We start from the raw sequence: 114351 nt of genomic DNA, 5'->3' as shown, positions 1-114351 counted from the left end.
GCGAGCAGGCGACCCTCGTCGAGGAGGGCGGCCGCGACCACCACGATCCGTTCCGTCATGCGCCGGAGCCTACGGGACCGGCGGGGCGGGGCGGCGAGGCAGGAAGACCCACCACGCAGGTGGGCTCCATGGCCCCGGATCAGTTGCGCAGGGCGTCGTGGAGGCCGTCGCCGTTCTGCCCGACGCGTTCGACCCAGTAGAGCTGCTTGTGGCCGCGGCTGTCGAGGCTGTCGGCGATCTGCTGGGCCTCGGCGCGCGTCGCGTACCGGCCGACGCGGTACCGGTTGCCGTTGTCGTCCTGCCGTATGACGTGCCAGGGCAGGGTGACAGTGCTGTCGTTCATAGCGCTCCGCGCCCCCTCGCCGCCCTGTTCCGTCCGGGTCCCGTCCGCGGGCCACCGCGCGCCCCGCTCACCGGGGAAACCGCAATCCGCATATGCCCGAGCGTACGCCTTACCTTTACGCAGCGAACACGGCTTTTCACAAACAGGTACGCAACCAGCCAGGACGGAGGGGGCGCACGGGACCGAACGCGCCGTGCGGGCGGGGTGATGTGTCCGGTCGGCGGGGTGCGGGGCGCGCGGGCGGCGACCTGCGGCGACGAGGGAATCGACCGGATTCCGACGGGTGCGGCCGGGAGACCGCCGACGGGGCGTTCCGAAGGCACCTGCCAGAAGGGTGTGCGCCGCCCCTCATCACCCGTACGAGTACCACCTGTTCGAGCCCGCCCGCCGACTCGTGCGCGCCGGACCGGCCCCCGACGGGACGAGGCTCGTCCGGGACTCGCGCACCCGGATCACGTCGGGCCGGAGGGTGGGCCGCACGTCAGGCCGGAGGCCGGGCTCACTTCACCGGCAGGTGGTAGGAGACCCGGTAGCGGTCGGCCGGGATGACGACCTCGGCGGTCTCGACCGGGCGGCCCGAGGCGTAGTAGGTCCGCTGGACGACGAGGACGACATGGCCCGGGACGCCGCCGAGGGCGTGCAGTTCCTCGGCGAGGCCGGGCCGGGCACCGACCTCCTCGGTGACGTTGTCCACGATGACGTCGATGGCGCGCATCCGCTCCACCACGCCCATGCCGCCGAGCGGCCCCTCCTCGGGGAGCATCACGGGCGTCCGGCCGGTGACCGCGAGGGGTTCCCAGGAGGTGGAGAGCATGATCGCCTCGCCCGCCTCCCGGAAGACGTATCTGGTGCACATCACGCGGTCACCGGGCTGGATGCCGAGCCGCTCGGCGACGGCCCGGCTCGCCTCGGCCTGCTCGCTGCGCGACTCCCAGGTCCCGCGCGCCCCCGCGTCGGCCTGCTCCTGCCGGAACGGGGTGGCCCCGGAGGCGGGCCGGTACCCGGAGCGGGCGATCCGGCGCGGCACGGGCCGCTCGCGGACGTACGTCCCCGATCCGGAGCGGCCCTCGACCAGCCCCTCGGCCATCAGCACCTTGCGCGCCTCCAGGGCGACGGTGTCCGAGACGCCGTACTCCTCGCGGATGCGGGCCTGGGACGGGAGGCGGGTGTGCGGTGGCAGCGACCCGTCGACGATCTTCTTGCGGAGATCGCCCGCGACACGCAGATACGCCGGCTGCTCACCGAATGTCACTGGCCGCTCCCATCAGGTTGTACAGACAGCAACAGACTGGCAACCGTGGGTTGTGCCATGCAAGCAAAGGCCAGAGAATCACTCGATGTGATGACTTCTTTCCAGCAAGGGCTTTACCCAGGCGGTTTCTCCCCGCTATGGAAGTGATCACACATCGAGTCCGCCGTCGTCGGCCCCGGCATCCGCGCCCCCGGCGCTCTCTTCCAGGTCCGGCGGCTCGGTGGCCAGCCCCAGAGCCTCGCGCGCGGTGACGGTGGCGTCCCCGTCGACGTAGCCGTACGCCGTGTCGTAGGGCTCGTAGAAGTCGTCCGCCGACTTCGCCCGAGCCGCGACCCGCCACTGGGCGGCGGCCCTGTCCAGGTCCTTGACCAGGTCGGCGACGGGTTCCCCGGCCTTCGCGGACCAGGTGCGGCCGCGCAGCGCCTTCGCCTGGGCGGCGGTCGCGGCGGCCATGTCGGAGGCCCACGCCTTGTTCCCCACCAGGTCGTCCTCGACGAACGCCTCGGGCTCCTCGTACCGCGTCTCCTCGAAGGTGTTGGCCGCCTTGAGGAACGCGAGCTGGTCGGCGTCGAGGGTCGTGGCGTCGGAGCGCAGCGAGCCGGTGAGCGTGCCGCGGTCCCCTGTGTGGGTGAAGACGCAGGTGATCTCGCGGTCGCCCCACTCCCAGCTGTCGCGGGTCGGCGTGAGGTAGTAGACGTCGACCTGGTCGGTCACCGTCCACGCGTCCATGGCGTACGTCGACTCCAGCGCGTAGCAGCGGTCCTCGGCGGTGTCGGTGAGGGACCGGTCGCCGGGGTAGTCGGCGCCGGGCAGCCGGACGACGCCGAAGACCTCGCCCTCGTGCGGACCGGCGCACTCCACGTGGTCGACGTCGTACACGTCGCCCGTGATGTCCCCGGGCACGTCGAAGCAGTCGCCCACGTCGAGGGAGAGGCTGACACCGGCGGTGACGCCCTCCTCGAACCCCTCGTACACCGCCGCGGCGCCTCCCGTGGCCACCATCAGCACCCCCAGCCCGAGACCGAGCGTGGAGAGCACCGCGCCGCCTATCGCCATCCCGGTGCCGCGCTCCCCGCGCTTCCTGATCTGCACCAGCGCGATGATCCCGAGCACCAGCCCGACGCCGGGCAGGAAACACAGCACCCCGAGCACGAGGGCGGCGATGGCCACGCCGTTCACCGGGGCGGGCCGGTTGAACGGCACGTACCCCTGCCCCCAGACCGCGTAGGGGGCGGTGGGGTGGGCGTAGGCGGGGGGTTGCGCGTACGGGGAGGGCGGGGCGAAGGGGGTGGGCGCGGGGGTGGGGTACGGCTGGGGCGAGGGGTACGGGGCGTGCGGCGCCGGAGACGGCTGGATCGGCTCGGTCGGCTCGGTGGGCTTCGTCAGGTCGGTCGGCCGGTACGGCTCAGCAGGCTCGGTCGGCTCAGCCGGTGGGGACGGGTGGGGCGGGGCGGACGGCTCGGTCGAGTCAGCCGGTGGGGACGGCGGGGACTCCTGAGGCTCCTGGGGCTCCTGGGGCTCCGGTGACTGCGGGGGCCCTGGGGGCGGAGGTGTGGACACGGGTGCCGTGCTCCTGGATCGAGAGGTGCGGTCGGACGGACGGGACGCACACACCGGCCCGAACCACAGAACTGACGTGCGACTGGGCGCATCGTAAGCACGGCGGACCAGGGGCCGGTACGGGGGTCACGCTTCCGGGACGCGGCGGGGACGCGGCTCCTCTCCGGAGTTCCTCAGCGGGTACGGCGGGCGGCCCAGACGGTGCGTTCGGTACGGACCACGAGGTCGTCGCGGCGCAGGAGGCTGCCGGGGCCGTCGGCGTCGAGCAGCCGGTCGAGCGCGGCGAGATCCTCGGAGCCGAGCGCCTCCGCAACGCCGGCGCGCAGCCGACGCAGTCCGCCGAGGGCGTAGGCGCCGACGGCCCCGTCGCCGGAGCCCTCGACCCGTACGGCGAAGGCGCGTTCACCGGCGGGCGTGAACCCGGCGGCGGTGAGCATCGGCCCCCAGTCGGCGCCGCGGTGGGGGACGTGGTCGGCGTGCCAGCGGTCGCTCGCGGTGTGGCAGCGCTCTTCCAGGAGGTCGAGCCCGTCCGGGTCGCCCGGCGGCAGGAAGCGCGGGAATCCGGCCAGTTCGACCACCGCGAAGAGTCCGTCGGGCGGGAGGAGGTCGTACACCGTGCGCAGGGCGCGGTCGGGGGCGGCGAGGTGGTGCATCGACGCGGAGGCCCAGATCAGGTCCGGGGCGCCGAGTTCGGGCCAGACCGGCTCGTCGAGATCGGCCTGCACGGTCCGGACGCGCCCCTCCACACCCCGGGCGCACGCCTTCTCGCGCAGGCGCTGGAGATGGTGGCACGAGGAGTCGACGGCGGTGACGCGCGCCTCGGGGAAGCGGTCGAGGAGGGCGAAGGTGCCCGCACCGGTGCCGCAGCCGAGGTCGACGATGTGGCGCGGCGGGGCCGTGAGCGGGAGCCACGCGGTGACGGCGGCGATGTGGTCGGCCAGGACGTCCGCGTCGAGATCGAGGATGTCGGCCTGGTGGGCGTCGGCGGCGAGGTCGTGCCCGTGGGCGTGGGTGCCGGTACCGGTGGGGGCGTGGGTGCCGGTGTGGGCGTGGGCGTCGGTGGGCGCGTGCCCGTGCGTGCAGGCGTCGGTGCCGGGGCCGGTGCCGGTGGGGGCGTCGGTGTGCGGGGGGCGGTGGTCGTGGGGTGCGTGGGCCATGCCGACACGCTAGGGCGGTCATGCCTGTGCGGCACGGACTTTTGCGGCATCAGCAAGGAGACGACCAGAGAGAGGGCCGGGCACGCAACCGGCCGGGGGTGCGGCGGGAGCCCTTCGGGCGTGTGGGGCGGTGGGCGAGGCGGAGGACGCCCGGCGCCTCCCTTCCCTCAGTCCCGGGGGCGGCCGGTCTCCCGGTCGCCGCCGGCGCGCTGGTGGCCGCGGCGGGCGTCGCGGTCGAAGATGCCGAGGATCTCGCAGGGGCCGCCCTCCGCGCCGATGGCGTGCGGGAGCATCGTCGGGAACTCGGCGGCCTGGTTGGTCTCGACGCGGAAGCGGCGGTGCCCGAGCATGAGGATCGCGGTGCCGGACAGCACGACGAGCCATTCGTGCCCGGGGTGCGCGCGCATCTTGGCGGGATTGTCCGGCGGCGGTTCGGTCATGCGCTGCCGTACGACGGTCATGCCTGGGTCGGCCCGGACCGGCCAGCGCATCAGCCCGTGGGCCGCGTCGATCATCGGACTGACGACGACGTCGTCCGAGCCCGTCTCGACGAGCTGGTCGAGGGTGGTGTCGAGGGCGCGGGCGAGGGTGACGAGGCTGTCCAGCGCGAGCCGCCGACGGCCGTTCTCGATCCGGCTGAGCGTCGACTGACTGAGCCGGGCGCGCCGGGCGAGTTCCTCCAGTGACCACCCCTGGGCGACCCGCAGCGCCCGGATGCGCTTGCGTACCAGGCTGTCCAGGTCCCCATCGTCTTGCGTCATGGGCAACATCGTATGCCGCACACGCAGCACGCGCTTAGCGTCGACACGACGGCACCCGCGTTCTCCACTCCCCCCTCTCCACGCACCCTCCCCTGCCCACGCCCTTCCCCTCGCCCCCTTTCCCTCGCCCCCCTTCCCTTCCTGCCCCTTCCTTCTTCCTGCCTCGACCGATGGGACGACCCGACATGACCAGACACGACATGGCCACGAATCCACCCCCCGAGACGCCTGACGAGGTGCCGGACGCGCGCCGGTTGCGGGCGATCCTGATCGCCGTGTGCGTGGCGCTGATGGCGGTCATCGCGTCGGTGTCCGGCCTGAACGTGGCGCAGCCCGATCTGGCGGTCGAGTTCGGCGCCTCGCAGAGCACGATCCTGTGGATCATCAACATCTACACGCTGACCCTGGCCGCGCTGCTGCTGCCGCTGGGGGCGCTCGGCGACCGGCTGGGCCGCAAGCCGACGCTGATCGCGGGCCTGGTCGTCTTCGGGGTGGCGAGCACGGTCGCGGGACTGGCCCCGTCGGCCGAAGTGATGCTCGGCGCACGCCTGTTGAGCGGTGTGGGCGCGGCGATGATCATGCCGATCACGCTGGCGGTGATCACGTCGACGTTCCCGGCGGAGGAGCGCGGCCGGGCGATCGGCGTGTGGACCGGCGTGGCGGGCGGTGGCGGCATCCTGGGGATGTTCCTGTCGGCGGCGCTGGTGGACGTGGCGGACTGGCGGTGGCTGTTCGTGCTGCCGGTGGCGCTGGTGGCGGTGGCGCTGGTGATGGCGGTGCGTTCGGTGCCCAACTCCCGCGAGACGTCGGCGCATTCCTTCGACAGGGTCGGCGCGCTGACGTCGGTGGTCGCGGTGGTGGGCCTGATCTTCACGCTCCAGGAGGGCCCGGAGCGCGGCTGGACGGCGCCGGAGACGCTGACGGCGCTCGTGGTGGGCCTGGTCGCGACGGTGGCCTTCGTGGTGTGGGAGCTGCGCCGCCGGGACGCGTCGCTGCTGGACGTACGGCTGTTCCGCGAACGCGGCCTGGCGGGCGGCTCGTTGACGCTGCTGGTGGTGTTCGGGGTGCAGGCGGGCATCTTCGTGGTGCTGTTCCCGTTCTTCCAGGCGGTGCTGGGCTGGTCGGGGCTGCTGTCGACGCTGGCGCTGATGCCGATGGCGGTGCTGATGATGGCCGCGTCGGGCCTGGCGCCGCGGCTGGCGGAGCGAGTCGGCGCGCGCTGGACGATGGCGGTGGGCGTCCTCCTGGCGGGCGCGGGCCTGGCGTTGATGGCGGTGACGGTGTCGGTCGACGGGGGCTATCTCTCCGTACTGCCCGGCATGTTGGCGATGGGGCTCGGGATGGGCCTGTCGATGACGCCGTCGACGGAGGCCATCACCAGCTCCCTGCCGCGCGCCCGCCAGGGCGTCGCCTCCGCCCTCAACGACGTCACCCGCGAACTCGGCACCGCGCTCGGCGTCGCCCTGCTGGGCGCGCTGCTCTCGGCGGGCTACCGCAACGCCATGGACGACCGCCTCATCGGCGTCCCCGCTGGCACGGCGGCCACGGCCCGCGAGGGCGTCGCCAACGCCACGGAGGTGGCGGACCCGAGCACCCCCACCGGCCAGGCCCTCCTGGACGCGGCCCGCGAATCCTTCGTGGACGGCTGGCAACAGGCGATGTGGGCCGGCGTGCTGGTGATGGCGGCCCTGCTCGCGTACGTCGTGACCCGCGGCCCCCGCAAGCAGCCCCCCACCGACCCGCCCCTCTCCACCCCGGACGCACCACCACTCCCCGAGACGGCGACACACGAGACCATCTGACTCCGGTTCATCGCCCACTGGTTGACCGGTTGGCCCCCGCGCACGGTGCGCGGGGGCCGACCGCTGGTCGGCGCCGCCGGCGACCGTCGCAGCGCCGGTTCCGTCCGACGAGAACCGGCCTCGCGGGCCGACTGCGGGAAGAGGCAGCGTTCTCCACCGCTCCGATGTCCCATGAGTCAGCCACCACGGGCAGGGACCGGAGTGTCAGAGGCGTGCGCTTGGATGTGCGCGTGGCCGCTCACGATATTGCCCGACAACTGCCCGAGACAGCCGTACTCCATGATCACTGCCGTTCCCTGGCCATGCTGGAGGCGATCCTCAGCCCCGAGTGGGAGAGCCGCTACCACTCCTTCGACGCCCACTGGTCCGCGGTGGAGACCATGGCCTCGATGCGCAATGGGTCGGGCGACGAGTACTCCATCGTGTTCTCGGCAGCCGGCGCCTATGTGCGTGGGTTCGCGCACGAGTCACCCATGAGTCCCTATGCCGAGGACGGGCCGTGGCCCGGCGTGCTCGATGACGTGCCCCACGCCTTCCGGTCGTATGTCGAAGAACCGGCCTTCTCGGACGAGGACGGGATGCCTGTCGTCACTGCCTGCATGTGGCGAGAGGCAGGAGACGATCACTGGAAGACCGGGACGATCGACTTCCCCGAAGCGGCAACCGGGGACCCCGACGGTGCTGCGCACTTGTTCGTCCTGCTGGTGGATCGCACCGCGGAGGCGTTTCAGCGCTGGGCCGAGGACTACTACGAGGTCCCGGTCGACGTGGAGGCAGTCCGGCACGTCCTCTCCTCCCGTCCGCTGACCGAAGGAGTGGTCCACGCGTTGAATCCGGAGATCACGCCGGCCGACCTGGCGGGAGACGTCAGGGAGATCGGCTATCCGGTGAAGTGACACCGTCAGCAGGGGGCCGATCGTGCCGGTCGGCCCGCGCAGCCCCCTCGCGGCCCGCGGCCCGCGGCCCGACCGCCGACCCCTCACCCACCCCCGCGTCCACCCGTTACGGCGACAGCCGAACCCCCGTTGACCGATCACCTGTCCGCATCCGACCCGTGGGGGTTCGTCATGCATCCCGGATGTCTTCGTACGGTCGTTCATCGCACGTTCGAAATCCCTGCCGTCCCCGGCCCGCCCGCGGCTGCGCGCCGGTCGCGCCGCCTCGCCCTCCTGCTGAACCAGGCTGCCGGAGGCTCCCGTTGAAGCGGTTCTTCGGGCCGGTCAGGATGGCCGAGCCGCAGGTGTCCGACGCCGAGCGGGAGTTGTTCGGCGGGCCGCTGCGCTATGACATGGGCTGGTCGCAGCACGAGCACGCGACGCTCGACCTGACGATGATGTCGGCGCTGCGTTCCATGCCGGGACTCGTCGGCGCGACGCTGCGCATGGCGTGGCAGGCGGACCGGCGGGCCCTGCTCGCCCTGGGCGTCAGCGAGATCGGGCAGGGCCTGGCCGCGGCGGCCGGGCTGCTCGCCGTGAACGCCGTCATGCACGCGCTGCTGGCCGGGAGCGGCAGCGCCGCTGAGCGGTTGCACGCGCTCTTACCCGGCCTGCTGGCGGCAGCGGTCGTCGGCGTCGTCAACTCGGTGCTCGCCGCCTGGTCCACGTCCCGCGCGGGCCGCCTGGAGCCGAAGGTCGAGCGGATCGCCACCACCCAGTACCTGGCCGCCGCGGCGAGTGTGGAACTGGAGGCCATCGACGACCCGGACTTCCGCCGCCTCGTCGACGTCGCGCAGAACGGCCCGGCATCCGCCCGCCGCATGATCGGCGCCTGCGTCGCCGCGCTCAACGGCCTGATCTCCCTGGTCACCACGGCGGGCGTCCTCGCCGTCCTGCACCCCGCGCTCCTGCCCATGCTGATCCTGATCGCCGCCCCGCGCGGCTGGGGCGCCATGCGGGTGGCGCAGGAGCGGTACGTGTCCGTGATGAGCTGGGTCGAGCACGTACGGGCCAGCCGTCTCCTCGGCAACCTGCTCACCGAACGCACCGCCGCCCAGGAGGTGCGCCTGCACGCCGTCGGCGCCTTCCTCCTCAGCCGCTACGAGCGGATGGCCGAGAGCGCCGAGGCCGAGCAGGAGCGCCTGGCGTCCAGCAAGGCCGTGACGGAGTGGTTCGCCGCCGCGCTCTCGGGCCTGGCGATGGCCGCGACGTACGGGGCCATGTTCTGGCTGATCATGGACGGGCACATGAGCCTCGCCGTGGCGGGCACCGCCGTCATCGCGGTACGCACCGGCTCGGCGAGCCTGGGCGCGCTGGTCATGAACGTCAACCAGCTGCACGAGGAGAGCCTCTACGTCCGCGACCACGGCCGTTTCCTGGACCAGGCCCGGCTGCGCACGCTGCCCGCGGGCGGCGACCCGGTGCCCGAGCGGGTCGCGGAGATCGTCCTGGACCGGGTCACCTACCACTACCCCGACCGCGACACGGCGGCGCTCGACCAGGTGTCGCTGACCCTGCCGATGGGGTCGGTCACCGCGGTGGTCGGCGAGAACGGCTCCGGCAAGAGCACCCTGATGAAGATCCTCTCGGGGATGCTGCTGCCCGACAGCGGCACCCTGCGCTGGGGCGGGGCGGACCTCACCGCCCTCGACCGCGCCCAGGTCTTCGAACGGGTCTCCCTGCTCAGCCAGGACTTCCAGCGCTGGCCCGTGACCGCGGCGATGAACATCCGCCTGGGCCGCCCCGCGCACCCCGCGACGGACGAGGACCTGGCACCGTCGGTCGAGTACGCCGTCGCGGGCCCCGTCGTCGCCAAACTCCCGTACGGCCTGCGCAGCCTGCTGGCCCGCGTGTTCCGGGGCGCCGTCGAACTCTCCGGCGGCGAGTGGCAGAAGGTCGGCCTGGCCCGTACGCACTGGCGCAGTACGACCGCACAGGGCGACGGCGTCCTCATCGTGGACGAGCCGACGTCCGCGCTGGACCCCGAGGCCGAGATCGAGGCCTTCGACCGCATCCGCCGCCTCGCCGCCCCGAACCGCGCCGTCGTCCTGGTCACCCACCGCATGTCCGGCGTCCGCCACGCCGACCACATCTACGTCCTCCACCACGGCCGCCTCGCCGAACACGGCACCCACGACGCCCTCATCGCCGCCCAGGGCCGCTACGCCGCCATGTTCGCCGCCCAGGCAGCCCAGTACGCCCCGACCCCCACCTCGACCACCCCCACCGTCCCGCACCCGACAGCCCCTCCCCACCCGGACGTCGACGAACTCACTCCGCCTCGGAACGGCTGAGATCCGGCGGGCGGCGCGGTGGTGCCAGGTCGCAGCCCGTCAGCCACAAGACCACCGGAGCCACGAGCGTCCTCTGCGAGGAGGCCCGGGGGAAGGCCATCTGGACCGATGTGAAGCCCTGACTTCATTCGGCTACGCATGCGTTGACCTGAGGGGAGGGCGCACCCTGTGAGATAGCCTTCGACCGCTGCGCACCTTCCCGGAGGGTATGAGGCGGAGTCCACGATCCAGTCCACTGGGCGTGAGTGACGGATGGGGCGGATGCCCGGTAGGGCGGTCCTACCACTCGGAACTCACACCACGGAGTGGACCTCATGGAACCTGTCGAGTACAAGCCTGCGCGTCGTCCCTGGATCCGCGAGATCCTGGTCGGCGTCGCCGCGAGCGTGGTCTCCAACCTCGTGTGGGAGGCGCTGGCGGCAGCAGCGCGCCACCTCATCTGAGGCAGGCGGTGGCGGGCCCGGTGAGCCCGCCACTCTTCAGCCCGTCTGACTCCACCTTTCGGAACAGGCTCCTCAGAAGAGCAGTTCCTGCCCGGAGGGCGCGGAACAGCAAGGACTTCCCCGGGCAGCACGAAACAGCTCGTGCGGGTGGGGGCCTGTCCTTCGAGACTCCACGGGGTGGAGCGGAAGCCCGTCGGGCCGCGTTGACGACGCGTTCGAGGGTACCTGGCGGCATCGTCCGCCGTACCGGTGGCCGACTCCCGGGGCAGCGTGCGTGGCGCTGCGGGCAGGGCCCGCACCACTCGGGAGAGTTGAGGTTCCGTCCACGCCACCCTAGGGTTACTTAGGTAAACCTAACTTCGCCGGGGTGGGGGTCGTGTGGGCAAGGAGCGGGTGCGGCTGGGGACGGTGCAGGAGACGTTGCTGATTCCGCTGTACGGGCGGGCGCTCGACGCGAAGGCGCGGCGGCCGGTGCTGCGGGACGAGCGGGCGCGGGTCATGGTCGAGGGGATCGACTACGACTTCGCGAAGTTCCGCGGACCGTCCCTCGGCGGGGCCGTCCTGCGCAGCGCGATCTTCGACGGGTGGGTCCGGCGGTTCCTCGCCGAGCATCCCGACGGCACCGTGGTCGAACTCGGGGCGGGGCTCAGCACCCGTTCGTACCGCCTCGACAACGGGCGGGCGCGCTGGTTCGACCTCGATCTGCCGGACACCGTCGCGTTGCGGCGGCGGTTCCTCACCGACTCCGAGCGGACCACGACCCTCGCGGCCTCGGTGCTCGACACCGACTGGTGCGACGAGGTCGCGCGGACCGGCGGGCCGTACTTCTTCGTCAGCGAGGCCGTGCTGCTGTACCTGGAGGAGGAGCAGGTCCGCTCCGTCGTACGGGCGCTGGCGGACCGCTTCCCCGGGGCGGGCCTCAGCTTCGACACCGGCGGCGGCGCCATGATGCGCAACCAGGACCGCAACCCGGTGTTCAAGACCGTCGACGCCCGCATGACCTGGACCTGCGACGACCCGAAGGCGCTGGAGGGCTGGGGGCTGACGCTGCGCGAGAGCAGGACGTTCGCCACCCCGCAGCCGGACGTCGCCCGCACCTGGCCCTGGCGCCACCGCTACGGCATGCCGCTGCTGGCGCGCCTGGTCCCGCCCGCCGTCAACTCGTACCGGATGAACCTGTTCACGCTGGAGAAGGGCAGGTGAGCGCCCCCGCGCGCGGAGCGCATGGGCAGGGCGCCCCCGCGTGGGTGCCGCTGCCGGACGGGCGGCGGCTCCACGCGACGGTGCTGCCCGGTGCGCGGCCGGACGTACCGACCGTCGTGTTCGAGGCCGGAGCGGGCGCGAGCAGGTCGTCGTGGGCGCTGGTGCAGCCCGCGCTCGCGCCGTACGCCCGGACCGTCGCCTACGACCGTGCCGGTCTCGGCCGCAGCGCACCCGACCCGGCCGGGCGCACCCTGACCCGTATGGCCGACGACCTCGGCGCCCTCCTCGACCACTTCGGCCCCGGTCCCTTCGTCCTCGTCGGGCACAGCGCGGGAGGCCCGCTGGTCCGGCTCGCCGCCGCCCGCGCGCCCCGGCGGATCGCCGGTCTGGTCCTGGTGGACCCCACCGACGAGACCGCCGACGTGCTGTTCAGCAGCCGGTTCCGGCGTACGGAGCGGACGGCGCTCGGCGTCGGCAGCGCCCTCGCCGCCCTCCGGCTGCTGCGGCCCCTGTTCCGGGGCCAGCTCGCCCTCCTTCCCGAGGACGCCCGCCGGGACATGGCCCGTGAGGGCTTCACACCGGGCGTGCTGCGCACCCAGCGCCGTCAGGCCGCCACCTACCTGGACGAGTTGGCCACCTGGCGCGAGACACCGCCGGACACGGGTGACATCCCGGTCACCGTCATCTCCGGCGGCCTTCCCGGAGACGGCATGGACCGCGCCGTGCGCGCCGCGGCCAACGCCTCCCACGCTCGTCGGGCCGGCCGGGCGCCGAGAGGCAGGCATGTGGTCGCGGGCAGGTCGGGCCACTACGTGCCGCTGACCGAACCCGAGGTCGTCGTCCGGGAGATCGTGTCCCTTCTGGCTGATCCTGGCTGATCTTCCCGACCCGCCGGGCGCTTCCGGCCCGCCAGGTCTTCCCGGCCCGCCCGGCCGTGGTCGGGGTGGGGCGGACAGGTCGGATGTCCTCCCGCGCCGGAGCCGCCGTCCCTCGCCGCTCCGCCCTCGGCCTCCCTCACCCGCTCGCCCCGCTGTGCTGCCCCGCCTGCCACACCGCCCACAGGCGGGCGTACGTGCCGTCGGCCGCGAGGAGGGCGTCATGGGTGCCGGTCTCGATGACGCGGCCCGCGTCCATGACCACGATCCGGTCGCACGGGGCGGCCTGGGAGAGGCGGTGGGCGATCACGATGCCGGTCCGGCCCGCGAGGACCGCCTCCGCGGCGCGGTCGAGCCGCTCGGCGTGGGCCGAACCGGCCTCGGCGGTGGCCTCGTCGAGGATCGCGAGGTCCGGGTCGGCGAGGAGCAGCCGGGCGAGGGCGAGTTGCTGCGCCTGCGCGTCGGTGAGCGGGTGGCCCCCGGTGCCGACCACCGTGTCGAGGGCGTCCGGCGAGAGGTCCAGCAGATCGGCCGCGCCGGTCGCTTCGAGCGCGGCGCGGAGGTCCGGGTCGGGGGTGCCGGGGGCGGCGAGGGTGAGGTTCTCCCGCAGCGTCCCGGCGAACACGTGTACCTCCTGGGTGATGACGGCGGTGCGGCGGGGACGGGTCACCGTCCCGTCGTCGGGCCGGTGCACGCCCGCGATCACGGAGGCGAGCGTGGTCTTCCCCGCCCCGGACGGGCCGACGATCGCGAGGTGCTGACCGGCCGGGAGGTCGAGGCCGATGTCGTCGAGTACGGGCGGACCGTCGTCGGCGTAGTGGAACACGACCCCGCGGAGCCGGACCGCGGTGGCCGTCTCCACCGCCCCTGTCTCCCCCGCCTCCGTCGTGTCCTCCGCCTCCGTGTCCTGCCCCGACACCGGGACCGGGGTCGGAGGCGGGATCGGCATCGGCATCGGCATCGGCATCGTGACGACTCCGACCATGCGGCTCAGCGACGCGAGGGCCGACTGAAGGGTGTCGACGACGAACAGCAGTTGGTTGACCGGTCCCAGCAGGCGCAGCACGAGCAGCATGGCGGTGGTGGCGCCGCCGACGGTGGAGCGTCCGTGGTCGACGAGGACGAATCCGACGACGAGCACGGCGGCCAGGCTCAGGCATTCGCCGAGGTTGAGGCGGGCGTTGAGCATGCTCTGGACGGTGCGGGCCCGGATCGACAGCACGGCGACGCTCCAGGAGTCCGTCAGCACGGCGCGGTGACGGTGCTCGGCGAGCCCGAAGCCGAGCACGGTGGCGTAGCCGCGCTGGGATTCGAGGATCTGCTGGGCCCGTGCGCTCATCGCCGCCCGCTCGGCCCGGTACACCCGGGGCCCGACGCGCAGGTACCAGCGCAGGGCGAGCGCGTAGACGGGCAGTACGACGGCGAAGGCGGCGGCGTAGGGCCATTCCAGTGCCGCGAGCCCGCCCAGCGACACGACGACGGTGAACGCGGTGACGGTGAGCGCGGGGATCACCGCGGGGGCGGCGTCGGCGACAGCGGTGACGTCGTCGCTGGAGCGGGAGATCAGGTCCCCGGTGCCCGCGCGCTCGACGAGGTGCCGCGGAAGCAGCAGCGCGCGGCTCACGAGCCGTTCGCGCAGCGCGGCGAGGACGGTGTGGAAGACGCGGGTGGCGTGCGCGATCGTCAGCGCGGTGCCCGCGGCGCCGAGGACGGCCGACAGCGCCATCACGCCCGTGACCGTCAGGACGGTGCCGAGATCCGCGGTGCCCGCCCGTACCCGGTCGACGAGGTACCCGATCGCCACGGGCGGGACCAGGTCCACGGCCGTGCCGACGATCCCGACGAGGCCGACGGCGGCGAGCCGGAGCCGGTGTCCGCGGCTGAGCCGCCACACCTCCGTGGCGGTCGCCCGGCCGCCCGCGACGGGCAGCGCGGGTCCGTCGGGCGGCGCGGGCCCGTCCGTAGCCGGTGCCCTGCTCATCCCACCGTCCTTCCGCGCAGGGGCGCGTCCCTCTCACGGGGCGGTGTGTCCCCGACCAGGTCGATGACGCGGTCGCAGCGGGCGAGCAGCACCGGGGACGCGGCGATCAGCAGCGTCGAGCGGCCCGCGCGGACGCCGGGCAGACGCTCCGCGATCGCGTGCTCGGTGACCGGGTCCACCGCCGTGGTCGGGTCGTGCAGGACGAGGACCGGGGCGTCGCTCGCCAGCGCGCGGGCGAGCGCGATCCGCTGGCGCTGACCGCCGGAGAGGCGGTTGCCGTCCTCGCCGACCGGGAGGTCGAGATCGGCGGCGAAGTCGTCGCACGCCGCGGCCCGCACCGCGGCGACGACCCGCTCGGCCCCCTCTCCCTCACGCACGCCACCGCCACCGCCCGCACCCGCCGTCAGGTTCTCGCGGATCGTTCCGCTGAACAGGGTCGCCCGGTGCGGGGCGACCGTGACCCGGGAGCGGTACGCCTGCGCGGTCAGCTCTCGTGCCGGACGCCCGTCGAGCCGCGCCTCCACCGCGTCGGAGGTGGCGTACGGGTCGAGGAGGGCCCGCGCGATCCGGGCGGCGGTCCGGTCGTCGGCGCGTACTCCGACCAGCTCGCCGGGCGCCACCCGGATCGTCACGGCCGGTACGGCCACCTCCAGTACGGGCCGGGCCGCGACCTCCACCCGTATCCCCTCGCCCCGCCCCGACGTACGGCCGCCGACACCACCGCCGTCACCGCTGCCACTGCCCCTGCCCCTGCCCCTGCCGTCACCGCTGTCGCGCAGCACGTCGAGGACGCGCGCGGAGGCGGCGCGGGCTCCGGCGAGGTTGGGGACGGAGACGCTCGCGATCGACTGGATCTGCGGGAGGAGGGCCTGGGTGAGGCCCACGGCCGCGATCAGCTCGCCGATGCTGAGGCGCCCGTCCACGGCGAACCAGCCCGCCAGGCCCAGCACGGCGGCGACGAACAGGCCGCTGACCGCGCCCGAGCCCACGAGGAACCTCCCGAGGAGACCCGCGTTGCGCCGGGCCCCGGCGAGAGTCTCCTGGCTCGCCTGCCGGTACCTGCGGGTCGCCTCGGCCTCGGCGCGTATCCCCTTGACGACCCGGTAGCCCGCGACCAGGTCCGTGGCCCGCCCGACGGTGGCGGCCAGAAGCTCCTGGTACGCGCGGGTGTCGCGGGAGAGCCGCCCGCTGAGCACGCCCATCAGCCACACCGCGGCGGGCGCCCCGAGCAGCACCATGAGCCCGAGCAGCCAGTGCGTCGCCAGCAGCGACACGGCGATGAACCCGATGGCCGCGATCCTGGAGACCGGCATGATCAGCAGGATCACCGCGTTGGCCAGGCGGGCGACGTCGTTGGTCAGCACCGAGACGACGCCGCCGTCCGGCACCCGGGCCGCGCCGCCGACGGGATGCAGTACGGCGGTCGACAGGGTGCTCCGCAGCCGGTGCTGGAGCAGCTGCACCGCGTACGAGGTCAGCCGGTTCGCCACCTTCGCCGCCAGCGTCAACGCGATGTAGAGGGCCGTCAGCACGCCGAGCCACAGCACGAGTTGCGACGTGTTCCCGGTGGCGAGCGCCCGGTCGATGGCGACGCCCATGACCACGGGGACCGCGGACTCCCCCACCTGCCACACGACCGCGAGGAGCGTCGCCGGGACGGTGACCCGCCGCACCGAGAGGATCGCGCGGAGCAGGAACCGTCCCGGTGTGATCCCCGCCCCCGCCTCGAACGCGGGAGCCTCGGCCGGTTCCGGGGGCGCCTGCACCAGCACGGGCAGCCACCGGGTGAGCGGCCCTCGCCCCAGCCCCGCGCGGTCGGCACCCGCGCGACGCGCGGAGTCAGTCACGCGGGACTCCCCTCGGCGCCCGCGGTACGCGAATCGCCCGCGCCCCGCGTACCGCCTTCGCCCCGCGTACTACCCGCGCCCCCCGTACCGCTGTCCCCGTCCGTATCCGTACCGCTGTCGCCGCTCTTGCGCGGGAAGCACCACAGCAAGGCGTCCGCGAAGAGTCCCCGCCACCACGCGTAGTCGTGTCCCCCGGCGAACTCGCGGTAGCGGGTGTCGTAGCCCTGCGCGGTGAGTGCGTGGTCGAGCCAGCGGCTGTGGGTGTTCGACGCCTCCAGTTCGCCGACGTCGTGGAAGACGCGCACCGGCGCGGCCGGGGCTGCGAGGACGTCGGCGATCAGTGTCGGTACGGGGGTGCGGCGCAGCAGTTCGCCCGCCCCGGTGCCCCAGGTGAGGTCGGGGTGGTAGCCGCACGACGGGGACTGGAGGATGGCGTTGCCGAAGGCATCGGGGTGGTGCAGCGCGGTCCAGCCCGCGCACAGGCCGCCGAAGCTCTCACCGGCCAGCGCCACATCGGCGGGGTCACGCGAGAGCGGGTACCGGTGGCGGAGCCACGGCAGCAGTTCCTCGACCAGCATCCGGGAGAACGCCGGGTCGCAGAGGAGTTCCTTGTCGCGCCGCTGTCCGAGCTGGTCGACGAGGACCACCGCGCAGGGCCGGATCAGTCCCGCCTCGACGAGGGCGTCCCGCACGCCGGGCGCGCTGTGCTCCGGTGTCCCGTCCAGGTGGATCACGAAGGGCAGCGCGCTGTCGTCCGCGTGCTCGCCGGGTGGCATCGAGACCCGGATGCGGCGTTCGTCGCCCAGCACCTGGCTCGCCAGTACGGCGGAGTCCATCGCGGGGGCGGGCCGCGCCTCGGCCCGTTCGAGCCAGGGCAGCGGCTCGGCGTCGGGCAGTACGGCCACCGAGGCTCCGGAGAACCGTTCCACCGCGCACTCCGAGAACCGCGGCGGCGGGTTGAACGGGTCCGGGACCCGCTCGCCCTCCCCCGTCCGGACCTGCCCGCCGACCGGGCCGGGCCCGCCTTCCCCCGTCGGCCCGCGGCGCGTGAACACGTACGAGAAGCGCAGGTCGGAGCGCATCCGCAGGGTGAGTGTGCGGAACGGCGTGCCCGGCACCGGGGTGAACTCCGGGGCGAGGGGGTTGAAGCCGATCCGGGGGCCGATCACCACCGAGAGGGTGACCGTCGTGTCGGCTCCGGGCTCGTCGACGAACGTCACCTCCACCTCGTCGGGGCGGACCCGTGCGACGAGCGGTGTGCCCGTCTCCCGGAGGTGTCGCCGGAACCTCGCCGGGCTCCACTCACCCGTCGCCAGCTTCTCGACGGACGGATGCGCGCTCACAGGCGTCTCCTCGCTTCGGTGAACAGCAGGTGTCCCAGGTAGCCGCCGCCGAGGACGAGGGTGACGATGCCGACCGGCAGCGGGGTGGGGCCGATGTGCTGGGCCAGGTAATCCGACGCCAGGCACAGCAGCGCCCCCACGAACGCGGCGGGGGTGAGGGTGATCCCGGCGGTGCGGGCGAGGCGGCGTCCGATCTGCGGCGCGACCAGGGAGACGAACAGGATCGGCCCCGACGCGGCGGTGACCGTCGCCGTCAGCGCCACGGCCACCAGGATCAGGCCCAGCCGGGCGGGCGAGACCCGTACGCCGTGCGAGGCGGCCACGTCGTCGCCGAGCTGCATCTGCCGCAGCGGCCGGCTCAACAGCGCGGCCAGCAGCAGGAGTACGGCGATGCAGGCGCCGCCGACGGCGACCTGGTTCCAGGAGACGCCGTTGAGCGAACCGGCGCCCCACGCGGCCGCGCCCATCGCCTGGTCCAGGTCGGCCTTGAGGATCAGCCAGGTGTTGAGCGAGTCGAGCATCGCCGACACGCCGATGCCGACGACGATCAGCCGGAACCCCTTCACCCCGCGCCGGTGGGCGAGCGCGTACACGGCCACGGCGGTGGCCATCCCGCCCAGCAGCGCCCCACCGGCCAGCTGCGCGTACGTGCCGTTGACGACGAGGATCACGATCAGCGCGCCGGTGTAGGAGCCCTGGGTGAAGCCGATGATGCCGGGGTCGGCGAGCGGGTTGCGCAGCAGCGACTGGAAGACCGCCCCGCTCACGCCGAGCGCGGCGCCGAACACCAGCGCCGCGGCCACCCTGGGCAGCCGCCAGTCGACCACGAGTTCCTGGACGAAGCCGGTCTCCTGGCCGGTCAGCGCGGAGAGCACCTGCACGGGACTGAGCGCGTACGAGCCGGTCATCAGCGCGAGCAACGCCGTACCGGCGCCCGCGACCCCGAGCGCCGTGCAGACGACGACCGACCGCCACGGCAGCCGGACCGTGCACCGGCCGCGCCGCAGCACCAGCGCCCGCCGCCCGAAGTCCCCCCGCGGCAGGCGCCCGTTCGGCTTCGCGGGCCGCTCGGCCCCTTCCGCCCGGACCGGCCGGACCGGCCGGGTGTGCGTGTTCACAGGCCGCTCGCCCTCCTCCGCCGGACGAGGACGACGAGGACGGGGGCGCCGACGAAGGCGGTGACGATGCCGACGGGGACCTCGGCGGGGCGTGTCACGACACGGCCGAGGATGTCGGAGACCAGCAGCAGGCTCGGGGCGAGCAGGACGCTGTACGCGAAGATCCAGCGCTGGTCCGGGCCGACGATCCAGCGGGCCACGTGCGGCACCATGAGCCCGACGAACCCGATGGGTCCCGCGATCGCGGTGGCGCCCCCGGCGAGGAAGGTGAGCGCGATCACCGCGAGGAACCGGGTGCGGGCCAGCCGGACCCCCTGGGCGCGGGCCAGGTCGTCGCCCAGGGCCAGCGCGTTGAGCGGGCCCGCCACCGCGAACGCCAGGACGACCGCCACCGCGAGGAACGGCAGGACCGGCCCCACGACGTCCAGCGGGCGTCCCGTGATCGATCCGGCGTTCCAGTACCGCATCGCGTCGAAGGCGTCCGGGTCGGTCAGTTGGAGTGCTTCCCTGGCGCCGCCGAGCACGGCGCCGACGCACACCCCGGCGAGCACCATGACCACGGGCGAGGAGCCCTTCCGGGTCCCCCCGAGGGCGAGCACGAGGAGCGTGACGACGAGCGCCCCGGCGAACGCGAACCACATGTAGTCCCGGGCCTCGCGGACGCCGAGCACGCCCACGGCGACCGTCACCGCGAAGGACGACCCGGCGTGGACGCCGAGGAGCCCCGGATCGGCCAGGGGGTTGCGGAGCAGCGCCTGGATCAACGCGCCCGACAGCCCGAGGGAGACGCCGACGACCAGGCCCACGACCGTGCGCGGCAGCCGGAAGTCGCGGACCGCGAACTGGTCCGGGTCGGCGGACGGGTGGACCAGCGCGTCCCAGACCACCGGGACCGGGATCGCCTTGGAGCCGACCACGAGACTCAGCACCGCCAGCACGGCCAGCACGGCGAGGACCCCGACCAGCCCGACGACCCGCCGACGCGACAGCCGCGTCCGCTGAGCCGTGGAGGAGGAAGAGGTCATCGCCTGGTTCTTGTGTCGTCGGGTCGTCAAGGTCGTCACGATCGCCGTGGTGGTCACTTTCGCCGCGGTCGTCACTTTCGCCGTGGTCGTCACTTTCGTCGTGGGTGCGGGGACCGCGTCGGCGTCGGGGTTCTCACCGCGTGGAGAGCTTCGCCAGGGCGCTGTCGAGCGAGTCCAGGTACCGCAGGACGGGCCCGTAGGAGTTGTTGCCGGGGCAGAAGACGCCGAGCGCGCGACCGGAGGTCACGGTCGGCAGCGTCTTCCAGGTATTGGTCTTGGTGACCGGCACGAACGGCTCGGTCGGACGGCCCTCGGCATCGACCGGGTAGGTGATCACGTCGTACGAGGACAGCTCGGCGATCTGCTCGAACGGCAGGGACTCGTACGCCAGGGGGTCCTTGCCCTCGGCGGCCTGGGGCAGGTCGAGGCCGATGTCGTCGCGGGCGATCTCGGAGCAGCCGATGTCCGCGATGTAGAACGTGCCGGGGTCGCTCCAGTCGCCGCGGGAGACGTCGACGAACTTCGTGCCGTCGACGGTCTTGCCGTAGGCCTGCTTGATCTTGGCGACCTTCTTCTCGAACTCCGCCTTCTGGCGGCCGAGTTCGTCCGTGACGGCACCGGCGGTGGCGATCTCGCCGGCGAAGGCCTTCCACTCCGTGTCGAGTCCCCAGAGCACCGTCGGGGCGATCGACTCCAGCCGCTTGCCGACCTTGTCCCAGTCGTTCGCGTGGAACTGGACCAGGATCAGGTCCGGTCGGAGAGCGGCGAGCTTCTCCAGGTCCACGTCACCGCCGCTGCTGCCGACGACCTCGGCCGCCTCGTACGCGGCCTTCTGTTCCTGCGGCAGGACGGCGAGTTCGGAGTCGGACACCTCGGTGACGCCCACCGGCTTGCCGCCGAGATCGATGAAGGGGAGGTTCGTGTTGCCGATCGTGACGATCCGCCGGGGGGCGGCGGGAATCTTCACGGTGCCGTTCTCGGCCTCGACGGTGCGGGTCTTGGCGGACGTGTCACCGCCGGTCGCGGCGGCCTTGCCACCGGACCCGTCGCCGTCGCCGTCGCTGCCGCAGGCGGTGAGGAGGAGCGACGCGCTCATCAGCGCGGCCGCGACGGCCGTACCGCGTCTCGTTCTCAGGGTGTTGCTCATGGTGGTGTTTCTTTCTCTTCTGCCCCGGGCGGAGGGCCGGCCGGGAGGGAGGTGAGTCGGGGGGGGTGGCGGGGATCAGTCGGTGGCGGCGGGGCGGACGAGTTCGTGGACGATGGCGCCCAGGCCGACGGTCCGCTCCGACCGGCGCGTCAGGCCCGCCCGTACGACGACGGCGTCCAGCTCGGCCGCGGTACGGAGGCCGGAGCCGTGGCAGACCAGGCCGAGCAGGTCGTCCTCGCCGTCGTGCTCGTCCAGGCCCTCGGTGTCGAAGACCTCCTCGACCAGCAGCACCCGTCCGCCGGGGGCCAGGTTCTCGGCCGCCCGGCGCAGCGCGTGAGCGGCGTCCGCGTCCGGCAGCGCCTTCAGGGCGCGGCTGACGAGTACGGCGTCGGCGGCCGGACCGGGCTCGAAGACGGACTGCTCCCGCACGCCGACGCGGGCGCGCTGCCGCTCGTCGGGGATCGTGGCGGGCAGGTCGCGGCACAGCCAGTCGGCCTGCGCGGGCAGGGCGCAGATCGTCACGCGCAGGTCCGGGTGGGCGGCGACGTACTCGCGGGCGTGCGCGCCCGCGCCACCGGAGTGGATCACCAGATGGCGGACGCCCGTGAGCAGGTCGGACGCGGCGATCGGCGCGGCGAGCGCGGGCTGGAACTTCGCCAGGCGCTCCAGGTGGCGGTCCTCGTAGTCCTGCTCGGCCCGCACCTCCGCGAAGTCCTGGCCGGTGACGGAGGCGTAGGCGGCGCGGCCGGTGCGGACCGACTCGGTGAGTCCGTACAGCCCGAGCGTCTCGCGGCCGACGACGCCGGTGGGGTGGAGCCGGTCGGCGATGAAGTCGAGCGTGAGGACGTCACCGACGGGAGTCAGGGCGTAGCGGCCCGGCCCGGTCTCGGTCACCACGTCGAGGGTGTGCAGGTAGCGCAGCAGCTTGCCCAGGGCGCGCTCGTCGGCGCCCGCCTTCGCGGCCAGGTCGGCCGTGCCGGTCACGCCGCGGGAGAGCAGGTCGGGAACGCCCAGCTCGACGGCGGTACGGATCGCGAGCGGCGCGACCAGCCCGGTCAGGTCGTGGAGCCTCTGGAACGGGGTGACCGTCCGCTCCGGATCGGGCACCGCCCCGTCGCTGTCCAGGGCGACGACCGCCGAGCGGCGCCAGTAGCCGGTGAAGTCGATGTCGTCCTTGGGGACGCCGCGGTCCTCGACGAGGTGGCGGCGGATGTCCCGGACCGCCGTGTGCTCCCCGGCCAGCCACACGAACGGCTGCCCCGGCCACCAGCGGGCGGCGCGGACGGCGTCGGTGAGCGGCGACGCCGTGGGGTGGACGGGGTCGGTGGGCTGCGCCCCCGTGGCGCGGACTGAGTCGGTGGGCGGTGCCCCCGTGGCGTCGACGGCCTCGGTGGGCGGTGCCCCCGTCCCGGCCGTCAGGGGGGCGGAGCGGACCAGCCACGTCACCTCCACCCCGGGCAGCGCGCGCAGTTCCTGGCGGTGGGCGTCCTCGGCGACCTCGATAAAGACCTGCGCCCGCGCGTCGGACGGCAGCGCGTCCAGCAGGCGGCCGATCGCCGGGAGCGCGGTGTCGTCGCCCGCGACGAGCCACCAGTCCGCGCCGACCGGGAACGCCTTCGACGTACGCGGGCCGCTGAGGTGCGTCCGGTCCCCCGGCTGGGCGCGATAGGCCCAGGTCGTTCCCACGCCCACCCCGTGCCGGACGAAGTCCACGTCCAGCTCGCCGGTCCCGGGGTCCCAGCGGCGGACCGTGTACGCCCTCGACAGCGGCCGGGGCCCCTTGGGCACGATCAGCTTCGCCTCGCCCTGGACGGGGAGCACCGGGTCGCTCTGCCCCGGGTGGGGGAAGTAGAGCGCGATGTCGTCGTCGAAGCCGTCGGAGGCGAAGCCGGGCCGCGCGAAGCCGTTCGCCGTGGTGAAGGCGCCCACCTGCGCGCCGCCCAGCGTGATCCGCCGCATCCCCGGGGTGACGTCGGTGATCCGGACCACCTCGACCGCACGCAGGGTCGGCGGGTGCACGGTGAGCCGGCGCGAGGTCTTGGGCATACGGGAACCGGGCTTTCTCGTCACGGGAAGAGGGGTCTGGAGGAGAGGGAGGGAGCCGCGCTCCGGCATCGGGAGGCGCGCACTCCGGTAAGGTTAGGGCAACCTTACTTCCTGCGGTGTGCGCAGACTGCCGTGCGGTTAGGACTACGGTGGGTGCATGGCCCTGCCCTCCTCCCCCGCCGCATCCGGCGGCCCCCCGGCGATTCCGGGCGCGCGCTGGAGCCCCACGGACGCGCCCGTCCGCCCCCTGCTGCTGTGGGTACGCACCGGCACGGCCCACGTACGTCTTGACGACGGGCCGACGCTTCACCTCGGGGCGGGCGAAGGCGTCTGGATTCCGGCGGACGGCCCGGTGGGCCCGTCCGCAGGCGACCGGGGCGGGACCTCCGCGGACCGTCAGGCACGGCGGACGATCGTCACCGAGCCGGGCACGGTCGCCTTCCCGCTGTCCCCCCACCCCGGCGTCGGCGCCCGGGGACTGCCGGAACTGACGCGGTTCGACGTCCCCGGCGACTGGCAGGACTGGCTGATCCAGCTCTTCAACCTCCAGGTCACACCGTTCAACGACCACGGATACTCCCCCGAGGCGCTCGCGGAACTGCTCCGGCGCCCCGGCACGCGCCCGCCGAAACCGAAGCCGACGCCGAAGCCGACGGCGCTCGGCGAGAACGCGGGGCCGGGTCGGGGGCCGGGTCTGGACCTGGACGGGGGGCTGGACCTGGACCGGGGGCTGGATCTGGGTCTGCGTGGGGGCCTGGGGCCTGCTTCTCGTCCAGGTCCGGTTCCGGAGGGTTTCGCCTCGCCCGTGATGCCGCGGACCCGCGGCGCCCGAGCCGTCGCCGAGGAGCTGATGCACGACCCCGCGCTCGACCTCACCGTCGAACGCTGGGCGGCGCGCGTGCTCTCCAGCGCGCGTACCCTCCGCCGGGACTTCCTCGCCGACACCGGGCTCACCTTCGAACAGTGGCGGCTGCACTGCCGGCTCGGCGCCGCCGTGGAGTTCCTCGCCGCCGGCTACGACGTGGACCAGGTGGCCGCCCTGGTGGGCTTCGCCAGCCGCAACGGGCTCACCCGCGCGTTCAAGGGCCGGTTCGGCTTGACCCCGCACGAGTTCGGGCGGAGGTTCGCCGCCCGACCCGGCTCCGGCGGGCTGACCCGCCGGGCGACGGCGGCACGGCAGACCGACGACCTGCTCCGGATGATGCGCGAGACGGACCCACCCGCCGCGCCCGAGATGCTGCCCCCGGCCAGCACCCCGTCACACACCAACGACGTCCACGTCCTCAGCTGGATGTACCGGGGCAGCGGATACCTGGACATCGGCGACCGGCGCCACGAGCGGGAGCGAGGCGTGGCGACCTGGATTCCGGCGAAGCTGGAACACGTCACCGGGCTCCGCGAGAACTCCGTCTCCCTGCCCCTGGGCAACGCGAGCACCGCCGACCTCCATCTGACCGCGCCGCTGCAAGTACGGTTCTCACCCGCGTGGGACGACTACCTGATGTTCTGCTCGATCAGCGCCCGCTCCCCGCTGCGCCCCGACGACCACGACCCGCGCCACATCCTCGACCTGTTCGCGGAACAGGTCGCCGCGCGACGGGCCCTGTCGGTACCGATGCCCACCGACCCCCGCGCGCGTGCCGTCGCCCTGGACTGCCTGCGCCGCATCGGCGAACCCGGCGGAACACACGACACCGAGACCGCCGGACCGCAGGACACCGGGACCGGCGTGAGGCAGGACGCCGGGGCCGACGGGCCGCAGGACGCCGGACCCGGCGGGAGGCACGACGCCGCGGCCGACGGGCCGCACGACCCCGACCTCCGCGCCGAGATCCACCGCGCCTTCCGCGAGGAGACAGGCATGACGCTCGCCCGCTGGCGCTACGCCGCCCGTATGCGCGTAGCGCGCGACCTGCTCGCCGGAGGCGCCCCGCCCAGCACCGTCGCCCGCCGCACCGGCTACGCCCACCTCCCCACCTTCAGCACCGCCTTCTCCCGCTTCCACGGCCTCTCCCCCCGCGCCTACCAGGAACGCGAGACGACCGAGGACCGCTGAGAGTCACTCGGCCGACGCGGGCCGCTCGTCCGTCATCCCCAGGCGCGCCTGCTCCTCCTCCACGATCCGACGTGCCAGCTCGGTGTCCGACACGTCGACCGCGTCCGGGGTGGCTTCGGCCACGGCGCTGCGGCGGGCGTAGGCGTCGAACAGGCGCGTCTTGGTCTCCAGCATCTTCACCATGCGTTCGTCCACGCCGCCGGTCGCGAGGAGACGGTGCACCTGAACCGGCCTGACCTGGCCCATCCGGTGGGCGCGGGCCACCGCCTGATGTTCGAGGGTCGGCTTGATCTGGGGTTCGCAGAGCACGACGACGGAGGCGGCTTGCATGTTGAGGCCGACGCCCGCCGCCTGGATCTGCCCGAGGAGCACCGCCGGGCCCTCGGCACCGGCGAAGGCGTCGACGATCTCCTGGCGGCGCTGGGCGGGGACGCCGCCGGTCAGCGGACCGAAGACCGGCGCGGCCCCCGGGGTTCCGGCCGCCAGGGCCTCCTCCACCACCCCCAGTACGTCCTTGAAGTAGGAGAAGACCACCGTCTTCTGCCCGTTCTCGCCGGCCTCCTGGACGATCTCCCGGAGCCGGTGCAGCTTGGCCGACGTCTCGGGGCGCACGTACGCGGCCCTGCGCATGGCCATGAAGTTGCCCGCGCGCACGGCCTCGCGGTACGCCTCCTCGTCCGAGGCGCTCAACTCCTCCCACGCGTCGGTCTGCTGAAGGCTCGGGAGTTCCGTCAGCACGTCCTCCTGGTTGCGCCGCAGGTAGACGGGGGCCACGGCCTTGCGGAAGGCGACCGACCCGGCCAGCGCGTCCCGTTCACCGAGGGAGTCCGCGACGGTGCCGTCGAGCATCCGGACCAGGTTGCGGAACTCCCCGACCCGGTTCTCCATCGGGGTTCCGGTCATGAAGAGGCCGCGCGCACAACGCTCCGCCCACAGGGCGACCGACTGGGACCGCTTGGCCTTCGGGTTCTTCACATGGTGCGCTTCGTCGACGACGAGGAGACCGACCTCCCCGCCGCCCGGCGCCGGGAACCCGCGCAGTGCGTCGAACGTGGTCACCGCCACGCCGCCCCGCCCCTTCCAGTCGGCGAACGCGTCGTGCCGGTCCGGGCCGTGGAGCACCATGACGCGCAGGGTGCTGCGGGCCTCGATCTCCCGGGTCCAGTTCACGAGAACGCTCGCCGGGCAGACGACCACGAAGTGGCTCTGCCCCTCGGCCGCCAGGTGGGCGAGGACGGCGATTGCCTGGATGGTCTTCCCGAGGCCCATCTCGTCGCCGAGTATCACCTTGCGCTGCGCGAGCGCGAAGCGCGCGCCGAACGCCTGGTAGCCGCGCAGGGAGATCCGCCGGTGCGTGTCGTCGAGATGCTGGGTCCGTACCCGCTCCGCGATCTCGTCCGGGAGAAAGCCCTCCGCGGCGGCCGCGTCGGGCTGCCGCCCGGAGATCTCGGCGAGGAGGCTGTAGTACTCGGCGGAGCGCAGTTCGAAGTCCACCCAGGCGGCGACGTCGGACGAGACCCCCCGGAGCAGATCCACCGAAGCCTGCGCGAACAGCTCGGGCAGACCGGCCCGCTCCGCCTCGTCCACCAGCGCCCGGATCCCGGCGACCGCCTCCCCCGCGCGCGCCCTCTTCTCCCGGCCGGCCAGCAGCATCCGGACCCTCCCGGCGGCGGGCCCGGCATCGACGAGCAGCGGCCCGAGCCGTTCCGCCAGCTCGGTGGCCTTGTCGACCGCGCGCCGGGCCTCCGGTCCGGCCTCCACCAGGACGTGCAGGGCCATGACGAGCGCGGTGGTGCGCGGTTCCGGCCGGTCCACGTCGACGTGGACGGCGACGGTCTCGTGTACGGCCTCGGAGAGCCTGCGGGCGGCGGCAAGCATCTGGTCGACGGTGCGCTGCCCGACACCCGGAATCTGCCGCAGCCGGTAGGGGCCCGCGTCGAGGACGCTCCCCACGGTCCGCAGCCCGCTCTTCTCAACGCTCCCCAGCCGCAGCCGCCCTTCGGTGACGTCCTGCAACCGGGCCACAGGAATGGCGCCCAGCTCCCGCGCGACCGCCGCATCATGCAGCGGCTTCAGCGCCGCCCTGGCCGCCTCCACCGCCCGCGCATGATCACCGACCAGCCCCCGCACCACCTCACACAGCCGCGCCCCCCGCGCAACCACCTCCCGCTCCCCACGCCCCACACTCCCCACCCCTCTCCGCCCGATCCCCGCATCCTCCCACCACCGCTGCCGCGTACTGGCTACGTCGCATTCCACCCGATGTAATAGTTCCTGTACTAGACTGGCCCCTATGAAGTCACCCCGTCCCGGCGGCACGGAGAACATCTCCGTGTCGATGCCCTCGGAACTCCTCGGTGCCCTGCGGACCCGCACCGGCAAGCGCGGCGTGTCCGCGTACGTGACGGCGGCGGTCCGGCATCAGCTCGCCATGGACGGCCTCGCCGAGATCGTGGCCGCCTACGAAGCCGAGCACGAGCCACTGAGCGAGGCCGAAATCCAAGCCGCGCAGAGCGAACTGTTCGGTGACGCACCGGCTCCCTACGCGTCGAACGACAGCGCCGCGTGAAGGAGCCCGCGGCCAGGTCCCTGATTCTGGACTCCGAGGCATTGTCGCTGCTGCTGCGCAACGACCGCCAGACGATCACCCGGATCGAGGCCGCTCGGCGCGTTGGCGTGCCCGTCCTCGTATCAGCCCTGACGGTGGTGGAAGCCGTCCACGGGAAGACGGACACGGCTCGTCTGCGCTGGCTCCTCTCCCGTCTTCAGGTCCAGGACGTCACCCGGGCGGACAGCCTCACCGCGGTGCGGTTGCTGGCCGACGCCGGTGGCCTGCACGGCCACAAGTACGCCATCGACGCCCTCGTCGCCGCGATGGCGCTCCGCTCCCCCGCCCCCGTCCTGGTACTGACCTCGGACCGCGACGACTGGTCGAACCTGTGCGGCGACCGCGTACAGACCAAGGACGTGTGAAGCGTCGCGCGCCCACCTGAGGCTCATCATCCGCACCCCGCTCTCCATCCCGCGGCGGCGACGACCTCGATCCCTTCCCCGGCCGCGAAACCCAGCGCGGGCCTCTCAGCCCAAAGGCCCGACTCCGAAGAGTCGGGCCCTCTCTGATCTGCGCGCTTGTCAGATCAGCGACGTGGTGATGCGTCAGCGGCTACACATTGAACCTGAACTCCACCACATCCCCGTCCTGCATCACATACTCCTTGCCCTCCATCCGTGCCTTCCCCTTCGCGCGGGCTTCCGCGACCGAGCCGGTTTCGACCAGGTCGGTGAAGGAGATGACCTCGGCCTTGATGAAGCCCTTCTGGAAGTCGGTGTGGATGACGCCGGCCGCCTCGGGGGCCGTGGCGCCCTTTTTGATGGTCCAGGCGCGGGATTCCTTCGGGCCTGCCGTGAGGTAGGTCTGGAGGCCGAGGGTGTCGAAGCCGACGCGGGCGAGGGTGGCGAGGCCGGGTTCCTCGGCGCCGACCGACTCCAGGAGTTCCATGGCGTCCGCCTCGTCCAGCTCGGCGAGGTCCGCCTCCAGCTTGGCGTTGAGGAAGATCGCCTCCGCGGGGGCGACGAGGGCGCGCTGGGCGTCCTTGAAGTCCTCGTCGACCAGTTCGTCCTCGTCGACGTTGAAGACGTACAGGAACGGCTTGGTGGTGAGGAGGTGCAGGTCGTGGAGGAGTTCGTTGCGCTCGGTGCCCTGGACGATGCCGTGCGAGAAGAGGGTCTCGCCCTTCTCCAGGATCTCCTTGGCCTCCTCGACCGCCTTCACCTTCGTGGCGATGTCCTTCTTGATCCGCGATTCCTTCTGGAGGCGCGGCAGGACCTTTTCGACGGTCTGGAGGTCGGCGAGGATCAGCTCGGTGTTGATCGTCTCGATGTCGTCCTTCGGGGAGACCTTGCCGTCGACGTGGACGACGTTCTCGTCCTTGAAGGCGCGGATGACCTGGCAGATCGCGTCGGACTCGCGGATGTTCGCGAGGAACTTGTTGCCCAGGCCCTCGCCCTCGCTCGCGCCCCGCACGATGCCCGCGATGTCGACGAAGTCGACCGTCGCCGGGAGGATGCGCTGCGAGCTGAAGATGTCGGCCAGCTTCGTCAGGCGGGCGTCGGGGACGCCGACGACGCCGACGTTGGGCTCGATCGTGGCGAACGGGTAGTTGGCCGCCAGCACGTCGTTCTTGGTCAGGGCGTTGAACAGGGTCGACTTGCCGACATTCGGCAGACCGACGATTCCGATCGTGAGCGACACGTTGCGACTTCCCGTAGTGAGAGGGCCAGGGGGCCAGAGGGCTGGCCGATCCCACAGTTTACGGCGTGCGCGCGACCGGCCCGGCGGGCCCGTCGAACGCATGGCCAACGGCGTCCCACCGGCGTGTCTCCTCCCCCGCTGGGCACATAAACCGACCTAAGTTGGTCGGATGGAGCACCACGGGACGCGTCCGCCGCAGGACGGAGGCACTGTCCGGCGATCGGAGCGGACGGAGCAGGCGGAACGGACGGAGCGGGTGGAGCAACGGGAGAGGGTGGGGAGAGGGGGGCGCGCGGTGGGGCGGGGCGGGCCGGTCGCGGTGGGGCGGGTGCCCCGGCCCGCCCGGACGGTTGGCGGGGCCCGCCCGGCCGCGCCGCGGGGCGGCGGGTTGCGGGGCGGCGGGCGGCGGCTGCCCGAGCCCCGTCTGACGGGTCTCGGCGGCGGCCTCTTCTGCGGCGCCCTCATGCTCGCCCTCGGCTGGCTGGACCGGCTGCTGCTGGGCTCCTCGCAGACGGTCTACGGCGTGCTCTTCCTGCCGGTGTGCCTGCTCACGGCGCTGTGGGTGCGCCGGGCGGAGCTGCTGTCGGCGCCCGTCGTCGTCCCGATCGCGTTCGCGGTCGGCATCCTGCCGCTGGCGCAGGACGGCGACGGGTTCGGGGCCCGGCTGATGGCCCTGGTCACCGCGCTCGCCACCCAGGCGGGGTGGCTGTACGGGGGGACGCTCGTCGCCGTCCTGACGGTGCTGGTGCGGGGGATGCGGCGCGCCGTCGCGCGCAGACGGCGCGAGCGGCGGCACCAGCTGGCCCCGCAGGCCCACCAGCAGGAAGGGCGGACGCGGTCGTCAGGGGGGCGGGGGCCGCAGCAGGCGCAGGGGCCCCGGAGCCGGTAGGGGGAAGCGGGGCGGACGGGAGCTACTCGCTCTCCTTCGCCGCCCTCATCGCGGCGCCGACGATGCCCGCGTTGTTCTGGAGCTGCGCGGGGACGATCTCCGCCTTGATGCCCTCGATGTGGTGAAGGAACTTCTCGGACTTGCGGCTGACGCCGCCGCCGATGATGAACAGTTCCGGCGAGAACAGCATCTCCACGTGGGCCAGGTACTTCTGCACGCGGTGCGCCCAGTGCTCCCAGGTGAGGTCGCCGTCCTCCTTGGCCTTGCTGGAGGCGCGCTTCTCCGCATCGTGGCCGTGCAGCTCCAGGTGGCCCAGCTCGGTGTTGGGCAGGAGGACGCCGTCGACGAAGACGGCGCTGCCGATGCCGGTGCCGAACGTGAGCAGGATGACCGTCCCGCTGCGGTCGCGGCCCGCGCCGAAGGCGATCTCGGCGACACCGGCGGCGTCCGCGTCGTTGACCACGGTCACCGGGAGGCCGCCCAGGCGCTCCCGGAACAGGGCGCGGGCGTCCTTGTCGATCCAGCTCTTGTCGACGTTGGCCGCCGTGCGGATGTGGGAGCCGCCGGTGACGACGCCGGGGAAGGTGAGGCCCACCGGGCCCGACCAGCCGTAGTGCTCGACGACCTCCTTCACGCCGTCGGCCACGGCCTCGGGCGTCGCCGGGTGCGGGGTGAGCACCTTGAAGCGCTCCTCCGCGAGGTCACCCCTGTCCAGGTCCACCGGGGCACCCTTGATCCCGGAACCGCCGATGTCCACACCGAAGATCTGCATGGCACCACGTTACGACGGCGGACTGACAGTCACACAGTCGCGTGCCCCGGAGGCCGGGGGCACGCGGCCCGCGCGGACCGGCTCAGGGCCGCCCGCGCGGACCGGCTCAGGCCTCGGCGGCGCCGCTCCCGCCGCGCTCGGCGGCCAGCGCGGCCGCCTCCTCGCGCAGGTCGCGGCGGAGCTCCTTGGGCAGCGAGAACGTGATGTGCTCGTCGGCCGTCTTGACCAGCTCCACGTCGGCGTAGCCGCGCTCGGCGAGCCAGGCGAGGACCTCCTCGACGAGGACCTCGGGGACGGAGGCGCCGGAGGTGACCCCGACGGTGGTGACGCCGTCCAGCCAGGCCTCGTCGGCCTCGCTGGCGAAGTCCACCAGGTACGCCTCGCGCGCGCCCGCGAGCTTGGCGACCTCGACGAGCCGGACCGAGTTGGACGAGTTGCGGGAGCCGACCACGATCACCAGGTCGGCCTCGGCGCCCATCTGCTTCACCGCGAGCTGACGGTTCTGCGTGGCGTAGCAGATGTCGTCGCTGGGCGGCGAGATCAGCTGGGGGAACTTCTCCTTGAGGGCGTCGACCGTCTCCATCGTCTCGTCGACGGAGAGGGTGGTCTGGGAGAGCCAGACGACCTTCGACTCGTCGCGGACCTCGACCTTGGCGACGTCCGCGGGGCCGTCGACGAGCTGGATGTGCTCGGGGGCCTCCCCGGAGGTGCCGATGACCTCCTCGTGGCCCTCGTGCCCGATGAGGAGGATGTCGTAGTCGTCGTTGGCGAAGCGGACGGCTTCCTTGTGGACCTTGGTGACCAGCGGGCAGGTCGCGTCGATGGTGGCGAGCCGGCCGCGCGCGGCCTCCTCGTGGACGACGGGGGCGACGCCGTGCGCCGAGAACATCACGATGTTCCCGGGCGGCACCTCCTCCGTGCGTTCGACGAAGACGGCGCCCTTCTTCTCCAGGGTCTGCACGACGTACTTGTTGTGGACGATCTCGTGGCGGACGTAGACGGGAGCGCCGTACTGCTCCAGGGCTTTCTCGACGGCGATCACGGCGCGGTCCACGCCCGCGCAGTAGCCCCGGGGGGCGGCGAGCAGGACACGGCGGCCAGGCGAAGCGGTCATGCCTCCCATCGTAAGGCCGCGTTCGGCGGGTCAAAGATCGCGCACCGCCCGCGCGCGTGGGGACACTGACGGTGAGCTGCGCGGGCGCGGGCCGGAGGCCGTGCGGCACGGGCGCGCGCGGGACGCGCGTGAGGGATCGGAGGCACGGATGTCCGAGACGGACGCGTCCACGCGCGCGGACGGCGCGGAGCGGGGGCTGCGGCGCAGCCTGGGCTTCCGTGACCTGGTGGTCTACGGGCTGCTGTTCATCGCCCCGATGGCCCCGGTGGGCGTGTTCGGCACGCTGGACGCCAAGTCGCACGGGGCGGTGGCGCTGGTCTACGTCGTCGCGACGGTGGCGATGGCGTTCACCGCGTTCAGCTACGCGCAGATGGTGCGGGTGGCGCCGCAGGCGGGCTCGGTGTTCGCCTACGCGCGCGTGGGGCTCGGCCGGGGCGCCGGGTTCGTCGCGGGGTGGATGGCGATGCTCGACTACGTCCTCATCCCGGCCGTCGCCTATCTGTTCTCCGGGATCGCCATGAACGCCCTGGTCCCCGAGGTGTCCCGCTGGGTGTGGACGGCGCTCGCGGTGGTCGTGACGACGCTGCTGAACCTGTGGGGCGTACGGGCCGCCGCGCGCGTGGGGTTCCTGGTGCTGGCGATGGAGATCGTCGTCCTGGTGGTGTTCGTGGTCGCGGCGGTCGTGGTGCTCGCGCGCGACGGCGCGGAGCGGGGCTGGCTGTCGCCGTTCTCGGGGGACGGCTCGCAGGGCGCGTTCGCGCTGTCGGCGGTCCTGGGCGCGGTGTCGGTGGCGGTCCTGTCGTATCTGGGCTTCGACGCGATCGCCTCGTTCGCGGAGGAGGTCACCGGGGGTTCGGCGAAGGTGGCGCGCGCGTTGCTGTTCTGTCTGGCCGTGGCGGGCGTGCTGTTCGTGGCGCAGACGTATCTGGCGGCGCTCCTGGAGCCGGTCGCGTCGGCGGAGCTGGCGGCCGATCCGGAGAAGCAGGGGTCCGCGTTCTACGACGCCGTGGACGCGTCGGTCGGGACGTGGCTGCACGACCTGGTGGCCGTCAGCAAGGCGATCGGGGCGGCGTTCGCGGCGCTGGCCGGGCAGGCGGCGGCCGGGCGGCTGCTGTTCGCCATGGGGCGCGACCGGCGGCTGCCGGGGGTGCTGGCCCGTACGGACGACGGGGTGCCGCGCGTGGCGCTGCTGTGCTCGGCGGTGGTGACGCTGGTGGCGGCGGTGTGGGCGGCCCGGCGGGACGACGGGCTGGACCGGCTGGTGTCGGTGGTGGACGTGGGCGCGCTGACCGCGTTCACGCTGCTGCACGCGAGCGTGGTGGGCTGGTTCGTGGTGCGGCGGGCGGGCGGTCCGGTGGTGTGGTGGCGGCATCTCGTGGCACCGGTGCTCGGGGCGGCGATCACGGTCGCGGTGATCGTGGAGGCGTCCGGAACGGCGCAGGTGGTGGGCGCGGTGTGGCTGGCGGTGGGGCTGGGGGTGCTGGTGGTCCAGCGGGGGCGGGAGCCGGAGCGGGGGCGGGGGTCCGGCGGCTGAGCGGCGGTCCGGCCGTCCGGCCGCACAGTCCGGCCGCTCGTCGGGCTGGTCCGGCCGCTCGTCCGGCTCCGGCTCCGGTTCCGGTCCCGCCTGTGGACGACTCCGGCTCTCCGGTTCCTCCGGCTTCTCCGGCTTCTCCGGCTTCTCCGGCTTCTCCGGCTGCGGAGTTGTCCACAGGTGGGGCGTCGTGGGAACGGCGTTGTCGGCGGGGGCCACTACGCTCGCGGACATGGCTCTCAACACGTCCGCCGAGACCCCGCTGCCCGTCGGCGAGGTCTCGCGGCTCATCGGGGGGTGGATCGACCGGCTCGGCGCGGTGTGGGTCGAGGGGCAGATCACCCAGCTCTCACGGCGTCCGGGCGCGGGCGTGGTGTTCCTGACGCTGCGCGACCCGTCGCGGGACATCTCGGTGGGCGTGACCTGCTTCCGGCAGGTGTTCGACGCGGTCGCGGACGTCGTCGGGGAGGGCGCGCGGGTCGTCGTGCACGCCAAACCGGAGTGGTACGCGCCGCGCGGGCAGCTGTCCCTGCGGGCCGTGGAGATACGGCCGGTGGGCGTCGGGGAGCTGCTGGCGCGGCTGGAGCAGCTGAAGAAGACGCTGGCGGCGGAGGGGCTGTTCGCGCTCGACCGGAAGCGACCGCTGCCGTTCCTGCCGCAGCTGATCGGGCTGGTGTGCGGGCGGGCCTCGGCGGCCGAGCGGGACGTGCTGGAGAACGCCCGGCACCGCTGGCCCGCCGTCCGCTTCGAGGTGCGCAACGTGCCGGTGCAGGGCGTGCACGCGGTGGCGCAGGTGGTCCAGGCGGTGCGGGAGCTGGACGCGCTGCCGGAGGTGGACGTCATCGTCGTGGCGCGGGGCGGCGGCAGCGTCGAGGACCTGCTGCCGTTCTCCGACGAGCAGTTGGTGCGCGCGGTGGCGGCCTGCCGGACGCCGGTGGTGTCGGCGATCGGGCACGAGCCGGACACGCCGCTGCTGGACCTGGTGGCCGACCTGCGGGCCTCCACGCCGACCGACGCCGCGAAGAAGGTGGTGCCGGACGTCGGGGAGGAGCTGGAGCGGGTGCGGATGCTGCGTGGGCGGGCCCGACGGTGCGTGGAGGGGTTCGTGGAGCGGGAGGAGCGGGGTCTGGCGCACGCGCTCGCCCGGCCGGTGATACAGGACCCGCACCGGATGATCGACGAGCGGGCGGACCATGTCGCCTCGCTGGTCGGGCGTTCCCGCCGCACCCTGGGCCATCTCCTGGACCGCGCGGACTCGGAGCTGACGCACACGCACGCCCGCGTGGTCGCGCTGTCCCCGGCGGCGACGCTGAAACGGGGGTACGCCGTGCTCCAGCGGGCCGACGGGCATGTGGTGCGGGACCCGGCGGAGGTGTCGGGGGACGAGGTGTTGCGCGCGCGGGTCGCCGCGGGCGAGTTCACGGTACGAGTCGACGAGCAGGGGTCGGACGCATGACGAGCAGGACGGACGAGGCGGCACCGGGGTACGAGCAGGCGCGGGACGAGCTGATCGACGTCGTCCGCCGCCTGGAGGCCGGGGGTACGTCGCTGGAGGAGTCCCTCGCGCTGTGGGAGCGCGGGGAGGAGCTGGCCAAGGTGTGCCGGCGCTGGCTGGAGGGCGCCCGCGCCCGCCTGGACGCGGCCCTCGCCGAGGAGGAGTCCGGGGACGCGGACGGTGACGCGGCGAGAGCGGAGGGGGCTGGAGGAACGGGAGCCTCGGGAGCCGCGGAGTAGGTCCGGTCGGCCCCGCTCCCCCGGTCGGCCCCGGGCTCGGCCCCGCTTCCCTGTCCGCGCCGTCGCGCCCTGGCGCCGTCGCGCGGTCCGTCAGGCCGGGTCCGCCGCGGGGGCCGCCGATCCGGCGGCCGGGGTCGGTGACGGGTCGGTGGGGGCCTCCGACTGCTGGAGGGCGCCCGCCATCTCGGCGAGCCGCTCGAAAGAGGCGGTGCCCGCGACGACCGTGGTGGCGCCGCCGGGCTCCTCGCGGACCAGCGCGTCGTAGCGGCCGCCGGTCCAGCGGGTCCAGGTCCGGTCGCCGATCCGCTCGGTCCGCTCCGTCGCGCGGGCGCCCTGGCTGGCGTCGTCGACGAACTGCGAGCGCTTCTGCGTGGACTGCTCGACGGCGACGTACTCCCCGTCAGGGGCGTGGAAGCCGAGGTGCCAGGAGTCGAACTGGGCGCCGTCGAAGCGCACCGAGGTCGCCTTCCACGTCGAGGGCAGGCCCTCGGGGGCGGCGACCGCGTACGAGGCCGCGCGGCGGGCCGTCAGCAGCTCCACGCGGTAGTCGACCGTCCTGACCTCCGGCTCGGTGTCGTCGTGCGGGATGAAGAGGTACATCACCACTCCGGCGACCATGATCAGGCCCAGGGACAGCACCATGTCCCGGACCGACTGGGCCGTGCCCTTCTTGCCATTCGCTCCTGCCACGCCCCCTATCGTCGCAGGTGCCTCCGGCGCTCATCCGTGGGGTCCCCTGCTCATTTTGTCGGACGGACGATAGAGTCGGTTCGAACTCCCATCCGGCCGTCGTCGTATCTCAGTCAGAAAGGTGCGCTCCGATGACCGAGCACCATCACCTGCCGTCCGAACTCGATGTGCCTTCCGAGGCCCCCGACCGCAACCTCGCCCTGGAACTCGTGCGGGTGACCGAGGCGGCGGCGATGGCCGCGGGCCGCTGGGTCGGCCGGGGCGACAAGAACGGCGCCGACGGTGCCGCGGTGCGGGCCATGCGCACCCTGGTCTCCACCGTGTCGATGAACGGCGTGGTGGTCATCGGCGAGGGCGAGAAGGACGAGGCGCCGATGCTGTTCAACGGCGAGCGCGTCGGGGACGGGTCGGGTCCCGAGGTCGACATCGCCGTGGACCCCATCGACGGCACCACGCTCACCGCGAAGGGCATGCCGAACGCGATCGCCGTCCTGGCGGCCACCGAGCGGGGCGCGATGTTCGACCCGTCCGCCGTGTTCTACATGGACAAGCTGGTCACCGGCCCCGAGGCCGCCGACTTCGTCGACATCGACGCCCCGGTCGCGGTCAACATCCGCCGGGTCGCCAAGGCGAAGCGGCGCACCCCCGAGGACGTCACCGTCGTCATCCTGGACCGGCCGCGGCACGAGGGGATCATCGAGGAGATCCGGGCGACCGGCGCGCGCATCAAGCTGATCTCGGACGGCGACGTCGCCGGTTCGATCCTGGCGCTGCGCGAGGGCACCGGCATCGACCTGCTGCTCGGCATCGGCGGCACCCCCGAGGGGATCATCTCGGCCTGTGCCGTGCGGTGCCTGGGCGGCGTGATCCAGGGCAAGCTCTGGCCGAAGGACGACGAGGAGCGGCAGCGGGCGGTGGACGCCGGTCACGACCTGGACCGGGTGCTGACCACGGAGGACCTGGTGACCGGGGAGAACGTCTTCTTCGTCGCCACCGGCATCACCGACGGCGAGCTGCTGCGCGGGGTGCGCTACCGCTCGGAGACCGCGGTCACCGACTCGATCGTGATGCGGTCGAAGTCGGGCACGGTCCGCCGGATCGACTCCGAGCACCGGCTGAGCAAGCTGCGGGCCTACAGCGCGATCGACTTCGACCGCGCGAAGTAGGCACCCCTGGGTGCGGGGACGACCGCGGGCCGGATGCGGCCGGCCCGCGGTGTCCCGCACCCCCTGGGGGCGTGCTCCCGGTGCGGTCCGGCGTCCCGCCGACCGGCACCGGGGCTCCCCCGGCGGCAGGAAGGGCGCCCCCGGTGCGGTGGGGGCGCCCTTCGTCGTGTCCGTCAGCCCGCGGCGGCTATGCGGTCCGCCGCCCTGGCCGCCTTCTTCAGTTCGACGTCGCGACGGCGGCGGCGGGCGAGCACCACGCGGCGCTCGGCGGCGGTGAGGCCGCCCCAGACGCCGTAGGGCTCGGGCTGGAGCAGGGCGTGCTCGCGGCACTCGACCATGACCGGACAGCCCCCGCAGACGCGCTTGGCCGCCTCCTCACGGGAGAGCCGGGCCGCGGTGGGCTCCTTGGAGGGGGCGAAGAACAGGCCCGCCTCGTCGCGGCGGCAGACGGCCTCGGTGTGCCAGGGCGCGTCCTGGTCCCGCTCCCGGGTCCCCTCCCGGTCGCTCTGTCGCGCCGGTGACCGCTGGGCCGGGACGGCAGCGACCTGCACGGACGAATGCGGGGGTTGCAGCACGGTCCACTCCTGACGACGGCTTCGCGAGCGAGAGACGATGCAGCAAGCCCTACCCGCTGTGCGCGCGCCTATGCACTGAGTTCCCAAGCGCGGGATTACGGGGATTCCTGCGCGGTCGCGTGCGGTGCCCCGCCGGACACGGCCCGGCCCGGCCGGTTCAGCCGTGCCGGTCGAGCTTGCGCTGGAGGCGGTCCTCCACCTTGCGCTGGACGCGGTCGAGGATGTCGGCCACGAGTCTGCCGCGCTTGGGGCGGGCCTCGATGTTGCCGAGGACGGCCCAGCCGTCGACGTAGACCACGGGGGCGTCCGGTTCGGGCGAGTCCAGGGTGACCACCTCGAAGTTGCCGAGGACGCCCGCTCCGGTGCCGCGCAGCGACACGTTCTCCGGGACGCGGATCTCGACGTTGCCGAAGACGGAGACCGCGCGGACGACGACCTGCTGGTACTCGAAGAGCGCCTGGCTGAGGTCGATCTCCACGCTGCCGAAGATCGCGTACGCGTGGATGCGGCGGCCCGCGCGCCAGCGGCCCTTGCGGACGGAGCTGCTGAAGACCGCGATCAGGTTGTCGTCGGGGTCGGCGGGGACGGCGCCCGGGGTCGGGCGGTTGGGCGCCGAGGCGGGCCGGGCGGGCGTCGCGCGCAGCGGTCCGTGCGGGTCGTGGGCGGCGGGCAGGTCCCGGATGAACACGTCCAGCTCGCCGACCGTCTTCGCGGCGAGCACGCCCTCGACCCGCTCGGCGTGCTCGTCGGCGGTGAGGCGGCCCTCGCCCAGGGCCTCGCGCAGGATGTCGGCGACGCGGTCACGGTCGGCGTCCGAGGCGCGCAGCTCGCTCGCGGCGGCGCGCGGCCCGGTCGGTGGCTGGGGGTCCACGGCTCGGCTGTCGGCCTGCTTCTCAAGGTCCACGGCAGCAGCGTACCGAAACGCGATAGAACGCGATACCCCCTGCGCCGGACCTGTGGACAACGGCCTGTGGACAGCTTCTCCGAGCGGGGCTCCGGGAGGCGGCGTCCGGCGGCCGTGGCACCGGCAGCGCCCCCGGCGAGGGTCCGGGCGGCGGTCTGGGCGGCGGTCCCGGCAGCGGCCTCGACGGAGACCCAGGACGACGCCCCGGAGAGGAGGCCCCCACGGCAACTCCCGTGCCCCCGGCCCCCGGTGCCTCCCCGGTGCCTCCTCCGGCGCCGACGGAGGACCAAGTGAGCCTTACCTCACCAGCCGGGGCGGTCGGGCACGTCCTACGCTGGTGGGCGCTGCCAATGGATGCCAGCCGCGCCGCCTGTCGAGTGAGGCGCCGTCTGCCGAGTGAGGAATGGGCGAGATGCCTGAGTTCGCGTACACCGATCTGCTCCCGATGGGAGAGGACACCACCCCGTACCGGCTGGTGACCTCCGAGGGTGTCTCCACCTTCGAGGCCGACGGGCGGACCTTCCTCAAGGTGGAGCCGGAGGCGCTGCGGCGGCTCGCCGCCGAGGCGATCCACGACATCCAGCACTACCTGCGCCCCGCCCACCTCGCGCAGCTGCGGCGCATCATCGACGACCCCGAGGCGTCGGCCAACGACAAGTTCGTCGCGCTCGACCTGCTGAAGAACGCCAACATCGCCGCCGCGGGCGTGCTGCCGATGTGCCAGGACACCGGTACGGCGATCGTCATGGGCAAGCGCGGCCAGAACGTGCTGACGGCCGGCGGCGACGAGGCCGCGCTCAGCCGGGGTGTGTACGACGCCTACAAGAACCTCAACCTGCGCTACTCGCAGATGGCTCCGCTCACCATGTGGGAGGAGAAGAACACCGGCTCCAACCTCCCCGCGCAGATCGAGCTGTACGCGACCGACGGCGGCGCCTACAAGTTCCTCTTCATGGCCAAGGGCGGCGGCTCGGCCAACAAGTCGTTCCTCTACCAGGAGACGAAGGCCGTCCTCAACGAGGCCTCCATGATGAAGTTCCTGGAGGAGAAGATCCGCTCCCTGGGGACGGCCGCCTGCCCGCCGTACCACCTCGCGATCGTCGTCGGCGGCACGTCCGCCGAGTACGCGCTGAAGACCGCCAAGTACGCCTCCGCGCACTACCTCGACGAGATCCCCGCCGAGGGGTCGCCGCTCGGGCACGGGTTCCGCGACAAGGAGCTGGAGGAGAAGGTCTTCGAGCTGACCCAGCGGATCGGGATCGGCGCGCAGTTCGGCGGCAAGTACTTCTGCCACGACGTGCGCGTGGTGCGGCTGCCCCGGCACGGCGCGTCCTGCCCCGTCGCCATCGCCGTGTCCTGCTCCGCCGACCGGCAGGCCGTCGCGAAGATCACCGCCGAGGGCGTCTTCCTGGAGCAGTTGGAGACCGACCCGGCGCGGTTCCTGCCCGACACCACCGACGAGCACCTCGACGAGTCCGGGGACGTCGTGCGGATCGACCTCAACCAGCCGATGGACGACATCCTCGCCGAGCTGACCAAGTACCCCGTGAAGACGCGGCTGTCGCTGTCCGGGCCGCTGGTCGTGGCGCGGGACATCGCGCACGCCAAGATCAAGGAGCGGCTGGACGCGGGCGAGGAGATGCCGCAGTACCTCAAGGACCACCCGGTGTACTACGCCGGGCCCGCGAAGACGCCCGAGGGGTACGCGTCCGGGTCGTTCGGGCCGACCACGGCGGGGCGGATGGACTCGTACGTGGCGCAGTTCCAGGCGGCGGGCGGGTCGAAGGTGATGCTCGCGAAGGGGAACCGGTCGCAGCAGGTCACCGATGCGTGCGGGGCGCACGGGGGGTTCTATCTCGGGTCGATCGGGGGGCCCGCGGCGCGGCTCGCGCAGGACTGCATCAAGAAGGTCGAGGTCGTGGAGTACGAGGAGTTGGGGATGGAGGCGGTGTGGCGGATCGAGGTGGAGGACTTTCCGGCGTTCGTCGTGGTCGACGACAAGGGGAATGATTTCTTCCGGGACCCGGCGCCCGCGCCTACGTTCACCTCGATTCCGGTGCGGGGGGCTGGGCTCGCGTAGGGGCGCGCCCAGCGGCGGGGAGCGGTCTCGCCCCCGCCGCCCCTTCCCGTCCCGAACCTGGGGGCTGCCGCCCCCAGACCCCCGCTTTCGGCCCTGGACGGGCCTCGTCCTCAAACTCCCCCAGAGGGGGGACCCCCAGACGGGCTGCTGGAGGACGGGCTGAAACGACCTGCGCCGGAGGAACAACCGCGGCCCCCCGTTCGCTGTACCCGGCATGAGCGAATTCCGTATCGAGCATGACTCCATGGGTGAGGTCCGCGTACCGGCGGACGCCAAGTGGCGGGCGCAGACGCAGCGGGCCGTGGAGAACTTCCCGGTGTCGGGGCAGCGGATCGAGCGGGCGCACATCGAGGCGCTGGCGCGGATCAAGGGGGCCGCGGCCAAAGTGAACGCCGAGTTGGGCGTGCTCGACAAGGAGGTGGCCGAGGCGATCCAGGAGGCCGCCGCCGAGGTCGCGGAGGGGCGGTGGGACGAGCACTTCCCGGTGGACGTGTTCCAGACCGGGTCGGGGACCTCGTCCAACATGAACACCAACGAGGTCATCGCCACCCTCGCCACCGAGCGGCTCGGGCGGGACGTGCACCCCAACGACCACGTCAACGCCTCGCAGTCCTCCAACGACGTCTTCCCCTCCTCGATCCACATCGCGGCCACCGCCGCCGTCACCCGCGACCTCGTGCCCGCCCTGGAGCACCTGGCCGAGGCGCTGGAGCGGAAGGCCGCGGAGTTCGCCGACGTGGTGAAGTCGGGGCGGACGCACCTCATGGACGCCACGCCCGTCACGCTGGGGCAGGAGTTCGGCGGGTACGCGGCGCAGGTGCGGTACGGGGTGGAGCGGCTGCACGCCTCGCTCCCCCGGCTCGCCGAGCTGCCGCTGGGCGGCACCGCCGTCGGCACCGGCATCAACACCCCGCCCGGGTTCTCCGCGGCCGTCATCCAGGAGGTGGCCCGCGCGACGGGGCTGCCGCTGACCGAGGCCCGCGACCACTTCGAGGCGCAGGGCGCGCGCGACGGCGTCGTGGAGACCAGCGGGCAGCTGCGGACGATCGCCGTGGGGCTGACCAAGATCGCCAACGACCTGCGGTGGATGGCGTCGGGGCCGCGGACCGGGCTCGCCGAGATCAGCCTGCCCGACCTCCAGCCGGGCTCGTCGATCATGCCGGGCAAGGTCAACCCGGTGATCCCGGAGGCCGTCCTGATGGTCGCCGCCCAGGTCGTCGGCAACGACGCCACCGTGGCGACGGCGGGCGCGGCCGGGAACTTCGAGCTGAACGTGATGCTCCCGGTGATCGCCAAGAACGTTCTGGAGTCGGTCCGGCTGCTGGCCAACGTCTCCCGGCTGCTCGCCGACCGCACCGTCGACGGCGTCGTGGCGCACCGCGAGCGCGCCCGCGAGTACGCCGAGTCCTCCCCGTCCGTGGTCACCCCGCTCAACAAGTACATCGGCTACGAGGAGGCCGCCAAGGTCGCCAAGAAGGCCCTCGCCGAGCGGACGACGATCCGGCAGACGGTGCTCGACGGCGGCTACGTGGAGCGCGGCGACCTGACGGTCGAACAGCTCGACGAGGCGCTGGATGTCCTGCGGATGACACGCCCGTGACCTTTCCGCCCCGGGCGTGAGAACCGTGACGCGCGCCGCAGCGTCGTATGCGTGTGGCACCTAATATCTGTCCATGGCAGACGGCGGAGCGGTGAGGCGCGTGGGAACGGGCGGCGCGACGGGCTTCTGGCGGCCCGGGGACCACATCCTGTGGCGGTACCGGGAGAACGGCGGCGAGGTCTTCCACATCGTCCGGCCGGTCACCGTCGTCCGCGACGACGCCGACCTGCTCGCGGTGTGGATGGCCCCCGGCACCCGGTGCGTCAAGCCGGTGCTCGCCGACGGCACCCCGCTGCACCAGGAGCCCCTCGTCACCCGCTACACCAAGCCGCGCACGGTGGTCGTGGACCGCTGGTTCGGCACCGGTGTGCTGAAGCTGGCCCGGCCCGGCGAGCCGTGGTCGGTGTGGCTGTTCTGGGAACCGGGCTGGCAGTTCAAGAACTGGTACGTCAACCTCGAGGAACCGCTCGCCCGCCGGGACGGCGCGGTGGACTCCGAGGACCACTTCCTCGACCTGTGCGTCTTCCCCGACCGTTCCTGGGGCTGGCGCGACGAGGACGAGTTCGCGCAGGCCCAGCAGGACGGCCTGATGGACGCCGACGTGGCCGAACAGGTCCGGGAGGCTGGCCGGGCCGCCGTGGAGGTGGTGCGCGCCTGGGGGTCCCCGTTCGCGGACGGCTGGGAGAACTGGCGCCCGGACCCGTCCTGGGCCGTACCGTTGCTGCCGGAGGACTGGGACCGGACAGCCGCGCGGCTGTCCACATGAGACTCTTGATGCGCCCCCGGGCGACAACCGTAGGATCGTCCTCCGCGCGGGCGCATCAACCGCAACTCCCGGAGTGCACACCGGGTCTGACCGAACGTCACCGAGGGGCGGCAGGACGTGAGCGAGGGGTACGAGAGCACCACGGGCAGGGCCGGAGCAGGCCCCGGCCGCCGCGCCCCGTGCACCGGCGGCACAGGAACAGCCTCTGACCACGCGGGAATTCCGTTCCGGGGACACGCATTCCGGGTATCGGGTTCTCTGCGGGACCAACTGCGCGCGCGGCGCGCAGCCCCGGACGGACGGATTCGACACGCGTGACGGAGCAGCCCACCTCCTTCGACCGCCCCCAGGGCGTGGACCCCACGGACCCCCGCGGGGCGTCTCCGCGTACCCCGGCACCGGGGGCCACCGCCTTACCTCCCGCCTCTCCCGCCGCCGCACAGGCCCGTACCGAGGGCACGCCCGGCGCCGCGGCGCCGGGCCCGGCCGCGGCGGAGGGCTCCGGAGCGGGCGGCAAGCGAAAGGATTCGGCCGTGTCGTCCGACGCCGAGCACTCCCAGCCGGTGTCGGCGGCCGCCGAGGCCGACACGCACCGGCCCCGTCCCGTACCCGAGGGCATCCCGCTCCAGCCGGGCGCCGAGTCACGGGCCGCCGAGCGCGGCCCGGACGCGCGCGAACGGCGGACCGGGCAGTCGCCCGCGTCCGGCCGCCCCACGCCCATGCGGCGCGACGGGGACCGGCTGCGCTTCGTGGGCGCCGCCACCCGGCGGATCGCCCGCGGCCTGGACCTCGACGAGATCGTGATGGGGCTGTGCCGGGCCACCGTGCCGACCTTCTCCGACGCGATCCTCGTCTACCTGCGCGACCCGCTGCCCGTCGGTGACGAGCGGCCCGCCGCCGACCGTGTCGTGCTGCGGCTGCGGCGCACCGACCGCATCCCCGAGGAGCGCGAGCCCGAGCCGGGCTTCGCGCAACTGGGCCTGCCGCCGCCCGAGACGCCGGAGCTGTCCGAGCTGTCGGCGGCGATCGGCGAGCTGTGCGAGGTGCGGCCCGGCGGGGCGCTCGCGGAGGTGCTGCGCGGGGTGCGCCCGGTGTTCGCGGACACCCCGGCGGCGACGGCCGCGCTGCCCGAACTCCTCGGCGCGGAGAGCCGGCTGGAGATCCCGGGCGGACTGCGGGCGATCCTGGCCCCGCTGCGCGGACGGCGCCGGGTGATCGGCGCCGCCGTCTTCATCCGGCTCCCCGAGCGCATCCCGTTCGAGAACGACGACCTGCTGGTGGCCGCGCAGCTCGCCACCCACAGCGCCCTCGGCATCGACAAGGCGGTGCTGTACGACCGCGAGGCGTACATCGCGGACGAGTTGCAGCGCACCATGCTCCCCGAGCACCTGCCGCGCCCCACCGGTGTCCGGCTGGCGTCCCGCTACCTGCCCGCCGCGGAGACCGCGCGGGTCGGCGGCGACTGGTACGACGCGATCCCGCTGCCGGGCAGCCGGGTGGCGCTGGTGGTCGGGGACGTCATGGGGCACTCCATGACCAGCGCCGCCATCATGGGCCAGCTCCGCACGACCGCGCAGACCCTCGCGGGCCTCGACCTGCCGCCGCAGGAGGTGCTGCACCACCTCGACGAGCAGGCGCAGCGCCTGGGCAGCGACCGCATGGCGACCTGCCTGTACGCGGTGTACGACCCGGTCTCGCACCGCATCACCATCGCCAACGCGGGCCATCCCCCGCCCGTGCTGCTGCACTTGGGCGGCCGGGCCGAGGTGCTGCGGGTGCCGCCGGGCGCGCCGATCGGGGTCGGCGGGGTCGACTTCGAGGCCGTCGAGCTGGACGCGCCCGCCGGGGCCACCCTGCTGCTCTACACCGACGGCCTGGTGGAGTCCCGGCTGCGGGACGTGGCGACCGGGATAGAGCAGTTGCGGGAGAAGCTCGCCGCGACCGCGCAGCTCACCGGGCCCGACCATCCGCCGCCGCTGGAGGCGCTCTGCGACGAGGTGCTCGACATGCTCGGTCCGGGCGACCGGGACGACGACATCGCGCTCCTCGCCGCCCGCTTCGACGGGATCGCGCCGAACGACGTCGCGTACTGGTTCCTGGAGCCGGAGGACGCGGCGCCGGGCCGGGCCCGGCGGCTCGCGCGGCGGGCGCTGGTCCGCTGGGGCCTGGAGGACATGACGGACGCGGTGGAGCTGCTGGTGAGCGAGGTGGTCACCAACGCCGTGCGGTACGCGACGCGGCCGGTGACGCTGCGGCTGCTGCGCACGGACGTGCTGCGGTGCGAGGTCGGCGACGACGTGCCGCAACTGCCGCGGCTGCGGCAGGCGCGGGCCACCGACGAGGGCGGCCGGGGACTGATCCTGGTCAACCGGCTCGCCCGGCGGTGGGGAGCCACCCGGCTCAGCACCGGCAAGGTCGTGTGGTTCGAGCTGAACCCCGGCCAGGGCTGACACCCACCGGGCCCGTCCGGTCCATGACGGCACCCGATGACAACGTTGGAGAGCGGGACCCGAGAACGGAGAGGGGGCGCCCGGCGGATTCGCCGGGCGCCCCCTCTCCGTCGTACGACGTCGGTGTGCGCGGGTCAGTTCCTGGGGGCCGCCTGCTGGTCGCGCTGCGGCTCCAGCGGGTTCTCCGGTTCCTCCTCCGTGGGCGGCGCCGTCGTGGTCGGCGGCTCCGTCGTCGGTTCCTCCGTCGTCGGCTCGTCCGTCGGCTTCTCGGTGGTCGGCGACTCGGACGGCTTCTCCGACTTCGTGGGCTCCTTCGTGGGCTCCTTGGTGGTCGGCTCCTCCGACGGGGTCTCCGACGGCGACTTCGACGGGCTCGGCGGGGCGGGCTTGCGGACGGCCGCGCCCTGGTCGGTGTCCAGGTCGAACTTGGAGACCTTCTTGGAGACGCCGAACGTGTAGTCCGCCCAGATCCGCGCCGGGAAGCCACCGCCGTTGATCCGGCCCTTGCCGGGGATCTCGCCCGTCGCGCCGGTCAGCGTGACCTGCGGGTGCGGGGGCTTGGCGGACTCGCCGAACAGGCCGACCGAGGTGACCAGGTCCGGGGTGTACGCGGTGAACCAGGCCGACTTGTTGTCGTCGGAGGTGCCCGTCTTGCCCGCGACCTTCTGGCCGTTGCGCCGCGGGTTGTCGCGCACCGAACCCTGCGCCGTACCGTCGTCCACCACTCCGGTGAGCACCGAGGTGACCGAGTCGGCGGCCTCGCGGCTGATGACCTGGCCGCCGATCGGATCGGCGGGCTTCACCGCGTGGGCGCTGTTCTCGACGGCCTTGATGAGGGTCGGGGTGACCTTGCGGCCGTGGTTGTCGAGGGTGGCGTAGACGCCCGCCATCTGGAGCGGGCTGGCGCCCATGGTGCCCAGGGTCTGCGCGGGCACCGCCTTGAGGTCCTGGGTGTCCATGCCGAGGGCGGCGGCGGTCTTCAGGACCTTGTCCATGCCGACGTCCACTCCGAGCTGCGCGAAGACGGAGTTCACGGACTTGTTCATCGCGGTCTGGAGGGGGACCGGGCCGTAGTCGACGTCGTCCTCGTTCTCCGGGGCGAAGCCGATGTCGCTGCCGACGACCGGGCGCTTGCTCGTGCCGTCGTAGACGGTGTCGGCGGTGATCTTCTCGTCGTCCTGGGTGACGGCGCCCTGGTCGAGGGCGGCGGCCAGGATCACCGGCTTGAAGGTGGAGGCGGGCTGGTAGTCGGTGCGGGTGGCGTTGTTGATGTAGTGCTTGGTGTAGTCGACCCCGCCGTACATCGCGACGACCGCGCCCGTCTTCGGGTCCACCGAGGCGGCACCGGCCTGGACGTCGGCGTCGACCTTGCGCTCCTTCGGGTCGAGCTTGCCGGTGAGCTGCTCCTTGACGGAGGCCTGGAGCGCCTTCTGCTTCTTCTTGTCGATGGTGAGCGTGATGTTCCAGCCGCCCGCGTTGACCATCGCCTCGGCCTCCTCGCGGCTCTCGGCGACGCCCTGCGCGACGAGCTGCTTCTCCAGCTCGCTGTTGGCGGCCTTCACGAGGTAGCCGACCTGGCCCTCCTGGCCGGGGGCGGCCTTGGGCTCCTTGATCTCGGGGAACTTCATGCCCGCGCGGTCGGAGGCGTCCAGCCAGTCCTCCTCGACCATGTTGTCGAGGACGTAGTTCCAGCGCTGGGTCACCAGCTTCTTGCCGGTCTCGCTGGCGGTCGACACGTCGTACTGGCTCGGTGCCTGGAGCAGGGCGGCGAGGTAGGCGCCCTGCGGGACGGTGAGCTTGTCGGCGTCGACGCCGTAGTAGGCCTGGGAGGCGGCCTGGATGCCGTAGGCGCCGCGGCCGTAGTAACTGGTGTTGATGTACCCGGCGAGGATGTAGTCCTTGGACTTCTCGCGGTCCAGCTTCAGCGAGATGACCAGTTCCTTGAGCTTGCGGGTGACCGTCTGTTCCTGCGTCAGGTAGTAGTTCTTGACGTACTGCTGGGTGATGGTCGAGCCGCCCTGCGCGCCGCGGCCCAGCACGGTGTTGAGCAGACCGCGGGTGGTGCCCTTGAAGTCGACGCCGGAGTCGTCGTAGAAGGTCTTGTTCTCGGCGGCGACGAAGGTGTGCTGGACGTCCTTGGGGACCTGGGAGAGGTCGACGTTCTCCCGGTTGACGTCGCCGTCGCGGGCCAGGAGCGTGCCGTCGCTGTACTTGTAGACGTTGCTCTGGAGCTGGGCGGCGGCGTTGCCCGCGGGGATCGGGGTCGTCATGTACAGCACGACGAAGGCGCCGATGACGAGCAGGCAGAGGCCGAGGAAGGTGCCGAGCATCTTCTTCCAGGTGAACAGGCGGCGTATTCGGCCGCGTTCGGCCTTCGCGCCCTTGGCGGCTCCCTTGCGGGCGTCGCGGCGCGCGGCGGCGCGGCCGCCCGTGGGCGCCGTGGCGGTCCCTGCGGGGCCCGGCGCGGTGTCCTGTGCGGTGGCCGCCGACCCACTGTGCGTCGCGGGAGCCGTGGGCCGCGGCGGGCGGCTCTTCGGCGCCGAGCGGCGCCCGCCGCGCTGTCGCGCTCGTCTCTCTTCCGCTCGTCCCATGAGTCCGCTCGCTCCGCTTCCTACTCGGCCGTCACACCCGTGTCCAGGGGCAGGTCAGCTCAGAAAACTAACACCGCTCGCTGTGACACAGGGGGGTCCATCGGGGCCCGCGGGGGCGTGAGAATCAGCACCCCGCGCGGCGGAACCGGCGCACCGGTCCACCGGATTCGACGTACGGCGGGGGTTCAGGGTTGCCACGACGGGGTAAAGTGATATCACTTAGATAGAAGCACGCTAGTGCGCGGCCGGTCCGCGCGGAAACGGGGGAGCCCTGTGAGCACGCACGACGACAACCGCCCCGCGGACACCAGAACGGCCGCGGCGGAGACCGACGACCTGCCCGAGATGCCCGCGCCGCGCGTCCACGAGTTCCCGGCGCGCAGCGTCGGCGGCGGACTCGCCCTGCTGGGCGGGCTCGCGGGCCTCGCGGCGGGCGCCGGACTGATCGTGGCCTCCAGCGCGGTCGACGCGACCGGCGGCAAGGCCGCGCTGATCGTGGGCGGCATCCTCGTCGCGCTCGCCGCGTTCCTCGCGATGTGCGGGCTGAACATGGTGGCGCCCGGCGAGGCACGGGTGGTGCAGCTCTTCGGCCGCTACCGCGGCACCATCCGCGAGGACGGGCTGCGCTGGGTGAACCCGTTCACCTCCCGGCAGAAGATCTCCACCCGCGTCCGCAACCACGAGACGGCCGTCCTCAAGGTCAACGACGCCTACGGCAACCCGATCGAGCTGGCCGCGGTCGTGGTCTGGCGGGTGGAGGACACCGCGCAGGCCACCTTCGAGGTGGACGACTTCCTGGAGTTCGTCTCCACCCAGACCGAGGCGGCCGTCCGGCACATCGCCATCGAGTACCCCTACGACGCCCACGACGCGGACGGCCTCTCGCTGCGCGGCAACGCCGAGGAGATCACCGAGAAGCTCGCCGTCGAACTGCACGCGCGGGTCGAGGCGGCCGGGGTGCAGATCATCGAGTCCCGCTTCACGCACCTCGCCTACGCCCCCGAGATCGCCTCCGCGATGCTCCAGCGGCAGCAGGCGGGCGCGGTGGTCGCCGCCCGGCGCGAGATCGTGGACGGCGCGGTCGGCATGGTCGAGGCGGCGCTCGCCCGGATCGCGGAGCAGGGGATCGTGGAGCTGGACGAGGAGCGGAAGGCGGCGATGGTGTCCAACCTGATGGTCGTGCTGTGCGGGGACCGGGCGCCGCAGCCGGTGCTCAACACCGGGTCGCTGTACCAGTGACGTCCTCGTCATCCTCGCCGGAGGAGGCGCCGGGGGGCGCGGCGGCGGAGCCGTCGCCCCCGGCGGAGGGCGCGGGGCCCCGGCGGGGGGCGGCGCGGCGGAAGCAGGTGCTGCTGCGGCTCGATCCGGCGGTGCACGACGCGGTGGCGCGGTGGGCCGCCGACGAGTTGCGGTCCGCGAACGCGCAGATCGAGTTCCTGCTGCGGAGGGCGCTGAAGGAGGCGGGGCGGCTGCCCGGGGAGACGGGGCCGCTACCCCGTCGGGGGCGGCCTCCCGGGGGCCCCGCCCCCAGGCCCCCGTCGGTCTGAGCGGCCTCGCCCTCAAGGTCCCCGGAGAGGGGACCCCCGGCCGGGCCGGGACGGCCCTGGGCCGACCCCCTCGGGACCGCCCCCGCCCCTGTTGCAGAACCGTGACAACCCGCCCTCACCTGGGCGGGGCCACCCCCTGCCATCAGCTCTGCACAGGGCGTATACACAGAGGGTATACACCGTGTGTAGAGTCCTCGGCATGTCCATCGGTCACACCCTCCTGGGACTCCTGGAGTCCGGGCCCCGTCATGGTTACGACCTGAAGCGGGCCTTCGACGAGAAGTTCGGTCACGACCGGCCGCTGCACTACGGCCAGGTCTACTCGACGATGTCGCGGCTGCTGAAGAACGGCCTCGTCGAGGTCGACGGCATCGAGGCCGGCGGCGGCCCGGAGCGCAAGCGGTACGCCATCACCGGCGCCGGCGTCACCGACGTCGCGCGCTGGCTGGCCACGCCGGAGAAGCCCGAGCCGTACCTCCAGTCGACCCTCTACACGAAGGTCGTCCTCGCGCTGCTCACCCACCGCGACGCGGCCGACATCCTCGACACGCAGCGCTCCGAGCACCTGCGCAGCATGCGCATCCTCACCGACCGCAAGCGCAAGGGCGACCTCGCCGACCAGCTGATCTGCGACCACGCCCTGTTCCACCTGGAGGCGGACCTGCGCTGGCTGGAGCTGACCGCGGCGCGCCTCGACAAGCTGCGAGAGGCGGTGGCCTCGTGAACGCCCCCGCGGGCTCCCTGCTGGCCGCCCACGACCTGCGCAAGGCGTACGGCGCGACCATGGCGCTGGACGGCGCCGCGTTCTCCATCCACCCCGGCGAGGTCGTCGCCGTGATGGGCCCCTCCGGCTCCGGCAAGTCCACGCTGCTGCACTGCCTCGCCGGGATCGTGCCGCCCGACTCGGGCTCGATCACCTACGACGGGCAGGAACTCGCCACCATGAACGACGCCGCGCGCAGCGCCCTGCGCCGGTCGGAGTTCGGGTTCGTCTTCCAGTTCGGGCAGCTGGTGCCGGAGCTGACCTGCGTGGAGAACGTGGCGCTGCCGCTGCGGCTGAACGGCGCCCCGCGCAAGCTCGCCGAGCGGACCGCGCTGGAGTGGATGCAGAAATTGGAGGTCGACGACCTCGGGCGCAAGCGGCCGGGCGAGATCTCCGGCGGCCAGGGCCAACGCGTCGCCGTGGCCCGTTCGCTGGTCACCGGGCCGCGCGTGGTGTTCGCCGACGAACCCACCGGCGCCCTCGACTCCCTCAACGGCGAACGCGTGATGGAACTGCTCACCGAGGCCGCCCGCACCGCCAACGCCGCCGTCGTCCTCGTCACCCACGAGGCACGCGTCGCCGCCTACTCCGACCGCGAGATCGTCGTACGCGACGGCAAGTCACGGGACATGGAGCGGGTCGTATGAACCCGCGTCAGTGGGCCAGGGACCTGGGCCTCGGGCTCCGGTTCGCCTTCGCCGGGGGCCGCGAGGGCTGGGTCCGGGCGGGGCTGACCGCGCTCGGCGTCGGCCTCGGCGTGGCCCTGCTGCTGCTGTCGACGGCGCTGCCCGGCGCGCTCTCCGCCCGGCACGACCGCGAACAGGCCCGGCTCGACTACACGTACAGCCAGAAGGTGCCGCCGAAGGCCGCCGACACCCTGGTGATCGCCGACATCGACACCACCTTCCGGGACCGGGACATCCGCGGCCGGCTGGTGGAGCCGGAGGGGCCGCGCGCCCCGCTGCCGCCCGGGGTGAGCCGCTTCCCCGCGCCGGACGAGATGGTGGTCTCCCCCGCGCTCGGCGAGCTGCTCGACTCCGACGGGTCGAAGCTGCTGCGCGAACGCCTGCCGTACCGGGTCGTCGGCACCATCGGCGAGGCCGGACTGGTCGGCTCCAAGGAGCTGGCCTACTACGCGGGCGCCACCGGCCTCCCCGCGCACATCGACGGCTCGACGACGGCCCGGATCACCGAGTTCGGCAACCCGGACCCGACCACCGAGACGGCCGATCCGGTGCTGGTGCTGCTCAACATCGTCGTGATCGTGGTGCTGCTGATGCCGGTGGCCGTGTTCATCGCGGCGGCCGTGCGGTTCGGCGGCGAGCGGCGCGACCGGCGGCTGGCGGCGCTGCGGCTGGTGGGCTCCGACAGCGGGATGACCCGGCGGGTCGCGGCGGGCGAGGCGATGGCCGGCTCGCTGCTGGGGCTGGTGTTCGGCACCGGGTTCTTCCTCGTCGGACGGGAGTTGGCCGGGTCGGTCGAGGTGCTGGGCGTGAGCGTGTGGCCCAGCTATCTCAACCCCTCGCCGTGGCTGGCCGCGCTGGTGGTGATCGCGGTTCCGTCCGCCGCCGTCCTCGTCACCCTGCTGGCGCTGCGCGGGGTGGTCATCGAGCCGCTGGGCGTGGTGCGGGCCGCGAAGCCCGCCCGGCGCCGTCTGTGGTGGCGGGTGCTGCTGCCGGTGGCGGGGCTCGGGATGCTGTACCCGATGATCGGGCAGGGCAGCGAGAACGGCGCGTTCAACCAGTACCTGGTCATCGGCGGGGTGCTGCTGCTCCTGGTCGGGGTGACGGCGCTGCTGCCGTGGCTGGTGGAGACGGTCGTGGGCCGTCTCGGGGCGGGCGGGGTGTCCTGGCAACTCGCGGTGCGCAGGCTCCAGTTGAGCAGCGGCACCGCGGCCCGGATGGTCAACGGCGTGGCGGTGGCGGTGGCCGGGGCGATCGCGCTCCAGATGCTGTTCACCGGGGTCGACGACTCGTACACGAAGGTCAACTCCCACCAGGACCTGCGGCGGGCCCAGATGCAGGTGCACGTGCCGCAGGGCACCCCGATGGCGGACACCGCCCGCGAGTTCGAGCGGACGCCGGGCGTGCGGAAGGTGACCGCGCTCTGGGAGAGCTACCTCGGCAACGCCTCCTGGCGCAGCGAGAACGGGCCCACCGTGACGACCGAGCTGGTCGTCGGCGCGTGCAAGGACCTGCGCGAGGTGGCCTCGCTGCCGTCCTGCGCGGACGGCGACGGGTTCGTCCTCCAGGGCGGCGAGTACGGGGCCGAGGCGCGGAAGATGTACCGGCCGGGGGCCAAGGTCTACGCGGAGACGCCCGTCATCGGGGACCGCGGCGAGACCGCCTGGAAGCTGCCCGCGGGCATGAAGCCCGCCCGGTCCGTCGAGGACCCGACCGGCACCCGGCGGGACGCGTTCCTGCTGACGCCGGGCGCGCTGCCGCCGTCGATGCGGGAGGTGGTCAAGGGCGAGCTGTACCTGTCCGTGGACCGGACCGTGCCGGACGCCTACGACCACGTCCGCAACACGGCGGCCCTGGTGGACCCGATGAGCCAGCCCATGGTCTGGACCGCCACCTCGCGGTCCGCGCAGTACGAGTCGATCCGGCTCGGGCTGCGGGTCGGCGCGGCCGGGGTGCTGGCGCTGATCGGGGCGAGCCTGCTGGTCTCCCAGCTGGAGCAGTTGCGGGAGCGGCGCAAGCTGCTGTCGTCGCTGGTCGCCTTCGGCACCCGGCGCCGCACACTGAGCCTGTCGGTGCTGTGGCAGACGGCCGTCCCCATCGGGCTCGGGCTGGTGCTCGCGGTGGGCGTCGGCATCGGACTCGGCGCCGTGCTGCTGCGGATGGTGAACGTCCCCGTCGGCGTCGACTGGCCGGGCGTGGCGATGATGACCGGGATCGCCGCGGCGGTCGTGGTGGCGGTGACCCTGCTGAGCCTGCCGCCGCTGCTGCGGCTGATGCGGGCGGAGGGGCTGCGCACCGAGTGACCCCGCACCGCGCGACGGGGCCCGCGCGGGCCCGTACCGTCCGGCCGGGACCCGCGTGAGCCGACGGCCGAGGGCCCCTCCTCTGGTGGGAGGGGCCCTCGGCCGTCGGCGTCCCGGTACGGCGCCGGCGTCCCGGTACGCCGGCCGGTTTCAGGCGTCCGCGCCCAGGACCCGGACGGGCAGCGGGCGCAGGGCCTCGCGGAGGGCGTCGGCGAGCGCGGCGTACTCCGTGCCGCGGGCGGTGCCGGTGCGCGTGACGAGGGCGATACGGCGGGTCGGGGCGGGGTCGGCGAACCAGCCGGTGCGCAGATGGGTGGAGCGGCCGGTCTCGACGGCGACCGCGGTGTGCGGCAGCAGGGTGCAGCCGAGGCCGCCCGCGACGAGCTGGACGAGGGTGGAGAGTCCGGCGGCGGTCGTGGTGACGGGCGCGTCGTCGCGGCCCGCCTCACGGCAGATGTCGAGCGCCTGGTCACGCAGGCAGTGCCCCTCGTCCAGGAGCAGCAGGTTCAGCTCCCGCAGCTCCTCGCGCGGGATGCCCTCGCGCCCGCCGAGCGGGTGGCCGAGCGGGGTGACCAGGACGAAGTCCTCGTCGAAGAGGGGGAGTTCGACGACGCCGGGGGCGCCGAGCGGCACGGCGAGCAGCAGCAGGTCGAGGCGGCCGGAGTGCAGCCCGTCGAGGAGGCTGGCCGTCTGCTCCTCGTGGACCTGGAGGTCGAGGTCGGGGTAGCGGTCGTGGACCAGGCGCAGCACGGTGGGCAGCAGGTACGGGGCGACGGTGGGGATGACGCCGAGGCGCAGCACGCCGGTGAAGGGGGCCCGGACCGCGTCCGCCTCCTCCATCAGGGCGCCGACCTCGGCGAGCACGGCGCGGGCGCGGACGGCGAGCCGTTCGCCGGACGGGGAGAGCAGCACCTTGCGGGTGGTGCGCTCCAGCAGGGTCACCCCGAGCGCCTCCTCCAGCGCGGACACGGCACCGGACAGGGCGGGTTGGCTCATGCCGAGCGCGGCGGCCGCGTCCCGGAAGTGCAGGTGCTCGGCGACGGCCGCGAAGGCCCGCAGCTGGGCCAGACTGGGCAGCCGCCTCTTGGCCCCCACATTACCTACGGTCACTGATAGCTACCTCCGATCAACACGTCCGAGTGTATCGATTTCTCGAATCAATGCACCCTGTGCCAGCATCGTGATCGTCCAACCCATGGGAAGCGCCTGCCAGTGCGGGCGCTTCTTCGCTGCAAGGAGAGCGTGTGCTCACTGTCGGTGACAAGTTCCCCGAGTTCGAACTGACCGCCTGCGTATCGCTGGAGAAGGGCGCGGAGTTCGAGCAGATCCACCACAAGTCCTACGAGGGCAAGTGGCTCGTGGTCTTCGCGTGGCCGAAGGACTTCACCTTCGTGTGCCCGACCGAGATCGCCGCGTTCGGCAAGCTGAACGAGGAGTTCGCCGACCGCGACGCGCAGATCCTGGGCTTCTCCGGCGACTCGGAGTTCGTGCACCACGCCTGGCGCAAGGACCACCCGGACCTGACCGACCTGCCGTTCCCGATGCTGGCCGACTCCCGGCACGAGCTGATGCGCGACCTCGGCATCGAGGGCGAGGACGGCTTCGCCCAGCGCGCCGTCTTCGTCGTGGACCCGAACCGCGAGATCCAGTTCACCATGGTCACCGCGGGCTCCGTCGGCCGGAACCCGAAGGAGGTCCTGCGGGTCCTGGACGCCCTCCAGACCGACGAGCTGTGCCCCTGCAACTGGACCAAGGGCGAGTCCACCCTGGACCCGGTCGCGCTGCTGGCCGGGGAGTGACCTGAGATGCCCCTCGACACCCTCAAGTCGGCCATACCCGACTACGCCAAGGACCTGAAGCTCAACCTGGGTTCGGTCATCGGCAACTCCGACCTGCCCGCCCAGCAGCTCTGGGGCACCGTGCTGGCGACCGCGATCGCCTCGCGCTCCCCGATCGTGCTGCGCGAGCTGGAGCCGGAGGCGAAGGCCCACCTCACGCCCGAGGCGTACACGGCCGCCAAGTCGGCCGCGGCGATCATGGCGATGAACAACGTCTTCTACCGCACCCGCCACCTGCTGTCGGACCACGAGTACGGCACCCTGCGGGCCGGTCTGCGGATGAACGTCATCGGCAACCCGGGTGTCGACAAGGTCGACTTCGAGCTGTGGTCGTTCGCCGTGTCCGCCATCAACGGCTGCGGCATGTGCCTCGACTCGCACGAGCAGGTGCTGCGCAAGGCGGGCCTCGAACGGGACGTGATCCAGGAGGCGTTCAAGATCGCCTCGGTCGTCCAGGCCGTCGCCGTCACCCTCGACGCGGAGGCCGTCCTCTCGGCCTGACCGTCACGAACCGCACGCGGCCGTGCCGCGCGGACGACGGCGAAGGGCCCCGCTCACCTCAGTGAGCGGGGCCCTTCCCGTATGCCCGGCGGGGGTGGCTACTTGGGGGGTTCGGTGTCCTGGCCGGGTTCCGGCGCGGCTCCGGGCGCCGGGTCCGCTCCCCCGGTCCCGGCGGGTGCCGCACCGGCGGACGGCTCAGGAGCGGGCACCGGCGGCCGTACGGGGGCGACGTCCACGGCGGTCGCGCCGCGCGGCTGCGGCGCGGTCAGCAGGGCGGGCTCGCGCGAGTAGGCGTACAGATAGCCGACCACGGTGTTGGTGACGGCGACCAGCGGTACGGCGACCACCGCGCCGCCGATCCCGGCCACCAGGCCGCCGCAGGCCACCGCGAGGACCACCGCGAGCGGGTGGACGCGCACGGCCCGGCCGAGGATGAACGGCTGGAGGATGTGCCCCTCGATCTGCTGCACCGCCAGCACCACCGCGAGGGTCATCACCGCGGTGAACACGCCCTGGGTGACCAGCGCGACGACCACGGCGAGCGCGCCGGAGGCGACCGCGCCGACCAGCGGGATGAAGGAGAACAGGAAGATGAACACGGCCAGCGGGACGGCCATCGGCACGTCCAGGAAGTAGATGCCGAGGCCGATGAAGATGGCGTCGATCAGGGCCACCAGCACCGTGCCGCGGACGTACGCCGTGAGCGTCGCCCAGGCCCGGGGACCGGCGCCCGCGACGCCCGGCCGGGCGGTGGCGGGGACCAGGCGCAGCGTCCACTGCCAGATGCGCTTGCCGTCGTAGAGCAGGAAGAGCGTCGAGAAGAACGACAGCAGGATGCCGGTGAGCGCCTCGACGACGACGGTGACGCCCTCCAGGCCCGCCGAGGTGATCTCGTCGGTGTTGGCGCCGACCGCGTCCCGCAGGTTCTTGGCGATGCCGTTGATCTGCTTGTCGGTGACGTGGAAGGGGCTGTTGAGCAGCCAGCGGCGGAGGTCCTCGATGCCGTCCTGGACCTGGTCGGAGAGGTTGTCGATGTTCTCCATGACCTGCCAGGTCACGAACCAGCCCATCAGGCCGATCACGACGAACCCGAGAATCGCCGTCATCGCGGTGGCCAGCCCGCGCGGCACGCCGAGCCGCTTGAGGCGGGCGACCGTCGGTTCCAGCAGCGCCGTCAGCAGCAACGCGACCACGAAGGCCAGCACGACCAGTTGGACGGCGCTGATGACCCGCATCAGCACCCAGACCGTCCCGGCGAGGACCAGCAGCCGCCAGCCCGCCTCGGCGGCGACCCGGACGCCCCAGGGGACGACCTGGGCGGGGTCGGGGCGGGGCGCCGGGGGCGGCGCCTCCACAGGGAGCGGGGCGGGCTCGGGGACGGCGGGAGTCGCCCGGCGTTCCCCGCGGCTCTCCCGCTCGACCTCGGCGCGGCGCTCGTCGAGCCGCTCCCCCATCTCGGTCAGCTTGGCTCCGACCCGGCCGAGCCACCGTGGCACTCGCGACATGATCCGTCCTCTTCCCCCGTCTTCCGCCACCACTCCCCCCGGGGCGCGCCCCCTGGAGTCCCGCCTGGTGCCCGTGGGCTCAGAGCCTGGTGCCCGTCGGCTTAGACCGTACAGGGCGCGGGCCCCGCACCCTAGGACGGGCGGGGGCTGCTGGAGGGCGGGGGCGGGGTGGAGGCGGCGGGGGCGGGGCGGAGCGTCGCGGGCGGCGGGCCGTCGGGCGGGCTCAGTAGGAGCCGTTGGCCTGCCAGTAGGACCAGGCGTCGCAGGGGCTGCCGTAGCGGTCGTTCATGTAGTTCAGGCCCCACTTGATCTGGGTGGCCGGGTTGGTGCGCCAGTCGGCGCCCTCGGAGGACATCTTCGACGCGGGGTAGGCCTGGACGAGGCCGTAGGCGCCCGAAGTCGGGTTCACGGCACGGTAGTTCCACGTCGACTCGTGGTCGACGATGTTGCTGAAGCACTGGAACTGCCCGGCGGGCACGATCTGGCGGGCGATGGCCTGCACCTCGGCGACGGTGTACGACGCCTGCTGCGGGAAGCTGCCCCCGCCGCCGCCCCCGGCCGGGGCGGAGGCCTTGGTCGTGGACTCGGCGGAGTCGTCCGTCCCGGCTTCCGCGGCGGCGCGCTCGGCGGCCTCCCGCTCGGCCTTCTCCTTGGCCTCGGCGGCCTTCTTCTCGGCGGCCTTCTTCTGCGCGGACTTCTTCTTCGCGACCGCGGCCTCGGCGGCCTGCACGCGGGCGGTCTCCTCGGCCGACTTGCGGGCGACGGCGTCGGCGGCGATCGCCTGGGCCCCCGCCTGCTGGGTCAGGGACGCGCTCTGCACCTGCGCCTGCTGCCCGGCGGGCAGGTCCGCGAGGAGGGTGGAGGCTCCGGTGCCGTCGGCGGCGGCGGAGTGCTCGACGGTACCGGCCTGGCTGACGCCGACGACCGCTCCGACGGTGGTGACGGCCGTCGCGGACATCACCGCGAGGCCCCGTACCGCTGTCCCGCTCACACCGGTTTCCTTACTGCCGAAGCGTCAGATTCAGATGGAGAGGGCGGCGGCCGGGGCCTGCGCCGGGTCCGGCCTAGTACCAGTTGTTGGCCTGCCAGAACGACCAGGCGTCACAGGGGCTGCCGTAGCGGTCGTTCATGTAGTTCAGGCCCCACTTGATCTGGGTGGCGGGGTTGGTGCGCCAGTCGGCGCCGGCCGAGGCGTACTTGCCCGCGGGCAGGGCCTGGAAGAGGCCGTAGGCGCCGGACGACGGGTTGACCGCGTTCATGTTCCAGCTGGACTCGTGGTTCACGATGTTGCTGAAGCACTGGTACTGGCCGCCGGGGACCATCTGCTGGGCCATCGCCTGGATCTGCGCGATGGTGTACGAGGACTGGACCGGGAAGTCGGACGCGCTGCGGCTGGCCTTGGTCTTCGCCTCGGCGCGCTCCTTGGCCTCCTTGGCGGCCTTGGCCTCCTTCTCGGCGGCTTCCTTCTTCGCGATCGCGGTCTTGGCGGCGGCCTTGCGGGCCGCCTCCTCGGCGCCCTTCTTGGCGCTCTCGTCCGCGGCGATGGCCTGGACGCTGGCCTGCTGCGTGAGGGACGCGGTCTGCACCTGGGCCTGCTGGCCGACAGGGATGTCCGCGAGGAGCGTCGTGGCGTCGAACGCCGTCGCCTCTGCGTCGTTGGGCTGCGCGGTGCTGCCCGAGGCAACGCCGACAACGCTTCCGACGGCGGTGACCGCGGTGGCCGAGGCCACTGCGAATCCCCGGACCGAGATCCGGCTCACACGGTTTCCTTCCAGCGTCGCCCGCTTCGGTGACCCTGGCGGACGCGATCGTGCCCCTGGCACTGGCCTCCCCACTGCGCGGTCACGGGAGGCACGGACCCGGTGGGCAACTCCCGGCTGGGGAGCGCCGCATGGTGCTCGGGCGGCATACGACGAGGTCTATGGAGTTGGCTGTACTGCTCTGTGGTGCCGTACCGCTGGGGGTACACGTGTGTCGCATGCGGGGGCCTGACAGGAGTGAGACTCTGCCGTACCCCGACGCCGGGTGGCAATTCCGAGTTGCGTGTGAAAGCTCACATCCGGTTTGGCCCTGGGGATTTCACCGTTCACCCCCCATGAAGGCGCCGCCCGGCTAGGCTCACTGCCTTTGCCGGACGGCGCCAACTGCCTTCGGGGGACCGCCCAATGGGGCGGTCCGGTCAGATGTGCCCGTCCTCCAGCAATTCGGTCACAAGGGCCGCGATCTGGGACCTCTCGGACCGGTTGAGGGTGACGTGCGCGAAGAGCGGGTGTCCCTTCAGCTTCTCGACGACGGCGACCACTCCGTCGTACCGGCCGACGCGGAGGTTGTCCCGCTGGGCCACGTCGTGGGTCAGGACGACCCGCGAGTTGGCGCCGATCCGGGACAGCACCGTCAGCAGGACGTTGCGCTCCAGCGACTGGGCCTCGTCCACGATGACGAACGCGTCGTGCAGCGAACGGCCGCGGATGTGGGTGAGCGGCAGGACCTCCAGCATGCCGCGGGCGGTGACCTCCTCGATGACCTCGCGGCTGGTGACGGCGGAGAGCGTGTCGAAGACGGCCTGCGCCCAGGGGCCCATCTTCTCGGCCTCGGAGCCGGGCAGATAGCCCAGTTCCTGCCCGCCGACCGCGTACAGCGGGCGGAAGACCATCACCTTCTTGTGCTGGCGGCGCTCCAGGACCGCCTCCAGGCCCGCGCAGAGCGCGAGCGCGGACTTGCCGGTGCCGGCCCGGCCGCCCATCGACACGATGCCCACGTCGGGGTCGAGCAGCAGGTCGAGCGCGATGCGCTGCTCGGCGCTGCGGCCCTTGATCCCGAACACCTCCCGGTCGCCGCGCACCAGCCGGACGCCGCCGTCGGGGGTGACCCGGCCGAGGGCCTTGCCGCGCTCGGACTGGATCGTCAGCCCGGTGTGCACGGGAAGGTCGGCGGCCTCCGGGACGTACACGTGGCCTTCCTCGAAGAGGATGTCCACCTGTTCGCCGGGGAGGGTCAGTTCGGACATGCCGGTCCAGCCGGAGGAGTCCGTGATGGCGAGTTCGGCCCGGTACTCCTCGGCCTGGAGTCCCACGGAGGACGCCTTGATCCGCAGCGGCAGGTCCTTCGACACGACGGTGACGTCGTACGCCTCGGCCTGGAGGTTGCGCGCGACCGCGAGGATGCGGGAGTCGTTGTCCCCCAGGCGGTAGCCCGAGGGCAGCAGGCTGGGGTCCGAGTGGTTGAGCTCGACACGGATCGTCCCGCCCAGTTCCCCGATCGGGATGGGGGCGTCGAGACGGCCGTACTTCACCCGGTAGTCGTCGAGCAGGCGCAGGGCCTGCCGGGCGAAGTAGCCGAGTTCGGGATGGTGCCGCTTGGCCTCCAGCTCGGTGACCACCACGATGGGCAGCACGACCTCGTGCTCCTCGAAGCGGTTCATCGCGTGCGGGTCGGCCAGCAGGACGCTGGTGTCGAGAACGTAGGTGCGCCGGTCGGGCTGGTGGCGCTTTGTGCTGGTCACCACGGAAGGACGTACCCCCTCGGAAGAGGTCGGGGAGCGACGGAGTGGAGCTGGGCCGGAAATCGGCACCCTGCACGGGCCGAGATCCGGCCCTCCGCTGCGTCCGTGCTGACCGCACGTTCGGGCTGGTGCAAAGGGCCTCCCGGGCGGACGGCCCCGTGCCGTCCGCTGAGATCCGACACCCGTGGTTCGGGCGTCGACCTGGTTGCTTTATGCCCTCGAACATGCGCCGCCATGCCACGGCATATGACGGCGCCCCGGTGAACTCCTTGTTACGTCCGCCCCGGCACGGGGTACGCGGACAGGTCGGCCCGGTGCGGCGGGGATCGCCGGAAAAGGGCCGGGCGGGGTACGTCCGCGCAGCCCCGGGGGGCCTTTCTCAGCCGCCGAAGCGGCGGTGGCGGGCCGCGTAGTCGCGCATCGCGCGCAGGAAGTCGACCTTGCGGAAGGCCGGCCAGAAGACGTCACAGAAGTAGTACTCGGAGTGGGCCGTCTGCCAGAGCATGAATCCGGACAGCCGCTGTTCGCCGCTGGTGCGGATCACCAGGTCGGGGTCGGGCTGGGCGCCGGTGTAGAGGTGGCGGCCGATCATGTCGATGTCGACGGACTCGGCGAGGTCCTCCATGGAGACCGCGCGGTCGCGGGCGTCGAGGATCATCGAGCGGACCGCGTCGGCGATCTCCTGGCGTCCGCCGTAGCCGATGGCGACGTTGACCAGTATCCCGTCGACGTGGGCGGTGGCCTCCTCGGCCTCCTTCAGCGCGGTCTGCATCGCGGACGGCAGGATGTCGGGGGTGCCGACGTGGTGGACGCGCCAGCGGCCGTCGGCGGCGAGGGTGCGTACGACGTCCTCGATGATGCCGAGCAGGGGGACGAGTTCCTCCGCGGCCCGGTCGAAGTTCTCCGTCGACAGCAGCCAGAGGGTGACGACCTCGACGTCCGTCTCGGAGCACCAGCCGAGGAACTCCTCGATCTTCTCGGCTCCGGCGCGGTGGCCGTGGACGGTGGTCGATCCGGCGGCCTTCGCCCAGCGGCGGTTGCCGTCCATGATGACGCCGATGTGCTTGGGCACCTGAGCGTGGTCCAGGTGGCCTTCCACCCGGCGCGCGTACAGCCTCACCAGCAGGCCGCGCAGCTTGTCGCGCAGGTTCACGTGAATCTCAGCCCCTCCGTGCGGATGCGGTCCCCGCGAGGCGGAAGCCTACCCCTCTGGGGGGTGGGGGGTGAGGGGGGTTGGGGTGGAGGGGGTTCCGGGTGCGGGTGGGTCGTGTGGGGGTGCGCGGTTCCCCGCGCCCCTTGGGAGTGGCGGTGGAGGGGGACACGGGGTGCTGCCGCCGGGGGTGGGCACAAAAAACGGGCCGGTCCGTGGGGGGGGGATACGGACCGGCCCGAGGGGGGGCTTCCACCATAACCCTTCGTGAGGGATGGCGGGTGCATCGGCGCGGGAAAATTACTCTCCGGAATCATCCGGCGACGGGGTGGTGGTCACGGCGGGTGGGATTCTCAGGTGGTTCATGGCCGAAAGCCAGCTAAATCCCAGGCGGAGACTGCGGATCGGGGCGGAAGTGGAGGTTTCGGTGCCGGTTCGGCCGTTCCGGGCCCTCGGGCCGGACATCCCTCCGACGGGCTAACGCCGCGGGTGCGTCCGCTTGACGCGGGCGGCACCGCGCAGCCCCCTCCACCGCGCGGTGACGCCCGCGCAGCTTTGCTGGCGCGAATTGCCTGGCGATGAACTTACCCCGGAGCGACGGGGTTACGGACGGGTCGGCATAACGATGTGGACAACCCGTGGAGGACAAGGAGGCACGCGGGGCCGTTATGGGTGCTTTGACGAATATTGGGTTGTTGCTTTCGCTGGGTCCGGGCTCAGTCGACCAGGGGCCGCACGGCCTCGGCGGTGAAGCGGACGAAGCCCTCGGGGTCGGGTTCGTCGGCCGTCGGGAGCAGGACGACCGTGTCGGCGCCCGCCTCCGCGTACTCCCGGACGGTCGCCGCGACCCGGTCCGCGTCCCCGGCGACACCGAGGTCCGGCACGTCGGCCAGGCCCGCGCGGGCCAGTTCGCGGGCGAGGCGGGGGGCGGCGTCGGCTCCGGTGGCGGTGAAGACGTACACGACGACGCGGTGCGGTCCGGGGTCGCGGCCCGCCGCCGCGCGGCCCTCCCCGACCAGGCGGCGCGCCTCGCGGACCCCGTCGGGTGTGAAGACCTCGTTGAGGAGGGTGCCGTCGGCGACCTCGCCCGACAGGCGCAGGGTGCGCGGGCCGATCCCGCCGACGAGCACCTCGGTCGCGTGCTCCGGCGGCCAGTCGAGGGCGACGTCGTGGAGGGTGACGTAGCGGCCCTCGGTGGTGAGGCGCTGCCCGGCGAGCAGGCCGCGCAGGGCGAGCGTGTACTCGCGCAGCAGGGTGAGCGGGGAGGCGGGGCGGGCGCCGACCTGGGCCATCCAGTCCTGCACGCCGTGGCCGACGCCGAGGGTGACCCGGCCGGGGAACATGCGGTGCAGGGTCGCGGCCTCCATCGCGGTGAGGGCGACGTTGCGCAGCGGCACGGGGAGCAGGCCGACGCCGACGCGGAGGCGTTCGGTCCAGGCGAGGGCGGCGGCGGCCGTGGAGATCCCGGCCTCCAGGAAGCAGTCCTCCCAGAGCCACAGCTCGTCCAGTCCGGAGGCGTCGGCGAGCCGGGCGACCGACTTCAGCCGCTCGGGGGGCAGTTGCGGGCGGAACACGGCGCCGAGTGCGGTCATGGTCTTTTCCTATGCGAGACGGCGGGACCGCGACAACCGCTTTACGCCCTCCGCTTCGTCGGGGTGTCGCGTACGTGGTCGAGCTGGACGACGCCGTTGCCGAAGACCCGGCTGCCGGTGAGGCGGAGGTCGGCCGGGGCGGCGCCCGGTGCGAACAGCGGGGTGCCGTCGCCGAGCAGGACGGGATGGACGTAGGTCCGGAACGCGTCCACGAGGCCGAGGCGGAGGAAGGACGCGGCGAGGCCGGCCCCGCTGAGGGCGAGTGTGCCGCCGGTGCCCTCCTTCAGCGCGCGGACCTCCTCGGGGACGACGTCCCGGACGACGGTGGTGTTCCAGTCGGCGCGGTCCAGGGTCCGCGAGTACACGTACTTCTTCTTCTCCCGCCAGATGCCCGCGAACTCGGCCATCGGCCCGCTCGCGTCGGGGTCCTGGTCGGCCGTCGGCCAGAAGCCGGCCATCAGCTCGTGGGTGACCCGGCCGCTGAGGAAGGCGTCGACCTCGCGGAGGCTGTCGTTGAAGTGCTGGTGCACCTCGTCGTCCACGCGGTGCCAGGAGATGTCCCGGCCGGGACCCTCGATGTAGCCGTCGAGGGAGACGGACATGGTGAGGACGATGGGACGCATACGGGCTCCTGTGTTCCCTCGGCGGTGAGGTGGGTCCACCGTCCCACGGAACGGGGCGGTCGGCCGGGTGGCGCGGGGATACCGTCGGGTGAGGCGACCACGGGATCGGACGGAAGCGAGGGGGACGGGATGGGGCGGCGGTTCCGGGACGGGCGGGCGGTGCTGGTGGTGCCGGGGGCGGGGCCGGGTGCGGGATCGGGGTCTGCGTCAGGGTCGGGGTCGGGGTCGGGGTCGGGGTCGGGTGAGCGGGCCGTCCCGCTGGAGATCGCGGCGTCCTACCGGGCCCGGACGCGGGGGCTGCTGGGGCGGGACGCGGTCGAGGGGGCGCTGCTGCTCTCCCCCGCGGGCAGCGTCCACACCTTCGGCATGCGGATACCGATCGACGTCGCCTACCTGGACCGGCACCTCACCGTCCTCGCGGTGCGCACCATGCCGCCCGGCCGCCTGGGCCTCCCCCGCCCGCGCTCCCGCCACGTCCTGGAGGCGGCGGCCGGGGCGATGGCGGGGTGGGGGCTGCGGACAGGGGTGCGGGTGGTCGTGCGGGGTGCGGGGGACGACGTACGGGCGTAGGGGCGGGGTGGCTGGGGTCCGGGGGTGGGGGAGGTGGGCGTCAGGTGCGGGGGAAGGTGACCTCCACGCGGCGGTTCTTCTTGCGGCCCGCCTCGGTGGAGTTGTCGGCGATGGGGTACTGCTCGCCGTAGCCGCGCACCTCGAAGGTGACGGCGGGGTTGTTCAGGTCCCCGGCGAGGGCCGCCTGGACGGCGTTGGCGCGCTGCTTGGACAGGACGTCGCCGTGGGCGGCGGAGCCGAGGTTGTCGGTGAAGCCGAAGACGCGGACGCGGGCGGCGTTCTGCTTCTTGATCTCGGCGGCGATCCCGGCGATACGGGCCTGGGCGTCGGGGCCCAGCTTGGCGCTGTCCTTGCCGAAGAGGACCTCGGCCTGGAGGGCGAAGGTGACATCGGCGTTGGTGTCCTCCCGCCGCTCGTCCCCGCTCTCGTCCTCGACGACCTCCTTGATGTCCAGCACCTTCGGCTCCGCGAGCGTCCCGCCCTCGGGCAGCTTCAGATCGGGGTCGTTGGGATCGACGTCCACGGGGGCGGCGGGGCTGGGCTGCGTGCCGGGCGGATCGTCGGCGTGGGCGACGGGCGCGCCGAGCAGCACGGTGGCGGTCATGACCGCGGCGGTGGTGAGGGCCAGGGCGAAGCGGGGGGGCGTCATGGCGGGGGTCATCCGGAGATCTGGATGGACGCGCTGGGGAACAGCGGGAGTTGGAAGGAGACGCCGGTCGAGTCGGTGGGCGGGGACGGGAACTGGAGGAACACGTCGATCGACTCACCGGCCTTGAGGGTGGAGAAGCCGGTCGTGGTCAGGGGGCGGCCCTCGGTGTCGCGGAGGACGTAGTAGCGCTTCTTGCTCTTGGAGTCGACGAGGGTGGCTCCGCCGAGGGAGAGACCGTTGTTGATGATCTCGGTCTCGTTGCCGCTCAGCGCGGAGGGGATCACGCTCTCCGTCCCGCTGTCGTTCTTGAGCGCGCCGTTCACGGTGACGAATCCGCCGGAGTCCCGTGTCGCGGAGATGATCTGGAGGAGGAGGCCGCTCGGTCCCTTCACCTCGGCCAGCGGCTCCGGCGACTCACCGTCCTGGGTGCTGGGCCGGGAATCGCTCCCTCGGGACGTGGACGCGGAACTCTGAGGCTTCTTGCCGTCGTCGCCACCGCCGCCGCACGCCGTCGCGCCGACGGCCAATCCGGCCACAACCACCACTGCGGCCATCCGCCTGCCGGCTCTCGCCGCGAAGCGCATCCTCATCACTCTGCTTCCTTCTCCAGTCGTGGTACGCGGGTCAGTCGGCCAGGTGGACGTCGAACAGATCCTCCGGGCCCGGCAGGTCACCGAGTTGCTCGGGGTCCAACTCCCAGACCCTGCCCTCGTCGCAAGTGAGCGAAGGCAGCACGGCGCCCTCGGCCGGGTCGGCTCCCTCGTCGTCCCCGGGGTCGCCTTCCCCGGGGTCGCCTTCGGGGAGTTCGAAGGTGCACAGAGGCTCGATCTCCGCCACCGCGTCGGCGTGGGACCGCCGCTGGCTCGTACCGGGAACGACCGAACTCCCCAGCGTCCGGTTGGTCTGCACACGCACCGCGAATCGGAGGCCCTGCGGAGAACAGTTGTCCACGTGCGCGTCGTTCTGTGCGGCGAGTTCGGAGGCGCGCCAGCACGGGTCCGGCAGGGTGACTCCCGCACCGTCGAAGATGTTCCGCCATTTCGAGGGATCGAGGACATCGCGCACCCACTGGTCGGCAAGGCCGTCCCGGGTCTCCTGCGCAGCTGCCAGCGCCGCCGCGTCGGCCGCCGTCTGGGCGCCGTTGCGGTTCACCGCGGCCTGGCCGACCGCGAAGTAGGCGAACGCGAGAAAGAGCAGGCCCGCCACCACCATGAGGTAGGTGGGGAAGACCTGCCCAGTGTCGCCCCGGGTCCGCGATCGGATCAGGGCGCCACCTTGGCGATCTGTGCCCGGAGCTTGTCGACGATGGTCTGGCCGAGGTTCGTGTTGGCGATCAGCACCACGATCGCGACGACCACCGCGATGATCCCCAGGTACTCCACCGCCGTCTGACCCCGGTCGCCCCGGCGGCGGAGGGAGCGTACGGCCGTGTCGCGCCAGCCGTTCACCCGGACCGTGGCCGCGGTGGCGGTCTTCAGCAGCAGGTCGCTCATGGTGTTCCCCTCCGTTTGGGATGTTGACGGCAAGAGGAACGTAGAGCGGAGGGGAGGGCGTCCGCGAGGGTCCCAGGGCCCAAGTCCGGGCCCGGCCGCCGGGGGTCGGGGGGAGGGTCACGGAGTCACCGCCGTTCCCAGCCACTTGGCCACGGCTTCCGCGCGGCTGGCGCTGTGCAGCTTGGCGAAGATGCGGTTGATGTGGTTCTTGACCGTCTTCTCGCTGATGAAGCAGGTGGCGGCGATCTGCTGGTTGTTCAGGCCCGAGGCGATGAGGTCCATGATCTCCGCCTCCCTAGCGCTGAGTCGGAACCCCCTACGAGACTGTCCCATACCAGATTGCAACTGCGAAAGCCGTTCGGGGAAAGTACTAGAAAATAAGGCCGGTGAGGGTCCGTCATCATGTGCAGTCGCACTGTGTACGGTCTCGCCCGACCGGAGCCCGGCCAAGACCGCGGTCGCGGCCGTCGGAGTGAGGTGGGACCGTCCGGTGATGCTGTCGCGTACCGCGGTGAGCAGGTCCGTCACGGTGAACTCGCCGTGGACCAGGTAGCCGAGCGCCCCGCGGTGCAGGGCTTCGCGGACGAGGGCCGACTCGTCGCTGTAGGTCAGCATGATCACCGACGCGACGCGCACCAGCCGGGGCAGGGCCGACAGGCCGTCCGTGCCCGGCATGCGGACGTCCAGGAGGACCAGGTCGGGTCGGTGGAGTTCGGCCGCCTCGCAGGCTTCGCGCCCATCGGCGGCCTCGGCGACGACCGTGATGTCCGCGCGGCCGGTGAGCAGCGCCGTCAGTCCCGCGCGGACCACCGGGTTGTCGTCGGCCACGACCACGCGGACGGGCGGCGGCCCGGACGGGAGAGCGGCGGGCCGGTGGGCCGCGCCGGGCCGGGGCGTCGGGTGCGGCCGTCGGTTCGGGAACGGGCGGGGCGGGCAGGGCTGTTCCGGCATCGGGCGGCCTCCTCTCATGGACGGGGGACAGGGGATGGGGCACGGGGGCGGAGAGGGTCGGGGCCGGTCAGGGTTCCGGGGCGGTGAGGGCGGTCAGCGGGATCTCCAGACGGACCCCGGTGCCGTGCGTGCCGAGGCCGGGGCCGAAGCGGATGCGGGCGCCGAGACCGGCCGCCCGTTCCGCCATGCCGACCAGCCCGAAGTGGCCGGTGCGGCGCAGTTCTTCCAGGGTGGTGCCGGGCGGCAGACCGCCGCCGTCGTCCAGGACGCACAGGTCGAGGAGTCCGTCGCGCACGGTCGTACGGACCTCGATCCGGTCGGCGGCCGCGTGCCGGTGGGCGTTGTCCAGTGCCTCCGCCACGATGGTCAGAAGGTGCCGGGCCACGGCGGGGGCCGCGGTCAGCGGGGCGCGGTCTTCGGCGGGGGGACGACGGGTGACGGCGAGGCGGGTACGCCGGGTGAAGTCGGCGGTCAGGGTGTCGAGTTCGCGGGAGAGGTGCACCGGCGCGCCGGGCGACGTCTCGCGGCGCAGGTCGGTGAGGAGTTCACGAGACTCGGCGGCGGCCCGGCGGGCGGCGCGGGCGACGAGGTCGGCCTGTCGGCGGAGCCGGTCCGGGTCGGGGGGTTCCGCGGCGGCGGAGTGGGCGAGGCCGTCGGCGGCGAGGGCCACGCCGTGCAGGGTCTTGGCCACGGAGTCGTGCATCTCGCGGGCGAGCCGGGCCCGTTCGGCGGCGACGGCCTCGGCGGCGGCCAGCCGGGCCCGCACGGTGGTGAGGGTCTGGGTGGCGGTGCCGAGGCGCAGCATGAGGGTGCGCAGCGTGGAGCCGACGGCGCCGGTGAGGACGCACAGGCCCGGCAGCAGCAGGCGTTCGGCGAGGTCGGCGCCCGATCCGTGGTCGAGCGTGGTGTGCACCAGCAGGAGGATCAGCGACTGGAGGGAGGCGAAGCAGGCCGCCCCGCGCCAGCCGTAGAGCAGGCCCGCCAGCAGGGGGGTGCAGACGCTGACGTAGGCGAGGGTGGTGTCGGGGCCGGCGGAGACCAGCAGGAGGGTGCCGAGGAGGGTGTCGGCGGCGAGGAGGGTGGGGTGGCGCAGGAGGAGGGGGCCGAATCGCTCCCAGTCGCGGAAGAGGACGTACGAGCCCATGAAGGTGACGACCACGGCGGTGCCGACCATGCGGACGCCGAGGCCGGGTGAGGCGTTCAGGAGGGCCGCGGGCGCGGCCAGGGCGATCATGGCGAGGCGGAAGCCGAAGACCTGGCGGCCGATCGCCTGGAGGGCGTTGGCCTGGAGCGGGAGGGGCGGCTGGGGTGCCGGGTCCGTGGCGGGCGGCTCGGGGGCCGGCGCGTACGGCGTCAGCGTCCCGGACGTGGCGGCCGTCGCCCCGGACGGCGCGGGGCCGGGGCCCCGGCGCCGCCAGGGGGAGATCCGGCGCCCGCGGCCGGTGCCAGCCGTCATCACTGTCATCCCGCACTCACCTACTCGCCCGTGATCGAGCTGAAGTCGGTGCCCGAGCCGAGCAGCATGCCCGCGCCGAGCAGGAGCATCGTGGCCGGCACCATGAACGTGGTGATCATCAGCGTGGCCTTGGGGACCGCGCGGGCCGCCTTGCGGCGGGCGTTCTGCGCGTCCGTGCGGCGCATGTCCTTGGCGATCGCGACGAGCGTGTCCACGATCGGCGCGCCGAGTTCCTCACCCTGCTGGAGCGCCGTGACGAACATGGCGACCTGCTCGGAGTCGTTGCGGCGGCGGAGTTCCGCGAAGGCCTCGCGGCGGCTCATGCCGAGGTCCATCTGGCGCAGGGTGATCCGGATCTCGTCCGCCCACGGGCCCTTGTACCGGGACGACACCCGGTCCAGGGCCTGGCGGAAGCCGAGGCCCGCGCTCACCACGACGGCGAGGACGTCGAGGAAGTCGGGGAGGGTCCGTTCGATGGCGTCCTTGCGGACCCGGATCGACGCCCAGATCCCGACCTCGGACCAGAAGAGTCCGAAGGCGAGCATCAGCAGGGCGAGGAACCAGCTCCCCTGGAGCAGCGCGACCAGGGCGCCCAGGGCGCCGATGCCGCCGTACACCGCCCGCCGCGCCGCATACCGGTCGATCGTGAGCCCCCCCGGATTGCCCGCCAGGTCGATGCGCCGTCGGTACCTGGCGACCTGTTTGGGGCCCATCATCCGCAGGACCGCCGGGGCGTAGCGCATGCCGAGGCGGTCGACGAGGGAGCCGACGGCGCCGGTGCGGGTGGCGCCGACCTCCAGGGCGAGGGCGAGGTCGGGGGGGAGTTTCGCGTCGGCGCGGTACATGCGCAGGCCGGCGAAGATCCCGTAGACGGCGAGGCCCATGGTGAGGGCGAGCAGCAGTTCCATGGCGGGCCTCCTCTCGGATGTCGGGGGTCTTGGGGGGTGTGAGTGTCCTGAGGCTGCGGAGTCTGGGGTCAGACGTCGATGCGGGACATGCGGCGGATGAGGACGAAGCCGACGGCGTAGAGGCCGAAGGCGATGATGACGGCGGCCTGGCCGAGGGGGGAGCCGGTCATGCGGTCGAGGGTGCCGCCCTCGACGCTGTTCATGAGGAACAGCGCGCCGACGCCGAGCGCGGGGACGGCGTACGAGGTCATGCTGACCTGGGAGAGCTGGGTGCGGACCTCGCGGCGCGTCTCCTTGCGTTCCTCCAGGGTCTCGGTGAGGTTGCGCAGGGCGCCGACGACCTGGCCGCCCGCGCGGTTGGAGAGGACCAGGGTCGTGACGAGGACGACGAGTTCGCGGGAGGGGAGCCGGTCGGCGAGTTCGCCGAGGGCGTCGTCCAGGGAGTGGCCCACCGCCAACTGGTTGGCGACCTTGGCGAGTTCCTCCCCGGCGGGTGCCTCCAGCTCCTCCGCGGCCATGCCGATGGCGGTGCGCAGGGCGAGGCCCGCGTGGGTGGCGTTGGCCAGGATGCGGGCCAGTTCGGGGAGTTGGCCGATGAAGCGTTCGATGCGCTTCTGCCGCTGCCAGGTCAGGAACTGCCAGGCCGCCCACACGCCGAGCAGTCCGGCGAGCGGGCCGAAGAAGGGGGCCAGGGTGGCCTGGCCGATCAGCCACAGCGCCGCCACCGTCGCCAGCATGTACGCGAAGAACTCGCCCGGGGTGACGTCCAGGCCGGTCGCCGTCAGCTTCAGTTCGAGGCGGCGGCCGAACCCGGTGCGGCGCAGGCGGCGGTCGAGTGCGCCGAACCGGCGTCTGCGGCCCGCGAGTTCGGACTGGCCGGTGTGGCTGAGGCGGTCGACGAGGGCGGCGCGCTGGGCGCGGCCGCGGGCGTAGGTGTGCAGGCCCACGACGGCCAGGACACAGGTCAGCAGGCTCACCCCGGTGGTGAGGCTGATCAGGTTCTCCAGGGTCATCGGCGGGTTCCTGTCCGTCCTGTTCCGGTGGCGCGGCGGGTGCGGTCGGGTGGGCTAGCGGGCTTCTCGGGTGGTGAGTTCGTCGAGGGTGCGGGCGACGCCGAAGGCCTGCGGGACGGGCTGTCCGGCGAGGTGGAGCCGGTCGGCGGTGCGGCGCGGGAGCGGGTAGTAGGAGAAGGCGCCGTGCACGCGGCCGTCGGGGGTCATGGGGCGGGCGGTGAAGCGGGCGATGGTGGCGAGGCGGTAGGGCTCGCCGCCGTGGCTGTCGAGGAGGGCGACCTCGGTGATGCGGCGGGCGCCGTCCGCGAAGCGGGTGAGCTGGACGACGACGTCGACCGCGCTGTTGATCTGGTCGTGCAGGGCGACGAAGGGGATCTCCACGTCGGACATGGAGGCGAGGGTCTGCAACCGCATCAGCGCGTCCTCCGCGCTGTTGGCGTGCACGGTGGCGAGGGAGCCGTCGTGGCCGGTGGACATCGCCTGGAGCATGTCGAGGGACTCGCCGCCGCGGACCTCGCCGACGACGATCCGGTCGGGCCGCATGCGCAGCGAGTTGCGGACCAGGTCGCGGATGGTGATCCGGCCGTTGCCCTCGACGTTGGGCGGGCGGGACTCCAGGCGGATCACGTGCGACTGCTGGAGCTGGAGTTCGGCGGAGTCCTCGATGGTGATGATGCGCTCGCCGTCGGGGATCAGCCCGGAGAGGGCGTTGAGCAGGGTGGTCTTGCCGGTGCCGGTCGCGCCGGACACGATCACGTTGAACTTCGCCTGCACCAGGCCCGCGAGGAGGTACAGCATCGGTTCGTCGAGGGAGCCGAAGCCGATCAGCTCGTGCAGGGTGAAGGAGCGGGGGAAGCGGCGGATGGTGAGGATCGGGCCGGTCAGCGACAGGGGCGGCACGATGACGTTGACGCGTTCGCCGGAGGGGAGGCGGGCGTCGACCATCGGATTCGTCTCGTCCACACGGCGGTTGACGGTCGACACGATGCGTTCGATGGTCTGCATCAGCTGGTCGTGGGAGGCGAAGCGGAGCGGGAGCTGCTCGACGCGGCCGCCCCGTTCGACGAAGACGGCGTCGGGGCCGTTCACCATGATCTCGGTGATCGACGCGTCCTCCAGGAGTGGTTCGAGGATGCCGAGGCCGAGCGCCTCGTCGACCACCCGGCGGATCAGCCGCCCGCGTTCGCCGGTGGACAGCACCGGGCCCTCGCGGCTGATGATGTGGCCGAGCACCCGCTCCAGACGGGCCCGGCGTTCGGCCGCCGCGAGCGAACTCATCTCGGCGAGGTCGATCTCCTCCAGCAGCTTGGCGCGGTAGGAGGCGATCAGATGGCCGTCCTCGGCCCGGCCGCCGTTCTCCTCCGGTGAGGTGATGCGGGCCCGCAGGCTCATGGCCGCGCCTCCTTCCTGTCGGTGCTGGTTGTCGTGGGGTCAGTGGTCGAGGGGCATGACGGCGGACTTGCTGGCCGTGCCGAAGTCGGCGATGCCGGGGATGACGGACGGGATGCGCACGGTGGACGTGACCCGGACGGCGTCGCCCGCCCCGGCGCTCGCGCAGCTCGTGCCGCCTGCCAGCCAGCCGCTCACGGCGGCCTGGCAGGCGCCGTCGGCGCCCCGGTCCAGGGAGGCGCTGCGGGCGCCCGCGCGGGCCGCCGTACCGGCCTGCTGCGCGGCGTACGCGATCACGCCGAGCTGTACGGCGGCCAGGGCCACCAGCAGCAGGATCGGGAGGAACCCCAGGTACTCCAGGGCGACTTGGCCGCGATCACGGTCACGGCTACGGTCATGTCGGGACCGGTGGCGGGCCGGGGGGCCGGGGTGTGCGTACGTCATGTCAGTCGTCCTCCTCCTCGACCGCGCCCGCGTGGCCCTTCACCTCGAAGGGGAAGTCGATCGTGCCCGGGAAGAGGACCGGGACCCGCAGGACGACCGTCGCCGTGACGTAGCCGTCCGAGGTCGGGCAGCTGACACTGGCCCCCGAACGCCACGCGTCCGACAGCTTGTCCAGTCCCGCCTGCTCGCACACGGCCTGCCGCTCCCCCCGAGGCACCGCCGTTCCCGCCCGGACCGCCTCGTCGGCAGCATTCCCCGCGAGCGTGAACGTGTACCCCAGCAGTACGAACTGCCACACGACCACCAAGGTCACGAGGATCAGCGGGGTCATCCCGAGGAGTTCGACGGAGACCTGGCCCCGGTCGCGCCCCGCGGGGTGTCCCGTGGGGTGTGCGGGGCGGGTGCCGTGCCGGGCGCGTGCCTTCACGTTCACTCCCTCCTCCGCCGGAGTCCCGCCGCGCCCCGGTCGCCGCCCCGGACCGCGCCGCGCTCGCCGCGGGCCCGGCCGGGCTTGCGGTGCGCGGAGCCCTCCGCGGCCCGGACCAGGCCGAGTTCGCCCGCGAGGGCCCACATGGCCTGCCGTACGGTGCCCTTGGCGTCGAGGGCGTGGACGCGTCCGGCGTCCACGGCGGCCTGGAGTTCCTTGAAGTGGGCGGGGATCGCTGTGGCGGCGACGGCGGTGCCGGTGATCTTCTGGACGAGTCCGGGCTGGATCTCGGTGGCGCGGCTGTGGCGGTTGACGACGACCGTGGTCTCCTCCGCCTTGCGGATCTGGAGGCGGTCCCACATGCGGACGACGCGTTTGGCGCCCCGGACGGCGACCACGTCGGGGGTGGTCACCAGCAGGGCGGTGTCGGCGAGTTCGACGACGGCGGCGCCCGCTCCGCCGAGCTGGGAGCCGCAGTCGACGACGACGACCTCGTAGCGGGAGCGCAGGGCGCCGATGATCTGGCGGGCGGCGCGGTCGGTGACCTCCTCGCCGCGTTCGCCCTCGCCGGGGGCGAGCAGCAGGGCGACCCCGCTGTCGTGGCGGAAGACGGCCTCGGCGAGGACGCGCGGCGAGAGGTCGGTGATGGCGGCGAGGTCGACGACGGAGCGGCGGAACTGGACGTCCAGGAAGGAGGCGATGTCACCGCTCTGGAGGTCGAGGTCGACGAGTGCGGTGGGGCGGCCGGACGCCTGCGCGGCGAGGGCGAGCTGGACGGCGAGGAGGGTGGTGCCGACGCCGCCCTTGGCGCCGCTGACGGTGACGAGGGTGCCGCCCGCTCCGGTGAACACCTCGGCGCCGTGGCCGAGATGGCGTCGTACGCCGGTGGACCACTGGGCGACGGCGTGGACGCGGTGGGCGAGTTCCTCGTAGCTGAGGGGCAGGGCGACCAGGCCGCGGGCGCCCGCGTCCATGGCGGCGGCGAAGAGGCCGGGGCTCGCGTCGGTGGTGACCAGGATGACGCCGACCGCGGGGAAGCGCAGGGCGACCTCGCGGACCAGCTCCAACGCCGGTACGGGGCCGATGCGTTCGTGGACGACGACGACCTCGGGGAGTTCGTCGACGGACTCGGCGGCCAGCCGGGCGAGGGTGTCGACGAGGTGGGTGGAGTCGCCGACCGGGGTGACGGGTTCGGCGTCCGGGAGCTGGCTCAGCAGGGTGGTGAGGGAGCGGACCGCGTCCGCGTCGCCGACGGCCGGGAGAATCCTGGTGGGCATGGGCGGCGGCCTCTCACTTGTCCGTGGCGAGTTCGTACGTACGGTCCTGTTCGGGGACCGTGGTGGGGGTGCCGGGGGCCACCAGGGCGAGCCGGACGCGCTTGGCGAAGGACTCGGCGTACGTGATGCGCTGGGCGTCGAGGGTGGAGAGCGCGAAGGTGATGGGGACCGCGTCGGTGGCCTGCCGGCCGCGGTCGTTCTCGTCCGGGTCGAGGGCGGTGAGTTCGCCGACGTCGAGGACGCGGGCGTTGGTGACGATGATCTTCGACTGGTCGGGGTCGCTCTCCTTGGCGCCCTCGAAGGTGGCGTAGACGTTGACCGCGGAACCCGCGGTGATCTTGCCCGCGACGCCGGTCGCCGCGTCGATCATGATGGCGACCTCCTGCTCGCCGGGGCGCAGGGCGGGCTGGTCGACGATCATGTCGCTCTGGAGCAGCGAGCCGCGTTTGAGGGTGGTCACGGCTATCTTGCCGCGGACGGCGGCGAGGTCGGTGACCGCGTTGTCGGAGAGCCAGCGCTCCGGCATCTCGGTCTTCTCGAACTGGTCGGCGCGCAGCGGGGTGTAGGGCGCCACGTCGGACTTCAGCCGGTAAGCGGTGACCTCGGGGCCGACCTTGGACTCCACGTCGCTGATGACGGAGAGGACGCCGGCGAAGGCGCCGAGGGCGCACAGGACCGACAGGAGCAGGAGGATCACGCCGCGGCGCTGACGGGAGTTCATGAGCCGTGCAACCTCGTTGGGGTTCGGGTCGTGCGGACGGGAACGGGCGGAGCGGTGGGCCTGGTCAGCCGCCCGCGGGGAGCGCGCGGCTGCGCCGGCCGCCCGCGGTGAGCGCGGGCGGTGCGGTCTCGTGGGCGGGTGGCGGGGTGGCGGAGCAGAAGACGCAGAGGTCGCCTATGACGTCGACGCCGCACCAGTGGCAGACGGTGCGCCGTACGGAGGCGACGAGTTGGTAGAGGACCGACAGGTCGGGCAGGTAGGCGCAGAACTCGACGAGCTTGCCGGTGCTCCACCAGCGGGCGGACTCGGCGGGCAGGTCCGTCTCGCGCAGGCCCTGGACCTGCCAGGCGGGGGCGAGGGTGGCGGTGACCCAGTCGGAGGTGAGCTGGCCGCGGGCGACGAGCATCCAGGTGCCGAACTCGGGTCCGTCCAGGACGGTTTCGGGGGTGGCCTTGACCAGCGTGGGCTGGGGGTGGGCGAGGACGCCGAACTGGCTGCCGGGCATCCAGGAGCGGGCGTGCGCGGTGAGGTCGACGGGGACGCGGTCGAGGCGGGCGACCGAGCCGAGGAGGGCGCCCGCGTGGATGTAGTGGGTGAGCAGGCGGGCCGCGGAGGCGAGGATGCCGGGGCTGAGGTCGCAGGAGGCGAGCTGGCGCAACTGGCGGGCCAGGACGGCGAGTCCGAGGGGCGGCAGGTCGGAGCGGTACAGGGCGACGCGGTCGCTCTCCAGGAGGGAGCGGACGGTGCGCAGCCGCTGTTCGACGGCGGCGGGCACGGCGCGCGAGTACAGGACGACGAGGTGGCCGTGCTGGTCGAGGAGGGTCTGGACGTCGCCGACGGCCTGGTCGAGGGGCCGCTCGTGCAGGCCGTCGAGGACGGCGGCGGGCACGGTCCGTTCGTCCTGGGCCGGCAGGGCGAGGTCGGCACCCGTCACGGCAATGGCAGTTGGCACGCGCAGCTCCCCGTTCCCGCGGTCCGGCGCGTCGGCTGTTACTCCGGTGCACCGGGGTGACTTCATTGCGTGACTGACCTCAGCACTGTATCCAGCCCTCTCTGGCCGGAGAACAGCTTTCCGTCGCTGCTCACGAACTGTTCTCGCGCAAGTCAGAGCAAACCGGGGCAGGTTGCCCGCGAGCCGGTCGGACGCCCGGTTTCCGGGGCCCGTGCGCCGTACGCCACGGTCCGCTCCCGGCAGCCGCGGGCGGTGTGCGGCGCAGGGCCGCCCGCACCTCCCGACCCCTTGACAACAGAATTGGTCTGGACCAACTTGTTGTCATGTCCCCCTTTAAACGATCGGTCTTCAAGAGATCGGCACGGCTGTGGTCGGGAGTCCTGACCACCGCCCTCGCCCTCACCCTCGCGGGCGCGGCTCAGGCGTCCGCGGCGGATGTGAACAACGCGCGCAACGCCGGATTCGAGTCCGGCCTCGCCAACTGGACGTGTTCCGCGAACAGCGGCGCGACCGTCTCCTCCCCCGTGCACGGCGGCACCGCCGCGCTGCGGGCCACCCCGGCGGGCCAGGACAACGCCCGCTGCTCCCAGACGGTCGCCGTCAAGCCCAACTCCCGCTACACGCTGAGCGCCTGGGTCCAGGGCGGGTACGCCTACCTCGGCGCGACCGGCACCGGCACCACGGACGTCTCGACGTGGACCCCGGACTCCAGCGGCTGGAAGCAGCTCTCGACGACCTTCTCGACCGGCGCCGCCACCAGCTCCGTCACGGTCTACCTGCACGGCTGGTACGGCCAGGCGGCCTATCTCGCCGACGACGTCACGGTGTTCGGCCCCGACGGCGGCGGGGGCACCGACCCCGGTCCGACGGTCCCGGCCACCCCGGCGGGCCTCGCGGTCTCCGGTACGACGTCCTCCTCGGTGTCGCTGGCCTGGAACGCGGTGTCCGGGGCGACCGGCTACAGCGTCTACCGGGACGGCACGAAGGTGACGGCGGTGACCGGCACCTCGGCCACCGTGACCGGGCTCGCGGCGGCGACCTCGTACTCCTTCCAGGTCACGGCGACCAACGCGGCCGGTGAGTCGGCGCGTTCGGCGGCGGTGACCGGGCGGACGGCGACCTCGGGCGGCGGGGGCGGCGGCTCCGTGCCCAAGCACGCGGTGACCGGGTACTGGCAGAACTTCAACAACGGCGCGACCGTGCAGAAGATCTCGGACGTCCCGAACCAGTACGACATCATCGCGGTGGCTTTCGCCGACGCGACCGGCGCGCCGGGCACCGTCTCCTTCACCCTGGACTCGGCCGGGCTGAACGGCTACACCGTCGACCAGTTCAAGGCGGACGTGCGGGCGAAGCAGGCGGCCGGGAAGAAGGTCATCATCTCGGTCGGCGGCGAGCGCGGCACGGTCGCGGTCAACGACGCCACCTCTGCGGCCAACTTCGCCAACTCGGTGTACTCCGTGATGCAGACGTACGGCTTCGACGGCGTCGACATCGACCTGGAGAACGGCCTGAACGCGACCTACATGACGCAGGCGCTGCGGTCGCTGTCGGCGCGGGTCGGCTCCTCGCTGATCATCACGATGGCCCCGCAGACCATCGACATGCAGTCGACCTCGAACTCCTACTTCCAGACGGCCCTCAACATCAAGGACATCCTCACGGTCGTCAACATGCAGTACTACAACAGCGGTTCGATGCTCGGCTGCGACGGCAAGGTCTACAGCCAGGGCTCGGTGGACTTCCTCACCGCGCTGGCCTGCATCCAGCTGGAGAACGGCCTCGCGCCCTCCCAGGTGGGTCTCGGCCTGCCCGCCTCCACCCGCGGCGCGGGCAGCGGCTACGTCTCCCCGAGCATCGTCAACAACGCGCTCGACTGCCTGACCAAGGGCACCGGGTGCGGCTCCTTCAAGCCGTCGCGCACCTACCCCGACCTGCGGGGCGCGATGACCTGGTCCACCAACTGGGACGCCACGGCGGGCAACGCCTGGTCGAACGCGGTGGGCCCGCACGTGCACGCGCTGCCGTAGCTCTCACGGCGTACGGGCAGGACGGCGGACGGCCGGGGAGGACACCTCCCCGGCCGTCCGGCCGTGTCCGGCCGCGTCCTGGGCGGTCCAGGCGTCCGGGCGTCGCGGGGGCGGCGGAGAGCGGGGCGTCCTCGGCGGCGGCGGGCCGCCTCAGAAGAACTCCGACCACGGCTGGTCCCAGACCTGCTTCACGCACAGCACCAGGAAGAGCAGCGCCGCCGCCACGAGCATGCCGTTGCTCAGCCGGCCGTTGCGCCAGGCGGCCGGTGTCCGGGGGGAGTTGAGGAGCCAGACCAGGGTGAGGGCCAGGAACGGCAGGAACGCGGCGCCCAGCACGCCGTAGAGGATGACCAGGCGGAAGGGCTGGCCCTGGAAGAGCAGGACCATCGGGGGGAAGGTCAGCCACAGGAGGTAGGCGCGGAACGGCCAGGAGCGTTCGCGGGCGCCGGAGGCGACCTCCTCGCCGGTGGCGCGGTCCTGGCCGCGGTGGCGGGCCACGAAGTCGGCGAACATCAGGCTGACGCCGTGCCACACGCCGATCAGGGAGGTGAAGGAGGTGGCGAAGAAGCCGATCAGGAAGAACGTCGCGGTCGCCGAGCCGTACTCGGCCTCCAGGATGTCGCCGAGCTGGACGAGCCCTTTGTCGCCGGAGGCGATGGCCACGTTCGCCGAGTGCAGGAGTTCCGCGCCGACGAAGAGCATGGCGACGACGAAGACGCCGGTGGTGGCGTACGCGACCCGGTTGTCCAGGCGCATCACCTTCATCCAGCCGGGGCCGGTCCAGCCCTTGGCGTTGACCCAGTACCCGTAGGCCGCCAGGGTGATGGTGCCGCCCACCCCGCCGATCAGGCCGAGGGTGTTGAGGACGGAGTCCTTCTCGTCGGGGAGGACCGGGAGCAGTCCGGCGAGGGCGTCGGGGAGGTTCGGGGTGACCCGGACCGCGAGGTAGACGGTGACCGCGAACATGACGCCCACCAGGACGGTCATGACCTTCTCGAAGACCGCGTACCGGTTGAACCAGACGAAGACCAGACCGACCAGGCCGCAGGCGATCGCCCACCACTCCAGGTCCATCACGTCGGGGAAGAGCGCCTGGAGCGGCAGGGCGCTGGAGGACATCGCGGCGGCGCCGTAGACGAAGCCCCAGACGACGACGTACACGAGGAAGAACCAGGTCGTCCAGCGGCCGAGGCTCGCCCAGCCGTCGAACAGGGTGCGGCCGGTGGCGAGATGCCAGCGGCCGGCCGCCTCCGCGAGGGAGATCTTGACCAGGCAGCCGAGGACGGCCGCCCAGAGCAGGGTGTAGCCGAAGTTGCTGCCCGCGATGAGCGTCGCGACCAGGTCGCCCGCGCCGACGCCGGTCGCGGCGACGACGATGCCGGGGCCGATGTGGCGCCAACTCGCTTTCCGAGGAGCGGTGTTGCCGTCGGCATTGATGTCGCTGCCGCTGTTGTCGCCGTTGCCGGATGGTGCCCCGGAGGCCGTGGGGTGTCCCGTGGTGTCCGCCATGGGGGTCAAGAAAGCGCAAAGGGGCCGGGCGGGCAAGGGGGCGGCGGCGATCTCCACCCCATGTGCTCAAGCGCGCGCACGCCGGGCGCCCGCGCCCCTCACACGCGCCCCTGCCGCCGTACGGCTGAATCCGGCCGGACCACGGCCTCGCCATCTTGACCTGACCATGTCACGTACGGACCATGAGCCCGCTCCCCCCGCTCCACCCCACTCCCCACACGTCCGGCGATCCCGGACACCGGAGACCTAGGAGACCCCATGCGACTCCGTACCCGCGGCGCGGGCACGCGCGCGCCCGACGCCCGGCGCGGGCGGCGCACCGCCGCCCTGGCCGCCCTGCTGGCGCTCGCCCTCGCCGCGCCCCTCTCCGCCACCGCGACGACCGCCTCGGCCGACGGCGCGCCCGCGAAGGCGGCGCCCTCCGGCGACGAGGTGCGCCAGTACGAGATCCAGCTCCACCACAGCACGCCCGCCCTGCGCACCGCGATCACCGCGTCCGGGGTGACCGTGGACGAGGCCGACGAGGAGACCGTCGTGGTCTCCGGCCGCGCGGACCAGATCCGCGCCCTGCGGGCCCGGGGCTACGAGGTCGCCGCGCTCGGCTCCGCCCCGGACCGCACCGCCCCCGGCGAGGTACGGCTCTTCGACTTCCCGTCGGCCGACTCGAAGTACCACAACTACGCCGAGATGACCGCCGAGATCGACCAGCGGATCGCCGCCCACCCGGACATCATCAGCAAGCGCGTGATCGGCAAGTCGTACCAGGGCCGGGACATCGTCGCCGTGAAGATCAGCGACAACGTCGGCACCGACGAGGCCGAGCCGGAGGTGCTGTTCACCCACCACCAGCACGCCCGCGAGCACCTCACGGTGGAGATGGCCCTCTACCTGATCCGCGAACTGGGCGCGGGCTACGGCGCGGACCCCCGGATCACCAGCATGGTGAACGGCCGCGAGATCTGGATCGTCCCCGATCTCAACCCGGACGGTGGCGAGTACGACATCGCCACCGGCTCCTACCGTTCCTGGCGCAAGAACCGCCAGCCCAACTCCGGTTCCTCGTACGTCGGTACGGACCTGAACCGCAACTGGGCCTACCGGTGGGGCTGCTGCAACGGCTCGTCCGGCTCCAAGTCGTCGGACACCTACCGGGGCGCGGCGGCCGAGTCGGCGCCCGAGGTGAAGGTGGTCGCCGACTTCGTACGCGGCCGGGTGGTCGGCGGCAAGCAGCAGATCACCGCCGGGATCGACTTCCACACGTACAGCCAGCTGGTGCTGTGGCCGTTCGGGTACACGACCGCCGACACCACCACCGGCATGACCGCCGACGACCGCAACGCGTTCGCCACGATCGGCCGGTCGATGGCGGCGAGCAACGGCTACACCCCGGAGCAGGCGAGCGACCTGTACATCACGGACGGGTCGATCGACGACTATCTCTGGGGCACGCACAAGATCTTCTCGTACACCTTCGAGATGTACCCGGGCTCGGCGGGCGGGGGCGGCTTCTACCCGCCCGACGAGGTGATCGAGCGGGAGACCGCCCGCAACCGGGACGCCGTGCTGCAACTGCTGGAGAACGCGGACTGCATGTACCGGTCGATCGGGAAGGCCGCGCAGTACTGCGCCTAGCCGGTCGCGGTCAGTCGGCCTTCTTCGCGGGGGCGTCCGGCTCGGCGGCGTCCGTGTCGGCGGTGTGTGTGCCGGCGGCGTCGGTGGCCTCGGGCGCGGCGTCGGTCTCGGGCTCGCTCCCGACGTCCGGCTCCGTGCCCTCGGGGTCCTCGGAGTCCTCGGGCGTCTCCGCACCGTCGGATGCCTCCGCACCGTCGTCGAAGTAGGCGTCGAGCACCGCGTCCAGCTGCTCGTCCCACTCCTTGAAGCGGTCCCTGGACGTCGCCTCGATCTCGATCGGGTACCAGCGGCGTTCAGGGGTGTGCACCGTGATGGTGAACCGCTTCCCGAAGCGCGGGGACTCCGTCTCGATCGCGCCGATCTCGTCCCAGCGGAACTCGCACTCCTCCGCGTCGAGACGGAGGCGGACGCCGCGGGCGTCGGCGACGATGCGCGCCCGGCGGTCGGCGGCCTCGAAGGCCGGACCGTCGGGCGTCTCCTCGTCGTCGGCGCCGGAGTCCGCCGCGGAGTCCGCGACGGCGGGCGCCGCGACCGCGCCGTCGTCCGCGGGCCCGTCGGCCGCCGAACCGGCCGCGTCCTCCCCGGACTTGGCGTCGGTGCCCGCTTCGGCGTCCTCGGACGGGGCGTCCTTCGGCTTCGCGTCCGCCGGTTCCGCGGTCACGGGCGACGTGAGCCCGGGGATGAATGCCGGGTCGAATCCGGCGCCTTCCAGGGGCTGGCTGCTCGAACCTATGCGCTGCTCCACAGCGGGCAGTATGGTCGATGATCCTGTGCGGCACACAGCCGACCCTGACTTCGTTATCGGACGCCTACAAAGCCGCTCGTGCGCGAACCCGGCGAAGCGGGCGCTCAGTCCAGTACGGCCAGTGCGTCGATCTCGATGAGGAGGCCGGGCGGGAGGCCGACGTAGACCGTGGTGCGGGCGGCCGGGGGCTGGGTGAGCCCCTGCTCGTCGAAGTAGGCGTTGTACAGCTCGTTCAGCTCGGGGAAGTGGGCGACGTCGGTGAGGTAGACGCGGATCATCATCACGTCGTCCCAGCTCGCCCCGCCCTCCGTCAGGATCGCCTTGACGTTGGCGAGGGTCTGGAGGGTCTGCTCGCGCAGGGTCGGCCCGGCGGGCGTCGGCGGGCGGCCCTCCTCGGCGGGCAGGAAGCCGACCTGGCCCGCCACCTGGAGGATGTTGCCCTTGCGGACGCCGTGCGAGAACCGCGCGGGCGGCGCGGTGTGGGTGGGCGGGGTGAGGGCCGTCTTCGCGGTCCTTCCGGCGGCGCCGGTCCCGGTGGCGTGGCCCGTGTGCTCGGTCATGAGGTGGCTTCCCTGGCTTCCTTGATCGGTGTACGGCCGGAGTACTCGCCGCTGATGTCGTCGGCGGTGCGCCGGACCAGCGGGAGCAGCGTGAGGAGTTCGTCGGCGGTGACGACGACGTTGGGGGCGGAGACCGACATCGCGGCGACCACCCGGCCGTCGGCGCCCCGGACGGGCGCGGCGACGCAGTTGATGGATTCCTCGTGGCCGCCGAGGTCGGTGGCCCAGCCCTGCTCCCGGACCTTCTCCAACTCCCGCAGGAACGCTGCGGCGTTGGGGGTCGAGCGGGAGGTGTAGAGCGGGTAGTCGAGGCGTTCGGCGAGGGCGCGCCGCTCGGGCTGCGGGAGGTCGGCGAGGAGCAGCTTGGCGACCCCGGCGACCGTGATGGCGACGGGCTTGCCGATACGGGAGTACATGCGGACCGGGTAGCGGCTCTCGACCTTGTCGATGTAGAGGACCTCGCCCTCCTCGTGCACCGCGAGGTGCACGGTGTGGCCGCAGCGCTCGTTGAGCCGGGCCAGGTGGGGGTGGGCGATCTCGCGGATGTCCAGGTTCTCCATCGCCTCCTGGGCGAGGGCGAAGAGGCGGGCGCCGAGGCGGTAGCGCTGGTCGGACTGGCGGTAGACCAGGCCGTGTTCGTGCAGGGTCCGCAGCAGGCGCAGCGCCGTGGACTTGTGGACGCCGAGGCGGTCGGCGACCCGGCCGAGATCGGCGGGGCCCTCGGCGAGCAGCGGCAGGATGCTCAGGGCGCGGTCGACGGTCTGGCTCATGGCGTGGGTACCTCCTCGTGCGTACTGGCGGCCCGTGCCGCACCGGCGGCGTCCGGTCCCGTACCGGCGGCGTCGGGGTCCGTACCGGCGGCGGCCGTGGCGTGCTCCGCGGTCCTGGTCCAGCCGGGGCCCAGTCGCAGTCTCCCCCACGCGGGGCCGTCGAGGGCGGCCAGGCGGTCGGCGTGGGCGCGGTCCGGGGGCGCGGCGAGGTCGCCGGGGGCGGTGAGGGCGGCGGCGGCCGCGAGGTGGCCGTGGCGCAGCCGGTCGCGGGCGGGCAGTCCGCGCAGGGTGGCGGAGAGGAACCCGGCGGCGAAGGCGTCGCCCGCGCCGACGGCGGCGACGACGTCGACCCGCGGCGCGGGGACGTACGTCACCCGGTCGGGGCCCGGTCCCGGCGCGACGCGGTCCCGGTCGTCCCCTGATCCGGGCCCCCCGGACTCCCGGTCCGCCCCGCTGCCGTCCCCGTCCGTCCCGCCCCCTCCCGCTTCGAAGGCCGTCGCCCCGCGTGCCCCCTGTTTGACGACGAGGACGGCGGGCTCGGGCAGCGCGGCCCGGACCGCTTCGGCACCCTCCAGCCCCCACAGCGCCTGCGCCTCGTCCTCCCCGACGAACACCAGGTCGGCCGTGCGCGCCAGGCCGAGCAGCACCTCGGCGGCCTCCGCGCCGCCGCTGCCGGGACCGCCCGGCCCCCCGGCCCGCCACAGGCCGGGCCGGTGGTTGACGTCGAAGGAGACGAGGGGGCGGCCGGGGCCGGGCGCGGTGAGCGCGCGCAGCAGGCCGAGGCAGCCCGCGGAGAGCGCGGCGGTGATGCCGGTGAGGTGCAGGACGCGGGTGGCGCGCGCGGCGGCGAGGTCGACGTTGGCCGCGGTCATCGCGGACGCGGCCGAGCCCGCCCGGTAGTACGCCACCTCGTGGGCGTCGGTCGCGCGGTCCCCGGCGGTGCGGAAGTAGATCCCGGTCGGCCGCGCCGGGTCGCGGGTGACGGACGCGACGTCGACGCCGTACGCCCGTACGGCGGCGAGGAGATGGTCGCCGAAGCCGTCGGCGCCGATCCGGCTCACCCAGCGGGTGCGGTGTCCGGCGGCGGCGAGGACACAGGCGACGTTGGACTCGGCGCCGCCGATGGCGCGGGCGAAGGACGGCACGTCGGCCAGGCGCCCCGGCACGGCGGGCAGGAAGGCCACCATGGACTCACCGAGCGCGACCACCTCGACGGCATCGGCCGTCTCATCCGTGGCCGTGGCGTCCGTACCGCCCGTGACATCGCTGGCCTCGGCTCCGATCGCGGTCACGGTGTCGTCGCTTCCAGGTGGGGTGCGGGTCGGGCGGCTCCGTTGACCTCGCGTTGGCCGAGATGTTAGACAGCGGGGAGCGGCATACGCAATGAGCGTTGCGCATGCCGCAACACGCACGCAATACACGCCCAGCAGGCACCACGCAGCACGCAGCACGCAGCACGCAGCACGCAGGCATCGGGACCGGTACGACGACCGCGACGAACCACTCCAGGAGACTCACATGGCCCTCGCCCCCGGCTCCGACACCGGCCCCCGTACCGGCTCCGGCCCCGACGCGGCCGCCGACGCCCTCGCCCGTCTCGCCGAGGAGCGCGTCGACCACCGCTTCAAGGGCCTCCCGCCGGACGCCGGCGGCCGGACCGTCGGGGAGCTGGCGGCCGAGCGGCGCAACCTCTTCACCGGCGGGTTCACCACCCCCGTCCTGGCCCTGTCCGCCGAGCGGCTGGAGCACAACCTGCGGCTGATGGAGACGTACGCGGCCCGGCACGGCCTGGCGTTCGCGCCGCACGGCAAGACGTCGATGGCGCCGCGGCTGTTCCGGCGGCAGACCGACCGGGGCGCCTGGGGCATCACGCTCGCCGTCCCCCACCAGGTGCGGGTGGCGCGGGAGTTCGGGGTGCAGCGGGTCTTCCTCGCCAACGAGCTGGTGGACCCGGCCGCGCTGCGCTGGGTCGCGGACGGACTGGCCGCCGACCCGGCGTTCCGGTTCGTCTGCTACGTCGACTCGGTGCGCGGGGCCGAGCTGATGGACGCGGCTCTGCGCGGCGCCGCCCGGCCGGTGGACGTGGTCGTCGAGCTGGCCGCGGGCGAGGGCGCGCGGACCGGTGTCCGGACGGAGGCGGAGTGCGCGGCGGTCGCGGACGCGGTGGCCGCCGCGCCCACGCTGCGGCTGGTGGGCGTCGCGGGCTACGAGGGCGAGGTGCCGGAGGCCGACCCGGAGCGGGTGCGGGCCTGGCTGCGGCGGCTGGTGGCGCTGGCCGCGGAGTTCGACCGGGCCGGGCGGTTCGCGGGGGCGGAGGAGGTCGTGGTCAGCGCGGGCGGCTCCGCCTGGTTCGACGCGGTCGCCGACGTCTTCGCGGAGATCCCCGAACTCTCGCTGCCCGTACTGAAGTTGCTGCGTTCGGGCGCCTACGTGTCGCACGACGACGGCCACTACCGCAAGCTGACGCCGTTCAACCGGGTCCCCGAGGAGGGCGCGCTGGAACCGGCGTTCCGGCTGTGGGCGCAGGTGGTGTCCCGGCCGTCGGCCGAGCAGGCGTTCCTCAACGCGGGCAAGCGGGACGCGGCGTACGACCTCGATCTGCCGTTCGCCCAGGTGGTCCGCCGGGACGGCACCGAACGGCCCGCGACCGGCGTCTCGGTGACCGGCCTGTCCGACCAGCACACCTGGCTGCGCACCACGCCCGAGGCGGACCTGGAGGTCGGCGACTGGGTGGGCCTCGGCCTGTCCCACCCGTGCACCTCGTTCGACAAGTGGCAGCTGATCCCGCTGGCGGAGGCGGACGGCACCGTCGTGGACTACGTCCGCACGTTCTTCTAGACCCCGGCACCGGAGCGAACAGGGCCACAGCCCCCCTTCCCGCCCCCAGGACGCGGGCGCCGGGACCGGAGCCACATCAGAGGAGAGCCCGTGGAAGACCTCGTCATCCGGGACGCGGACGTCGTGGACGGCAGCGGCGGCCCGTCGTACCGGGCGGACGTCGTGGTGGACGGCGGCCGGATCGTCGCGATCGTCCAGGAGGCCGCCGCCGCGGGCTGCCAACGCCCCACCGCCGTACGGGAGCTGGACGCCGAGGGGCTGGTCCTCTCCCCCGGCTTCATCGACATGCACGCGCACAGCGACCTCGCGCTGCTGCGCGACCCCGACCACAGCGCGAAGGCCGCGCAGGGCGTCACCCTGGAGGTTCTCGGCCAGGACGGCTTGTCGTACGCGCCGGTCGACGACCGCACGCTCGCCGAGGTGCGGCAGGCGATCGCGGGCTGGAACGGGTACGGCGACGACATCGACTTCGACTGGCGCTCGGTGGGTGAGTACCTGGACCGGCTGGACCGGGGCATCGCCGTCAACGCGGCCTACCTGATCCCGCAGGGCACGGTGCGCGCGCTCGCCGTTGGCTGGGCGGACCGGCCCGCCACGCCCCGGGAGCTGGACCGGATGCGGCAGTCGGTGGCCGAGGGCATGGAACAGGGCGCGGTGGGCCTGTCCTCGGGGCTGACGTACACGCCCGGCATGTACGCCGAGGACGCCGAACTCACCGAACTCTGCCGGGTGGTGGCCTCGTACGGCGGCTACTACTGCCCCCACCACCGCTCGTACGGCGCGGGCGCCCTCGCCGCCTACGCCGAGATGGTGGAGCTGACCCGGCGGGCGGGCTGCCCGCTCCATCTCGCCCACGCCACGCTGAACTTCGGCGAGAACGAGGGCCGCGCCCCCGAACTCCTCGCCCTTCTCGACAGGGCCCTGGACGCGGGCGCGGACCTGACCCTGGACACCTATCCGTACACGCCGGGCTGCACCACCCTGGCCGCCCTGCTGCCGAGTTGGGCCAACGAGGGCGGCCCGGCGGAGACGCTGCGGCGTCTCGCCGACCCGGCGACGGCCGAACGCATCCGGCACGACCTGGAGGTCACCGGCTCCGACGGCTGCCACGGCGTGCCCGTCGACTGGGAGACCGTCGAGATCTCCGGCACCGGCGACCCGGCGCTCGCGGAGTACGTCGGCCGCACGGTCCGCGCCGCGGCCGCGCTGCGCGGCGAGAGCCCGTGGACGACCGCCCGCCGGCTGCTGCTGGAGGACCGGCTCGCGCCGACCGTGCTCCAGCACGTCGGGCACGAGGAGAACGTCCGCGCGATCATGCGCCACCGCGTGCACACCGGCGGCTCGGACGGCATCCTCCAGGGCACCAAGCCCCACCCGCGCGCCTACGGCACCTTCCCGCACTATCTCGGCCGCTACGTCCGCGAGCTGGGCGTGCTGTCGCTGGAGGAGTGCGTCGCGCACCTCACCGGGCGCCCGGCGGCCCGGCTGCGGCTGCCGGACCGGGGCCTGGTGCGCGAGGGCCACCGGGCCGACCTGGTGCTCTTCGACCCGGCCACGGTGGCGGCGGGCTCCACCTACGACGCCCCGCGCACCCCGCCCACGGGCATCCCGTACGTCCTCGTGGACGGCCGGTTCGTCATGGACGACGGACGGCGTACGGACGTCCTGGCGGGGCGGGCGGTCCGGCGCACGCCGGTGTGAGGCCGCCGGGCGGACCGCGCGGGACCACGCGGTCCGCCCGCCCCGCGTCTGCCGCTACGGCTTGGGCAGGACGCAGCCGCTGGTGTTGAGGTTGAGCTGGTTGCCGGTCGTGAAGCAGGCCGGGAACTGGTACGTCTGCTGGGCGTAGTTGATGCCCTGGCGGACGGTGACCGTGCCGTTCTGGTCGACCTCGCAGGGGTTGTTCACCGTGCAGGACTGGCCGTCCTCGTTGCCGGTGTTGTTGACGGCGACCACCTTGCCGGTGGCCTGGTCGACGACCGGCGAGCCGGAGGTGCCGCCGATGGTCTGGCAGGCGGGGGTGTAGCGGACGGAGTCCTTCCAGGTCCAGTCGCCCTCCTTGACGCGGTAGGCGAAGCCGTCGATGTTGCAGCTGTAGAGGCGCTTCCAGTAGCCGGAGGCGACGGTGATCGCGGTCCCGGCGGTCGGGCGGGTGTCCTGGACGGTGAGCGGGCTGATGCCGTACGAGCTGCGGATCGACGCGTACGACGAGGTGAGCTGGTAGATCGTGGCGTCCGTGTCGGTCATCGTGGCGTAGGCGATCTTGCTGGCGCGCAGGGTCGCGACCCGGGTCCCGGCCGAGTTCAGCAGGCCGAAGGTGCGGCTGGAGGCGCGGTTGACGATGACCTCGCCGGCCGCGGGGAAGCCGGTCTCCAGGCAGTGGCCGTTGGTGAGGACCAGCGCCGGGGCGGTATCCAGGGAGTTGGGGAAGCGGACCAGGGAGCCGGAGCAGTTGCTGAGCGCGACCGTCCCGGCGAGGGTGACGGCGCGGACGGCCGGGGCGGGGGCCGGGGCCGTGTCGGCGGTGCGGGGGGCGGCCGCGGTCGGCGACGCGGGCGGCGCCGTGGTCGGTGCGGCCACGGCGGGTGCCGCTCCCGCCCCGGCGATGGCCAGGGCGAAGAAGGCGGCGACGAGAGGCTTGCGCATGTGGGGGTCCCCTCTGGCGTCGGGGCGCCCGGAGGTCGTCCGGCCGCCCCATGGAATTGTCATGCGCATTGTTGGCGCGGAGCGAGGGGCCGACAAGGGTCACTTTCCGGCCACCGAAAAGGCGGCCCGCGGCCCCCGCCCGGCCGCGCCGCCACACCCCCGGCGACGCCGCCCGGAAGCACACGTTCGGGCGCATCCGCCGTACGCGCCCCGCTCCCCCGCCGCCGCGCCGACCCCGACCGGCACACGCCCCGGACGTCGCAAAACGCCCGCCCGAAGCACCCGAACACCCCCAAAGCACCCGTCTCACGTGGTGGAAAACACGCCCGCGGGTGCGTTACCGGGCCGTAAGCTCCCAGACATGCAGGTGATCCAGTCGACCAAGCTCAGCAACGTCTGTTACGAGATCCGGGGGCCGGTTCTCGAGGAGGCGATGCGTCTGGAGGCGGCCGGGCACCGCATCCTCAAGCTGAACACCGGCAATCCGGCCGCGTTCGGCTTCGACTGCCCGCCGGAGATCCTGGAGGACATCCTCCGCAACGTCTCCTCGGCGCACGGCTACGGCGACGCGAAGGGCCTGCTCGCCGCCCGCCGCGCGGTGGTGATGCACAACCAGACCCTCGGCATAGAGACGGACGTCGAGCACGTCTTCATCGGCAACGGCGTCTCCGAGCTGATCGTGATGGCGATGCAGGGCCTACTGGACGACGGCGACGAGGTCCTCGTGCCCGCGCCGGACTACCCGCTGTGGACGGCCGCCGTGTCGCTGTCCGGCGGCACGGCCGTCCACTACCGCTGCGACGAGCAGTCCGACTGGATGCCCGACCTCGCCGACGTCGAGCGCAAGGTCACCGACCGCACCAAGGCGCTCGTCATCATCAACCCGAACAACCCCACGGGCGCGGTGTACGACGAGGCGATGATCCGGGGCCTGACCGACATCGCCCGCCGCCACAACCTGCTGATCTGCTCGGACGAGATCTACGACAAGATCCTCTACGACGGCGCCACGCACACCCCGACCGCCGCGATCGCCCCCGACCTGCTCACCCTCACCTTCAACGGCATGTCGAAGGCGTACCGGGTGGCGGGCTACCGGGTCGGCTGGATGGCGATCTCCGGTCCGCGCGCGCACGCCGACTCCTACATCGAGGGCCTGACGATCCTCGCGAACATGCGGCTGTGCGCCAACATGCCGGGCCAGCACGGGGTGGTCGCCGCGCTCAGCGGACGGCAGACCATCGACGACCTGGTGCTGCCGGGCGGCCGCCTCAAGGAGCAGATGGACACGGCGTACGAACTGCTGACGCAGATTCCCGGCGTGAGCTGCGTACGACCCAAGGGCGCGCTGTACCTCTTCCCGCGGCTCGACCCCGCCGTGTTCAAGATCAAGGACGACCGGCAGATGGTCCTGGACCTGCTGCGCCGGGAGAAGATCATGGTCGTCCAGGGCACCGGCTTCAACTGGCCGGAACCGGACCACTTCCGGGTGGTCACCCTGCCCACGGTCACCGACCTGCGGGACGCGATGGGCCGGATCGGGCGCTTCCTCGACGGATACGGCCAGCCCTGACGCTCACACCGGGTGACCGGGCGGATCGCTTTTTGCGATCATCACAACTTTAGACGAGATCTAAGCTAGGATGGTTTCCTGACAGCACAGGAGGCCATCCCATGTACGAACCGATCCGCAGCAAGTCGGTCCACAGCACGATGGCCGGCCCCTCTTCGGACTTTCCCCACCGGTCCCGTGAGGAGGAGCTGGACATCCAGCTCGCGGGTCACCTCGCCGCGCTGCTCGCCGTGACCGACGAACTGCGCGCGCAGGCGGACTCGCCCGACCTCAGCGCCGCGGCCGACCGGCTCGCACAGCAGGTGGCGCGGCTGCGGGGCGGCCGGGCGCCGGTCCGCGCGGTCCCCTCCGGCGCCGCCCCGACGGGCGCGATCGCGCTGCACCGCCGGGCGCACACCCTCGCCGGACGCGCCCTCGTCGTCGCCGCCTCGCGCGCCGACACCGCGGTGGCGATCCTCGCCGCCGAGCGCATGGACGCCCACTCCGCCGCCCTCGCGGGCCGCTCCCTGGCCGCCGCCGGCTGACCCGCCCACCCCCCGGACGGCCCCGGTCCGCGTGCACCCGCAGCGACACGCGGACCGGGCGCCACAGCCTCCGGCGGCACGGTAGCTTCACGCCGTGACCATGGAGTACCCGCGGATGCGGGCGATCGCCGAGGAACTGGGGGCGTACGCCGAAGGGCTCGACGGCGCCTGGCGGGTCGAGGTCGGCCCGGCCGGGCCGGTGCTGGCCATGTCCCGGCGCCCCAAACGGCACGCGGGCACGCTGCACCGCCTCCGCGCCCTCCTCGACGGGCAACTGGCCCGCACCCACCCCGGCCACCGCTGCCTCAGCGGCCCGCTGATCGAGCACCCGGGCGTGGGCCGCCTGTACCGGCCCGACGCCATCGCCCTCCCGGAAGCCGCCTTGGACGAGGACGGCCTCGCCGCCGACAGCACCACCGCCCTCGCGGTCCTCACGGTCATCCCCCCGTCGGGCCCGGACCACCCCGGCTCCGACTACGCCGCCCTGGGCGTCCCCCGCCACCTGATCGCGGACCCCCGGACCGGGACGGTCGATGTGCACTCCGCGCCCCGCCACGGCCGGTACGCCCGCAAGGAGTCGTACATCTACGGCGAAGACGTGCCGTTCGGCCCCTGGACCGTCGCCACCGCCGACTTCCGCCGGTACGGCAAGGCGGGCGACCGGACCGCCTGACGGGCCGCCGGGCCGCTCCGCCGCCCCCGCCAAGGGGAACACCCCCCTCCCGTTGCGTACCGAGGCGCCCCCTTCACCCGGCGTTCACCCCGGCCACCCGGGAACGTGGGCTTCCGGGAGGACGCTCCTCCTGTGAGACGCATAGCGGGAATCGTCCTCGCGGTGCTGCTGATCGGTGGCGTGGTGGCCGCCGTCGTCGCGGGCCGGGACAGCGAGGAGACGGGCACGGCAACGAAGACCGTGCGGATGGTGATCGGATCGGAGAAGGCGGAGTTCTTCGCCGATCCGGACGTGGTGAAGGCCCTCGCCGCCAAGGGCTACACCGTACGGGCCGAGACCTCCGGGTCCTGGGCCATGGAGGGACTGGACCTCAAGGGCTACGACCTCGCCTTCCCCTCCAGCCAGGCGCCCGCCGCCGAACTGGCCGCGAAGTACGGGGTCCGGGGCACGCTGCCCCGCCCGTTCTACTCGCCGCTCGTCGTCGTGGCGCACCGCGCCGCCGCCGAGGTGCTCGCCCGGAACGGCCTGGCCACGCTGGAGGCGGCGAACCGGGGCGTGCTGAGGATGGGCGCCTATCTCGACGCGGCCGAACGGGACCGCACCTGGCAGCAGTTGAAGGGCGCCACGAGGTACGGCGAGCTGACCGGCACCCTCTACCTCTCCAGCACCGACCCGGAGACCTCCAACTCGGGCGCGCTGTACCTGGCCGCCGCGTCCTACGTCGCCAACGGCGGCAAGGTCGTCGCGGGCGCCGCCGAGATCGCCCGCACCGCGCCCCTGCTGCGCACGCTGGTCAGTGTGCAGGGCGCCCAGCAGTCCAGCACCGACGCGGCGTTCCGCGACTTCGTGAGCGGCGCGGGCAACCCGCTGGTGATCGTCTACGAGTCGCAGGTGGCCGCCCTCCTCGACGAGCGCCCGGACCCCGGCGGTCCCGGTGACCCCGGCGATCTCGTCGTCCTCTACCCGGACACCACCGTCAACAGCGACCACACCGTCGTCCCGCTCACCGAGAACGGCCGCGGTATGGCCGAACTCCTCGGCTCGGACCGGACGTTGCGCGCGCTGGCGGTCCGGCACGGCTTCCGCCCGCAGGGCGACGTCACCGAGTTCGCGGCGGCCACCGCCCCGCGCACCGCCTACCTCAAGCAGCGACTGACCGGCGTCCGCCAGGCGCCCGTGCCCACCTCCGCGGTGCTGCACGAGCTGGCGCGCCGGGCGCGCGGATGACCCGCGCGCACCGGACAGGGGGAGACGATCACATGAGCATCGGCAAGGAACTGAGCAGTGGTGGCGACGAGTTCACCCTCACCCCGCCCGAGCCGGTCACGGCCGTGCCCCGGGAGAAGGCGGGCGGACTCGTGCCCGTCGGGGACGGCGTCCGCGCCGACATGGCCGCCAAGGCCACCGCCTACGTCGAGAGCCTGGCCGCCCTCGACGCCCGCTCGCCCGAGTTCGCGGGCAAGGTCGGCGAGATCACCGCGCTGGGCGCGGGCGAGATGCGCGCCGCGACCAGCCAGTCCAACCGGATGCTGGAGCGCACCCTGCGCAGCCTCCCCGACCAGGGCGGCGACACCCCGTCACGGGTCGCGGGGTCACTGGTCGAACTGCGGCGGGTGGTGGAGGACCTGGACCCGCGCGACACGTCCGCGGGCCGGGGCCGCAGGCTCCTCTCCCGGCTCCCCGGCGGCAACAGGCTCCGCGACCACGTCGCCAAGTACGCCTCCGCGCAGGGCACGTTGAACAGGATCGTGGGCTCGCTGCGCGGTGGGCAGGACGAACTGCGCCGGGACAACGCCGCGTTGCAGACCGAGCGGGTCCGCCTGTGGGAGACCATGGGCAAGCTCCAGGAGTACGTGGTGCTGACGGAGGCCCTCGACGCGGCCGTCGAACGGCATGTCGCCGAGGTGGCGGCGGGCGACCCGGCCCAGGGCGACGCGCTCCGCGCCGACGTCCTCTTCCCGGTCCGGCAGAAGCACCAGGACCTCCTCACCCAGCTCGCGGTGTGCGCCCAGGGCTACCTCGCGATGGACGTCGTACGCCGCAACAACGACGAGCTGATCAAGGGCGTCGACCGGGCCGCGACCACGACGGTGTCGGCGCTGCGGATCTCGGTGATGCTGGCGTCCGCGCTCGACCACCAGAAGAAGGTCGTCGAGCAGGTGAACGCGTTGCGGGGCACGACCGAGGACCTGATCCGGGGCAACGCGGAGATGCTGGCCACGCAGAGCGGGGAGATCCAGCGCATCGCGGCCGACCCGGCGGTCGGCGCCGAGACCCTGCGCACCGCGTTCCAGCAGATCTACCGCACCCTCGACGCCATCGACACGTACAAGGCGCAGGCGACGGAGGCCATGGCGGTGACCGTGGAGAACCTGACGGCGGAACTCCAGGGCGCGAGCGCCTACTTGGAGCGCAGCCGCACCCGGGGCGCGCTGGAAGGCGGCCTCGGATGAACCGGACCGGGACGGGACGGCCCCGCCGCAGCGGCCGTACGGCGGTGGCGCTCACCGCCGCGCTGCTGCTCGGCGCGTGCACCGGCACCGGCGGCGGGAAGGGGGCGGGCGACGCGCCCCGCCCCGGCACCCTGCGCGTCCTCGCCTCCAGCGAACTCAGCGACATGACCCCGGTGTTCGAGCGGATCGAGCAGGACACCGGCATCACCCTGCGGCCCACCTACATGGGCACTCTCGACGCCGTCGACCTGCTCGCCCAGGGCAGGGCCGACAGCCGCTACGACGCGGTGTGGCTCTCCTCCAACGACGCGCTGCGGCTGCGCCCGGAGGCGGCGGCGAAGATCGTCTCCGAGACCCCGGTGATGACCAGCCCCGTCGCCCTCGGCGTCAAGGCGGCCACCGTGGACAAGCTCGGCTGGAAGCCCGCCGAGGTCACCTGGCGGCAGGTGGAGGAGGCCGTCCGGGCGGGCCGGCTGACGTACGGCATGACCGATCCGGCCCGCTCCAACTCCGGCTTCTCCACGCTGGTCTCGGTCGCCTCGGCGCTGTCGGGCGCGCAGTCCGCGCTCACCGACGCCGACGTGGCGAAGGCCCGGCCCCGGCTGCGGGAGTTCTTCGCGGGGCAGCGGCTGACCTCCGGCTCCTCGGGCTGGCTGGCGAGCGCCTACGCCCGGCGGGGTGACGTAGACGCGCTGCTCAACTACGAGTCGGTGCTGCGCGGCATCCCCGGCCTGACGGTGATCCGCCCGGTGGACGGGGTGCTGACGGCCGACTATCCGCTGTCCTCCCTCGCCGCCACCGACGCCACCGTCCGCGAGGACGTGCGCCGGGTGGCGCGGGCGCTGCGCTCGGACCCCGTGCAGCGGCTCATCACCGACCGCACCCACCGCCGCCCCGTCGTCGCGTCGGTGCGGCCCGCGGCGGGCCTCGACACCGCCCGCCGCCGCGAACTCCCCTTCCCCGGCAGCCGGTCGGTGGCCGACGGGCTGATCGCCGCGTACGAGAACGAGCTGCGCCGCCCGTCGCGGACGGTGTACGTGCTGGACACCTCCGGGTCGATGCGGGGCGAGCGGCTGACCGGGCTGAAGAAGGCCCTCACCGATCTCACCGGTGACTTCCGCGACCGCGAGGAGGTGACCCTGATGCCGTTCGGCTCGGACGTGAAGAGCGTGCGCACCCATGTGGTGAGCCCGGCCGACCCGGAGCGGGGGCTTGCCGCGATCCGCGCGGACACCGCGAAGCTGTCCGCCGAGGGCGACACCGCGATCTTCACCTCGCTGGAGCAGGCGTACGGCCATCTCGGCACCGGCCGGGACACGTTCACGTCGATCGTGCTGATGACGGACGGCGAGAACACCACGGGCGCCGACGCCGCGGACTTCGACGCCTTCTACCGCGGGCTGTCCGGCGACCGGCGGGACATCCCCGTCTTCCCGATCCTGTTCGGCGACTCCGACCGCGCGGAGCTGGCGCACATCGCCGACCTGACCGGCGGCCGTCTCTTCGACGCCCGGACGGGCTCGCTGGACGGCGCCTTCGAGGAGATCCGTGGCTACCAGTAGGGCGGGTGCCCGCGCACTGCGCTGGCTGGAGTCCCGCAAGAACCTCACCGGCAGCGCCTGCGGGCTGGCCGGGGTGGCGCTGACCCTCACCGGCGCGGCCGGACCGTACTGGCCGGTCGTGGTCGCCGGGCTGTACGGCGCGGGCGCGCTGATCGCCCCGCCGGAGCGGCCCGCACCCCCGGAGTTCGCCGACCCGTCGGCCCGACTGGCGGAGATCCGCGTCGACTTCGGGCGGCTGCGGGAGTACCTGGACGGGGTGGAGCTGCCCCCGGCGGCGGCCGGTCGGCTCACCGAACTCACCGATCTGCTCGCGGCGTTGCTGGACCCGGGCTGGATCACCGAGCTGCTGGCCCAGGACCCGGAGGCGGTGCACGCGCTCTCCCGCGCGGTCCGGCAGGACGTCCCCGAGGCGGTCGACACGTACGTACGGACCCGCTGGTGGACGCGGCTGGCGCCGGGGCAGGAGCCGCCGGAACGCCATCTGGAGCGGCAGTTGACGCTGCTGCACGAGGAGGCGGAGCGGCTGGCGGCGGCGGTGCGGGAGACGGAGGCGCGGCGGCAGGAGTCGCACACCCGCTATCTGGAGGACCGCTCCCCCTGACACGGCTCCCGGACACGGGCACGGCGCCGGCTCGCCGGGACATGGCGAAGGCCCGCCGCCGCCCCCGGTTCCCGTCGGGGCGACGGGAGGGGGTGGCGGCGGGCCCGGGCGCGTCCGCAAGTCCGTGCCCGAAGCCTCGCACGCCGTTGTGCGGGGCCTCGCCCTGGGTGGTGCTGTTCACCGCGGCCGGCCGTGACGATTTGCTGGTCAGGGCACGATCGGTAACCGGCCGCGGCGTCTTCGGGGGCTGGGGCCTGCCGGGGGCGGCCCTGGCTCAGCCCAGGCGCTGCACCAGAGCGCGGTACTCGTCCCACAGTTCCTTCGGGGTGTGGTCGCCGAAGGTGGTGAGGTGCTCGGGGACCAGGGCGGCCTCCTCGCGCCACACCTCCTTGTCGACGGTGAGCAGGAAGTCCAGGTCGGACTCGGCGAGTTCGAGGCCCTTGGTGTCGAGGGCGCCCTTGGCCGGGAGCACGCCGATCGGGGTCTCGACGCCCTCGGCGGTGCCGTCCAGGCGCTCCACGATCCACTTCAGGACGCGGCTGTTCTCACCGAAGCCGGGCCACACGAACCGGCCCGTGTCGTCTTTGCGGAACCAGTTGACGTAGTAGATCCGCGGCAGCTTCGCCGGGTCCTTGTCCTTGGCGACGTCGATCCAGTGGCCCATGTAGTCGCCCATGTTGTAGCCGCAGAACGGCAGCATGGCGAACGGGTCGCGGCGCAGTTCGCCGACCTTGCCCTCGGCGGCGGCGGTCTTCTCGGAGGCCACGTTGGCGCCGAGGAAGACGCCGTGGTTCCAGTCGAAGGACTCCGTGACCAGCGGTACGGCGGTGGCGCGCCGCCCGCCGAAGAGGATCGCGGAGATCGGCACGCCCCGGGGGTCCTCCCACTCGGGCGCGATGATCGGGCACTGCGCGGCGGGCACCGTGAAGCGGGCGTTGGGGTGGGCGGCCGGGGTGCCGGACGCGGGCGTCCAGTCGTTGCCCTTCCAGTCGGTGAGGTGGGCCGGGGTCTCCTCCGTCATGCCCTCCCACCAGATGTCGCCGTCGTCGGTGAGGGCGACGTTGGTGAAGACGGAGTTGCCCCACAGCGTCTTCATCGCGTTGGCGTTGGTGTGCTCGCCGGTGCCGGGGGCGACGCCGAAGAAGCCGGCCTCCGGGTTGATGGCGTAGAGGCGGCCGTCCTCGCCGAAGCGCATCCAGGCGATGTCGTCGCCGATGGTCTCCACGGTCCAGCCGGAGATCGTCGGCTCCAGCATGGCGAGGTTGGTCTTGCCGCAGGCACTGGGGAAGGCGGCGGCGACGTACTTGGGCTCGCCCTGCGGGGGCGTCAGCTTGAGGACGAGCATGTGCTCGGCGAGCCAGCCCTCGTCGCGGGCCATGACGGAGGCGATGCGCAGGGCGTAGCACTTCTTGCCGAGCAGGGCGTTGCCGCCGTAGCCGGAGCCGTAGGACCAGATCTCGCGGCTCTCGGGGAAGTGCGAGATGTACTTGGTGGAGTTGCACGGCCACGGGACGTCGGCCTCGCCGGGCGCGAGCGGCGCGCCGAGGGTGTGGACGGCCTTCACGAAGAAGCCGTCGGTGCCGAGTTCGTCCAGGACGGGCTGTCCCATGCGGGTCATGGTGCGCATGGAGACGGCGACGTAGGCGGAGTCGGTGATCTCGACGCCGATCGCGGAGAGGTCGGAGCCGAGGGGGCCCATGCAGAAGGGGACGACGTACATCGTGCGGCCCTTCATCGAGCCGCGGAAGACGCCCTGCTCGCCGCTGAAGATCTCCCGCATCTCGGCGGGGTCCTTCCAGTGGTTGGTGGGGCCGGCGTCCTCCTCCTTCTCGGAGCAGATGAAGGTGCGGTCCTCGACCCGGGCGACGTCGGTGGGGTCGGAGGCCGCGTAGTACGAGTGGGGGCGCAGGACCGGGTCGAGCTTGCGGAAGGTGCCCTTCTCGACCAGTTCCTCGGAGAGCCGCACGTACTCGGCCTCCGATCCGTCACACCAGACCACGCTGTCCGGCTGGGTCAGTTCGGCGATCTCGTTGACCCACGAGATCAGTTCCTGGTGCTGGGTGGGGATGACGGGGGGAGCCGCGATGTCGCGCGCCACGATCGCTCCTTGATCTCCGGTTTGAGGGTTTCTGTTGCTGTCTGCCCCGTGGGGGCCGCGACCCGGATGCTTCGCAGCGAGCTGCTGAGCGCTCATCCGGTGCCGACCGCACTCATTTGATCATCCGACGCGAGGGCGCATCTGTCCAGAGGGCGTCACAGATGAGCGGCGTGAGGCTCGCCACGTGTTCACCCCGCGTGCATCTGGACGCCGGGACCCGGCCCCGCGCCGCCGTATCCCCCGTCACCGCGCCGCCGCACCCTCCGCCACCGCCACACCCCCCGCCACCGCCGTGCCGCGACCCCCTGCCGCGCCGTCCGGCGGCGTGAGATGATGGCCACTCTTCGACCCTCATCTGCCCCCACTGATCCGTAACTTACGGTTCCGTAGGTACGATGCGACGCATGACTGCGCCCGTCCCCGACGCGCGAACGGACGGCCCGGCCGCAGGCCAGGGCCCGGTCGCGCTTGACCTGCCGCACCCGGTGAAGCCCAAGCTCCGCGGCTGGCTGCACCTCGCCATGTTCCCCGCCGCGCTGGTCGCGGGCCTCGTGCTGACCGCCCTGGCGGACTCCCCGCGCGGCCGCGTCGCCTGCGGGATCTACGCCCTGACCGCCTGCCTCCTCTTCGGCGTGAGCGCGCTCTACCACCGGGGCAACTGGAACCCGCGGATGGACGGCATCCTGCGCCGCCTGGATCACGCCAACATCTTCCTGATCATCGCGGGCACCTACACCCCGCTCACCCTGCTCCTGCTGCCGGACGCCAAGGGCCAGTGGCTGATGTGGGGGATCTGGGCCGCAGCGGTGGCCGGCATCGCCTTCCGGGTGTTCTGGGTCGGCGCCCCGCGCTGGCTCTACACCCCCTGCTACATCGCGATGGGCTGGGCCGCCGTCTTCTTCCTGCCGGACTTCCTGCGCACCGGCGGCATCGCCGTCCTGGTCCTGGTCGTCGTCGGCGGCCTCCTCTACAGCGCGGGCGGTGTCATCTACGGCATCAAGCGCCCGAACCCCTCACCGCGCTGGTTCGGCTTCCACGAGGTGTTCCACTCCTTCACCCTGGCCGCCTTCGTCGTCCACTACGTCGGCATCTCCCTGGTCGCCTACCAGCACGCGTGAGCCGTGTCCGCCGCGCCGCCGTCACCGCGGCGCGGCCCCGGACAGCCCCGGAGCACTCCGGGCGGCCCCGGAAATCGGCGGGAAGCGCACCGCCGTACCGTGCCATCCTGGCCGGGTGAGCAGCCCCGAGATCCAGGTGGACGTGGCCCCCGAGCTGGCCCTGTTCGTCCCGCACGCCCGGCGCACGGGCCCCACCGCCCTCGCCGTCGACGGCGTCTCCACGCTCGGCCATGTCGTCGAGTCGCTGGGCGTCCCGCTGACCGAGGTCGGCACCCTGAGCGTCGACGGCCGCGCGGTGTCCGTCGCGCACATCCCGGCGCACGGCGAGTCGGTCACCGTCCGCCCGGTCACCCGCCCCCAGCAGGTGCCCGGCGCCCCCCTGCGCTTCCTCCTCGACGTCCACCTCGGCACCCTCGCCCGCCGTCTGCGGCTGCTCGGCGTGGACACCGCCTACGATTCCACCGACATCGGCGACCCCGCCCTCGCCGCCCGCTCGGCGGCCGAACGGCGCGTCCTGCTCAGCCGCGACCGGGGCCTGCTGCGCCGCCGCGAACTGTGGGCGGGCGGCTACGTCTACAGCACCAGCCCCGACGAGCAGCTCCACGACACCCTCGCCCGGTTCGCGCCCGCCCTGCGCCCGTGGACCCGGTGCACCGCCTGCAACGGCCTGCTGCGCCCGGCCACCAAGGAGGAGGTCGCCGACCGTCTCGCCGACGGCACCCAGCGCTCGTACGACGTGTTCGCCCAGTGCGCGCAGTGCGGGCGGGCGTACTGGAAGGGCGCGCACCACGAACGGCTGGAGGCCGTCGTGGCACGCGCCCTGCGGGAGTTCGCCGGGGACCGCTGAACGCTCCCCGGCGCGCCTCACCTCTTCCCGACCGGCTTCACCGGCTTGGTCGACTTGACCGGCTTCACGGGTTTCACGTCGCCCTTGCCGCAGGCGACGCCGTCCCGGTTGCGGTCCAGGCCGTGACGGTCGCCGGCCGCGACCGGAAGGTCGGTGCCGTAGCCCTTCTTCCGCAGCCAGGTGCAGCGTTCCGCAGTCTGGTCCACGGCCTTCGGGAAGGTCCACGGCACGCACTGGCTGACCGTGCCGTAGGAGCGGTCGCAGCCGTCGAAACCGGCGGGCATCTTGTGGCCCTCGTGTCCCTGGTGATTGCGGACGTCGGTCTTGGCGGTGCTCTTCGGGCTGACGGTGCTCTTCCTGCTCGCCGGGACCTCCTTCAGGTCCTCCGCGAAGTCCTGCACGCGGGCCGCGGCGACCTGTCCGCCCGCGCCGATCCGCACCCACTTCGACACCGACGGCACACCGTTCGCGTCGACCACGGACAGCATGTACCAGCCGGGCGGCGCCAGGTTGGGGTTGCTGGTGAGGTTGAGGTCGATGGTGTTGCCGTCGACGGTCATCGGCAGGTCGACGTAGCGCTGGTTGGGGTCGGAGGAGTGGGTGATGGCGGCCGGGCGGATCAGCGAGGCCTTCACCACCGGCTTGTCGACCGTGATGCGCTGATCGGTGCCGTAGGTCCACTCCGTGTTCGCCACCGAGGTGATCTGCGGCCGGTCGCCCTTGAAGAGGTACGGCGGCTTGTAGATCGACACGCGCCGGTCGAAGGAGCCGTCACCGGGGTTGTCGCCGACGCTGAGCACCCGGCCGTCGGGCAGCAGCAGCGAGGACGAGTGGTACGTCCGCGGCACCGGGTCGGTGGCCAGGCCCGGCTCGAACCGGTTGGTCGCCGGGTCGTACAGGGAGGCCTCGAAGACGGGGTCCTCGCGGTACGTGTGCAGGGCGCCGCCGGTCTCCAGGACCTTGCCGTCCGGGAGGATGACCGCCGACACGTACACCTTGCCCTGGGCGCCGGTCTGCGGGGTGCCGTCCTGGTAGTGGCCCTGCGGCAGGTCGGGGCCCGGCACGTAGGCCGGGGAGTCCGCCTTCATGTCGATGACGTCGACCAGCCGGTGCGCGTCGGGTGAGACGGTGTGGTTGCCGCCGCCGATGGTGATGACCTTCTGGTCCTGGGCGGGCGGCAGCAGCACCGACATCGACTGGTCCCGCTCGTCCTTCTTGCGCAGACCGGGTACGTCGGCGATCGTGCCCGCGTCGTAGTCGTAGACGGACGCGCCGGTGCCGGGCAGGCCGTTGCCGAAGACATGGCTGCCGGTGTAGAAGAGGCGGCCGTCCTGGAGCAGGATCATCGACGGGTACAGGCCCCAGAACGACCAGGCCTGCTTGGCCTCGCCGAGCGGCAGCCACTTGTTCTGGGCGTAGGAGAAGTGCTCGTTGACGACCGTGCCGGAGGAGTCCTCGGCGAGGCCGCCCAGCGAGACGACGTCACCGTTGCCCATGACGGTCGCGGACGGGTACCAGTGGCCCGCCAGCATGTCGTTGACCTTCTCGTACCGGTTGGTGTCGGGGTCGAAGACGTAGCTGGTGCGCAGGCCCTTGTAGCCGACGCTGCCGTCGGGTTCGGCGTAGTCCTTGTTGCCGCCGACCACCAGGACGCGGCCGTCGGGGAGTTGGACGTGCCCGGCGCAGAAGAAGTCCTCCGGCGTGGGGATGTCGGTGTAGCCGCCGGTGACGGGGTCGTAGAGCGAGGTCTTGAAGGTGCCCGCCTCGAACATGTCGAGGTCGTTGCCGGACCCGGCGATCAGCAGCACCTTGCCGTTGTGCAGGAGCACCGAGTGCATCGCGCGGACCGGCATGTCGGTGGCCTGGACGGTCCATTCGCCCTTGCACTCGGGGCCGGTGCCGCCGGTGGCGCACGGGTCGGGGCCGCCGGGCACGGTGACGTCGGTCATCGCGTAGTCGTCGGTGGTGAGGGTGCCGACGCCGTACAGGGAGGCGCCCCAGGTGATCCGGTCGGTGTTCGGCGGGATGACCGGGGTGCGGACCTCGGTACGGGTCCAGCCGGCGGACTGGTCCAGCGTCTTGAGGTCGGTCCAGTACACCCAGCCCTGCACGGTGTCGTGCCGGAACAGGGTGAACGCGGTGTCCGGCGTCGAGGACTTGTACCAGAGCGACAGGTCGTACTGGCGGTCCGGAGTGACCTGCGGGGCGCAGGAGTTCTCCAGCATCATCGTCTTGCGGTCGCCGTCGGCCCGGCGGGTCAGCTCGATGCGGACCGCCCGGTTGCCGCTGTGGGCGTCGTCGGTGACGGTGAAGCTGAAGTCGTTGTCGCCCCAGCCGGACTTCTCGAAGCACTGCGGGAACTGGGACGGCCCGTCGAGGAGTTCGAGTCCCGGGTTGGTGACCAGGTTGGTGGCGGCGGTGGCGGGTTGGGCGCCGAGCGGGCCGAGGCCGAGCGCGGCGGCGAAGAGCAGGAGTGCGGTGAACAGCATCCGGGTCGGCCTGCTGTGCGGCAGCGGGCGTCGGCGGGCTGGTCTTCGGGTGACGGATGTTCGGGTTCGGTGCATGGGTGGGTTCCCCCCCTTGTTCACGAGTCCCCCGGCATCGCGGGCGGCGCGGCGCGCGGGCCGCCCGTCGTCCGGGACGCGGCACGCGTCGTGCCCGGTCGCGGCAGGGGCGCGGTGCCCCGGACGCGGTGACGGCGACCGCCGTACCGCCTCCGGGTCACCGCCCGCCGTGCCGCGGCCGGTTCACTCGTCGTGCCGGATGCGGAGGATGTCGATGCGGCCGCCGCCCTCGCCGAAGGTGGCGACCGGCGTGCCGTGCGCGAACAGGTCCCGCAGCGTGGGGAGATGTTCGCGCTCACCGCGCAGGGCCGGGGTGGACACGACGTAGTCGATGTCCCGCCAGCCGTGCGGCAGCGTCTTGGTGACCGCCGGGTCCTGGTCGAGCTTGTAGTGCCAGATGACCCCGGTGCCGGGCCGGTAGCCCGCGTCGACGGCGTCGAGCCAGAGCACGCCGTCGGTGACGACGCGCACCCGGTCCCGGTCGCCGACGGGGGTGTCGCGCAGCCAGCGGGCGGCGTCGTGGTAGACGCCGTTGTCGTCGGCGCGGGCGGCGGCGCGGTCCTTGTCGTACCAGTGCGGGGCGGTGACGACCGCGGCCAGCGCGACGGCCGCGAGGGCGGCGGTGGTGCGCAGGTGCGGGCGGCCGGGCAGCCGCGTGACGACGGCCTCGGCGACCCCGGCCAGGGCGAGCGCCAGGAACGGCAGCACCTGCACGATGTACATCTGCGGCAGGTAGCCGCCGGGCCGCAGCGCGACCAGTGTGAGCACCAGGACGGCGCAGGCCACCGGGCGCAGCCGGGGCACCGCGAAGGCGCAGGCCGCGGCGGCGGCACCGCCGATCAGGAGGTACGGGTCGCGCTCCAGCCAGTCGGTGAAGAGCTGGTGGGCGTCGGTGCCGTCCTGGAAGGCGGAGCCGCTGCCCTCGCGTCCGCCGAGCTGGAACTTGAGGGTGCCCAGCAGCGACACGTGCCCGTCACCGGGGAACAACTCCCCCTTGAGCAGGGCGTAGAGCGGATAGAACAGGCCCGTCAGGACGAAGCCGGAGCCGAAGCCCGCGAAGGAGAACTTGCGCGTGCTGGGGTGGCTGCCCTGCCAGAGGGTGACCAGCAGGACGGGCAGCAGGACCCCGATGGTCTCCTTGGAGAGGACGGCCAGCGCGAACGCGACCCCCGCGGCGACGTGGTGCCAGAGGTGGCGGCGCGGGGAGAGCGCGCACGCGAAGGCGGCGAGGACCCACAGGACGGCGAAGTTGTCCAGGTAGATCTGCCGGTGCAGCACCACGGCGAGCGGCGACAGCGCGTACAGCAGCATCGCCGCGGCGGCCGTGGGCCGGGCGAGGCCGAGCCGGCGGGCGATGACGAAGACGAGCACCATCGAGGCCGCGGCCACCGGCAGCATCGCGATCCGGCCCTGCACGAAGGTGGGCAGGTCGGGCAGCAGCCGGCCGGGGAGCCAGGACAGGGAAGCGAGTTGCATCCAGCCGACCGGCGGGTGGTCGTACCAGTAGGTGTAATGCGCGAGTTCGCCGTGCTGAACGGCCCACGCCTGCGCGAGATAGGTTCCCTCGTCGTCATTCGGGAACGGGTAATTGCCGATTCCCGGAATCCTGGCCAGAAGACCGATGAGGAGAACAGGCGCAACCCAGATATAATCCCGCTGTAACACACTCCCGCGTCGGGAGGTGCGCGGACTTCCCGATCCCTCGGGCGCCTGCGGTGAAACGGAAGAAGAACTTTCGGACAGTTCTGTTTCGGACGCATCACGCGCACGTGTGTGCGGTATTGCAGTCCCCATGCGGAATCCCCCCACCCACTTCTGGGCCTGATGGCAGCCGGAAGCCTCCCCCTCGAAACCCCCCGGAATCAGGCATGCCGGAGCATCATGGCACAGGTCTGTGCGGATCATAAGCAGAATCTTTGATTCCGCTTGAGGCGGGGATCATCACTCCGGGACCGCATTGCGGGGGAAATGCCGAACCTGCTAACTTCGGCCCTACTTTGCTCGTGAGCCCACGTCGATCATGCGCGAAAACCCCGGACTAACCGGGATGGAGAACAGGACCGTCCGGTGCGGTAAACCGGACCGTCCGAGGCGGACAACCGGCCGGGAACCGGTCCCACCGCCAAGGGCCGTCAATGATCACGAGCACCAGGAAACACCGTCCGGCGGGGGGCCGCGACGGACGGGCATTCCATCGGACATCTCACCGGACAACGTTCACGCACGTCACACAAGGATGACCAAGAAAGACCGAGGGGGGAATTCGTGGTCTCCGCCATTCTTTTCATCGACTCCATCGTCCTCATGGCCGCCGCCGGCATGACCCTGTGGTGGATGCTGCACGCCTGGCGCACGCCCGAGACACTGGAGTCGACGGCCTTCGCCACACCCGACGGCCGCGCCGACCTGTCGTTCTCTCTCCTGGTGCCCGCCCGGCACGAGGAGGCCGTCCTGCGGCACACGGTGGAACAGATGCTCCGCATCGACCACCCCGACTACGAGATCCTGCTGATCGTCGGCCACGACGACCCCGGCACCTCCGCCATCGCGCACCAACTCGCCGACGAGCACCCGGAGAAGGTCCGCGCGATCGTCGACACCCACGCCAAGAAGAACAAGCCCCGCGCCCTCAACACCGCGCTGCCGTACGCCCGCGGCGAGGTCGTCGGGGTCTTCGACGCCGAGGACGTCGTCCACCCGGAGCTGCTCAGCCACGTCGACTTCGCCTTCCGGCGCGAGAACGCCGACGTCGTCCAGGGCGGCGTCCAGCTGATCAACTACCGCAGCAGCTGGTACAGCCTGCGCAACTGCCTGGAGTACTTCTTCTGGTTCCGCAGCCGGCTGCACCTGCACGCCCGCAAGGGCTTCATCCCGCTCGGCGGCAACACCGTCTTCGTCCGGTCCGCGCTGCTGCGGGAGACCGGCGGCTGGGACGGCAACTGCCTCGCCGAGGACTGCGACCTGGGCGTACGGCTCTCCAGCGGCGGCGCCAAGGTGGTCGTCGCCTACCACTCCGCGCTGGTCACCCGCGAGGAGACACCCGACTCCCTCACCTCGCTCTACAAGCAGCGCACCCGCTGGAACCAGGGCTTCCTCCAGGTGCTCCGCAAGGGCGAGTGGCGTCAACTGCCGGGATTCGGGCAGCGGATGCTCGCCCGCTACACGCTGAGCACCCCGTTCATCCAGGCCGCGACCGGCGTCATGATCCCGCTCGGCCTGCTCTTCGCCGTGCTCGGCGGGGTCCCGCTGCCGTTCTCGATGTTCGCCTGGCTGCCCATGCTGCCGATGGTCGCGATGATCGTCTTCGAGGCGGTCGCCCTGCACGACTTCGGCCGCGCGTACGGCTTCCGCATCGGCTTCGGCCACTACGTCAAACTCATCGCGGGCGGACCCGTCTACTCCGTGATCCTCGCCGCCGCCGCGCTGCGCGCCGTGTGGCGCGAGTACACCGGCCGCCGCGACTGGGAGCTGACCTCCCACGTCGGCGCCCATCTGCCCGTGGCCACGCCGCAACCCCAGGAGGCACGGTGACGGCCCTGCCCGCCGACGTCTCGATCGTCGTCCCCACCTTCAACGAGGCCGACAACGTCCACGAGTTGCTCGCCCGCCTCTCCGCCGCGATCCCGGCCGGGCTGCGCGCGGAGGTCGTCTTCGCCGACGACTCCACCGACCACACCTGCGAGGTCATCGAGGAGGCCGCCGGACGCAGCGCCCTGCCCGTCGTCCTGCACCACCGGCCCGTCCCCGAGGGCGGCCTCGGCGGCGCGGTCGTCGAGGGCATCGCCCGCGCCTCCGCGCCCTGGATCGTCGTCATCGACGCCGACCTCCAGCACCCGCCGGAACTGGTCCCCGAGCTGATCGCCCGGGGCGAGGCCACCGGCGCCGAACTGGTCGTCGCCAGCCGGTACGCGTCCGGCGGCGACCGCAGCGGCCTCGACGGCGGCTACCGCAAACTGGTCTCCAGCTCCTCCACCCTCATCACCAAGTCCCTCTTCCCGCGCGCCCTCAGCGGCCTCAGCGACCCGATGAGCGGCTTCTTCGCCATCCGCCGCACGGCCGTGGACCGCGCTGCGGGCGAGGACGAGGGCCTCCAGCCGCTCGGCTACAAGATCCTCCTCGAACTGGCCGTACGGTGCCGCCCGCGCGGCATCGCCGAGGTGCCGTACGCCTTCGGGGAGCGGCACGCGGGCGAGTCCAAGTCGACGGCGCGGGAGGGGATGCGCTTCCTGCGGCACCTCGTCACCCTGCGCACCGCCGACCCCCGCGCCCGCGCGGTCGTCTTCGGCCTGGTCGGCCTCTCCGGTTTCGTGCCCAACCTGGCCCTGCTGTGGCTGCTCACCGGCTGGGCGCCCGGCCTGCACTACGCCCCGGCGGAGATCATCGCCAACCAGGCGGGCCTGCTCTGGAACTTCGCCCTGATCGACTCCTTCGTCTACCGCAACCAGCGGCGCCATCACCGGCGCGGCGTACGGCTGTTGACGTTCGCCGCGGTCGGCAACGCCGACCTGGTGGCCCGTATCCCGCTGGCCGCGCTGTTCATCGGCGCGGGCGGCATGACGGCGCTGCCCGCGACGGCCCTCGCCATGGTGATCGTCTTCACGGCCCGCTTCCTGGTCGTGGACCGCTGGCTGTACCGCCGCCTGCACACCCACCACACGGTCAAGGCGGTCCTGCCGCGAGTCACCCCGGAACCGGACCCGGTCCCGGACCCGCTGGGCTGAGCGGACAGGCAGGAGCACGGCGAGGGGCCCGGGGATTTGTCGTCCCCGGGCCCCTCCGCCACTGTCCGTCAGGCGCCCGTCGGGGTGAGCCGCTCCGTGAGCGCGTCGACGTCGCTCACCGGCAGCTCACAGACGAAGTTCCGGCAGACGTACGCCGTGGCGGCCCCGTCGACCAGTACGCGGTCGGCGAGCAGCGGGAACTCCTCACCGCCCGGCGTCCCGCAGGCGACGACGGCACCCGGCGCGGTCCCCAGGAGGGCGGCGCGCCGCAGCTCCAAGGCGGAGGGGTCGGCGGCGGAAGGTCCGACGACGGCGACCTCGCGCGGCCCGTCGAGCAGCGCCTCGGCGACCGCGAGCCCCCACCCGATGAACCGGGGCACACGCGGCCCGAGAGCCTTGACGACACCCAACGCCCGTTCGGCGGCGGCACGATGAGGCTCGGACCCGGTGTGCGCCGCGTAGGACAGAAGGGCCCCGGCGGCGGCCGACCAGCCGGAGGGCACCGCGTTGTCGGTGGGGTCCTGGGGCCGCCGGATGAGCTGCTCGGCGTCGGCGGCGGTGTCGTAGAGCGCGCCGGTCTCCTCGTCGGTGAAGCGGGCGAGGACGTGGTCGAGGAGGAACCCGGCGAACTCCAGCCAGACCCCCTCCCCCGTCACCGAGGCCAGCGCGAGGAACCCCTCGGCGACATCGGCGTAGTCCTCCAGCACACCGGCGTTGGCGCCCGTACGGCCGTCGCGGCTGGTGCGGGCGAGACGGGCCTGCTCGTCGAGGTGGACCCGGACCAGGAGGTCGGCGGCGGCGAGGGCGGCGTCGACCAGGTCGGGGCGGTCGAAGTAGGCGCCGGTCTCGGCGAGGGCGGCGATCGCGAGCCCGTTCCAGGCGGCGACGACCTTGTCGTCCCGCCCCGGAGCGGGCCGCTCCCCGCGGGCGACGAGCAGCCGCTCCCGGACGGACGCCACCTTCCCGGCGTCGAACACCTCGTCCTGCTGCGGGAGTTGCAGCACGGAGGCGCCCTCCTCGAAGGTCCCCTCCTCGGTCACCCCGAAGTACCGGGCGGCCAGCCGCGCGTCGTCCTCACCCAGCACCTCGGTGAGCTGCGCGGGCGTCCACACGTAGTAGACGCCCTCGACGTGCCGACCGGTCCCGTCGTCGCTGTCGGCGTCCAGCGCGGAAGCGAACCCACCCTCGGCCGTACGCAGTTCACGCACCATGAAGTCGGCGGTCTCCAGGGCGACCCGGCGCGCCGCCTCGGAACCGGTGGCCCGCCAGAGATGGGCGTAGACCCGGCAGAGCAGGGCGTTGTCGTACAGCATCTTCTCGAAGTGCGGCACGACCCAGTCGCGGTCCACGGAGTACCGGGCGAAGCCGCCGCCGAGCTGGTCGTAGATCCCGCCGCGGGCCATCCGCTCACTGGTGTCGCGGGCCATCTGGAGGGCGCCCTCGGCGCCGGTGCGGGCGTGGTGGCGCAGCAGGAACTCGATCACCATGGACGGCGGGAACTTCGGCGCCCCCGCGAACCCGCCGCGTTGCGGGTCGTACTCCCGCGTCAGCCCGAGCAGCGCCTGCGCCAGCTCCGCCTCCCCGGGCGCGGCACCGTCGCCGTACGACATCTCCCGCCCGGAGAGATCCCGCACGATCTTCCCGGCGACCTCGGCGACCTCCTCGGGCCGCTCGCTCCAGGCCTGCCGCACCCCCTCCAGCACCTGCCGGAAGGACGGCATCCCGTGCCGGGGCGCGGGCGGGAAGTACGTCCCGAAGTAGAACGGCTCCCCGTCCGGCGTCAGAAACACGGTCATCGGCCACCCGCCCTGCCCGGTGGCCGCCTGCACGGCCTCCATGTACACGGCATCGACGTCCGGCCGCTCCTCCCGGTCCACCTTCACACTCACGAAGTGCGCGTTCAGGAAGTCCGCGGTCGCCTGATCCTCGAAGGACTCGTGGGCCATGACGTGGCACCAGTGACACGCCGAGTAGCCGACCGACAGCAGCACAGGCACGTTCCGCCGCCGCGCCTCCTCGAACGCCCCGGGCTCCCAGGGCCACCAGTCGACCGGGTTGTCCGCGTGCTGAAGCAGATACGGGGAGGTCACACCAGCCAGCCGGTTCATACGCCCCAGCCTCTCACAGGGACCGGCGGGGACCGCCGAAGCCGGGACGGGCGGGGCGGGGGGGCGGGGCGCCGGGAGGTCAGGGCTGCGGGCGGGACGGTCGGGGCGTGGGGCGGGTGGCGTGGTGACGGTGGCGGATTGCGGCTGGCGTTCTTCGTGATCACACGGATACGGTCGGTTCGCTGACCGTCCGCTCGGGGCGCCCTGAGGCACCGTGGTCCACGTTCCTCGGCCGCCGGAGCGAACAGCTGGCCGAGAGCATCACCGAGACGGGGGATCACGCATGTCCGACCTGGTCGTCGACTACGGCCTGCTGCGCACGTCGGCCAAGCAACTCAAGGCGATTCAGGTTGAGTTCAGGGACCTGGACGAGTGGAAGGGCGACATCACGTCGGTCGTCGGTGCCGGGGAGTTGAAGGAGGCCATGGCCGACTTCATCGACAACTGGGACGACAACCGCAAGCGGCTGCTCAAGTCCCTGGAGACCGTGGGGAAGATGGTGGAGGGCACCCGCGACGCCTTCGCGGGTCTCGACCACGACCTTGCCGCCATCGGGCGGAAGGACGGCAAGTAGGACGGCAAGCAGAGCCGACGTGTCCGACCACCGCGTCGCTCAGCACCGCGTACCTGGGGGAGACGAATGGCACGGCCCACCGACTGGCACCCGTTGAGGGAGAGCGATCCCGTACCGGGGGACCCCGAGGGCGTCCGCGGTCAGGTGAAGCACATGAAGAAGATCGCGGAGTACCTGCGCACGCAGGCCGCCGCGCTCACGGCGATGGCGAACGCCGACAACCTCAAGGGCAAGTACGCCGACAAGCTGGGCGAAGAGGCCCGCGGGCTCGGGCGCAAGCTCGACGAGGCCGAGGACCGGTACCGCGAGGTGAAAGGTCATCTGTCCGGCTGGGCAGACGAGTTGGAGGACTTCCAGCGAGCGGCTGACAAGGCGCGCGGCGACGCCCGGGACGCGCAGCGCGTCATCGACAGCCACGCGGCGAAGGCCCAGGACCGGGCCGCCGCGGAGAAGAAGGACGGCAAGGACGCCAAGGGCGGGAAGGGGTCCGAGGGTTCCGTCGGGAAGGACCCGGAACTGAAGCGGGCCGAGGAGGATCTGGAGGACGCCCGGAAGCGGCTGAACAAGGCGGAGGGCGACTACGCCGAACGCTCCCGGCACTACGCCGGCAAGATCCGCTCCTCCATCGACGACGGCATGAAGGACAGTTGGTGGACCGACTTCAAGGGGTGGGTGGCCGACGCCGACTGGCTCAAGGACTGGACGGAACGGCTGAGTTGGCTGGCCACGATCGCGGGCGTCGTCGCGATGTTCATCCCCGTCGTGGGGTGGATCGCCCTGGGCCTGACCATCGCCGTGACGCTCTCCCACCTGGCGATGGCGACGACCGGCAACGGCTCCTGGTTCGACGTCGTCATGGACATCGGCGCGCTCAAGATGGCCCGCAACGGCCTCAAGGCGGCCAAGGCCATCAAGGCACTCCAGCAGGGTTCACGTAAGACCGCCGCGGGCCTCGCCGACGGCAGCGCCAGGACGACCGCCTCCGCGGCCAACGCAGGCGCCCGGCAGACCGCCGCGCGCGAGGCCCGCAGGCGCGGCGGCACATCGAGCGCCAAGCGCAGCGCCGCGCGGGCACGGAAGCTGCGCATGGAGAACGAGAACCGCAAGGCAGGCCAACGGGCGGGGCAGGAGGTACGGGACGCGGAACTGCCCGAGGTGACGGCGCGGGACAGGGCGAGTGCCTTGGGGGACGTGAAGCTGAGCCAGCAGGTGAAGGACATCGAGAAGTGGCGGGACATTCACCCGGACAACCCTGCACTCGTGGAGAACGCTGTCCGGGCGGGGCGCCATCAGCAGGTGCTTCAAAGGTCGTGGGCGGTGAGCACCGTGCTCGATCTCGGCGACAAGTTCGTCGGCCCCAATATCGGCGGCGACGGCGCGTACGACAGGTTCAAGGGGACCACGGAGGCACCGGTGGGACAGTGGTGAGAGAGGAAGCACACATGGCTGAGGGCAGTGCTGCCCAGGACAGGACCGCCTCAGAGCGGGACCGGGTCTACAGAGCGCTCACCGTGGTGAAGGTGGTACTGGCCCTCGCACTGCTGCGCGCGTTTGCCGCACCCGCGAGCGAGGACTTCTTCGGAGAGGAGAAAGTGGGTCCGCCGACCTGGGAGTGGTCCCTGTGCGCGCTCACCCCGCTCGTGGTGCTCCTCCTCCATCGGAGCCCGGCGCGGTGGAAGCGACTCTCCTTCCACTCCGTCTACCTCACGACGGCCGCAGCCCTCTACCTCTTCTACGCCGCGATCTTCGCCGTCCTTGAAGGCGTCTGGATTCTCTGGATCGCCGTCTTCGCCTCGCTCGCGACCTTCGCCGGGGTCTGGTGGCTGAACCGCAGGGAGCGCACCCGTGCCCGTTGACGAGGGCGGCGCGGTGGTGGCCGCGCCTGTGACCGGCTATCGCCTGATCCTTCCGGAGGACTGGGCCCACGTCCCGCTGCGGGAGGGGACGGAGGACGCGGTGCGCGGCATCCTGGACGAGGCCTTCGGGCGGATTCCCGCCGACTCGCCCCCGGACTCGGTCGGACCGTTCAAGCGGGAGCTGGAGCGGCGGCTGCGGGGGGTCGTGGAGCAGGTCCGGGAGAGTGGCGCGCTGGATCTGTATCTGCCGGTGCGGTCCGTCGGTGACGTCAACATCGGTGCCTCGGTGGTCGTTTCGGAGACGCTGCTCCCTCGCCGCGACGAGCAGGCGCCGCCCGTCGAACCGACCGACGTGGCCGTGCAATTGCTCTCCCGCGACCGAGCCACCGACACGGGCACGGGCACGGGCACCGACACCGCTGCCGAAGTCGACCTCAGTTCGGGCGAGTTGGACGGTGCCCTCGCCGTGCGCCGTGAGCACGTCGCCGCGGCCGACCCCGGGCGTGGTGCGGAGCTGGCCTCCCGGCGGGTGGAGTACGTCGTGGCCGTGCCCGGCGACCCCGGCCGCTGGTTCACGGCCGCGTTCTCGACGGTCGGCGGCGGCGATCCGCGGGACGAGCTGGCCGACGCGCTCGTCGAGTGGTTCGACGCCGTCATGGCGACGCTCCGCTGGAGGCGGGCGTGAGCGGGCCGTTCCGCACGATGGTCGACATCGAGTACGTCGACCCGGAGGTGTGGTCGGTGCTGCCGCCCCGTGGCGGCGAGTCCGGCCCGTGGGAGGACTGGGCCGACATCGGGGCGTGGTGCCGTGAGGAGGCCGAGAACCTGTGGCTGGACCACGGCTCGGACCCGGGGCCGCACGGTGTCGACTTCGTGGCCGGGACCCTGGTGCGCTGTGCCGAGGCGTTCTCCCCGCCGGGCACGGACCACTGGCTGTTCCTCCACCACGAGCACCCCACGGACCTGCCGCTGCCCGTCTGCGTGGCGGTCGGCCGGTCCGCGGGACCGCGGGAGGAGACGCTGCGGGCGCTGGCCATGGCGGACGATCCGGACGCGGTGGAGCCGCCCGTCGTACGGCGCTTCGGGGCCGATCGGCTCGGCGAGGGTCTGAGCACCTTCCGCTATCTGAACCACGCTGACGCGCCGTACCTGATCGCGAGCGCGCGATATGCGTGGCGGGTCGCGGAGCACGACGCCGACGTCGTGATGTGGACGGCCACCGACGACACCGCCCGGATCATCGCCGCCGCCGAGGACCTGGAACGGCTGGCACACGCGCTCACGCTCCACACGCCCCGGCCGCCCAAGAGCACCGTGGGTCTCTGACCGCCGTCGGGGCCCGTGCGGCAGACCTGTCCCGCTCGCCCTCTCGCGCCCGTCCCCTCACCCCCCGCACACTTGGCCAGTAAGTCATGGCCGCCGGAGGGGGACTTGAGATGCGAAGCAGCCATCGGGCCGAGGCCGAGGGGCTGTTGGTGCGGGCCGTCGAGGAGGAGGTGCGGCGGTCCGGTGGGCGTACGGACCGTCAGACGCTGATGACGCGGGCCCGTGGCGCGCTGGACGGGATGGCGGCGACGGCCGCCGAGGAGTACGAGGCGTACACCCGCGCCCTGGACGAGGCGGACGCCCAGAACGTCAGTTTCGGGCAGCGCTACGCACGGGAAGGAGGACGGACTCCACTGCTGGTGGCCGGAGTTGCCGCCGTCACCGCCGCGGTGACCGATCTGGCGCTGGGCACCGGCACCGGTACCGCGCTCGGCGCGGGCGTCGCCGTCGGTGTCATCGGGGCG

Annotated in this window: 100 protein-coding genes (2 of these 100 cut by a window edge); 47 read left to right on the top strand and 53 right to left on the bottom strand. The window is 72.7% G+C overall.

Annotated features, from left to right (window positions below; all coding sequences use genetic code 11):
* The 6 genes from ACIQPQ_RS06520 to ACIQPQ_RS06495 all read right to left on the bottom strand — a co-directional run.
* Nucleotides 1–59, bottom strand: the beginning of a protein-coding gene (locus tag ACIQPQ_RS06520) for a (deoxy)nucleoside triphosphate pyrophosphohydrolase (RefSeq protein WP_401300477.1). Its footprint begins 367 nt before the window's first position; 59 of the gene's 426 nt are visible here — the first part of the coding sequence; it begins with the start codon at nucleotides 57–59; the stop codon falls past the left edge of the window.
* Between the two features lie 80 nt (nucleotides 60–139).
* Nucleotides 140–343 carry an SPOR domain-containing protein gene (locus ACIQPQ_RS06515; protein ID WP_383778338.1) on the bottom strand — a complete coding sequence of 68 codons (204 nt, stop codon included), beginning with the start codon at nucleotides 341–343 and terminating at the stop codon, nucleotides 140–142.
* Between the two features lie 499 nt (nucleotides 344–842).
* Entirely contained in the window at nucleotides 843–1595 is a 753-nt protein-coding gene (locus ACIQPQ_RS06510; RefSeq protein WP_383778340.1) for a GntR family transcriptional regulator, read from the bottom strand.
* Nucleotides 1596–1742: 147 nt separating this feature from the next.
* A complete protein-coding gene (locus ACIQPQ_RS06505; RefSeq protein ID WP_401300473.1) occupies nucleotides 1743–3155 on the bottom strand; it encodes a DUF4190 domain-containing protein in 1413 nt (470 codons plus the stop codon).
* A 173-nt stretch (nucleotides 3156–3328) separates the two neighbouring features.
* Nucleotides 3329–4312 carry a methyltransferase domain-containing protein gene (locus ACIQPQ_RS06500; RefSeq protein ID WP_401300471.1) on the bottom strand — a complete coding sequence of 328 codons (984 nt, stop codon included), beginning with the start codon at nucleotides 4310–4312 and terminating at the stop codon, nucleotides 3329–3331.
* A gap of 167 nt (nucleotides 4313–4479) precedes the next feature.
* The gene (locus ACIQPQ_RS06495; RefSeq protein WP_401300468.1) at nucleotides 4480–5082 is read right to left on the bottom strand and encodes a helix-turn-helix domain-containing protein; all 603 of its coding nucleotides are present in this window, start codon (nucleotides 5080–5082) and stop codon (nucleotides 4480–4482) included.
* A gap of 191 nt (nucleotides 5083–5273) precedes the next feature.
* Between ACIQPQ_RS06495 and ACIQPQ_RS06490 the strand changes: the two genes are divergently transcribed.
* The 6 genes from ACIQPQ_RS06490 (at nucleotide 5274) to ACIQPQ_RS06465 (ending at nucleotide 12628) form a co-directional block, all read left to right on the top strand.
* Nucleotides 5274–6875 carry a DHA2 family efflux MFS transporter permease subunit gene (locus tag ACIQPQ_RS06490; RefSeq protein ID WP_401301527.1) on the top strand — a complete coding sequence of 534 codons (1602 nt, stop codon included), beginning with the start codon at nucleotides 5274–5276 and terminating at the stop codon, nucleotides 6873–6875.
* Nucleotides 6876–7087: 212 nt separating this feature from the next.
* A complete protein-coding gene (locus ACIQPQ_RS06485; protein WP_401300465.1) occupies nucleotides 7088–7771 on the top strand; it encodes a hypothetical protein in 684 nt (227 codons plus the stop codon).
* Nucleotides 7772–8100: 329 nt separating this feature from the next.
* The gene (locus tag ACIQPQ_RS06480) at nucleotides 8101–10104 is read left to right on the top strand and encodes an ATP-binding cassette domain-containing protein (protein WP_401301524.1); all 2004 of its coding nucleotides are present in this window, start codon (nucleotides 8101–8103) and stop codon (nucleotides 10102–10104) included.
* Between the two features lie 314 nt (nucleotides 10105–10418).
* On the top strand, nucleotides 10419–10547 hold the full coding sequence (locus ACIQPQ_RS06475) for a DUF6408 family protein (protein WP_401300463.1): 129 nt from the start codon (nucleotides 10419–10421) through the stop codon (nucleotides 10545–10547).
* Between the two features lie 378 nt (nucleotides 10548–10925).
* Nucleotides 10926–11750, top strand: a complete 825-nt coding sequence (locus tag ACIQPQ_RS06470) for a class I SAM-dependent methyltransferase (RefSeq protein ID WP_401300460.1) — start codon at nucleotides 10926–10928, stop codon at nucleotides 11748–11750.
* The gene (locus ACIQPQ_RS06465; RefSeq protein WP_401300457.1) at nucleotides 11747–12628 is read left to right on the top strand and encodes an alpha/beta fold hydrolase; all 882 of its coding nucleotides are present in this window, start codon (nucleotides 11747–11749) and stop codon (nucleotides 12626–12628) included. The genes ACIQPQ_RS06470 and ACIQPQ_RS06465 overlap by 4 nt, the downstream gene beginning before the upstream one ends.
* Nucleotides 12629–12764: 136 nt before the next feature.
* Here ACIQPQ_RS06465 and ACIQPQ_RS06460 read toward each other — a convergent pair whose 3' ends face one another.
* The 7 genes from ACIQPQ_RS06460 to ACIQPQ_RS06430 form a co-directional block, all read right to left on the bottom strand.
* On the bottom strand, nucleotides 12765–14606 hold the full coding sequence (locus ACIQPQ_RS06460; RefSeq protein ID WP_401300454.1) for an ABC transporter ATP-binding protein: 1842 nt from the start codon (nucleotides 14604–14606) through the stop codon (nucleotides 12765–12767).
* The gene (locus ACIQPQ_RS06455) at nucleotides 14603–16453 is read right to left on the bottom strand and encodes an ABC transporter transmembrane domain-containing protein (RefSeq protein ID WP_401300451.1); all 1851 of its coding nucleotides are present in this window, start codon (nucleotides 16451–16453) and stop codon (nucleotides 14603–14605) included. The genes ACIQPQ_RS06460 and ACIQPQ_RS06455 overlap by 4 nt, the downstream gene beginning before the upstream one ends.
* Nucleotides 16450–17796 (bottom strand): alpha/beta hydrolase, encoded by a 1347-nt coding sequence (locus tag ACIQPQ_RS06450; protein ID WP_401300448.1) that lies wholly within the window; start codon nucleotides 17794–17796, stop codon nucleotides 16450–16452. Before ACIQPQ_RS06450 ends, ACIQPQ_RS06455 begins: the two co-directional genes overlap by 4 nt.
* Nucleotides 17793–18914, bottom strand: coding sequence for a FecCD family ABC transporter permease (locus tag ACIQPQ_RS06445; RefSeq protein ID WP_401300445.1), 1122 nt, complete (start codon nucleotides 18912–18914; stop codon nucleotides 17793–17795). Before ACIQPQ_RS06445 ends, ACIQPQ_RS06450 begins: the two co-directional genes overlap by 4 nt.
* Nucleotides 18911–19978, bottom strand: a complete 1068-nt coding sequence (locus tag ACIQPQ_RS06440) for a FecCD family ABC transporter permease (protein ID WP_401300443.1) — start codon at nucleotides 19976–19978, stop codon at nucleotides 18911–18913. The genes ACIQPQ_RS06445 and ACIQPQ_RS06440 overlap by 4 nt, the downstream gene beginning before the upstream one ends.
* 94 nt (nucleotides 19979–20072) lie before the next feature.
* Nucleotides 20073–21086, bottom strand: coding sequence for an ABC transporter substrate-binding protein (locus tag ACIQPQ_RS06435; protein WP_401300440.1), 1014 nt, complete (start codon nucleotides 21084–21086; stop codon nucleotides 20073–20075).
* A 75-nt stretch (nucleotides 21087–21161) separates the two neighbouring features.
* On the bottom strand, nucleotides 21162–23132 hold the full coding sequence (locus ACIQPQ_RS06430; protein WP_401300437.1) for an SIP domain-containing protein: 1971 nt from the start codon (nucleotides 23130–23132) through the stop codon (nucleotides 21162–21164).
* A 157-nt stretch (nucleotides 23133–23289) separates the two neighbouring features.
* On the opposite strand from ACIQPQ_RS06430, the gene ACIQPQ_RS06425 reads away from it, so the two are divergent.
* A complete protein-coding gene (locus tag ACIQPQ_RS06425) occupies nucleotides 23290–25188 on the top strand; it encodes a helix-turn-helix domain-containing protein (protein WP_401300435.1) in 1899 nt (632 codons plus the stop codon).
* Nucleotides 25189–25191: 3 nt separating this feature from the next.
* Here ACIQPQ_RS06425 and ACIQPQ_RS06420 read toward each other — a convergent pair whose 3' ends face one another.
* The gene (locus ACIQPQ_RS06420) at nucleotides 25192–27372 is read right to left on the bottom strand and encodes a DEAD/DEAH box helicase (protein ID WP_401300432.1); all 2181 of its coding nucleotides are present in this window, start codon (nucleotides 27370–27372) and stop codon (nucleotides 25192–25194) included.
* Nucleotides 27373–27481: 109 nt separating this feature from the next.
* On the opposite strand from ACIQPQ_RS06420, the gene ACIQPQ_RS06415 reads away from it, so the two are divergent.
* Both ACIQPQ_RS06415 and ACIQPQ_RS06410 read left to right on the top strand, forming a co-directional pair.
* The gene (locus ACIQPQ_RS06415; protein WP_356409374.1) at nucleotides 27482–27757 is read left to right on the top strand and encodes a hypothetical protein; all 276 of its coding nucleotides are present in this window, start codon (nucleotides 27482–27484) and stop codon (nucleotides 27755–27757) included.
* Nucleotides 27754–28161, top strand: a complete 408-nt coding sequence (locus tag ACIQPQ_RS06410; RefSeq protein WP_401300429.1) for a PIN domain-containing protein — start codon at nucleotides 27754–27756, stop codon at nucleotides 28159–28161. The genes ACIQPQ_RS06415 and ACIQPQ_RS06410 overlap by 4 nt, the downstream gene beginning before the upstream one ends.
* A 190-nt stretch (nucleotides 28162–28351) precedes the next feature.
* On the opposite strand, the gene ychF is transcribed toward ACIQPQ_RS06410, so the two are convergent.
* Nucleotides 28352–29440: a redox-regulated ATPase YchF gene (gene ychF / locus ACIQPQ_RS06405; RefSeq protein WP_401300426.1), complete on the bottom strand. Its 1089-nt coding sequence runs from the start codon at nucleotides 29438–29440 to the stop codon at nucleotides 28352–28354.
* A gap of 328 nt (nucleotides 29441–29768) precedes the next feature.
* Between ychF and ACIQPQ_RS06400 the strand changes: the two genes are divergently transcribed.
* Nucleotides 29769–30329: a DUF6542 domain-containing protein gene (locus ACIQPQ_RS06400; RefSeq protein ID WP_401300423.1), complete on the top strand. Its 561-nt coding sequence runs from the start codon at nucleotides 29769–29771 to the stop codon at nucleotides 30327–30329.
* 22 nt (nucleotides 30330–30351) lie between these two features.
* Here ACIQPQ_RS06400 and ppgK read toward each other — a convergent pair whose 3' ends face one another.
* A complete protein-coding gene (gene ppgK, locus ACIQPQ_RS06395) occupies nucleotides 30352–31101 on the bottom strand; it encodes a polyphosphate--glucose phosphotransferase (protein WP_383780162.1) in 750 nt (249 codons plus the stop codon).
* A 106-nt stretch (nucleotides 31102–31207) separates the two neighbouring features.
* Nucleotides 31208–32224 (bottom strand): 4-hydroxy-3-methylbut-2-enyl diphosphate reductase, encoded by a 1017-nt coding sequence (locus ACIQPQ_RS06390; RefSeq protein ID WP_401300420.1) that lies wholly within the window; start codon nucleotides 32222–32224, stop codon nucleotides 31208–31210.
* A 139-nt stretch (nucleotides 32225–32363) separates the two neighbouring features.
* Between ACIQPQ_RS06390 and ACIQPQ_RS06385 the strand changes: the two genes are divergently transcribed.
* The 3 genes from ACIQPQ_RS06385 to ACIQPQ_RS06375 all read left to right on the top strand — a co-directional run bounded on the left by ACIQPQ_RS06385 (nucleotide 32364) and on the right by ACIQPQ_RS06375 (nucleotide 35480).
* Complete coding sequence (locus ACIQPQ_RS06385; protein WP_401300417.1) at nucleotides 32364–33749, top strand: APC family permease; 1386 nt, start codon at nucleotides 32364–32366, stop codon at nucleotides 33747–33749.
* Between the two features lie 229 nt (nucleotides 33750–33978).
* Nucleotides 33979–35202, top strand: a complete 1224-nt coding sequence (gene xseA / locus ACIQPQ_RS06380) for an exodeoxyribonuclease VII large subunit (protein ID WP_383780153.1) — start codon at nucleotides 33979–33981, stop codon at nucleotides 35200–35202.
* The gene (locus tag ACIQPQ_RS06375; protein WP_401300414.1) at nucleotides 35199–35480 is read left to right on the top strand and encodes an exodeoxyribonuclease VII small subunit; all 282 of its coding nucleotides are present in this window, start codon (nucleotides 35199–35201) and stop codon (nucleotides 35478–35480) included. The genes xseA and ACIQPQ_RS06375 overlap by 4 nt, the downstream gene beginning before the upstream one ends.
* A gap of 90 nt (nucleotides 35481–35570) precedes the next feature.
* On the opposite strand, the gene ACIQPQ_RS06370 is transcribed toward ACIQPQ_RS06375, so the two are convergent.
* Nucleotides 35571–36170, bottom strand: coding sequence for a DUF4245 domain-containing protein (locus ACIQPQ_RS06370; RefSeq protein ID WP_401300411.1), 600 nt, complete (start codon nucleotides 36168–36170; stop codon nucleotides 35571–35573).
* A gap of 131 nt (nucleotides 36171–36301) precedes the next feature.
* On the opposite strand from ACIQPQ_RS06370, the gene glpX reads away from it, so the two are divergent.
* On the top strand, nucleotides 36302–37336 hold the full coding sequence (gene glpX, locus ACIQPQ_RS06365; RefSeq protein WP_401300408.1) for a class II fructose-bisphosphatase: 1035 nt from the start codon (nucleotides 36302–36304) through the stop codon (nucleotides 37334–37336).
* A gap of 173 nt (nucleotides 37337–37509) precedes the next feature.
* Here glpX and ACIQPQ_RS06360 read toward each other — a convergent pair whose 3' ends face one another.
* Nucleotides 37510–37911: a WhiB family transcriptional regulator gene (locus ACIQPQ_RS06360; protein ID WP_401300405.1), complete on the bottom strand. Its 402-nt coding sequence runs from the start codon at nucleotides 37909–37911 to the stop codon at nucleotides 37510–37512.
* Nucleotides 37912–38068: 157 nt separating this feature from the next.
* Nucleotides 38069–38815, bottom strand: a complete 747-nt coding sequence (locus tag ACIQPQ_RS06355; protein ID WP_383780138.1) for a DUF1707 domain-containing protein — start codon at nucleotides 38813–38815, stop codon at nucleotides 38069–38071.
* A gap of 412 nt (nucleotides 38816–39227) precedes the next feature.
* On the opposite strand from ACIQPQ_RS06355, the gene ACIQPQ_RS06350 reads away from it, so the two are divergent.
* From ACIQPQ_RS06350 to ACIQPQ_RS06335, 4 genes are all read left to right on the top strand, one after another.
* Nucleotides 39228–40895, top strand: a complete 1668-nt coding sequence (locus ACIQPQ_RS06350) for a fumarate hydratase (protein WP_383780134.1) — start codon at nucleotides 39228–39230, stop codon at nucleotides 40893–40895.
* A 214-nt stretch (nucleotides 40896–41109) separates the two neighbouring features.
* Complete coding sequence (locus tag ACIQPQ_RS06345; RefSeq protein WP_383780132.1) at nucleotides 41110–42495, top strand: class II fumarate hydratase; 1386 nt, start codon at nucleotides 41110–41112, stop codon at nucleotides 42493–42495.
* Nucleotides 42496–42568: 73 nt separating this feature from the next.
* The gene (locus ACIQPQ_RS06340; RefSeq protein WP_401300400.1) at nucleotides 42569–43261 is read left to right on the top strand and encodes a DUF402 domain-containing protein; all 693 of its coding nucleotides are present in this window, start codon (nucleotides 42569–42571) and stop codon (nucleotides 43259–43261) included.
* Nucleotides 43262–43575: 314 nt separating this feature from the next.
* Nucleotides 43576–45711, top strand: a complete 2136-nt coding sequence (locus ACIQPQ_RS06335; protein WP_401300397.1) for a SpoIIE family protein phosphatase — start codon at nucleotides 43576–43578, stop codon at nucleotides 45709–45711.
* Between the two features lie 134 nt (nucleotides 45712–45845).
* On the opposite strand, the gene ACIQPQ_RS06330 is transcribed toward ACIQPQ_RS06335, so the two are convergent.
* Nucleotides 45846–48302 (bottom strand): transglycosylase domain-containing protein, encoded by a 2457-nt coding sequence (locus ACIQPQ_RS06330; RefSeq protein WP_401300395.1) that lies wholly within the window; start codon nucleotides 48300–48302, stop codon nucleotides 45846–45848.
* 345 nt (nucleotides 48303–48647) lie between these two features.
* On the opposite strand from ACIQPQ_RS06330, the gene ACIQPQ_RS06325 reads away from it, so the two are divergent.
* From ACIQPQ_RS06325 to ACIQPQ_RS06305, 5 genes are all read left to right on the top strand, one after another.
* The gene (locus ACIQPQ_RS06325) at nucleotides 48648–49541 is read left to right on the top strand and encodes an SPFH domain-containing protein (RefSeq protein WP_383770713.1); all 894 of its coding nucleotides are present in this window, start codon (nucleotides 48648–48650) and stop codon (nucleotides 49539–49541) included.
* Nucleotides 49542–49648: 107 nt separating this feature from the next.
* Entirely contained in the window at nucleotides 49649–49849 is a 201-nt protein-coding gene (locus tag ACIQPQ_RS06320) for a hypothetical protein (protein ID WP_401301520.1), read from the top strand.
* 199 nt (nucleotides 49850–50048) lie between these two features.
* Complete coding sequence (locus tag ACIQPQ_RS06315) at nucleotides 50049–50573, top strand: PadR family transcriptional regulator (protein WP_401300392.1); 525 nt, start codon at nucleotides 50049–50051, stop codon at nucleotides 50571–50573.
* 59 nt (nucleotides 50574–50632) lie between these two features.
* On the top strand, nucleotides 50633–51259 hold the full coding sequence (locus ACIQPQ_RS06310) for an ABC transporter ATP-binding protein (RefSeq protein WP_383770716.1): 627 nt from the start codon (nucleotides 50633–50635) through the stop codon (nucleotides 51257–51259).
* Nucleotides 51256–53598, top strand: a complete 2343-nt coding sequence (locus ACIQPQ_RS06305; RefSeq protein ID WP_401300389.1) for an FtsX-like permease family protein — start codon at nucleotides 51256–51258, stop codon at nucleotides 53596–53598. The genes ACIQPQ_RS06310 and ACIQPQ_RS06305 overlap by 4 nt, the downstream gene beginning before the upstream one ends.
* A gap of 150 nt (nucleotides 53599–53748) precedes the next feature.
* Here ACIQPQ_RS06305 and ACIQPQ_RS06300 read toward each other — a convergent pair whose 3' ends face one another.
* On the bottom strand, nucleotides 53749–54708 hold the full coding sequence (locus ACIQPQ_RS06300; protein ID WP_401300387.1) for a LysR substrate-binding domain-containing protein: 960 nt from the start codon (nucleotides 54706–54708) through the stop codon (nucleotides 53749–53751).
* Between the two features lie 134 nt (nucleotides 54709–54842).
* Here ACIQPQ_RS06300 and ACIQPQ_RS06295 point away from each other — a divergent pair, with 134 nt between their 5' ends.
* Both ACIQPQ_RS06295 and ACIQPQ_RS06290 read left to right on the top strand, forming a co-directional pair.
* Complete coding sequence (locus tag ACIQPQ_RS06295; protein WP_401300384.1) at nucleotides 54843–55397, top strand: peroxiredoxin; 555 nt, start codon at nucleotides 54843–54845, stop codon at nucleotides 55395–55397.
* 6 nt (nucleotides 55398–55403) lie between these two features.
* Entirely contained in the window at nucleotides 55404–55937 is a 534-nt protein-coding gene (locus ACIQPQ_RS06290) for an alkyl hydroperoxide reductase (protein WP_401300381.1), read from the top strand.
* Nucleotides 55938–56035: 98 nt separating this feature from the next.
* Here ACIQPQ_RS06290 and ACIQPQ_RS06285 read toward each other — a convergent pair whose 3' ends face one another.
* The 7 genes from ACIQPQ_RS06285 to ACIQPQ_RS06255 all read right to left on the bottom strand — a co-directional run bounded on the left by ACIQPQ_RS06285 (nucleotide 56036) and on the right by ACIQPQ_RS06255 (nucleotide 64309).
* The gene (locus tag ACIQPQ_RS06285) at nucleotides 56036–57442 is read right to left on the bottom strand and encodes an AI-2E family transporter (RefSeq protein WP_401300378.1); all 1407 of its coding nucleotides are present in this window, start codon (nucleotides 57440–57442) and stop codon (nucleotides 56036–56038) included.
* A 223-nt stretch (nucleotides 57443–57665) separates the two neighbouring features.
* The gene (locus ACIQPQ_RS06280) at nucleotides 57666–58433 is read right to left on the bottom strand and encodes a transglycosylase SLT domain-containing protein (protein WP_401300376.1); all 768 of its coding nucleotides are present in this window, start codon (nucleotides 58431–58433) and stop codon (nucleotides 57666–57668) included.
* A gap of 73 nt (nucleotides 58434–58506) precedes the next feature.
* Entirely contained in the window at nucleotides 58507–59202 is a 696-nt protein-coding gene (locus ACIQPQ_RS06275; protein WP_401300373.1) for a transglycosylase SLT domain-containing protein, read from the bottom strand.
* 419 nt (nucleotides 59203–59621) lie between these two features.
* Nucleotides 59622–60947 (bottom strand): PhoH family protein, encoded by a 1326-nt coding sequence (locus tag ACIQPQ_RS06270; protein ID WP_401300370.1) that lies wholly within the window; start codon nucleotides 60945–60947, stop codon nucleotides 59622–59624.
* A 376-nt stretch (nucleotides 60948–61323) separates the two neighbouring features.
* Complete coding sequence (locus ACIQPQ_RS06265; protein ID WP_383770203.1) at nucleotides 61324–62097, bottom strand: isoprenyl transferase; 774 nt, start codon at nucleotides 62095–62097, stop codon at nucleotides 61324–61326.
* Nucleotides 62098–62810: 713 nt separating this feature from the next.
* A complete protein-coding gene (locus ACIQPQ_RS06260; RefSeq protein ID WP_401300368.1) occupies nucleotides 62811–63686 on the bottom strand; it encodes an LLM class flavin-dependent oxidoreductase in 876 nt (291 codons plus the stop codon).
* Nucleotides 63687–63727: 41 nt separating this feature from the next.
* The gene (locus ACIQPQ_RS06255) at nucleotides 63728–64309 is read right to left on the bottom strand and encodes a dihydrofolate reductase family protein (protein ID WP_401300365.1); all 582 of its coding nucleotides are present in this window, start codon (nucleotides 64307–64309) and stop codon (nucleotides 63728–63730) included.
* Between the two features lie 129 nt (nucleotides 64310–64438).
* Here ACIQPQ_RS06255 and ACIQPQ_RS06250 point away from each other — a divergent pair, with 129 nt between their 5' ends.
* Nucleotides 64439–64879 (top strand): DUF192 domain-containing protein, encoded by a 441-nt coding sequence (locus tag ACIQPQ_RS06250; RefSeq protein ID WP_401300362.1) that lies wholly within the window; start codon nucleotides 64439–64441, stop codon nucleotides 64877–64879.
* Between the two features lie 40 nt (nucleotides 64880–64919).
* Here the strand turns inward: ACIQPQ_RS06250 and ACIQPQ_RS06245 are convergent, their stop codons facing one another.
* The 14 genes from ACIQPQ_RS06245 to ACIQPQ_RS06180 form a co-directional block, all read right to left on the bottom strand.
* The gene (locus ACIQPQ_RS06245; protein WP_401300360.1) at nucleotides 64920–65528 is read right to left on the bottom strand and encodes an OmpA family protein; all 609 of its coding nucleotides are present in this window, start codon (nucleotides 65526–65528) and stop codon (nucleotides 64920–64922) included.
* Between the two features lie 8 nt (nucleotides 65529–65536).
* Nucleotides 65537–66118, bottom strand: a complete 582-nt coding sequence (locus tag ACIQPQ_RS06240; RefSeq protein ID WP_401300357.1) for a hypothetical protein — start codon at nucleotides 66116–66118, stop codon at nucleotides 65537–65539.
* Nucleotides 66119–66152: 34 nt separating this feature from the next.
* Nucleotides 66153–66740, bottom strand: coding sequence for a pilus assembly protein TadG-related protein (locus ACIQPQ_RS06235; protein ID WP_401300354.1), 588 nt, complete (start codon nucleotides 66738–66740; stop codon nucleotides 66153–66155).
* A 50-nt stretch (nucleotides 66741–66790) separates the two neighbouring features.
* Nucleotides 66791–67021 (bottom strand): Flp family type IVb pilin, encoded by a 231-nt coding sequence (locus ACIQPQ_RS06230; protein WP_401300352.1) that lies wholly within the window; start codon nucleotides 67019–67021, stop codon nucleotides 66791–66793.
* Nucleotides 67022–67138: 117 nt separating this feature from the next.
* Nucleotides 67139–67972 carry a response regulator gene (locus tag ACIQPQ_RS06225; RefSeq protein ID WP_401300349.1) on the bottom strand — a complete coding sequence of 278 codons (834 nt, stop codon included), beginning with the start codon at nucleotides 67970–67972 and terminating at the stop codon, nucleotides 67139–67141.
* A 67-nt stretch (nucleotides 67973–68039) separates the two neighbouring features.
* On the bottom strand, nucleotides 68040–69428 hold the full coding sequence (locus tag ACIQPQ_RS06220; protein WP_401300347.1) for a sensor histidine kinase: 1389 nt from the start codon (nucleotides 69426–69428) through the stop codon (nucleotides 68040–68042).
* Nucleotides 69429–69448: 20 nt separating this feature from the next.
* Nucleotides 69449–70336, bottom strand: a complete 888-nt coding sequence (locus ACIQPQ_RS06215) for a DUF5936 domain-containing protein (RefSeq protein ID WP_401300345.1) — start codon at nucleotides 70334–70336, stop codon at nucleotides 69449–69451.
* A 68-nt stretch (nucleotides 70337–70404) separates the two neighbouring features.
* Entirely contained in the window at nucleotides 70405–71349 is a 945-nt protein-coding gene (locus tag ACIQPQ_RS06210; protein ID WP_401300342.1) for a type II secretion system F family protein, read from the bottom strand.
* 54 nt (nucleotides 71350–71403) lie between these two features.
* Nucleotides 71404–72741 (bottom strand): CpaF family protein, encoded by a 1338-nt coding sequence (locus ACIQPQ_RS06205; protein WP_401300339.1) that lies wholly within the window; start codon nucleotides 72739–72741, stop codon nucleotides 71404–71406.
* A gap of 39 nt (nucleotides 72742–72780) precedes the next feature.
* Nucleotides 72781–73182: a TadE/TadG family type IV pilus assembly protein gene (locus ACIQPQ_RS06200; protein WP_401300336.1), complete on the bottom strand. Its 402-nt coding sequence runs from the start codon at nucleotides 73180–73182 to the stop codon at nucleotides 72781–72783.
* Nucleotide 73183: 1 nt separating this feature from the next.
* The gene (locus ACIQPQ_RS06195) at nucleotides 73184–73513 is read right to left on the bottom strand and encodes a pilus assembly protein (RefSeq protein ID WP_401301516.1); all 330 of its coding nucleotides are present in this window, start codon (nucleotides 73511–73513) and stop codon (nucleotides 73184–73186) included.
* A 98-nt stretch (nucleotides 73514–73611) separates the two neighbouring features.
* Nucleotides 73612–74886: a CpaE family protein gene (locus tag ACIQPQ_RS06190; protein ID WP_401300334.1), complete on the bottom strand. Its 1275-nt coding sequence runs from the start codon at nucleotides 74884–74886 to the stop codon at nucleotides 73612–73614.
* A 13-nt stretch (nucleotides 74887–74899) separates the two neighbouring features.
* Complete coding sequence (gene cpaB, locus ACIQPQ_RS06185) at nucleotides 74900–75607, bottom strand: Flp pilus assembly protein CpaB (RefSeq protein ID WP_383770242.1); 708 nt, start codon at nucleotides 75605–75607, stop codon at nucleotides 74900–74902.
* A 64-nt stretch (nucleotides 75608–75671) separates the two neighbouring features.
* Nucleotides 75672–76559 (bottom strand): hypothetical protein, encoded by an 888-nt coding sequence (locus ACIQPQ_RS06180; RefSeq protein ID WP_401300330.1) that lies wholly within the window; start codon nucleotides 76557–76559, stop codon nucleotides 75672–75674.
* Nucleotides 76560–76882: 323 nt separating this feature from the next.
* On the opposite strand from ACIQPQ_RS06180, the gene ACIQPQ_RS06175 reads away from it, so the two are divergent.
* Entirely contained in the window at nucleotides 76883–78589 is a 1707-nt protein-coding gene (locus ACIQPQ_RS06175) for a chitinase (protein ID WP_401300327.1), read from the top strand.
* Nucleotides 78590–78739: 150 nt separating this feature from the next.
* Here the strand turns inward: ACIQPQ_RS06175 and ACIQPQ_RS06170 are convergent, their stop codons facing one another.
* The gene (locus tag ACIQPQ_RS06170; RefSeq protein ID WP_401300324.1) at nucleotides 78740–80107 is read right to left on the bottom strand and encodes an Nramp family divalent metal transporter; all 1368 of its coding nucleotides are present in this window, start codon (nucleotides 80105–80107) and stop codon (nucleotides 78740–78742) included.
* Between the two features lie 249 nt (nucleotides 80108–80356).
* Here ACIQPQ_RS06170 and ACIQPQ_RS06165 point away from each other — a divergent pair, with 249 nt between their 5' ends.
* A complete protein-coding gene (locus ACIQPQ_RS06165; protein ID WP_401300321.1) occupies nucleotides 80357–81730 on the top strand; it encodes a M14 family metallopeptidase in 1374 nt (457 codons plus the stop codon).
* Between the two features lie 10 nt (nucleotides 81731–81740).
* On the opposite strand, the gene ACIQPQ_RS06160 is transcribed toward ACIQPQ_RS06165, so the two are convergent.
* The 4 genes from ACIQPQ_RS06160 to ACIQPQ_RS06145 form a co-directional block, all read right to left on the bottom strand.
* The gene (locus ACIQPQ_RS06160; RefSeq protein ID WP_401300319.1) at nucleotides 81741–82475 is read right to left on the bottom strand and encodes a hypothetical protein; all 735 of its coding nucleotides are present in this window, start codon (nucleotides 82473–82475) and stop codon (nucleotides 81741–81743) included.
* 104 nt (nucleotides 82476–82579) lie between these two features.
* The gene (locus ACIQPQ_RS06155) at nucleotides 82580–83035 is read right to left on the bottom strand and encodes a RidA family protein (RefSeq protein ID WP_401300316.1); all 456 of its coding nucleotides are present in this window, start codon (nucleotides 83033–83035) and stop codon (nucleotides 82580–82582) included.
* Nucleotides 83032–83805: an IclR family transcriptional regulator gene (locus ACIQPQ_RS06150; RefSeq protein WP_383770260.1), complete on the bottom strand. Its 774-nt coding sequence runs from the start codon at nucleotides 83803–83805 to the stop codon at nucleotides 83032–83034. Before ACIQPQ_RS06150 ends, ACIQPQ_RS06155 begins: the two co-directional genes overlap by 4 nt.
* On the bottom strand, nucleotides 83802–84992 hold the full coding sequence (locus ACIQPQ_RS06145) for a sugar kinase (RefSeq protein ID WP_401301513.1): 1191 nt from the start codon (nucleotides 84990–84992) through the stop codon (nucleotides 83802–83804). The genes ACIQPQ_RS06150 and ACIQPQ_RS06145 overlap by 4 nt, the downstream gene beginning before the upstream one ends.
* A 331-nt stretch (nucleotides 84993–85323) precedes the next feature.
* On the opposite strand from ACIQPQ_RS06145, the gene ACIQPQ_RS06140 reads away from it, so the two are divergent.
* Entirely contained in the window at nucleotides 85324–86643 is a 1320-nt protein-coding gene (locus tag ACIQPQ_RS06140; RefSeq protein ID WP_401300312.1) for an amino acid deaminase, read from the top strand.
* Nucleotides 86644–86733: 90 nt separating this feature from the next.
* Entirely contained in the window at nucleotides 86734–88344 is a 1611-nt protein-coding gene (locus ACIQPQ_RS06135) for an amidohydrolase family protein (protein ID WP_401300309.1), read from the top strand.
* A gap of 54 nt (nucleotides 88345–88398) precedes the next feature.
* Here the strand turns inward: ACIQPQ_RS06135 and ACIQPQ_RS06130 are convergent, their stop codons facing one another.
* A complete protein-coding gene (locus ACIQPQ_RS06130) occupies nucleotides 88399–89289 on the bottom strand; it encodes a serine protease (protein ID WP_401300306.1) in 891 nt (296 codons plus the stop codon).
* Nucleotides 89290–89650: 361 nt separating this feature from the next.
* On the opposite strand from ACIQPQ_RS06130, the gene ACIQPQ_RS06125 reads away from it, so the two are divergent.
* The 7 genes from ACIQPQ_RS06125 to ACIQPQ_RS06095 all read left to right on the top strand — a co-directional run bounded on the left by ACIQPQ_RS06125 (nucleotide 89651) and on the right by ACIQPQ_RS06095 (nucleotide 96675).
* Nucleotides 89651–90862, top strand: a complete 1212-nt coding sequence (locus ACIQPQ_RS06125) for a pyridoxal phosphate-dependent aminotransferase (RefSeq protein ID WP_401300303.1) — start codon at nucleotides 89651–89653, stop codon at nucleotides 90860–90862.
* A 101-nt stretch (nucleotides 90863–90963) separates the two neighbouring features.
* The gene (locus ACIQPQ_RS06120) at nucleotides 90964–91386 is read left to right on the top strand and encodes a hypothetical protein (RefSeq protein ID WP_401300301.1); all 423 of its coding nucleotides are present in this window, start codon (nucleotides 90964–90966) and stop codon (nucleotides 91384–91386) included.
* A gap of 100 nt (nucleotides 91387–91486) precedes the next feature.
* Entirely contained in the window at nucleotides 91487–92059 is a 573-nt protein-coding gene (locus ACIQPQ_RS06115) for a Uma2 family endonuclease (protein ID WP_401301510.1), read from the top strand.
* 132 nt (nucleotides 92060–92191) lie between these two features.
* Nucleotides 92192–93286: a hypothetical protein gene (locus ACIQPQ_RS06110; protein ID WP_401300298.1), complete on the top strand. Its 1095-nt coding sequence runs from the start codon at nucleotides 92192–92194 to the stop codon at nucleotides 93284–93286.
* A gap of 32 nt (nucleotides 93287–93318) precedes the next feature.
* Complete coding sequence (locus ACIQPQ_RS06105; RefSeq protein ID WP_401300295.1) at nucleotides 93319–94512, top strand: toxic anion resistance protein; 1194 nt, start codon at nucleotides 93319–93321, stop codon at nucleotides 94510–94512.
* Nucleotides 94509–96074: a substrate-binding domain-containing protein gene (locus tag ACIQPQ_RS06100; protein WP_401300292.1), complete on the top strand. Its 1566-nt coding sequence runs from the start codon at nucleotides 94509–94511 to the stop codon at nucleotides 96072–96074. The genes ACIQPQ_RS06105 and ACIQPQ_RS06100 overlap by 4 nt, the downstream gene beginning before the upstream one ends.
* Nucleotides 96061–96675, top strand: a complete 615-nt coding sequence (locus tag ACIQPQ_RS06095; RefSeq protein WP_401300289.1) for a hypothetical protein — start codon at nucleotides 96061–96063, stop codon at nucleotides 96673–96675. Before ACIQPQ_RS06100 ends, ACIQPQ_RS06095 begins: the two co-directional genes overlap by 14 nt.
* 274 nt (nucleotides 96676–96949) lie before the next feature.
* Here ACIQPQ_RS06095 and ACIQPQ_RS06090 read toward each other — a convergent pair whose 3' ends face one another.
* Nucleotides 96950–98773, bottom strand: coding sequence for a phosphoenolpyruvate carboxykinase (GTP) (locus tag ACIQPQ_RS06090; protein WP_401300286.1), 1824 nt, complete (start codon nucleotides 98771–98773; stop codon nucleotides 96950–96952).
* Between the two features lie 404 nt (nucleotides 98774–99177).
* On the opposite strand from ACIQPQ_RS06090, the gene ACIQPQ_RS06085 reads away from it, so the two are divergent.
* The gene (locus ACIQPQ_RS06085; protein ID WP_401300284.1) at nucleotides 99178–99891 is read left to right on the top strand and encodes a hemolysin III family protein; all 714 of its coding nucleotides are present in this window, start codon (nucleotides 99178–99180) and stop codon (nucleotides 99889–99891) included.
* Nucleotides 99892–100006: 115 nt separating this feature from the next.
* Nucleotides 100007–100738, top strand: coding sequence for a Mut7-C RNAse domain-containing protein (locus tag ACIQPQ_RS06080; protein ID WP_401300282.1), 732 nt, complete (start codon nucleotides 100007–100009; stop codon nucleotides 100736–100738).
* 17 nt (nucleotides 100739–100755) lie between these two features.
* Here the strand turns inward: ACIQPQ_RS06080 and ACIQPQ_RS06075 are convergent, their stop codons facing one another.
* Nucleotides 100756–103227 carry a galactose oxidase-like domain-containing protein gene (locus ACIQPQ_RS06075; RefSeq protein ID WP_401300279.1) on the bottom strand — a complete coding sequence of 824 codons (2472 nt, stop codon included), beginning with the start codon at nucleotides 103225–103227 and terminating at the stop codon, nucleotides 100756–100758.
* A gap of 258 nt (nucleotides 103228–103485) precedes the next feature.
* Nucleotides 103486–104778, bottom strand: a complete 1293-nt coding sequence (locus tag ACIQPQ_RS06070; protein WP_401300277.1) for a phospholipid carrier-dependent glycosyltransferase — start codon at nucleotides 104776–104778, stop codon at nucleotides 103486–103488.
* Nucleotides 104779–105606: 828 nt separating this feature from the next.
* On the opposite strand from ACIQPQ_RS06070, the gene ACIQPQ_RS06065 reads away from it, so the two are divergent.
* Both ACIQPQ_RS06065 and ACIQPQ_RS06060 read left to right on the top strand, forming a co-directional pair.
* Nucleotides 105607–106833, top strand: a complete 1227-nt coding sequence (locus ACIQPQ_RS06065) for a glycosyltransferase (RefSeq protein ID WP_383770730.1) — start codon at nucleotides 105607–105609, stop codon at nucleotides 106831–106833.
* Nucleotides 106830–108023, top strand: a complete 1194-nt coding sequence (locus ACIQPQ_RS06060; protein WP_401300274.1) for a glycosyltransferase — start codon at nucleotides 106830–106832, stop codon at nucleotides 108021–108023. The genes ACIQPQ_RS06065 and ACIQPQ_RS06060 overlap by 4 nt, the downstream gene beginning before the upstream one ends.
* A 68-nt stretch (nucleotides 108024–108091) precedes the next feature.
* Here the strand turns inward: ACIQPQ_RS06060 and ACIQPQ_RS06055 are convergent, their stop codons facing one another.
* The gene (locus ACIQPQ_RS06055; RefSeq protein WP_401300271.1) at nucleotides 108092–110131 is read right to left on the bottom strand and encodes a thioredoxin domain-containing protein; all 2040 of its coding nucleotides are present in this window, start codon (nucleotides 110129–110131) and stop codon (nucleotides 108092–108094) included.
* A 283-nt stretch (nucleotides 110132–110414) separates the two neighbouring features.
* Between ACIQPQ_RS06055 and ACIQPQ_RS06050 the strand changes: the two genes are divergently transcribed.
* From ACIQPQ_RS06050 to ACIQPQ_RS06025, 6 genes are all read left to right on the top strand, one after another.
* Complete coding sequence (locus ACIQPQ_RS06050) at nucleotides 110415–110705, top strand: WXG100 family type VII secretion target (RefSeq protein ID WP_401300268.1); 291 nt, start codon at nucleotides 110415–110417, stop codon at nucleotides 110703–110705.
* Between the two features lie 66 nt (nucleotides 110706–110771).
* Nucleotides 110772–112133: a hypothetical protein gene (locus tag ACIQPQ_RS06045; RefSeq protein WP_401300266.1), complete on the top strand. Its 1362-nt coding sequence runs from the start codon at nucleotides 110772–110774 to the stop codon at nucleotides 112131–112133.
* A 14-nt stretch (nucleotides 112134–112147) separates the two neighbouring features.
* Nucleotides 112148–112561 (top strand): hypothetical protein, encoded by a 414-nt coding sequence (locus tag ACIQPQ_RS06040; protein ID WP_401300263.1) that lies wholly within the window; start codon nucleotides 112148–112150, stop codon nucleotides 112559–112561.
* Complete coding sequence (locus tag ACIQPQ_RS06035) at nucleotides 112551–113246, top strand: hypothetical protein (protein ID WP_401300260.1); 696 nt, start codon at nucleotides 112551–112553, stop codon at nucleotides 113244–113246. Before ACIQPQ_RS06040 ends, ACIQPQ_RS06035 begins: the two co-directional genes overlap by 11 nt.
* Nucleotides 113243–113887 (top strand): hypothetical protein, encoded by a 645-nt coding sequence (locus ACIQPQ_RS06030; RefSeq protein ID WP_401300257.1) that lies wholly within the window; start codon nucleotides 113243–113245, stop codon nucleotides 113885–113887. Before ACIQPQ_RS06035 ends, ACIQPQ_RS06030 begins: the two co-directional genes overlap by 4 nt.
* Nucleotides 113888–113997: 110 nt before the next feature.
* A protein-coding gene (locus ACIQPQ_RS06025; RefSeq protein WP_401300255.1) for a tetratricopeptide repeat protein crosses the window boundary here: on the top strand, nucleotides 113998–114351 show its 5' portion. The gene runs 2892 nt beyond the window's last position; the window shows 354 of its 3246 coding nt (coding positions 1–354); it begins with the start codon at nucleotides 113998–114000; the stop codon falls past the right edge of the window.

This window comes from Streptomyces sp. NPDC091281 (genome assembly GCF_044757425.1).
In the GTDB taxonomy this organism is placed as follows: domain Bacteria; phylum Actinomycetota; class Actinomycetes; order Streptomycetales; family Streptomycetaceae; genus Streptomyces.
Note: the sequence above shows the minus strand (reverse complement) of the source record. Positions and strands in the feature narration are given on the sequence as shown.

Bases quoted from the DNA above. Each gene is read 5' to 3' on its own strand.
- ACIQPQ_RS06515 (WP_383778338.1), bottom strand. From the start codon at position 343: ATGAACGACAGCACTGTCACCCTGCCCTGGCACGTCATACGGCAGGAC.
- ACIQPQ_RS06500 (WP_401300471.1), bottom strand. From the start codon at position 4,312: ATGGCCCACGCACCCCACGACCACCGCCCCCCGCACACCGACGCCCCC.
- ACIQPQ_RS06495 (WP_401300468.1), bottom strand. From the start codon at position 5,082: ATGTTGCCCATGACGCAAGACGATGGGGACCTGGACAGCCTGGTACGC.
- ACIQPQ_RS06490 (WP_401301527.1), top strand. From the start codon at position 5,274: ATGGCCACGAATCCACCCCCCGAGACGCCTGACGAGGTGCCGGACGCG.
- ACIQPQ_RS06480 (WP_401301524.1), top strand. From the start codon at position 8,101: ATGGCCGAGCCGCAGGTGTCCGACGCCGAGCGGGAGTTGTTCGGCGGG.
- ACIQPQ_RS06475 (WP_401300463.1), top strand. From the start codon at position 10,419: ATGGAACCTGTCGAGTACAAGCCTGCGCGTCGTCCCTGGATCCGCGAG.
- ACIQPQ_RS06460 (WP_401300454.1), bottom strand. From the start codon at position 14,606: ATGAGCAGGGCACCGGCTACGGACGGGCCCGCGCCGCCCGACGGACCC.
- ACIQPQ_RS06435 (WP_401300440.1), bottom strand. From the start codon at position 21,086: ATGAGCAACACCCTGAGAACGAGACGCGGTACGGCCGTCGCGGCCGCG.
- ACIQPQ_RS06430 (WP_401300437.1), bottom strand. From the start codon at position 23,132: ATGCCCAAGACCTCGCGCCGGCTCACCGTGCACCCGCCGACCCTGCGT.
- ACIQPQ_RS06425 (WP_401300435.1), top strand. From the start codon at position 23,290: ATGGCCCTGCCCTCCTCCCCCGCCGCATCCGGCGGCCCCCCGGCGATT.
- ACIQPQ_RS06415 (WP_356409374.1), top strand. From the start codon at position 27,482: ATGAAGTCACCCCGTCCCGGCGGCACGGAGAACATCTCCGTGTCGATG.
- ppgK (WP_383780162.1), bottom strand. From the start codon at position 31,101: ATGCAGATCTTCGGTGTGGACATCGGCGGTTCCGGGATCAAGGGTGCC.
- ACIQPQ_RS06390 (WP_401300420.1), bottom strand. From the start codon at position 32,224: ATGGGAGGCATGACCGCTTCGCCTGGCCGCCGTGTCCTGCTCGCCGCC.
- ACIQPQ_RS06385 (WP_401300417.1), top strand. From the start codon at position 32,364: ATGTCCGAGACGGACGCGTCCACGCGCGCGGACGGCGCGGAGCGGGGG.
- xseA (WP_383780153.1), top strand. From the start codon at position 33,979: ATGGCTCTCAACACGTCCGCCGAGACCCCGCTGCCCGTCGGCGAGGTC.
- ACIQPQ_RS06375 (WP_401300414.1), top strand. From the start codon at position 35,199: ATGACGAGCAGGACGGACGAGGCGGCACCGGGGTACGAGCAGGCGCGG.
- glpX (WP_401300408.1), top strand. From the start codon at position 36,302: ATGACCGAGCACCATCACCTGCCGTCCGAACTCGATGTGCCTTCCGAG.
- ACIQPQ_RS06350 (WP_383780134.1), top strand. From the start codon at position 39,228: ATGCCTGAGTTCGCGTACACCGATCTGCTCCCGATGGGAGAGGACACC.
- ACIQPQ_RS06345 (WP_383780132.1), top strand. From the start codon at position 41,110: ATGAGCGAATTCCGTATCGAGCATGACTCCATGGGTGAGGTCCGCGTA.
- ACIQPQ_RS06340 (WP_401300400.1), top strand. From the start codon at position 42,569: ATGGCAGACGGCGGAGCGGTGAGGCGCGTGGGAACGGGCGGCGCGACG.
- ACIQPQ_RS06330 (WP_401300395.1), bottom strand. From the start codon at position 48,302: ATGGGACGAGCGGAAGAGAGACGAGCGCGACAGCGCGGCGGGCGCCGC.
- ACIQPQ_RS06325 (WP_383770713.1), top strand. From the start codon at position 48,648: ATGCCCGCGCCGCGCGTCCACGAGTTCCCGGCGCGCAGCGTCGGCGGC.
- ACIQPQ_RS06315 (WP_401300392.1), top strand. From the start codon at position 50,049: ATGTCCATCGGTCACACCCTCCTGGGACTCCTGGAGTCCGGGCCCCGT.
- ACIQPQ_RS06310 (WP_383770716.1), top strand. From the start codon at position 50,633: ATGGCGCTGGACGGCGCCGCGTTCTCCATCCACCCCGGCGAGGTCGTC.
- ACIQPQ_RS06305 (WP_401300389.1), top strand. From the start codon at position 51,256: ATGAACCCGCGTCAGTGGGCCAGGGACCTGGGCCTCGGGCTCCGGTTC.
- ACIQPQ_RS06290 (WP_401300381.1), top strand. From the start codon at position 55,404: ATGCCCCTCGACACCCTCAAGTCGGCCATACCCGACTACGCCAAGGAC.
- ACIQPQ_RS06285 (WP_401300378.1), bottom strand. From the start codon at position 57,442: ATGTCGCGAGTGCCACGGTGGCTCGGCCGGGTCGGAGCCAAGCTGACC.
- ACIQPQ_RS06260 (WP_401300368.1), bottom strand. From the start codon at position 63,686: ATGACCGCACTCGGCGCCGTGTTCCGCCCGCAACTGCCCCCCGAGCGG.
- ACIQPQ_RS06255 (WP_401300365.1), bottom strand. From the start codon at position 64,309: ATGCGTCCCATCGTCCTCACCATGTCCGTCTCCCTCGACGGCTACATC.
- ACIQPQ_RS06250 (WP_401300362.1), top strand. From the start codon at position 64,439: ATGGGGCGGCGGTTCCGGGACGGGCGGGCGGTGCTGGTGGTGCCGGGG.
- ACIQPQ_RS06245 (WP_401300360.1), bottom strand. From the start codon at position 65,528: ATGACGCCCCCCCGCTTCGCCCTGGCCCTCACCACCGCCGCGGTCATG.
- ACIQPQ_RS06240 (WP_401300357.1), bottom strand. From the start codon at position 66,118: ATGAGGATGCGCTTCGCGGCGAGAGCCGGCAGGCGGATGGCCGCAGTG.
- ACIQPQ_RS06235 (WP_401300354.1), bottom strand. From the start codon at position 66,740: ATGGTGGTGGCGGGCCTGCTCTTTCTCGCGTTCGCCTACTTCGCGGTC.
- ACIQPQ_RS06230 (WP_401300352.1), bottom strand. From the start codon at position 67,021: ATGAGCGACCTGCTGCTGAAGACCGCCACCGCGGCCACGGTCCGGGTG.
- ACIQPQ_RS06225 (WP_401300349.1), bottom strand. From the start codon at position 67,972: ATGCCGGAACAGCCCTGCCCGCCCCGCCCGTTCCCGAACCGACGGCCG.
- ACIQPQ_RS06220 (WP_401300347.1), bottom strand. From the start codon at position 69,428: ATGACGGCTGGCACCGGCCGCGGGCGCCGGATCTCCCCCTGGCGGCGC.
- ACIQPQ_RS06215 (WP_401300345.1), bottom strand. From the start codon at position 70,336: ATGGAACTGCTGCTCGCCCTCACCATGGGCCTCGCCGTCTACGGGATC.
- ACIQPQ_RS06210 (WP_401300342.1), bottom strand. From the start codon at position 71,349: ATGACCCTGGAGAACCTGATCAGCCTCACCACCGGGGTGAGCCTGCTG.
- ACIQPQ_RS06205 (WP_401300339.1), bottom strand. From the start codon at position 72,741: ATGAGCCTGCGGGCCCGCATCACCTCACCGGAGGAGAACGGCGGCCGG.
- ACIQPQ_RS06200 (WP_401300336.1), bottom strand. From the start codon at position 73,182: ATGACGTACGCACACCCCGGCCCCCCGGCCCGCCACCGGTCCCGACAT.
- ACIQPQ_RS06195 (WP_401301516.1), bottom strand. From the start codon at position 73,513: ATGACCCCGCTGATCCTCGTGACCTTGGTGGTCGTGTGGCAGTTCGTA.
- ACIQPQ_RS06190 (WP_401300334.1), bottom strand. From the start codon at position 74,886: ATGCCCACCAGGATTCTCCCGGCCGTCGGCGACGCGGACGCGGTCCGC.
- cpaB (WP_383770242.1), bottom strand. From the start codon at position 75,607: ATGAACTCCCGTCAGCGCCGCGGCGTGATCCTCCTGCTCCTGTCGGTC.
- ACIQPQ_RS06175 (WP_401300327.1), top strand. From the start codon at position 76,883: ATGTCCCCCTTTAAACGATCGGTCTTCAAGAGATCGGCACGGCTGTGG.
- ACIQPQ_RS06165 (WP_401300321.1), top strand. From the start codon at position 80,357: ATGCGACTCCGTACCCGCGGCGCGGGCACGCGCGCGCCCGACGCCCGG.
- ACIQPQ_RS06155 (WP_401300316.1), bottom strand. From the start codon at position 83,035: ATGACCGAGCACACGGGCCACGCCACCGGGACCGGCGCCGCCGGAAGG.
- ACIQPQ_RS06150 (WP_383770260.1), bottom strand. From the start codon at position 83,805: ATGAGCCAGACCGTCGACCGCGCCCTGAGCATCCTGCCGCTGCTCGCC.
- ACIQPQ_RS06145 (WP_401301513.1), bottom strand. From the start codon at position 84,992: ATGGTGGCCTTCCTGCCCGCCGTGCCGGGGCGCCTGGCCGACGTGCCG.
- ACIQPQ_RS06140 (WP_401300312.1), top strand. From the start codon at position 85,324: ATGGCCCTCGCCCCCGGCTCCGACACCGGCCCCCGTACCGGCTCCGGC.
- ACIQPQ_RS06130 (WP_401300306.1), bottom strand. From the start codon at position 89,289: ATGCGCAAGCCTCTCGTCGCCGCCTTCTTCGCCCTGGCCATCGCCGGG.
- ACIQPQ_RS06125 (WP_401300303.1), top strand. From the start codon at position 89,651: ATGCAGGTGATCCAGTCGACCAAGCTCAGCAACGTCTGTTACGAGATC.
- ACIQPQ_RS06120 (WP_401300301.1), top strand. From the start codon at position 90,964: ATGTACGAACCGATCCGCAGCAAGTCGGTCCACAGCACGATGGCCGGC.
- ACIQPQ_RS06115 (WP_401301510.1), top strand. From the start codon at position 91,487: ATGGAGTACCCGCGGATGCGGGCGATCGCCGAGGAACTGGGGGCGTAC.
- ACIQPQ_RS06105 (WP_401300295.1), top strand. From the start codon at position 93,319: ATGAGCATCGGCAAGGAACTGAGCAGTGGTGGCGACGAGTTCACCCTC.
- ACIQPQ_RS06100 (WP_401300292.1), top strand. From the start codon at position 94,509: ATGAACCGGACCGGGACGGGACGGCCCCGCCGCAGCGGCCGTACGGCG.
- ACIQPQ_RS06085 (WP_401300284.1), top strand. From the start codon at position 99,178: ATGACTGCGCCCGTCCCCGACGCGCGAACGGACGGCCCGGCCGCAGGC.
- ACIQPQ_RS06075 (WP_401300279.1), bottom strand. From the start codon at position 103,227: ATGCTGTTCACCGCACTCCTGCTCTTCGCCGCCGCGCTCGGCCTCGGC.
- ACIQPQ_RS06070 (WP_401300277.1), bottom strand. From the start codon at position 104,778: ATGCAACTCGCTTCCCTGTCCTGGCTCCCCGGCCGGCTGCTGCCCGAC.
- ACIQPQ_RS06065 (WP_383770730.1), top strand. From the start codon at position 105,607: ATGGCCGCCGCCGGCATGACCCTGTGGTGGATGCTGCACGCCTGGCGC.
- ACIQPQ_RS06055 (WP_401300271.1), bottom strand. From the start codon at position 110,131: ATGAACCGGCTGGCTGGTGTGACCTCCCCGTATCTGCTTCAGCACGCG.
- ACIQPQ_RS06050 (WP_401300268.1), top strand. From the start codon at position 110,415: ATGTCCGACCTGGTCGTCGACTACGGCCTGCTGCGCACGTCGGCCAAG.
- ACIQPQ_RS06045 (WP_401300266.1), top strand. From the start codon at position 110,772: ATGGCACGGCCCACCGACTGGCACCCGTTGAGGGAGAGCGATCCCGTA.
- ACIQPQ_RS06040 (WP_401300263.1), top strand. From the start codon at position 112,148: ATGGCTGAGGGCAGTGCTGCCCAGGACAGGACCGCCTCAGAGCGGGAC.